Source organism: Butyricicoccus pullicaecorum (assembly GCF_002160355.1).
GTDB lineage: Bacteria > Bacillota > Clostridia > Oscillospirales > Butyricicoccaceae > Butyricicoccus > Butyricicoccus pullicaecorum.
The window spans coordinates 173,015-288,357 of sequence record NZ_NFKK01000002.1 but is presented as its reverse complement, the minus strand read 5'-3'; the positions used below and the strand labels follow the sequence as shown (position 1 = coordinate 288,357).

104 protein-coding genes and 1 pseudogene (2 of these 105 running past the window's edge) are annotated in these 115,343 nt (G+C 54.7%); 35 read left to right on the top strand and 70 right to left on the bottom strand.

What is annotated here, in order from left to right; genetic code table 11:
- From B5F17_RS03050 to B5F17_RS03035, 4 genes are all read right to left on the bottom strand, one after another.
- Positions 1 to 1,195: the 5' portion of a gluzincin family metallopeptidase gene (locus tag B5F17_RS03050; protein WP_087370663.1), read on the bottom strand. 308 nt of this gene lie to the left of the window's left edge; the window shows 1,195 of its 1,503 coding nt (coding positions 1-1,195); it begins with the start codon at positions 1,193 to 1,195; its stop codon lies off the left edge, out of view.
- Between the two features lie 13 nt (positions 1,196 to 1,208).
- Positions 1,209 to 2,474 (bottom strand): amidohydrolase family protein, encoded by a 1,266-nt coding sequence (locus tag B5F17_RS03045; protein ID WP_087370660.1) that lies wholly within the window; start codon positions 2,472 to 2,474, stop codon positions 1,209 to 1,211.
- A 62-nt stretch (positions 2,475 to 2,536) separates the two neighbouring features.
- The gene (locus B5F17_RS03040; RefSeq protein WP_087370657.1) at positions 2,537 to 4,045 is read right to left on the bottom strand and encodes an AbgT family transporter; all 1,509 of its coding nucleotides are present in this window, start codon (positions 4,043 to 4,045) and stop codon (positions 2,537 to 2,539) included.
- A gap of 263 nt (positions 4,046 to 4,308) precedes the next feature.
- Positions 4,309 to 4,908, bottom strand: a complete 600-nt coding sequence (locus B5F17_RS03035) for a TetR/AcrR family transcriptional regulator (RefSeq protein WP_087370653.1) — start codon at positions 4,906 to 4,908, stop codon at positions 4,309 to 4,311.
- Between the two features lie 347 nt (positions 4,909 to 5,255).
- Between B5F17_RS03035 and B5F17_RS03030 the strand changes: the two genes are divergently transcribed.
- From B5F17_RS03030 to B5F17_RS02995, 8 genes are all read left to right on the top strand, one after another.
- Complete coding sequence (locus tag B5F17_RS03030; RefSeq protein ID WP_143287659.1) at positions 5,256 to 6,302, top strand: ABC transporter permease; 1,047 nt, start codon at positions 5,256 to 5,258, stop codon at positions 6,300 to 6,302.
- Positions 6,299 to 7,276 (top strand): iron chelate uptake ABC transporter family permease subunit, encoded by a 978-nt coding sequence (locus B5F17_RS03025; RefSeq protein ID WP_087370650.1) that lies wholly within the window; start codon positions 6,299 to 6,301, stop codon positions 7,274 to 7,276. Before B5F17_RS03030 ends, B5F17_RS03025 begins: the two co-directional genes overlap by 4 nt.
- Positions 7,277 to 7,279: 3 nt before the next feature.
- Positions 7,280 to 8,032 (top strand): iron ABC transporter ATP-binding protein, encoded by a 753-nt coding sequence (locus B5F17_RS03020; protein ID WP_087370647.1) that lies wholly within the window; start codon positions 7,280 to 7,282, stop codon positions 8,030 to 8,032.
- Between the two features lie 45 nt (positions 8,033 to 8,077).
- On the top strand, positions 8,078 to 9,058 hold the full coding sequence (locus B5F17_RS03015) for a siderophore ABC transporter substrate-binding protein (protein WP_087370643.1): 981 nt from the start codon (positions 8,078 to 8,080) through the stop codon (positions 9,056 to 9,058).
- Between the two features lie 152 nt (positions 9,059 to 9,210).
- Entirely contained in the window at positions 9,211 to 11,847 is a 2,637-nt protein-coding gene (gene mgtA / locus B5F17_RS03010; RefSeq protein WP_087370640.1) for a magnesium-translocating P-type ATPase, read from the top strand.
- An 18-nt stretch (positions 11,848 to 11,865) separates the two neighbouring features.
- Complete coding sequence (locus B5F17_RS03005) at positions 11,866 to 12,363, top strand: winged helix-turn-helix domain-containing protein (protein ID WP_087370637.1); 498 nt, start codon at positions 11,866 to 11,868, stop codon at positions 12,361 to 12,363.
- A 267-nt stretch (positions 12,364 to 12,630) separates the two neighbouring features.
- Positions 12,631 to 15,399, top strand: a complete 2,769-nt coding sequence (gene mgtA / locus B5F17_RS03000) for a magnesium-translocating P-type ATPase (RefSeq protein ID WP_087370635.1) — start codon at positions 12,631 to 12,633, stop codon at positions 15,397 to 15,399.
- Between the two features lie 18 nt (positions 15,400 to 15,417).
- Positions 15,418 to 15,564 carry a conjugal transfer protein gene (locus B5F17_RS02995; RefSeq protein ID WP_087370632.1) on the top strand — a complete coding sequence of 49 codons (147 nt, stop codon included), beginning with the start codon at positions 15,418 to 15,420 and terminating at the stop codon, positions 15,562 to 15,564.
- Positions 15,565 to 15,609: 45 nt separating this feature from the next.
- On the opposite strand, the gene B5F17_RS02990 is transcribed toward B5F17_RS02995, so the two are convergent.
- The 17 genes from B5F17_RS02990 to B5F17_RS02910 form a co-directional block, all read right to left on the bottom strand.
- Positions 15,610 to 16,554 carry an ROK family glucokinase gene (locus B5F17_RS02990; RefSeq protein ID WP_087370629.1) on the bottom strand — a complete coding sequence of 315 codons (945 nt, stop codon included), beginning with the start codon at positions 16,552 to 16,554 and terminating at the stop codon, positions 15,610 to 15,612.
- Between the two features lie 107 nt (positions 16,555 to 16,661).
- The gene (locus B5F17_RS02985; protein ID WP_087370625.1) at positions 16,662 to 17,732 is read right to left on the bottom strand and encodes a Gfo/Idh/MocA family protein; all 1,071 of its coding nucleotides are present in this window, start codon (positions 17,730 to 17,732) and stop codon (positions 16,662 to 16,664) included.
- Positions 17,733 to 17,750: 18 nt separating this feature from the next.
- Entirely contained in the window at positions 17,751 to 18,671 is a 921-nt protein-coding gene (locus B5F17_RS02980) for a sugar phosphate isomerase/epimerase family protein (protein WP_087370622.1), read from the bottom strand.
- 19 nt (positions 18,672 to 18,690) lie between these two features.
- Complete coding sequence (locus B5F17_RS02975) at positions 18,691 to 19,653, bottom strand: flavodoxin family protein (RefSeq protein WP_016147336.1); 963 nt, start codon at positions 19,651 to 19,653, stop codon at positions 18,691 to 18,693.
- 18 nt (positions 19,654 to 19,671) lie between these two features.
- Positions 19,672 to 20,064: a C-glycoside deglycosidase beta subunit domain-containing protein gene (locus B5F17_RS02970; RefSeq protein ID WP_016147337.1), complete on the bottom strand. Its 393-nt coding sequence runs from the start codon at positions 20,062 to 20,064 to the stop codon at positions 19,672 to 19,674.
- Positions 20,065 to 20,078: 14 nt separating this feature from the next.
- Entirely contained in the window at positions 20,079 to 21,086 is a 1,008-nt protein-coding gene (locus tag B5F17_RS02965; RefSeq protein ID WP_016147338.1) for a sugar phosphate isomerase/epimerase family protein, read from the bottom strand.
- A 71-nt stretch (positions 21,087 to 21,157) separates the two neighbouring features.
- Entirely contained in the window at positions 21,158 to 22,273 is a 1,116-nt protein-coding gene (locus tag B5F17_RS02960) for a Gfo/Idh/MocA family protein (RefSeq protein ID WP_087370619.1), read from the bottom strand.
- Between the two features lie 14 nt (positions 22,274 to 22,287).
- On the bottom strand, positions 22,288 to 23,661 hold the full coding sequence (locus B5F17_RS02955; RefSeq protein ID WP_164470494.1) for an MFS transporter: 1,374 nt from the start codon (positions 23,659 to 23,661) through the stop codon (positions 22,288 to 22,290).
- A 245-nt stretch (positions 23,662 to 23,906) separates the two neighbouring features.
- Positions 23,907 to 26,300 carry a GH39 family glycosyl hydrolase gene (locus B5F17_RS02950; RefSeq protein ID WP_162608059.1) on the bottom strand — a complete coding sequence of 798 codons (2,394 nt, stop codon included), beginning with the start codon at positions 26,298 to 26,300 and terminating at the stop codon, positions 23,907 to 23,909.
- A gap of 156 nt (positions 26,301 to 26,456) precedes the next feature.
- Entirely contained in the window at positions 26,457 to 26,858 is a 402-nt protein-coding gene (gene atpC / locus B5F17_RS02945; protein ID WP_087370613.1) for an ATP synthase F1 subunit epsilon, read from the bottom strand.
- Complete coding sequence (atpD, locus tag B5F17_RS02940; RefSeq protein WP_016147343.1) at positions 26,858 to 28,255, bottom strand: F0F1 ATP synthase subunit beta; 1,398 nt, start codon at positions 28,253 to 28,255, stop codon at positions 26,858 to 26,860. Before atpD ends, atpC begins: the two co-directional genes overlap by 1 nt.
- 32 nt (positions 28,256 to 28,287) lie before the next feature.
- Positions 28,288 to 29,250, bottom strand: coding sequence for an ATP synthase F1 subunit gamma (gene atpG, locus B5F17_RS02935; RefSeq protein ID WP_087370610.1), 963 nt, complete (start codon positions 29,248 to 29,250; stop codon positions 28,288 to 28,290).
- Positions 29,238 to 30,755: a F0F1 ATP synthase subunit alpha gene (gene atpA, locus B5F17_RS02930; RefSeq protein WP_016147345.1), complete on the bottom strand. Its 1,518-nt coding sequence runs from the start codon at positions 30,753 to 30,755 to the stop codon at positions 29,238 to 29,240. The genes atpG and atpA overlap by 13 nt, the downstream gene beginning before the upstream one ends.
- Positions 30,752 to 31,276, bottom strand: a complete 525-nt coding sequence (gene atpH / locus B5F17_RS02925) for an ATP synthase F1 subunit delta (protein WP_087370607.1) — start codon at positions 31,274 to 31,276, stop codon at positions 30,752 to 30,754. The genes atpA and atpH overlap by 4 nt, the downstream gene beginning before the upstream one ends.
- Complete coding sequence (atpF, locus tag B5F17_RS02920; RefSeq protein WP_016147347.1) at positions 31,273 to 31,761, bottom strand: F0F1 ATP synthase subunit B; 489 nt, start codon at positions 31,759 to 31,761, stop codon at positions 31,273 to 31,275. The genes atpH and atpF overlap by 4 nt, the downstream gene beginning before the upstream one ends.
- Positions 31,762 to 31,777: 16 nt before the next feature.
- On the bottom strand, positions 31,778 to 31,993 hold the full coding sequence (gene atpE, locus B5F17_RS02915) for an ATP synthase F0 subunit C (protein WP_016147348.1): 216 nt from the start codon (positions 31,991 to 31,993) through the stop codon (positions 31,778 to 31,780).
- 51 nt (positions 31,994 to 32,044) lie between these two features.
- A complete protein-coding gene (locus tag B5F17_RS02910; protein ID WP_087370604.1) occupies positions 32,045 to 32,731 on the bottom strand; it encodes a F0F1 ATP synthase subunit A in 687 nt (228 codons plus the stop codon).
- 202 nt (positions 32,732 to 32,933) lie between these two features.
- On the opposite strand from B5F17_RS02910, the gene B5F17_RS02905 reads away from it, so the two are divergent.
- Together B5F17_RS02905 and B5F17_RS02900 are read left to right on the top strand one after the other, a co-directional pair.
- Positions 32,934 to 34,562: an ATP-binding protein gene (locus B5F17_RS02905; RefSeq protein WP_087370600.1), complete on the top strand. Its 1,629-nt coding sequence runs from the start codon at positions 32,934 to 32,936 to the stop codon at positions 34,560 to 34,562.
- Positions 34,547 to 35,221, top strand: coding sequence for a response regulator (locus tag B5F17_RS02900; protein ID WP_087370597.1), 675 nt, complete (start codon positions 34,547 to 34,549; stop codon positions 35,219 to 35,221). Before B5F17_RS02905 ends, B5F17_RS02900 begins: the two co-directional genes overlap by 16 nt.
- Before the next feature lie 129 nt (positions 35,222 to 35,350).
- On the opposite strand, the gene B5F17_RS02895 is transcribed toward B5F17_RS02900, so the two are convergent.
- The gene (locus B5F17_RS02895; protein ID WP_016147352.1) at positions 35,351 to 36,283 is read right to left on the bottom strand and encodes a LysR family transcriptional regulator; all 933 of its coding nucleotides are present in this window, start codon (positions 36,281 to 36,283) and stop codon (positions 35,351 to 35,353) included.
- 85 nt (positions 36,284 to 36,368) lie between these two features.
- On the opposite strand from B5F17_RS02895, the gene B5F17_RS02890 reads away from it, so the two are divergent.
- Together B5F17_RS02890 and B5F17_RS02885 are read left to right on the top strand one after the other, a co-directional pair.
- Positions 36,369 to 36,914: a chromate transporter gene (locus tag B5F17_RS02890; RefSeq protein WP_087370592.1), complete on the top strand. Its 546-nt coding sequence runs from the start codon at positions 36,369 to 36,371 to the stop codon at positions 36,912 to 36,914.
- Entirely contained in the window at positions 36,911 to 37,465 is a 555-nt protein-coding gene (locus B5F17_RS02885) for a chromate transporter (RefSeq protein WP_087370589.1), read from the top strand. Before B5F17_RS02890 ends, B5F17_RS02885 begins: the two co-directional genes overlap by 4 nt.
- Positions 37,466 to 37,610: 145 nt before the next feature.
- Here the strand turns inward: B5F17_RS02885 and B5F17_RS02880 are convergent, their stop codons facing one another.
- The 3 genes from B5F17_RS02880 to B5F17_RS02870 form a co-directional block, all read right to left on the bottom strand.
- Complete coding sequence (locus B5F17_RS02880; protein WP_087370586.1) at positions 37,611 to 40,874, bottom strand: AAA family ATPase; 3,264 nt, start codon at positions 40,872 to 40,874, stop codon at positions 37,611 to 37,613.
- A complete protein-coding gene (locus tag B5F17_RS02875; RefSeq protein WP_087370582.1) occupies positions 40,871 to 41,992 on the bottom strand; it encodes an exonuclease SbcCD subunit D in 1,122 nt (373 codons plus the stop codon). The genes B5F17_RS02880 and B5F17_RS02875 overlap by 4 nt, the downstream gene beginning before the upstream one ends.
- A gap of 152 nt (positions 41,993 to 42,144) precedes the next feature.
- Positions 42,145 to 43,137 carry a LacI family DNA-binding transcriptional regulator gene (locus B5F17_RS02870; protein ID WP_087370579.1) on the bottom strand — a complete coding sequence of 331 codons (993 nt, stop codon included), beginning with the start codon at positions 43,135 to 43,137 and terminating at the stop codon, positions 42,145 to 42,147.
- 394 nt (positions 43,138 to 43,531) lie between these two features.
- On the opposite strand from B5F17_RS02870, the gene rbsD reads away from it, so the two are divergent.
- The 5 genes from rbsD to B5F17_RS02845 are packed head-to-tail and all read left to right on the top strand — an operon-like array spanning position 43,532 to position 48,259.
- Positions 43,532 to 43,939, top strand: coding sequence for a D-ribose pyranase (gene rbsD, locus B5F17_RS02865; protein WP_087370575.1), 408 nt, complete (start codon positions 43,532 to 43,534; stop codon positions 43,937 to 43,939).
- A gap of 14 nt (positions 43,940 to 43,953) precedes the next feature.
- On the top strand, positions 43,954 to 45,441 hold the full coding sequence (locus tag B5F17_RS02860) for a sugar ABC transporter ATP-binding protein (protein ID WP_087370572.1): 1,488 nt from the start codon (positions 43,954 to 43,956) through the stop codon (positions 45,439 to 45,441).
- Positions 45,438 to 46,421 (top strand): ABC transporter permease, encoded by a 984-nt coding sequence (locus B5F17_RS02855; RefSeq protein WP_087370569.1) that lies wholly within the window; start codon positions 45,438 to 45,440, stop codon positions 46,419 to 46,421. The genes B5F17_RS02860 and B5F17_RS02855 overlap by 4 nt, the downstream gene beginning before the upstream one ends.
- A 16-nt stretch (positions 46,422 to 46,437) precedes the next feature.
- Positions 46,438 to 47,361 carry a substrate-binding domain-containing protein gene (locus tag B5F17_RS02850; protein ID WP_087370566.1) on the top strand — a complete coding sequence of 308 codons (924 nt, stop codon included), beginning with the start codon at positions 46,438 to 46,440 and terminating at the stop codon, positions 47,359 to 47,361.
- 10 nt (positions 47,362 to 47,371) lie between these two features.
- Entirely contained in the window at positions 47,372 to 48,259 is an 888-nt protein-coding gene (locus B5F17_RS02845; RefSeq protein ID WP_087370563.1) for a ribokinase, read from the top strand.
- 86 nt (positions 48,260 to 48,345) lie between these two features.
- On the opposite strand, the gene B5F17_RS02840 is transcribed toward B5F17_RS02845, so the two are convergent.
- From B5F17_RS02840 to B5F17_RS02830, 3 genes are all read right to left on the bottom strand, one after another.
- Entirely contained in the window at positions 48,346 to 51,336 is a 2,991-nt protein-coding gene (locus B5F17_RS02840; protein WP_087370560.1) for a hemoblobin-interacting domain-containing protein, read from the bottom strand.
- Between the two features lie 15 nt (positions 51,337 to 51,351).
- Positions 51,352 to 53,052, bottom strand: a complete 1,701-nt coding sequence (locus B5F17_RS02835) for an S-layer homology domain-containing protein (protein ID WP_087370557.1) — start codon at positions 53,050 to 53,052, stop codon at positions 51,352 to 51,354.
- 476 nt (positions 53,053 to 53,528) lie between these two features.
- Entirely contained in the window at positions 53,529 to 54,587 is a 1,059-nt protein-coding gene (locus B5F17_RS02830) for a LacI family DNA-binding transcriptional regulator (RefSeq protein WP_016147365.1), read from the bottom strand.
- Positions 54,588 to 54,968: 381 nt separating this feature from the next.
- Between B5F17_RS02830 and B5F17_RS02825 the strand changes: the two genes are divergently transcribed.
- The 3 genes from B5F17_RS02825 (at position 54,969) to B5F17_RS02815 (ending at position 58,716) form a co-directional block, all read left to right on the top strand.
- Entirely contained in the window at positions 54,969 to 55,994 is a 1,026-nt protein-coding gene (locus B5F17_RS02825) for a galactose ABC transporter substrate-binding protein (protein WP_016147366.1), read from the top strand.
- Positions 55,995 to 56,178: 184 nt separating this feature from the next.
- A complete protein-coding gene (locus B5F17_RS02820; RefSeq protein WP_087370554.1) occupies positions 56,179 to 57,687 on the top strand; it encodes a sugar ABC transporter ATP-binding protein in 1,509 nt (502 codons plus the stop codon).
- 18 nt (positions 57,688 to 57,705) lie between these two features.
- The gene (locus tag B5F17_RS02815) at positions 57,706 to 58,716 is read left to right on the top strand and encodes an ABC transporter permease subunit (RefSeq protein WP_016147368.1); all 1,011 of its coding nucleotides are present in this window, start codon (positions 57,706 to 57,708) and stop codon (positions 58,714 to 58,716) included.
- Positions 58,717 to 59,223: 507 nt separating this feature from the next.
- On the opposite strand, the gene B5F17_RS02810 is transcribed toward B5F17_RS02815, so the two are convergent.
- The 26 genes and pseudogenes from B5F17_RS02810 to B5F17_RS02685 form a co-directional block, all read right to left on the bottom strand.
- Positions 59,224 to 60,267: an aldose epimerase family protein gene (locus tag B5F17_RS02810; protein ID WP_087370552.1), complete on the bottom strand. Its 1,044-nt coding sequence runs from the start codon at positions 60,265 to 60,267 to the stop codon at positions 59,224 to 59,226.
- The gene (gene galT / locus B5F17_RS02805; protein WP_087370549.1) at positions 60,264 to 61,760 is read right to left on the bottom strand and encodes a UDP-glucose--hexose-1-phosphate uridylyltransferase; all 1,497 of its coding nucleotides are present in this window, start codon (positions 61,758 to 61,760) and stop codon (positions 60,264 to 60,266) included. Before galT ends, B5F17_RS02810 begins: the two co-directional genes overlap by 4 nt.
- Before the next feature lie 17 nt (positions 61,761 to 61,777).
- On the bottom strand, positions 61,778 to 62,767 hold the full coding sequence (galE, locus tag B5F17_RS02800) for a UDP-glucose 4-epimerase GalE (RefSeq protein WP_016147371.1): 990 nt from the start codon (positions 62,765 to 62,767) through the stop codon (positions 61,778 to 61,780).
- Between the two features lie 53 nt (positions 62,768 to 62,820).
- Positions 62,821 to 64,107 (bottom strand): galactokinase, encoded by a 1,287-nt coding sequence (locus tag B5F17_RS02795; protein WP_087370546.1) that lies wholly within the window; start codon positions 64,105 to 64,107, stop codon positions 62,821 to 62,823.
- Positions 64,108 to 64,367: 260 nt separating this feature from the next.
- Positions 64,368 to 64,805 carry a EutQ-related cupin domain-containing protein gene (locus B5F17_RS02790; RefSeq protein WP_016147373.1) on the bottom strand — a complete coding sequence of 146 codons (438 nt, stop codon included), beginning with the start codon at positions 64,803 to 64,805 and terminating at the stop codon, positions 64,368 to 64,370.
- Between the two features lie 19 nt (positions 64,806 to 64,824).
- Positions 64,825 to 66,015 carry an ethanolamine utilization protein EutH gene (locus B5F17_RS02785; RefSeq protein WP_087370543.1) on the bottom strand — a complete coding sequence of 397 codons (1,191 nt, stop codon included), beginning with the start codon at positions 66,013 to 66,015 and terminating at the stop codon, positions 64,825 to 64,827.
- Positions 66,016 to 66,053: 38 nt separating this feature from the next.
- Complete coding sequence (locus B5F17_RS02780; RefSeq protein WP_016147375.1) at positions 66,054 to 66,593, bottom strand: BMC domain-containing protein; 540 nt, start codon at positions 66,591 to 66,593, stop codon at positions 66,054 to 66,056.
- Between the two features lie 3 nt (positions 66,594 to 66,596).
- A complete protein-coding gene (locus B5F17_RS02775) occupies positions 66,597 to 67,955 on the bottom strand; it encodes a 4Fe-4S dicluster domain-containing protein (RefSeq protein WP_087370540.1) in 1,359 nt (452 codons plus the stop codon).
- 15 nt (positions 67,956 to 67,970) lie between these two features.
- Entirely contained in the window at positions 67,971 to 68,255 is a 285-nt protein-coding gene (locus tag B5F17_RS02770) for a EutN/CcmL family microcompartment protein (protein WP_016147377.1), read from the bottom strand.
- 18 nt (positions 68,256 to 68,273) lie between these two features.
- Complete coding sequence (locus B5F17_RS02765; RefSeq protein ID WP_087370537.1) at positions 68,274 to 69,020, bottom strand: hypothetical protein; 747 nt, start codon at positions 69,018 to 69,020, stop codon at positions 68,274 to 68,276.
- 33 nt (positions 69,021 to 69,053) lie between these two features.
- Positions 69,054 to 69,875, bottom strand: coding sequence for an ethanolamine utilization protein EutJ (gene eutJ / locus B5F17_RS02760; protein ID WP_016147379.1), 822 nt, complete (start codon positions 69,873 to 69,875; stop codon positions 69,054 to 69,056).
- A gap of 30 nt (positions 69,876 to 69,905) precedes the next feature.
- A complete protein-coding gene (locus B5F17_RS02755; RefSeq protein WP_016147380.1) occupies positions 69,906 to 70,517 on the bottom strand; it encodes a phosphate propanoyltransferase in 612 nt (203 codons plus the stop codon).
- A 12-nt stretch (positions 70,518 to 70,529) separates the two neighbouring features.
- On the bottom strand, positions 70,530 to 71,315 hold the full coding sequence (locus B5F17_RS02750) for a cobalamin adenosyltransferase family protein (protein ID WP_016147381.1): 786 nt from the start codon (positions 71,313 to 71,315) through the stop codon (positions 70,530 to 70,532).
- A gap of 39 nt (positions 71,316 to 71,354) precedes the next feature.
- Positions 71,355 to 71,642, bottom strand: a complete 288-nt coding sequence (locus tag B5F17_RS02745) for a BMC domain-containing protein (RefSeq protein ID WP_016147382.1) — start codon at positions 71,640 to 71,642, stop codon at positions 71,355 to 71,357.
- A gap of 22 nt (positions 71,643 to 71,664) precedes the next feature.
- Positions 71,665 to 71,946 (bottom strand): BMC domain-containing protein, encoded by a 282-nt coding sequence (locus B5F17_RS02740; RefSeq protein ID WP_016147383.1) that lies wholly within the window; start codon positions 71,944 to 71,946, stop codon positions 71,665 to 71,667.
- Positions 71,947 to 71,978: 32 nt separating this feature from the next.
- Complete coding sequence (locus tag B5F17_RS02735; protein ID WP_087370534.1) at positions 71,979 to 73,469, bottom strand: acetaldehyde dehydrogenase (acetylating); 1,491 nt, start codon at positions 73,467 to 73,469, stop codon at positions 71,979 to 71,981.
- A gap of 321 nt (positions 73,470 to 73,790) precedes the next feature.
- Positions 73,791 to 74,069 (bottom strand): annotated as a pseudogene (locus B5F17_RS15290) (BMC domain-containing protein); the annotation flags it as partial.
- A 34-nt stretch (positions 74,070 to 74,103) separates the two neighbouring features.
- On the bottom strand, positions 74,104 to 74,757 hold the full coding sequence (gene eutL, locus B5F17_RS02725; RefSeq protein ID WP_016147386.1) for an ethanolamine utilization microcompartment protein EutL: 654 nt from the start codon (positions 74,755 to 74,757) through the stop codon (positions 74,104 to 74,106).
- 16 nt (positions 74,758 to 74,773) lie between these two features.
- Entirely contained in the window at positions 74,774 to 75,673 is a 900-nt protein-coding gene (eutC, locus tag B5F17_RS02720) for an ethanolamine ammonia-lyase subunit EutC (protein WP_016147387.1), read from the bottom strand.
- A gap of 18 nt (positions 75,674 to 75,691) precedes the next feature.
- Complete coding sequence (locus tag B5F17_RS02715; RefSeq protein ID WP_087370528.1) at positions 75,692 to 77,062, bottom strand: ethanolamine ammonia-lyase subunit EutB; 1,371 nt, start codon at positions 77,060 to 77,062, stop codon at positions 75,692 to 75,694.
- 24 nt (positions 77,063 to 77,086) lie between these two features.
- On the bottom strand, positions 77,087 to 78,517 hold the full coding sequence (gene eutA, locus B5F17_RS02710) for an ethanolamine ammonia-lyase reactivating factor EutA (protein WP_087370524.1): 1,431 nt from the start codon (positions 78,515 to 78,517) through the stop codon (positions 77,087 to 77,089).
- Between the two features lie 97 nt (positions 78,518 to 78,614).
- Entirely contained in the window at positions 78,615 to 80,036 is a 1,422-nt protein-coding gene (locus tag B5F17_RS02705; RefSeq protein WP_087370521.1) for a sensor histidine kinase, read from the bottom strand.
- A 2-nt stretch (positions 80,037 to 80,038) separates the two neighbouring features.
- Positions 80,039 to 80,620, bottom strand: coding sequence for an ANTAR domain-containing response regulator (locus tag B5F17_RS02700; protein WP_016147391.1), 582 nt, complete (start codon positions 80,618 to 80,620; stop codon positions 80,039 to 80,041).
- Between the two features lie 10 nt (positions 80,621 to 80,630).
- The gene (locus tag B5F17_RS02695; protein WP_087370518.1) at positions 80,631 to 81,101 is read right to left on the bottom strand and encodes a EutP/PduV family microcompartment system protein; all 471 of its coding nucleotides are present in this window, start codon (positions 81,099 to 81,101) and stop codon (positions 80,631 to 80,633) included.
- Between the two features lie 7 nt (positions 81,102 to 81,108).
- Complete coding sequence (gene eutS / locus B5F17_RS02690) at positions 81,109 to 81,459, bottom strand: ethanolamine utilization microcompartment protein EutS (RefSeq protein WP_016147393.1); 351 nt, start codon at positions 81,457 to 81,459, stop codon at positions 81,109 to 81,111.
- Positions 81,460 to 81,487: 28 nt separating this feature from the next.
- Entirely contained in the window at positions 81,488 to 82,639 is a 1,152-nt protein-coding gene (locus B5F17_RS02685) for a 1-propanol dehydrogenase PduQ (protein ID WP_087370515.1), read from the bottom strand.
- Between B5F17_RS02685 and B5F17_RS14585 the strand changes: the two genes are divergently transcribed.
- From B5F17_RS14585 to B5F17_RS02655, 7 genes are all read left to right on the top strand, one after another.
- Positions 82,616 to 82,963, top strand: a complete 348-nt coding sequence (locus B5F17_RS14585; protein WP_143287658.1) for a hypothetical protein — start codon at positions 82,616 to 82,618, stop codon at positions 82,961 to 82,963. The genes B5F17_RS02685 and B5F17_RS14585 overlap by 24 nt on opposite strands.
- Positions 82,964 to 82,967: 4 nt before the next feature.
- On the top strand, positions 82,968 to 84,209 hold the full coding sequence (locus tag B5F17_RS02680) for a GNAT family N-acetyltransferase (RefSeq protein ID WP_087370512.1): 1,242 nt from the start codon (positions 82,968 to 82,970) through the stop codon (positions 84,207 to 84,209).
- 547 nt (positions 84,210 to 84,756) lie between these two features.
- Positions 84,757 to 86,328, top strand: a complete 1,572-nt coding sequence (locus tag B5F17_RS02675; RefSeq protein WP_087370510.1) for an alpha-glucoside-specific PTS transporter subunit IIBC — start codon at positions 84,757 to 84,759, stop codon at positions 86,326 to 86,328.
- Between the two features lie 23 nt (positions 86,329 to 86,351).
- Positions 86,352 to 86,858 carry a hypothetical protein gene (locus B5F17_RS02670; protein ID WP_087370506.1) on the top strand — a complete coding sequence of 169 codons (507 nt, stop codon included), beginning with the start codon at positions 86,352 to 86,354 and terminating at the stop codon, positions 86,856 to 86,858.
- A gap of 54 nt (positions 86,859 to 86,912) precedes the next feature.
- The gene (locus B5F17_RS02665; RefSeq protein ID WP_087370503.1) at positions 86,913 to 88,247 is read left to right on the top strand and encodes a 6-phospho-alpha-glucosidase; all 1,335 of its coding nucleotides are present in this window, start codon (positions 86,913 to 86,915) and stop codon (positions 88,245 to 88,247) included.
- 192 nt (positions 88,248 to 88,439) lie between these two features.
- A complete protein-coding gene (locus B5F17_RS02660; RefSeq protein WP_087370500.1) occupies positions 88,440 to 89,249 on the top strand; it encodes a MurR/RpiR family transcriptional regulator in 810 nt (269 codons plus the stop codon).
- On the top strand, positions 89,200 to 89,967 hold the full coding sequence (locus B5F17_RS02655; RefSeq protein WP_087370497.1) for a MurR/RpiR family transcriptional regulator: 768 nt from the start codon (positions 89,200 to 89,202) through the stop codon (positions 89,965 to 89,967). Before B5F17_RS02660 ends, B5F17_RS02655 begins: the two co-directional genes overlap by 50 nt.
- 48 nt (positions 89,968 to 90,015) lie before the next feature.
- Here B5F17_RS02655 and B5F17_RS02650 read toward each other — a convergent pair whose 3' ends face one another.
- The 5 genes from B5F17_RS02650 to B5F17_RS14580 form a co-directional block, all read right to left on the bottom strand.
- Positions 90,016 to 90,852, bottom strand: coding sequence for an aldo/keto reductase (locus B5F17_RS02650; protein WP_087370494.1), 837 nt, complete (start codon positions 90,850 to 90,852; stop codon positions 90,016 to 90,018).
- Positions 90,853 to 90,865: 13 nt separating this feature from the next.
- Positions 90,866 to 91,246 (bottom strand): VOC family protein, encoded by a 381-nt coding sequence (locus tag B5F17_RS02645; RefSeq protein ID WP_087370490.1) that lies wholly within the window; start codon positions 91,244 to 91,246, stop codon positions 90,866 to 90,868.
- A 19-nt stretch (positions 91,247 to 91,265) separates the two neighbouring features.
- Positions 91,266 to 92,249, bottom strand: a complete 984-nt coding sequence (locus B5F17_RS02640) for an aldo/keto reductase (protein ID WP_087370487.1) — start codon at positions 92,247 to 92,249, stop codon at positions 91,266 to 91,268.
- Between the two features lie 81 nt (positions 92,250 to 92,330).
- A complete protein-coding gene (locus tag B5F17_RS02635; RefSeq protein ID WP_087370484.1) occupies positions 92,331 to 93,347 on the bottom strand; it encodes a LacI family DNA-binding transcriptional regulator in 1,017 nt (338 codons plus the stop codon).
- Between the two features lie 112 nt (positions 93,348 to 93,459).
- On the bottom strand, positions 93,460 to 93,687 hold the full coding sequence (locus tag B5F17_RS14580) for a hypothetical protein (protein WP_143287657.1): 228 nt from the start codon (positions 93,685 to 93,687) through the stop codon (positions 93,460 to 93,462).
- Between the two features lie 141 nt (positions 93,688 to 93,828).
- Between B5F17_RS14580 and chbG the strand changes: the two genes are divergently transcribed.
- From chbG to B5F17_RS02620, 3 genes are read left to right on the top strand one after another with little or no spacing between them, the layout of a single operon-like run.
- Entirely contained in the window at positions 93,829 to 94,638 is an 810-nt protein-coding gene (gene chbG, locus B5F17_RS02630) for a chitin disaccharide deacetylase (RefSeq protein WP_087370481.1), read from the top strand.
- Positions 94,635 to 96,053 (top strand): PTS transporter subunit EIIC, encoded by a 1,419-nt coding sequence (locus B5F17_RS02625; RefSeq protein WP_087370478.1) that lies wholly within the window; start codon positions 94,635 to 94,637, stop codon positions 96,051 to 96,053. The genes chbG and B5F17_RS02625 overlap by 4 nt, the downstream gene beginning before the upstream one ends.
- Before the next feature lie 31 nt (positions 96,054 to 96,084).
- Complete coding sequence (locus B5F17_RS02620) at positions 96,085 to 97,410, top strand: family 4 glycosyl hydrolase (RefSeq protein ID WP_087370474.1); 1,326 nt, start codon at positions 96,085 to 96,087, stop codon at positions 97,408 to 97,410.
- A 60-nt stretch (positions 97,411 to 97,470) separates the two neighbouring features.
- Here the strand turns inward: B5F17_RS02620 and B5F17_RS02615 are convergent, their stop codons facing one another.
- Positions 97,471 to 98,202 carry a MurR/RpiR family transcriptional regulator gene (locus tag B5F17_RS02615; RefSeq protein ID WP_087370471.1) on the bottom strand — a complete coding sequence of 244 codons (732 nt, stop codon included), beginning with the start codon at positions 98,200 to 98,202 and terminating at the stop codon, positions 97,471 to 97,473.
- Between the two features lie 416 nt (positions 98,203 to 98,618).
- Here B5F17_RS02615 and B5F17_RS02610 point away from each other — a divergent pair, with 416 nt between their 5' ends.
- Together B5F17_RS02610 and B5F17_RS02605 are read left to right on the top strand one after the other, a co-directional pair.
- Positions 98,619 to 99,788 (top strand): PucR family transcriptional regulator, encoded by a 1,170-nt coding sequence (locus B5F17_RS02610; protein WP_087370467.1) that lies wholly within the window; start codon positions 98,619 to 98,621, stop codon positions 99,786 to 99,788.
- A 140-nt stretch (positions 99,789 to 99,928) separates the two neighbouring features.
- A complete protein-coding gene (locus B5F17_RS02605; RefSeq protein ID WP_143287656.1) occupies positions 99,929 to 101,140 on the top strand; it encodes a cytosine permease in 1,212 nt (403 codons plus the stop codon).
- Between the two features lie 36 nt (positions 101,141 to 101,176).
- Here B5F17_RS02605 and B5F17_RS02600 read toward each other — a convergent pair whose 3' ends face one another.
- Positions 101,177 to 102,214: a 2,5-dihydroxypyridine 5,6-dioxygenase NicX family protein gene (locus tag B5F17_RS02600; protein ID WP_087370461.1), complete on the bottom strand. Its 1,038-nt coding sequence runs from the start codon at positions 102,212 to 102,214 to the stop codon at positions 101,177 to 101,179.
- Between the two features lie 122 nt (positions 102,215 to 102,336).
- Between B5F17_RS02600 and B5F17_RS02595 the strand changes: the two genes are divergently transcribed.
- Positions 102,337 to 103,710, top strand: a complete 1,374-nt coding sequence (locus tag B5F17_RS02595; RefSeq protein ID WP_087370458.1) for a Sapep family Mn(2+)-dependent dipeptidase — start codon at positions 102,337 to 102,339, stop codon at positions 103,708 to 103,710.
- A gap of 319 nt (positions 103,711 to 104,029) precedes the next feature.
- On the opposite strand, the gene B5F17_RS02590 is transcribed toward B5F17_RS02595, so the two are convergent.
- The 9 genes from B5F17_RS02590 to B5F17_RS02555 are packed head-to-tail and all read right to left on the bottom strand — an operon-like array spanning position 104,030 to position 113,103.
- Positions 104,030 to 104,701 (bottom strand): PHP domain-containing protein, encoded by a 672-nt coding sequence (locus B5F17_RS02590; RefSeq protein ID WP_016147417.1) that lies wholly within the window; start codon positions 104,699 to 104,701, stop codon positions 104,030 to 104,032.
- A gap of 24 nt (positions 104,702 to 104,725) precedes the next feature.
- A complete protein-coding gene (locus B5F17_RS02585; protein WP_016147418.1) occupies positions 104,726 to 105,481 on the bottom strand; it encodes an HAD family hydrolase in 756 nt (251 codons plus the stop codon).
- Positions 105,482 to 105,498: 17 nt separating this feature from the next.
- Positions 105,499 to 106,527, bottom strand: a complete 1,029-nt coding sequence (locus tag B5F17_RS14775; protein ID WP_162608057.1) for an endonuclease/exonuclease/phosphatase family protein — start codon at positions 106,525 to 106,527, stop codon at positions 105,499 to 105,501.
- Between the two features lie 16 nt (positions 106,528 to 106,543).
- On the bottom strand, positions 106,544 to 107,545 hold the full coding sequence (locus B5F17_RS02580) for a LacI family DNA-binding transcriptional regulator (RefSeq protein ID WP_087370452.1): 1,002 nt from the start codon (positions 107,543 to 107,545) through the stop codon (positions 106,544 to 106,546).
- Between the two features lie 13 nt (positions 107,546 to 107,558).
- Positions 107,559 to 107,996 (bottom strand): hypothetical protein, encoded by a 438-nt coding sequence (locus B5F17_RS02575; RefSeq protein ID WP_087370449.1) that lies wholly within the window; start codon positions 107,994 to 107,996, stop codon positions 107,559 to 107,561.
- Between the two features lie 51 nt (positions 107,997 to 108,047).
- A complete protein-coding gene (locus B5F17_RS02570) occupies positions 108,048 to 109,241 on the bottom strand; it encodes an ABC transporter substrate-binding protein (RefSeq protein WP_087370446.1) in 1,194 nt (397 codons plus the stop codon).
- 54 nt (positions 109,242 to 109,295) lie between these two features.
- Positions 109,296 to 110,417: an ABC transporter ATP-binding protein gene (locus B5F17_RS02565; RefSeq protein ID WP_087370443.1), complete on the bottom strand. Its 1,122-nt coding sequence runs from the start codon at positions 110,415 to 110,417 to the stop codon at positions 109,296 to 109,298.
- 56 nt (positions 110,418 to 110,473) lie between these two features.
- On the bottom strand, positions 110,474 to 112,312 hold the full coding sequence (locus B5F17_RS02560) for an ABC transporter permease (protein ID WP_087370440.1): 1,839 nt from the start codon (positions 112,310 to 112,312) through the stop codon (positions 110,474 to 110,476).
- A 38-nt stretch (positions 112,313 to 112,350) separates the two neighbouring features.
- On the bottom strand, positions 112,351 to 113,103 hold the full coding sequence (locus B5F17_RS02555; protein ID WP_087370437.1) for an HAD family hydrolase: 753 nt from the start codon (positions 113,101 to 113,103) through the stop codon (positions 112,351 to 112,353).
- A gap of 238 nt (positions 113,104 to 113,341) precedes the next feature.
- Between B5F17_RS02555 and B5F17_RS02550 the strand changes: the two genes are divergently transcribed.
- Together B5F17_RS02550 and B5F17_RS02545 are read left to right on the top strand one after the other, a co-directional pair.
- Positions 113,342 to 114,220, top strand: coding sequence for a PfkB family carbohydrate kinase (locus B5F17_RS02550; RefSeq protein WP_162608056.1), 879 nt, complete (start codon positions 113,342 to 113,344; stop codon positions 114,218 to 114,220).
- 96 nt (positions 114,221 to 114,316) lie between these two features.
- Positions 114,317 to 115,343: the 5' portion of a LacI family DNA-binding transcriptional regulator gene (locus B5F17_RS02545; RefSeq protein ID WP_016147427.1), read on the top strand. The gene runs 11 nt beyond the window's last position; only the first 1,027 of its 1,038 coding nucleotides appear in the window; the start codon lies at positions 114,317 to 114,319; the stop codon falls past the right edge of the window.

The following is a 115,343-nucleotide window of genomic DNA, read 5'->3' as shown; positions in this document are numbered from 1 at the left end:
CGGTATCGTTTTGCGGACGGATGCCCAGATAGCCCTCATACTTGTCATTCCACGCCTGTGCCATGTCATCTGCCGACAGTTCCCCGGCAAAATAATCGCGCTCAAGCTCAAACCGCAGAATGGCGTGCAGGCTGTACGTGACCTCGTCAGACGAGATACGGCGCGGTGTGGGTCTCACCTGATGGGTTACTGCATAGAACGCATCGAGCGAAATGTCGCGGAAGGGTGCAAGTTCCGCTTGCAGCTGCGGATAATAATGTGACCAGTACGCACGGCTGTGACCGACCATATTCTCGAAAAATCGTGCATTTGCCTCGTGGAAACCGCCCTCAACACCGCCCCACAGACCGGCATCGATGATTTCCTGACTGCTGCCGCTGGCGTACATCGCGTGACCGGCCTCGTGCAGATAGGTGAAAATCAGATTGTAGCTGCCGTTTCGATAGGTGGAAACACGCGCATCCCGCGGCCCCATAAAGGAGGTAAATGCGTGCACGACACGGTTGTTGAAGCTGCCGCGTTCGGATGAATAGCCCAGTTCACGCGCCAGGCGCTGGGCAAAGCGTTCCATCTGTTCGGGATCACAGTCCGGGATGGGTACGGTCTCGGGTGCGTGACCGGTTTGCAGCCGATTGAGCAGGCTGCGCAGACCGGTTTTCAGGCGGTCGAACTGCTCGGACACCTCCTGCACCTGCAAACCCTCGTCGGTCATGCCCACCAGTGTCTCAAATGCAGGTGCGTCCGGGTTGATGGACAGTGCAATCTGCTTTTTGAGATCGAATGCACGTGCAAGATATGGACGGAAAATCCCATAATCCTGCGCCTGACGCGCCTGCTTCCAAGCGTTCATGCACTCGGCTTTCATCAAATTGTATTCACGCAGCAGATCGACCGGCGTGTGCACAGCGTTGCGATAGCGTGCACGGAAGATGCGCACCAGCGCGCGGTCGATGTCGTTGTCCAGCTCTTCGAGCTTGACACCCGACAGAAAATCAGCTACTCGACGAGCTTGGTCTCCGCAGTACAGCGCATTTTTCTGTTCCCCGATGAACGCCGCGGTCTGCTGGCGATAGGCCGCACCCTCGGCGGGCAGCATCGACCACTGGTCAAGCTCAAACAGCGACTCAATGCTCTTATAATGGCGAAATTGTTCATTTAACTGCCGAATACTGTGCAGACAGTCCTGATATCTCATGGTTCAGCCTCCCTCAGCGGTAATTGTCCAAAATGCAGGTGTGTGCATACACCTGACCTTCCTTCATGACAAACGCACAGTCTAAAAGTGCCTTGTCATCGGTCAGCAGATCGCGTCCCCAAGCCGAAATATCGGCCAGCTTACCCGGTTCAATGGTGCCGATCTTGTCAGAAAGTCCCAGAATTCGAGCATTTTCCGCCGTTGCGGCGCGCAGTGCGCGGTACGGCGATACGCCATTGCGCAGCCATGCCGAGTATTCGCGTCCGCACTCGTAATTCTGATAGCCGACCACAAGGTCGGTGCCGTAGCCAAGACGCAGGTTGCTGTCAATGAGCGCCTTGCGGCCTTCGACCAGCGCTTCGCGATAATAGCGCAGTTTACGCTGGAATTCGGGTGATTTCTGCGCCAGTTTTTCTTCATCCAGCAGAATAATCTCGTCATACGGGCAGAAGGTCGGCACGACATAAATGTCTCGTTTTTCCAGCAAGCGGATGGTGTTGCGGTCGACCATGGACGCGTGCTCGATGCCGTCAATGCCCATCTGTGCCAGGGTGGTGACCAGCTCGGCCGTGTAGGCGTGGGCGGTCACCGTGGTGTGCAGCGAGTGTGCGGTATCGATGATGGCACGCAGCTCGTCATCGGCTAACTGCTTGTCCTCGGGCGAGTCGTTGGGCGTAAAAAATCCGCCGGTTGCCATAATTTTAATGAAATCCGCACCGATTTTGACCTCGTGACGCACGGCATCGCGGAAAAACTCGGCGCCGCTGCCCATCGTCGGGTATTGCTGTTCCATAAAGCGGGACAGTGCAGGATTGGTCGCGATGCTCTGGGTGCTGTCGCCGTGGCTGCCGGGCGCGCACAGGAAGTGCGGTGCGACGACCATGCGTGCACCGTCAATGAATCCGGCATCAATGGCGCGGCGCACGTCGAGCGAGTAGTCCTCACGGAACCAGCCGACGTGGCGAATGGTGGTAAAGCCACCGGCCAGCGCACGGCGAGCGCATTCGGCAGTCGCCAGCGCGCGCATGCCGTCCGAGTAGTACACCGCGTCCTTAGGAATCTCGCGCCAATCAAAGAAGGCAGCGTGCACGTGCGCGTCGATCATACCGGGTGTGACCGTCAGTGCGGTCAGGTCGATGACTTCACAGCCCTGCGGGGTCGCGGTATGCGCACCGACCTCCAGAATGGTCTTGTCCTCGATCAGAATTTCTCGATTTTCTTGTATTTCGTCTCGGATGCCGTCGTACAGCCGTCCGCAGAGCAATTTTTTATAACCCATATTTCTCTCCTCTTTCGATGGGAAAAGGGCCGCGCATCACGATACGCAGCCCTTGTATGTTTTTATGCCAGGAATACCGATGCGCCCGGGCCCAGCGGCAGATTGAAGGCCATCCACACGATGACCTGCACAATCCAGACGATGAGGAAGGCGATGGAGTACGGCAGCGTCATGGAAATGATGGTGCCGATACCGGTATTTTTTTCGTACTTCTGCGCCATACCGATGACGATGGGCAGATAGGGATAGATCGGCGTGAGCGGGTTTGCAATCGAGTCACCGATACGGTAGATGGCCTGTGCAAACTCGGGCGAATAGCCGAGCAGCATGAACATCGGCACGAAAATCGGTGCAAAGATGTACCACTTTGCCGTGCCGCTGGTCATAAAGAAGTTCACCAAGATGGTCAGCAGGATGACACCGATGACCAGCGGAATGCCGGTAAAGCCGACCTTCTGCAGGGCATCGGACGCATTGACCGCAATGATCGTACCGAGGTTGGTGTAGCTGAACATGTTGATGAACTGCGCGATGACAAAGACCAGAACGATATAGCCGGTCAGCGACTGGAGCGAATTGGCCATCATCTTCGGGATGTCACCGCTGTCTTTGATCGTGCCCACGGTCTTGCCGTACACGACACCAGCCAGTACAAAATAGACAATCAGGATAGGAACCAGACCGGTGATGAACGGAGATTCCAGAATGCTGCCGTTTTCACCGCGCAGCAGGCCGTTCTGCGGAACCAGGCAGATCAGCAGCAGGATTGCATAAATGAGGGTGAAAATACCCGCATTGCGCAGACCCTTCTTTTCCAGATCGGTTGCCGTGCGCTCGTCCGCCTTCTCGCTGCCCTTGTACTCACCCAGACGGGGTACAATGATGCGGTCATTGACGAAAACGCCCACGACGGTCAGCACCAGACAGGACACAATCATAAAATACCAGTTGATCGCCGGGGTCAGCGTGACCGACGGGTCGATCATCTGTGCTGCGTCCTCGGTGACACCGTAGAGCAGTGCATCGGTGCCGGTGATGAGGATATTTGCGGTGAAACCGGCGTTGGTGGCAGCGTAGCCTGCAATCAGACCGGCAATCGGATGCTTGCCCACCGCCTGAAATGCGGTTGCAGCCAGTGCCGGAATGACGATGATGGATGCCTCAGACGCGATACTGCCGTTGATGCCCAGAAACAGGACGGTCGCACTCAGTGCCCACAGCGGAACGCCCAGAATGGCGCGGCGCATGAAGGTATCGAGCAGGCCGCTGCCCTCTGCAAGACCGATCGCCATCTGCATGGCGAGCACCAGTCCAAGCGGTGCAAAGCCCGAGAAGTTGAGCAGCATGTTCTCCACAATCCACACCAGACCGTCTCGGCTGATGATATTCTGTACCGTAACGGTTTCGCCGGTTGTCGGATTGACCGCAGATACCCCCATCAGCGACAGGACAGCCGACAATACAGCCAAACCGGCTGTGATATACAAGAATAATATGAACGGATGCGGCAAGGTATTGCCCGCACGTTCGATGGCGCCCAGGACACCACCCGACTTGCGCTCTTTTCCCATACTGATTTTCAAACCCTTTCTTTTGTGATCGATAAAATATGACCATAGTCATATTTTTCCTTTCTTATACTATAATGCCTATTTATGAGCTTCGTCAAGTAATTTTTCGTTTTTTTACCAATTTAGCATAAGATTCTATCCCCTTTTGTCCGTGTCTGACGTACAACAGAACCGGTCTGATCGCTAAACTTTACAAAGCATATGGCACGCAATCGCGAAACAGACACAAAAAATCCGAACGGACGCACCGTTCGGATTTTTATTCATTTCGCCGTATGATAAATTCCGCGGCAGAAGGTATGCAGAAAATACAGACATTCCTGGGTCAGATCGAACTGCCCCCGACTGGAACACCACTCGAAAAAGCTGGCGCGGATGCCGTGCAGAATGAGGCGGGTGGTGTCGGGCACATCCAGAGCCGGGTCATAGATTCCGGCGCCCTGTCCCGCGGTGAGCAGCTCGGACAGGATGCGAAACAAGGCTCGATCCTCGTTGAGCAGTCCCGGATGTTCCTGCCCTTCGGTTAGCTGCTTGACATACAGCACGCGGATGAGGTCCAGACCGATGACCTCCTCAGTAAACCGGCACGCACCCTTTACAATCTCTTCCATCTGCTCATCGATAGACAGATCATCCGGCAAACCGGCCATGATCTGATCGTAATAGGTATCATACTGCCGCAGCATCTCCAAAATAATGTCCGATTTGGTATTGAAATAGATATAGAACGTCCCTTTGGCCATGCCGGCCTCACGGACAATCTCGTCCACCGAAACCCGGTCAAATCCGCGCTCGCGGAACAACTTCATCGCACACTGGTATAACTGTCGCTTGGTGCGTACGCCCTTTGTCTCTTTTTCCATAGTTTTCTCCTCGTCTTCCGACATTTCCCCTGCGGCTCTCTGTCAGGTGCATCCATTATATCAAAAAATGAACGAAAATGGAACGCATGGCGCAAAACCCAGATATCCGCCCGCAAATTTTCCATATTTTCCTTCTTGCTTTGCCAATCGCCTCGTGAAATCCGTCAAAAGCGCAAGGATTCTGTCTCAAAATTCCTGTGATTTTCACAAGTTGCATATAACTAACTTTTCGTGCTATAATACACACCGGCATGCAGTGTGTAACAAGCAAGAAACGCACTGTGTCTTTTTTTGTGTTATGGTTAGTTTAAACTAACCTTCGTTCCTGTTTGAGAAAGGGAGTCGATATGCTCAAATCCAATCGTTCCACCATCCTTCTGTCGCTCGCCCTTATCGTGCTTGCGATCTGTTCGCTCTTTGTCGGCGTCATCGACCTGACACCCCGTGATTTATTATCCGGTGATCTGCACCAGCTGGAGGTCTTTGTGGTCTCCCGCCTGCCCCGACTGCTCGCCATCCTGTGCACCGGCGTGGGCATGAGTGTCGCCGGACTCATTATGCAGCAGCTTTGCAGCAATAAATTCGTCTCACCCACCACCGGCGCGACCATCTCCTCGGCACAGTTCGGCATTCTGCTTGCCCTGCTGTTCTTCCCGGCCTCCACGCTCTGGAGCCGTGCACTCTTTGCCTTTGGCGCGGCCATTCTTGGCACCTGGGTCTTTGTCTGGTTCATCCAGCGCATCCAGTTCAAGGACGCGGTCATGGTCCCGCTCGTGGGCATCATGTTCGGCAACGTCATCGGCGGTCTGACCAGCTATCTCGCCTATCAGCACGACATGACACAGGCACTGTCCACCTGGCTGGTCGGTCACTTCTCGCTTGTCCTCAAGGGACGTTATGAGATCGTCTGGCTGACCGTTCCGCTGGTCATTCTGGCCTTTGTCTTTGCAAACCACTTCAACATCGTTGGTCTGGGTCGGGATTTCTCCAAAAACCTTGGCGTTCCCTATAACCTTGTCCTGTTCGCCGGTCTGACCATCTCGGCCATGATTACCGCGTCCATCGTGGTGGTCGTCGGCTCGATCTCCTACATCGGTCTGATCGTTCCCAACGTCGTCGCCATGTTCAAGGGCGATAAGATTCGCGGCGCACTGGTCGACACCGCGCTGTTCGGTGCGCTCTTCGTGCTGGTCTGTGATATGATCGGCCGCGTGGTTATCTTCCCCTACGAGCTGCCCATCGAACTCATCGTCGGCATCCTCGGCAGCCTGATCTTCATTGGTCTGCTGTTCTATCGCCTGAAAAACGGACGCAAAGCCGTCCGACTCGGCAAAAACCCCGGGACAAGCTGCTGTTCGCCGCTCCCCGATCTGAAAGGAGGCGAAATGTCGTGAATCTGTCCGCAGTCCGCGCAAATCGCACCAAATTGCTTATCATGCTGGCTCTAGTCGTGCTCTGTGCCGCCGGCTACATGCTCATTGAAGTAAACTTTGCAAATCCCAAGCTGTTCCAGTACGCCATGAAGCTGCGTACCCCCAAGCTCATCGTCATGCTCATCACGGCCTTCGCCATCGGCGGCGCGTCCATCGTCTTTCAGTCGGTCATCAACAACACCATCGTGACCCCCTGTCTGCTGGGCATGAACTCGCTGTACACCCTCATCCACACGGCAGTCGTCTTTTTCCTGGGCTCGGGCAGTCTGATCGCCACCAATGCCAATCTGTCGTTTGCCGTGGACGTGGTGCTCATGGGCATCTCGGCCACCCTCATTTACAGCTGGATTTTTAAAAAGACCCGGCACAATGTACTCTACGTCTTGCTGGCGGGCACCGTGCTGACCTCCTTTTTCGGCAGCATCCAGTCCACTCTCACCCGCGTCATGGACCCCAATGAGTACGACACCCTGCTGACCACGCTGGTTGCAAGCTTCAACAACATCAACTCGGAGATCATCGTCTTTTCGCTCATCCTGCTGGCCGTGATCGTCTTTGCCCTGCGCCGTGAGCTTGCACTGCTCGACGTGCTCACCCTCGGCAAAGCACAAGCCATCAATCTGGGCGTCGACTATGACCGCTGCATCCGCCGTCTGCTTCTGGGCGTGACCCTGTGCATCGCGGTTGCAACCGCCATGGTCGGCCCGATCTCCTTCCTCGGCCTCATCATCGCAAACCTGTCCCGCCAGCTGCTCAAAACCTACCGTCACAGCCAGCTCATTCTAGGCTCTGCCCTGTTCGGTATGATCGTTCTGGTTGGCGGTCAGCTCATCGTCGAGCACGTCTACACCTATTCGGTACCGGTCAGCGTCTTCATCACGGTTGGCGGCGGTCTGTACTTCCTCTATCTCCTCCTGTCACGAAAGAAGGTCTGATTTATGCACATTCAGTCGTTAACCAAGCAGTACGGCGACAAAACGGTCGTCGACGGCGTCAGCTTTTCCATCCCCAAAGGCAAGGTCATCTCGCTCATCGGCCCAAACGGTGCGGGCAAGTCTACTGTGATGGGCATGATCTCGCGCCTGATCGCCCACGACAGCGGTCTGGTCGAGTTCGAGGGCAAGGAGATGCGCAAGTGGAAGAGCCGCGAGTTGTCCAAGCGTCTGGCCATCCTGACTCAGCAGAACAACATTCAGATGAAGCTGACCGTGCGTGAGCTGGTCTGCTTCGGACGTTTTCCCTACTCGGGCAACCGTCTGACCCCGGAAGACCATGAAATTGTCGACCGTGCACTGGATTATATGGAGCTGCACGACTTTGCCGACCGTTTCATCGATGAACTGTCGGGCGGTCAGCGTCAGCGCGCACTGATTGCAATGGTCATCGCACAGGACACCGATTATGTCCTGCTCGACGAGCCGACCAATAACCTCGACATCTATCACGCGACCAACATGATGAAAATTGTGCGTCGTCTGTGTGATGAGCTGGGTAAAACGGTCATTTTAGTTCTTCACGAGATCAATTACGCCGCCTTTTACTCGGATTATATCTGTGCGTTCAAGGATGGCAAGATCGCAAAATTCGGCACCGCAGAGGAGGTGATGACCAAGGAAAATCTGTCCGAGATCTACCAGGTAGACTTCGAAATTCTGAACATCAAGGGAAAACCGCTGTCTATCTACTATTAAGCACACACATTTTTCGGTACTTTTTGAAAAAAGGAGCATGTACTGATGAAAAAGATTGTTTCTCTGGCACTGGCTGCCGCTGCTGTTCTGAGTCTGACCGCCTGCGGCGCAGACAAGACCGCATCCACCTCCGACGCTTCCGCGAATGCTGCTGCGGAAACCATGACCATCACCTCACTCAACGGCAGCAAGGAAGAGATTTCGCTCGAGGTGCCGTCCGACCCGCAGCGCATCGCCATTTTGGACATGGCTTCGCTGGACATTCTGGACGCACTGGGCGTCGGTGACCGCGTGGTCGGCACGGCAGATACCAGTCTGGAGTACTTACAGAGTTATATTGGCGGCGATGTCGCAAATCTCGGCACCATCAAGGAAGCCGACCTCGAGGCTGTCATGGCTTCCGAGCCGGACGTGATCTTCATCGGCGGCCGTCTGGCATCGAGCTATGACGCGCTCAGTGAGATCGCACCGGTCGTCTATCTGTCGGTCGACACCGAGGTCGGCGTGGTCGAGAGCGTGCGCAAGAACGCCACCACCATCGCTTCCCTGTTTGGCATGGAAAGCAAGGTCGACGAGCTGATGGCAGGCTTTGACGGCCGCATCGAGGCACTGTCTGCCTTTGCCAAGGACAAGACCGCCATCATCGGCATGACCACCAGCGGCAGCTATAATGTACTGGGCAACGATGGCCGCTGCTCGATCATTGGCCGCGAGATCGGCTTCCAAAACATCGGCATTGATGCAAACCTCGACACCTCCACCCACGGCAACGAAGCATCCTTCGAGTTCATTGTAGACAAGAACCCGGACTACATCTTTGTCATGGATCGTGACGCGGCAGTCGGTACCGACGGTGCAAAGCTCGCACAGGAAATCATGGAAAACCAGCTGGTTATGGGCACCAACGCGTACAAGAACGGTCATATCGTGTACCTGTCGCACCCGGCAGTCTGGTACACGGCTGAGGGCGGCATCACCGCACTCGACCTGATGCTCTCCGATCTGGAAAGCACCCTGCTGACCTAAATTTTTGTTCCCTCTGGAATCGGAATCCCCCGGTTTCAGAGGGATTTTTTGTCTCAATCAGGATAAGCAAGGAAAAAACAAGATTTTAGGGGCAGGCAGCGCGCAGATTGTATGGTATGATAAGAGAAACGTGTTTTTTCGGAGGTGAATCTATGGACAGTTCGGTTCATCCGCGCATCCGTCAGTGCGCCGTGCTGGAAGCCGACGCGGTCTGTGACCATCTACATGTCCCAGCGAACGGTCTGAGCACCGAACAGGCAGAAAAAAGCCGTGCACAGTTTGGCAGCAATGCGGTTTCGAGCGGAACGGCAGACACGGTCGGCTTCCGTCTGCGCCGCGCGTTCATCAATCCCTTTACGGTTATTCTGTTTCTTCTGGCTGTCATCTCTCTGGTGACCGATGTCGTTCTGGCTTCCAATTTCAGCCGCAACGCCACGACGGTCATCATTATATGCTGTATGCTGCTGCTCAGCGGCACGGTGCGCTTTGTGCAGGAGCTGCGTGCAAAGCGCATCTCCGACCATCTCTCTGACCTGACGCACACCGAGGTCACAGTCTGTCGGGATGGCCGGTGGATTGGTCTGCCCGCGTCCGCTCTGGTTGTGGGCGATCTTGTGCGCCTGTCTGCCGGCGACCGTGTCCCGGCCGATCTGCGTCTAATACAGGCAAATGACCTGTTCGTCTCTCAGTCCATCATCACCGGCGAGAGTGCCGTGCTGGAAAAAACCGCACAAGCACTCTCCCATCTGCCCCGTGACTATGCATCCTACCAGAACACGGTCTTTCAGGGCTGTTCGGTCATCGGCGGCAGCGGTCAGGGCATCGTTCTGGCCGTCGGTTCGGACACTGTTTCGGGCGGTACCATGCAGGCACCGCTGTGGCGCAAGAACGGCTTCGACCGCGGTGCAAACTCGATCGCCTGGGTGCTCATCCGCTTTATGGCCGTGCTCGTCCCCATCGTCTTTGTCGCGGTCGGTCTGACCAAGGGCGACTGGTTTGCCGCCTTTCTGTTTGCTCTTTCGGTTGCGGTCGGTCTGACCCCCGAAATGCTGCCCATGGTCATCAATGCCTGTCTTGCCAAGGGCAGCGCCGCGATGGAAGGCAAACAGACCGTGGTCAAAAACATCAACGCCATGCAGGGCTTTGGCAGCATGGATGTCTTATGTGTGGACAAGACCGGCACGCTGACCGGAGACACCGTACTGCTCGAATACTATCTGGACGTTCTGGGTAACGAGAGCGAGCGGGTGCTGGAACTCGCCTATCTGAGCAGCCGGTACGCCACCGGCGTGGAAAATCATCTGGACAGGGCAATTTTGCGCTATGGCACCTTCCCTGGCTGGGATGCACGGTTGGATGGGTTTCAGGTGCAGCATCCCAAGCTGGACGAGCTGCCGTTTGACTACAATCGCCGCTGCTCGAGTGTACTGGTCAAAGATGAGGCGTGCAATCTGCTCATTGTCAAGGGCAGCATTGACGCGGTCTGCCGCCGGTGCAGTCAGGTGGTGCACCGCGGTGCGCTCCAGCCCTTCGGCGCGGATGGTCTGAGCAGTGTGCATGCGGTCGTGGACGAAATGCTGGAAGACGGCATGAAGGTGCTGGCTGTCGCCTATCGTCCGGTCACGCTGCAAGCCCTGACCCCGGACGACGAGCACGACCTGATTCTGCTCGGCTATCTGGTCTTTTTTGATGCGCCCAAGGCCAGCGCTGCCAGCGCGATTGACAAACTAAACGCACTGCACGTGCACAGCAAAGTGCTGACCGGTGACCAGAAGAGCGTCGCGGTGTCCATCTGCCGCCGTCTGGGGATTGACACCACGGCGGTGCTGACCGGCGAAGCTCTCGACCAACTGACCGACAACGAGCTTCCGGTCTGCGTCGAGCGCTGCACAGTCTTTGCCGAGCTGTCGTCCAAACAGAAAATGCGCATTGTGCAGGTCTTGCAGGATAACGGCCATACGGTCGGTTTTCTGGGCGACGGCATGAACGATCTGCCCGCCATCACAGCCGCCGACGTGGGCATCTCGGTCGATACCGCTGCCGAATCGGTGCGTGAGTGCGCCGACGTGCTGCTGCTCAAAAAAGACCTGAACGTGCTGGAAGCAGGCATTCTGGAAGGCCGAAAAGCCTTCGCCAACATGACAAAGTACATCAAGATCACCGCGTCGTCCAACTTTGGCAATATCTTTTCCATCGTCATCGCGAGCGTCTTCCTGCCCTTCTTCCCCATGACCTCGGTGCAGCTCTTGCTGCTCAATCTGCTCTACGACATCCTGTGTCTGGTACTACCGTGGGACAAGGTCGACGGCGAAGCCTGCGCCCGTCCGCTCGAGTGGTCGGGTCGAACGCTCGGACGATTTATGCGCTTTTTCGGACCCATCAGCTCGTTTTTCGATATCCTGACCTTTGGATTTCTGTTTTTCTGGCTGTGTCCCCAGATTTGCGGCGGAAATTTCTCGGCTCTCTCGCCCGAAGCGCAGCGGCAATTTGTCTCTCTGTTCCAGACCGGTTGGTTTTTGGAGTCCATGTGGACACAGATTCTGATTTTGCACCTGCTGCGCACCCAAAAAGTGCCGCTGGGCCGTCCTTCCCGTCCGGTCATGCTGGTCACGCTGTCCGGCATCGTGCTGTTCACCGCGCTGGTCTTTACCCCGCTCGGTGCGCTCATCGGACTGACTGCGCTTCCCCTGCGCTATTTCGCATTTTTAACCGCCGTTGTCGTGCTCTATCTGCTGCTCGTCACGGTCGCAAAGACCTGGTATCTGCGCCGATACCACACCCTGCTGTGAGAAAGGAGGCATCCATCTATGAAAAAGAACATCGGTTTTGTCAATTTGGATTCCTCGCTGGCACAGTGGCTGTGTGATGCACTGCGCACCGCAGCGCCCGCAACGGTCAGCGCACAGGACTTGCTGGACGGCGTGCGCAGTCTCATAGCGGGTGAAGCCTCCTCGCTGCTGCTCGAGCTGACCGCCGATGCACCCGTGCCCGCACCGGCCGACACCATCGTCTGCGGCGCGCTCACCATCTCCCCCAAGGCGCGCAGCGTCACCCGGGACGGTGTGGACATTCCGCTCACGCCCAAGGAGTTCGACATTCTGTGCTTTCTCGCCCGCAACCGCGGCGAGGTCTTTACTAAAGAACAGATTTATCAGGCGGTCTGGTCGGGCGATTATCTGCTCGACGACAGCAATATCATGGCCTTTATCCGCAAACTGCGCAAAAAGATTGAACCCAATCCCGACGCGCCCGAGTACATTCTGACCATCTGGGGCATTGGATACAAGTTTAACGACACTTTCTGACACCGGCTGCTGCCTTCGGGCGGCAGCTTTTTTTATTTCTTGCCCAATCGCAAGAATTTCGCAAGGTTTTGGTCATGGGAACTGCGCCTGCCCTCCGGTATACTAAACTTACACTGCACAATATGCGAAAAAACAGGAGGTGAAACAGATGGATTCTGACGGGAATCCCAATCGGCAAGCAACCAAAGCCGCAGACAGTCCGCAGAATTGGTCTGTCTCATCCCGCTCGTTCCTTGCCTCATTCACAAAAAACAGGAGGTAAGTCCCATGTTTAACCTGCACACCCGCCGGAAGGATTCCGGCACCCCTGCATGTACGCTCCAGCGCGACGCGTATAACCGCTGCATCCGGGATGCAGCTGCCAAGCCGGTCAAGGATGTCTTAGACCAGACCGGCACCATGCTGTGCGGTCTGGACGAACAGACCGTCACCGCGCACCGCGCACAGTTCGGCACAAACAAGGTCACCCACCAGAAAAAGCAGTCGCTTGCACAGCGCGTGGCCGGTGCTTTCATCAATCCCTTTACCGCAATCCTCTTCTTCCTCGCGCTGGTCTCGGCGGTCACCGACATGCTGTTTCCTGCACTCTCGCTGTTCGGCAGCACGCCCGAGGACTTCGACTGTCTGACCGTCGTGATCATCCTCACCATGGTCTTTATTTCCGGCGTCCTGCGCTTTGTTCAGGAATCGCGCAGCGGCAACGCGGCTGCAAAGCTGCTGTCCATGATCACCACCACCTGCACGGTTGACCGCAAGGGTCATCCCATGCAGGAAATTGGTCTGGACGAGGTCGTGGTCGGCGATATCGTCCATCTATCGGCCGGCGACATGATTCCGGCTGATCTGCGCATCATCGAGGCAAAAGACCTCTTTATCAGTCAGTCCGGTTTGACCGGCGAGAGCGAACCGGTGGAAAAGACACCGGCTTGCAGCCCGGACACCGACTGCGCCATCACCGAATATTCCAACATCGCTTTTATGGGCAGCAACGTCATTTCGGGCAGCGCATGCGGTGTCGTGCTAGCCGTCGGTGACAACACCCTATTTGGCTCGATGGCCTCAGCCGTCGCCGAGGAAGCGGTCGAGACCAGCTTCACCAAGGGCGTCAACGCGGTTTCCTGGGTGCTCATCCGCTTTATGATGGTCATGGTTCCTCTGGTCTTTCTCATCAACGGTCTGACCAAGGGTGACTGGCTGGGTGCCTTCCTGTTCGGCATCTCCATCGCGGTCGGTCTGACCCCGGAAATGCTGCCCATGATCGTAACCACCTGTCTGGCCAAGGGTGCGGTGTCCATGAGCCGACAGAAAACCATCGTCAAAAATCTCAATTCCATCCAGAATTTCGGTGCGATCGACATTCTGTGCACCGATAAGACCGGTACGCTGACCCAAGATCAGGTCGTTCTGGAGTATCACATGGACGTAAACGGTCGGGACGATCTGCGCGTCCTGCGTCACGCCTACCTCAACAGCTACTTCCAGACCGGATACAAAAACCTCATGGATGTTGCCATCATTCGCAAGACCGAGGAGTCCGAAGCCGAAGATCCCCGTCTGGTCGATCTGTCCGAGCACTATGTCAAGGTCGACGAGATTCCCTTCGACTTTGCCCGCCGCCGTCTAACCACGGTCGTGGCCGACAAGAGCGGCAAGACCCAGATGGTCACCAAGGGTGCAGTCGAGGAAATGCTGTCCATCTGCTCGTTTGTCGAGTACGACGGTCAGGTGCAGCCGCTCGGCCATACGCTGCGACAGAAAATTCTTCGTACAGTTGATGAGCTCAACGCTAAGGGTTTCCGCGTGCTGGCCATCGCACAAAAGAGCAATCCGTCCCCGGTCGGCGCGTTCGGCGTCAAGGACGAGTGCGACATGGTGCTGCTTGGCTATCTGGCCTTCCTCGACCCGCCCAAGGAGACCGCTGCCGGTGCCATTCAGGCACTGCGTGAGTACGGCGTGACCACCAAGATTCTGACCGGTGACAACGACAAAGTCACCCGCACCATCTGTGCGCAGGTCGGTCTGAAAGTGCGCAATATGCTGCTCGGACCCGAGATCGAGTCCATGTCCGACGAGGCGCTGGCACGCGCTGCCGAAACCACCGACGTATTCGCCAAGCTGACCCCCGAGCAGAAAGCCCGCGTCGTGCGCGTGCTGCGTGAAAGCGGCCACACAGTCGGCTTTATGGGCGACGGTATCAACGACGCGGCTGCCATGAAGGCGGCAGATATCGGTATCTCGGTCGATACTGCGGTGGACATCGCCAAGGAGAGCGCAGACATCATCCTGCTGGAAAAAGACCTCATGGTACTGGAAAAGGGCATCATTGAAGGCCGAAAGACCTACGCGAACATGATTAAGTATATCAAAATGACCGCATCTTCCAACTTCGGCAACATGTTTTCGGTTCTGGCTGCCTCGGCACTGCTGCCCTTTCTGCCCATGATGAGCATTCATCTGATTCTGCTCAACCTGATCTACGACCTGTCGTGCACGGCGATTCCGTGGGACCACGTGGACGAGGAATATCTCAAGGTACCGCGCAAGTGGGATGCCTCCTCGGTCGGCAGCTTCATGCTGTGGATTGGGCCGACCAGCTCCATTTTTGACTTTACCACCTACATTTTCATGTACTTTGTGTTCTGTCCGCTGTTTGTGTCGCACGGTGTGCTGTACAACGATCTTGCAAACCACTTCTCGGGCACTGAGTTGACCCAAATGCAGATCGCTTACGCCGCACTGTTCCAAGCCGGCTGGTTTGTCGAGTCCATGTGGAGCCAGACGCTTGTTATTCACATGATCCGCACCCCAAAAATCCCGTTCATCCAGAGCCGCGCGTCGGCACCGCTGACGCTGCTGACCTGCACCGGCATTCTGGTACTGACCGCCATCCCGTTTACGCCGCTCGGCACCATGCTGGGCTTCGCCGCCCTGCCTCTGAGCTATTTTGCCTACCTCATCCCCTGCATTCTGCTCTATATGGTGCTGGCAACCAGCTTGAAAAAGGCCTATGTCCGCCGTTTCGGCGAACTTCTGTAAGAAATGGAGGGTTTTTCTATGAATTTAAATGCACTCTGGCTGCATCTGTTCGGCAGCACGGACTTTCTGGGCATCAATTTTGGATTCTGGGCTGCAATGTCCATCGTCCTGTTCATCACCATCCTGATGAATGTAGTGTTCTGGACGATTGCACTCAAAAAATAAGCACAAAAAAGCACCGAACGTCGCTTGTTCGGTGCTTTTTCCATCTTACTCCAGCAGCATGCGCACGCCGCCATAGATTCCGGCGTTATTGCCCAGTTTTGCTTCTTTAAACTCGGTCTCACGGGAAGCATGGAAGGCCTTCTGCTTGAAGTTGCGACGAACGGACTCCATGAGAATCTCACCCGCACGCGCCATACCACCACCGATGACAAAGGCTTCCGGGTTGACCACGCATGCGATCATAGCAAGTCCCTTGCCGAGGTATGCGCACGCACGCTCGGTCAGCTCCAGTGCGACCTTGTCGCCCTGCTTTGCCGCGTCGAACACGTCCTTTGCCTCAATGTTCTGCACAGAACGCAGGCTACTCTCGACTTCGGGGTGCTCGTCTAAGTAGCGCTGGGCGCTGCGTGCAACCGCAGTCGCCGAGCTGTACTGTTCGAGGCAGCCCTGATTGCCGCAGGTGCAGGTCTCGGGCTGGTTATCCTCGACCGGCAGGTGACCGATCTCACCAGCTGCGCCATTGATACCGGGCAGGATGTGTCCGTCGATGATGATACCGCCGCCGACACCGGTACCCAGCGTGACCATAACGATGTTCTGGTATCCGGCACCGCCACCCTGCCACATCTCGCCCAGCGCGGCGACATTGGCATCATTTCCGGCTTTGACGCGCAGTCCGGTGAGCACGCTCAGGCGGTGCTCAACATTGAACACGTCCCAGCCCAGATTGACGCACTTAAACACCGTACCGTCCGAGCCAACCGGACCGGGTACGCCCAGTCCGATGCCCTCCACGTCCAGGGTAGAAATCTTCTTTTCTTTCAGTTTATCGTCCACAGCCTGTGCGATATCGTTTAAGATAAATTTTCCGTCGGCCTCGGTGCGGGTCGGAATCTCCCACATCTCGAGCAGCTTGCCGTTGGTCTCAAACAGACCCATTTTAATCGTCGTTCCACCGATATCCACGCCGAATGCGTATGTTTTACTCATCTTTTTCTCTCTTTCCCTCGAAACAGGGAAAAGGGCGCAAGCGCCCTTTTTCTGCCGAGCATATTGTTTCACTTCCCGGAAAAAACGCCCGCTCGGTGTCCCTTTTCTTATTCGAATGCGACCGACTGGCCGGTGCGTGCGGACTCTCTGACCGCTTCCATCAGTGCGAGCACGCGGCGGGTCTCCTCGACCTTGACCAGAAATTCCTCCTCACCGCGATAGGCCTTCTTGTAGTTTTCGAAGTAGTCCTCGTGGCAGGTGGGCACCGTGGGCAGGGGCTCGGTCACGATGGTGCCCTCAGCCGGAGGGCCGAACGAACGGGTGGGGCCTGCTGCGGTCATGGTGCGCTGACCGGATACGTTTTGCAGCAGATGGGTGGTGCGCACGATCTTGCCCTCTGGCTCAAAGCCGTCGACATAGGCGCTGCCCTGATTGCCGCCGATCATCCAATGACGCTCGAACCACTTGTCGTGCATCTTATCGGTCAGATAATAGGTACCCAGCTCGACTTCGGCCATGATATCATTGTCAAACCGCATGAGAATCTTGAAATAATCGTCGACCTCAAAGTTAATGACGTTGCGCAGGTCGGCGTAAACGCTCTTGATCTTAGCCCCCGGCATCATCCACAGAATCTGGTCGAGCAGATGCACGCCCCAGTCGTACAGCATGCCGCCGCCCTCTTTTTTGTAGACGTGCCAGTCGTGCATGTTGCCATTGAAACCGTACAGACCGCTCTTGATCGAGTAGACCTTGCCCAGACTGCCCTGATCGAATACCGCCTTCATGGTGCGGAAATCGGGGTCAAGGCGGCGCTGGTGGTGAACGGTGAACTTCACGCCGCATTCTTTGGTGACTGCAAGCATGCCGTCCAGCTCCTCGGTGGTCATGGCAACCGGCTTTTCACAGATGATATCCTTGCCGGCCTTGGCGGCCTGTACCACCAGATCATAATGCTGGTTGTTGTTGGCTGCAATCAGCACAACGTCAACTTCCGGGTCATGCATCAGCTCATCGTTGGACGCATAGCGCTTGATGCCCTCCTGCACGTCTTCCAGCTGCTTTTGGTCAATGTCCGAGATACCAACCACGCGGATTCCGTCCATCTTGGTCAGCATTTTTTCATGCTCGTGGCCCATAAAGCCGTGGCCTACGATACCGATTCTGATATCATCCATAAAAAGCACCTATTCCCTTCAAATTACGTAATTTCTCAAATATTTTGTGCTCAGCAGCACCGACTTCTTGACATCCTCCACCGAGCCTTCGAACGCCTTGTCCTCGATCTCGATACAGGTGTAACCCTGATAGCCGATATCGGTCAGGGCAGATACATACTTGCCCCAGTTGACGTCACCCAGACCGGGCAGCTTGGGCGACATGAAGTCGAGCGGATAGCCCATGATACCAACCTGCTGGAGGCGGTCGGGATAAACCTTGATGTCCTTATAGTGGACGTGGAAAATCTTGTCCTTAAACTCGTAGAGCGGCTGGATGTAGTCGATCATCTGCCAGACAAAGTGCGAGGGGTCGTAGTTGAGTCCCAAGTTTGCGCTGGGCAGAATCTCGAAGACCTTGCACCAGATGGCAGGCGTGGTCATGAGGTTCTGACCGCCCGGCCACTGGTCTGCACCGAACAGCATCGGGCAGTTTTCAATCGCGATCTTTACGCCCTTGGCCTCAGCCAGTGCGATGATCGGCGGCCAAACTTCACGGACGAGTTCCAGATTTTCCTCGACTGTCTTGGTTTGATCTCGGCCAATGAAGGTCGTGACCATGTTGACACCCAACTTGGCCGATGCACAGATCAGCTTTTTGAGGTGTTCGACGGCTGCGGTGCGCTTGTCCAGATCAGCGTCCATGGTGTTCGGATAGTATGCCAGAGAGGAGATCTCGATGCCCTTCTGTGCTGCGTAATCGAGCAGATGCTGTGCGTAGGCATCGTCTTCCAGCACGCGGTCGGCATCAATGTGGCTCACGCCTGCATAGCGGCGCTCTGCCTTGCCCGCCGGCCAGCAAGCGACCTCGACACATTCCAGACCGGCCTGTGCGACCAGATCAATCATCTCTTCATAGCCCATCGTGTCCGCGATGGCGCTTACAAGTCCCAGTTTCATCTGTCCTGTGCTCCTTTCTTTACCAATCCTGCTCGGCATAGCCCTGGTATGCCTTCTTGCGCTCTGCCAGATCAGGAATCTGACCGGGGCCGACTGCCTGGGTCTTGATCTCGGTGGAGTGCTCGAGCTTGCCGTCCCAGTGCAGACGCGAACGCTTCTGCTGTGCCTCGCTGAAGTTTACCTTGAGCTTGCCGTCCTGCATGGAAGCCTCACCCGAAATACCGCAGACCGGGCATTCGATGTGTGCGCCGTCCTCGGAGACGGTCAGCATGTTGCAGTGGCAGACCGGGCACACGCCCTGCTCTTCACCGCGCCAGCGGGTGCGCTCTTCCTCGGTCTCGGCCGCAAGCGCCTCGGCGATGTTCTTGCCCATGGTGCGCATGCGCTCCATCTGGGTGTCGTTGCCCAGTACGTGTTCGCATGCCATCGCGCCGTGATATTCATGCATGTCCACAACGTCGATGCCCATGGACATGGTGAACTCATACATGGTTGGCAGCATGAATGCCAGCCAGTTTTTGGTCATCGCACCGCCAACCGAGATCAGCGCACCAACGCGCTTTTTGAAGCTGCGCGGGTCGGGCAGCTGGTCGGGAGACTTGCCTGCCGCCAGACCTTCCTCGTAAGTTGCCTTGCGGAAAGTGATGTCGTGCGAGGGACCGATTCGGTCACAGACCACCTTGAACTTGCCGGTGGGGCTCAGGACGTAGGTCGGAGAGCCGACGATGACGGCATCGCACTCCATCAGTGCTTCGTCCAGAATGTGGAAGTCGTCCTTAACCGGACAGCCGCCCTTACCGCGGCCGGTGGTCATGCCGACCACGCACGAAATGCAGCCGGTGCACGGCTTGATGTCCAAATCGTCACCGCGCAGGAACTTGACCTGACAGCCTGCCTTCTCGCACTCCATCAGTGCGGTCTTTACCATGACATCGGTGTTACCCATCTTACGGCCAAACGAAATGCCGAGTACTTTTTTCATATCCTTCCAGTTCTCCTCTTATGCAATCACAACGTCGCGTTCTTTGATACCCTCGAGCGGTACCGGGATGTATGCCGTACGGGTGGCAACTGTCAGCTTGACCTTATGCGTGCCCTTGGACAGTCCGCCCTCCTGCAAAACACGGATGTAAAGCGGCTCGCCGTACTCCCACTTGTAGGTCGTGACGGTCTCGGCCTCTTTGAGCGTAAACCAGTCATGCTGATCGACCGAAATGCGGATATCCTCGGCCGGAGCCTCTACGCCGTCGACTGCGACCTTGATGTACTCGATCATGGACATCGGGATACCGCGGTAGTAGGTGATGTTGGTCTGCAGCTCATAGCCCACGACTGCGCCCTGTTCGGTTACGTTGACGCAGGTATTTGCCTTAAATACGTTATTATCAAACATCTTTGTCTTCCTCCTTAGCCCTGAATCTCATCCAGACATTTGTGGATGTACGACAGCTGTGCTGCAACCTGCTCCTTCTCTGCCATCGGATGGCCGGGAAGCGTAAATCGGTTGCCTTCGTACTCGGTTGCGACGTAGCCGTCGTAATCGTGGTCGTGCAGGTACTGGAGCAGACCCTTGTAGTCCATGGAGTACTCGCCGTTCTCGGTCATCTCGAACAGCTTGAAGTGGAAGTGCTTGATGTACGGCATGTACTCGTCGAGTACCGAGAAATCCAGGTTTTCGTAGCCATCACACAGCGGGACAAACATGCGGTCGTGCTCGGACTGGATGGCTTTTTCGAGCTCTGCCGGGTATTGGAAGTTGTTCTCACGCAGCACGCGGTGCAGGTCGGTGCCCTTCTCAAACAGGGTGTCGATGTAGTCAAATACCTGCTCGCTCGTACCGTTCAGGGTCTCATACGCACGGACAACACGCGGGAACTTGCGGCAGAAAATACCGGTATCGATGACCAGACCGACATAGGGAGAATTGACGCGCTTCATCTCCTCGATGAATGCACGGGTTTCCGGGATATCAAACGCCATCGCTGCATGGACTTCCAGGGCGATGGTGACATCGTACTCCTTACAGTACGGCAGCAGGGGTTCGATGACCCAGTAAGGTACCATGGAAACCAGACGAATCAGATGAATGCCCAGACGGTGCGCCTGCTTGATCTCCTTGACCAGCAGATCAACGCATTCCTTGTGGGTCAGCAGGCGGTTCTTGTACAGGTTCATGTTGAGGAACACGTCTGCGATCACCGGCTTGAGGCCGGTCTCGGCCAGCATAGCGTTCCATTCCTGCACGGTCTCCTCGGAAACGTCCGGTGCACCCTTGAGCATCTGATCGGGCAGAATCTCAACGCCTTCCGCACCCTTTTCCTTGACATACTGCATGATCTCACGCAGATTCATGCGGTGGTTCAAATATTCATCCTGCAAGCTGTACAGGCTGACGCAGGTCTTGATCTTAGACATGTATATTCCTCCTCATAAATCCGGCCGGGGACCGACTGCCATTGCAGCCGTCCCCTGCCTCGTTGTAATCCTTAACCGAGCTTGATCTCCTTGCCAGCTGCTGCCGACTTGTAAATCGTATCCAGAATCTGGGTGACGACGAATGCCTGCTCGGGCTTTACCAGCGGCTCCTTGTCCGAAAGAATGGCTTCCAGCCACTGCTTGCACTCCTTAACCTCAGGAGAGCCGCCGCTGTTGCCCTCGAAGAATGCGATGGCACCGGTATCCGAGATGTGCTCTTCGGTCAGTACGCCGCCGGTGGTCTCGTTGAACACCAGATCGTAGCCCTGCTGGCTCATGCCGCCGATCATCTCAGCGCCTGCCTTGGTACCGCACAGGGTGGTTGCAGCCTCGCGGGAGTCCTTGACGTTCAGCGCCCAGGAAGACTCGAGGAAAATGGTTGCGCCGTTCTCCATCTTGATGTAGCCGAATGCGGAATCCTCAACCTCATAGGTTTCCGGGTCCCAGGGGCCAAACATGTTGCCCTCGGTTGCCTCGGGCAGGTGACCCAGCTTCTCAAAGACCGAACCGGTGACGGTAGCCGGCTTGTAGTTGTCCATGCACCACAGGGTGATGTCCAATGCGTGGGTACCGATGTCGATCAGCGGACCGCCGCCCTGCTTGGACTTGTCCGGGAATACGCCCCAGGTCGGAACAGCACGGCGACGTACTGCATGTGCCTTGGCGAAGTAGATGTCACCCAGCTTGCCCTCCTCGCAGGCACGCTTGAGCATCTGTGCATCGGTGCGGAAACGGTTCTGGTAGCCGATGGTGAACTTCTTGCCCGACTTCTTCCATGCTGCCATCATCTTCTCGGCATCCTCGGTGGTTGCTGCCATGGGCTTTTCGCACATGACATGCTTGCCGGCCTCAAACGCTGCAACCGTGATCGGGCAGTGCGCAACGTTCGGAGTGCAGACATGAACAACATCGATGCTCTCGTCCTTGAGCAGTTCGTTATAATCACTGTATACCTTGGCATCCGGGGTGCCGTACTCCTTGGCTGCCTTTTCCGCGCGCTCGAGCTGGATGTCGCAGAACGCGACCATCTCACACTTATCTGCCTGCGACTTGAGTGCCGGGAAATGTTTCTGATTTGCAATACCGCCGCAGCCGATGACTGCTACCTGCAATTTACCGTTCTTCATAATAAAAGTCCTCCTTAAACCGTTTCCTGAGTTTGATTGTTTTTTGCCTTTAACTTTTCACGAATTTCATCCGCATCCTTGTCGCTCATGTCCCACAGCAGGCAGGCTGCCGCGCCCAGAATGAACAGGATTGCCGGAATCAGATTGACTACAATGTTGATGCCGTTCATGGCTTCCACGGTCTGTTCGGCGTTTGCGACATAACCGAAGGCTGCCAGCAGCAGGACACCGATCGAACCGCCGATTGCATTGCCGACCTTGGTTGCCAGACCATAGGTTGCATACGCGGTACCGTCAGTACGGATACCGGTCTTGAGCTCCATGTAGTCGACCGAGTCAGCGACCATGGACAGAGTCATGGGGAAGCCAACGTTGAACAGACCGAAGATCCAGCAGCCGACCAGAACCATAGTGATGTTATCGAAGGGTGCGAAATAGATGACCAGCAGACCGACCGCCTGAATGAGCATGGAACCCATGAGTACGGCACGCTTACCGAAACGCTTTGCAAAGAACGGAACAAAGAACGAACCGATGATACCGCCGAGGGACGGGATGGTCATAATGAGCGCGATCATGGTGAACGAGCCCAGGCAGTAGATGACGTAGTAGCTGGTGACCGCGATTCTGCCCATGAAAGCGGTCATCTGAAGCAGCATGATGAGGGTAATGATCATCAGGTACTTGTTGCGTACCAGATTGTTGACCGTGTCCTTGAACGAGAAGGCCTGTGTGCCGTGCATGGGCTGCACCTTCTCCTTGGCCGTTGCGAATACGATCAGGAACAGCGGGATGGAAATGATTGCGTAAATCAGCGCGGTCATCATGTAGCCATGGCCGTTTGCAACCTCCGCGCCCTCACCGGAAAATCTCAGCGCCAGACCGGCGGACAGTGCGTTGACGATGACCATGCCGAGGTTCATACCGATGTTGCGCGAAGTGTTGATCTTGTTGCGCTGGTTGGCATCCTCGGTCATAACACCGGACAGTGCTGCATAGGGGATGTTTACCAGAGTGTACAGCATACCGGCGATGATGTAAGTAACTGCCGCCCAGATTGCGCCCGCGGCGCTACCGCCGCCGAACGGATTGGTAAAGGTCAGTACGGCGAAGATCGCCAGGAACGGACAGCCAAATGCGATATAAGGACGGAAACGTCCGAACTTGCTGCGGGTACGCTCTGCGATGGCACCCATCATCGGGTCATTGATCGCGTCCCAAATGCGTGCGCCCATCATGATAACCGATACAATCGCGGGTGCCAGACCGACGATATCCGTGTAGTAGATCGTCAGATAGCTGCCCACGAATGTCCACACGAACTGAGACGCCAGATCACCGAAGCCGTAGCAGATCACCGCCAGCTTAGAGGCCATTTTTTTCTCCATCTCTGAACTTCCTTTCAAATGCTTTCTTTCTCTTCGAGCATCCAGTATCGAGATCTCCTTTGGATGTATTCAGTATATCGTCTTTGTGCACAACCCACTTCCTTCTCATTTCCATTTCTTTGCCTTATTTTTACAAATCCAGCAAAGCAAAAAGAAGCGTGCAACAAATGACGTTCATTTGTTGCACGCTACCTGAGAAGTTAAATATTCTGTTTTGTCCCTGCTGCCGCTCCAATCGGGCAAAATCAGTCAAAATCGCGGTAAATATGAATCAGCATGACCTCATGCGGCTGCAAAACCATCTCGAATGATAACGTATGCCCCTGTGTCTGCATGCGCTCCATCGACATGCGCGGGAAACAAGCCTGCCGGATATATTGCACATCTGGCGCGTCCAGCGTCAGTGCATACTGGAATTTACTCCACTCGGTCAAAATCATGCCCTCTTTGGGACTGACCAGACGCTTTTTGATCACGCAGCGATCAAACGGCAGGTCTTGCAGCTGGAATTTGAAGGTCAGCGGGTCGCTGTCCTGGAATAGAGTGGGAATCACCGCCGGGTCGTCAATGTCCTCCCGGCTGACAAAGTAGCTGCAATCGTACCACTTGAAATTATAGCAAAGAATATAGTAATCCTGTTGCTCGCGGCGGGTCATCAGATAGCCCTTGCCCTTGTCAATCAGGCTGTCACCCATGCTGCTCAAAAATTTGAGCGCGTAGTACACCGGCTTGTGAATGAGGTCTTTGGTCAAAAGTCCGCTGCCGCCGTTTGCAATGCGGCTGCCCGTGTCGTAGTAATTGCTGACCCAGTCGGATGCCATCCACAGACCCAGCATGTCCACCTCACCCCACAGCTGTTCGATCTTTTCCGTGAGATAGGCCGCACGGAAACAGCTGTCATTGAGATAATCACGGTTGGACAGCGAGTTATTCCACTCGGAAATATAAATCTTGCAATCAAGGCCGCTCTGCGCGACCATTTCGCGGAAATATGCAATCTGCTCGCGCTCATTGTCGACGTTGGTGACGCGTCGACGCACAACTTTGCCATCTTCGATTGCAGTCTCATAGGGAAAGAGAAAAGCAGAGGCGAAATCTGGAATGCAGCCATTTTCCTGCACACGCTGCAAAAAATCCCGGGTATCCGCATCGCGCCAACCGATAATCGCACCTGGTCCGCCGACTTGGATGTTCTGCGATACCGCCTTGAGCTGTCGGTACAGGTAACAGAACGCGGCCACATTATCATACGCATCGTCCTGATAACAGTTACTCTCGGGAATGTGGACGGTGTCATAGGCCAGCTCAAAAATCCATTCACTCACAACATCCACACCGTAGCGCTTGACGACATGCTGAATGAAATTAGCGACCATCGCCTCCCATGCGGCACGGGACATAAACTGCACGCTCTCGCTCTCAAAAAAGACCGCCTTGCCCTCGGCCTTGGCTGCCGCGTTGGGACGTACACCCATGTCCAAAAACGGAATCAAATGATGCTCGACCAGAAAATCCAGAACAATGTCCAGTCGATCATATTGATACCCGCCCATGTGCTTGCCATCGGTAATCATCATGGGCACCGAGAAGACATTCCACATGCGCACGTATCGAAAGCCCAGATGTTCGGCCAGATACAGTACATGCTGCTGCATGTTGGACAGCAAAAGCGTATTGCACGACCCGGCGTTCATGGTCAGGTTCCACACCTTGCTGTACGGTTCTCCCCTGCTGACATCTGCCTGCACCTGCACGATCGCTGCCGCGGGACGTTGGGTATTTTCCAAAATTTCAAATTCCAGTTGGTCTTTGAGCTGCTCTTTGAGTGCGGTCTCCTCGGTGTTCTGCTCTTTGAGGCTCTCTTTGCTCTGCTTGCGGTAGTCGGACGGCGTCATCCCGTACATCTCGCGAAAGACACGGTTAAACGCCGACAGGTTAGAAAAACCGCTGTCTACTGCAATTTGCGTCACATTCTTGTCGGTCAATCCAAGCTCCTGCGCGGCATAGTCCAGCCGCACCTGATTGACATAATCGGCAAAATAGATTCCGGTCTTCTTGCGAAAGAAGCGCGACAGCGTGGATGTCGAGACAAACATCTCGTCGGCCAGCGCCGACAGGCTGATATTACTCTGAAAATTTGCACCGACATAGCGCAGAATTTTGTGCAGCCGCAAATCTTCCTGCGAATCATGCAGTCTGGTGCCCTGTAAATAGTATTCGACCAGCTCGTCGAGCAGGCGATACAGCAAGCTCTGCTCGATGCAGTTTGTCTTGTGCTTGCGGCTGACCGCGTGATAGACCAGCTGCTGAAAAATGGCCTGCAATTTGAGGTAAGAGCGCTTATGTTCGGCGGCACTGTTGCAGGCAAACACGCTCTCTTCCCCGCCCAGCATGGTCGAAAGCAGCTGCCAAGAGTAATTGACCACGCACACAATCGCCTTTTCCTGCACGTGGATGGCATGCTGTGTGTCCGCATTGATGAGCACCACGTCATGCTTTTTCAACAGGTCGTTTCTGCCCTGCATTTCCAGCCGAATCTGTCCCTCAATGACAAAGATGAACTCCAATTCCGGGTGAAAATGCCAATCCTCCTCGGCTGCCGTCTTGATTTTGTACTGCATTCCCTCTAAGTAATTCATAGCTTCTCTCTCTTTGCCGCAATCTGTACTTATCGTTATCTTATCACACATGCCGCGCTCAGCTCAACCGCATTTTTTCGCGTGTCCAGTGCAAAATCGGTCTGTACAGCAAAAAACGGAGCACAAATTCTGTGCTCCGTCCGGAAAAATAAGTCTTTACTTGACGCGGGTTTTGAGTCGTGCCATTGCGCGTGCCAGTGCGGCTTTGGAGCGGTAATACTCCTGCAAGCTCTGCTTCTGGCGCAGACGCTCCTCGGCGCGTTCCTTGGCGCGGCGTGCGCGTGCCTCGTCGATCTCCTCGGGATGCTCAGCCGTCGCAGCCAGCAAAATGACGTACTCGGGCATGATCTCAGCAAAGCCCTGTCCGACCGCTGCACGGTGCCAGGTTCCGTCGATCTGGTACTGCAATTCGCCCGGTTCGACCGCGATGACGACCGGTTCGTGTCCGGCCTGCACGCCGTACGAGCCGTCAATGCTGGGCAGGACGATGGCCTCGGCCAGTCCGACAAAGAACTGACGCTCCGGGGTCAGGATTTCCAGTTCAAACTGTGCTGCCATCAGACCGCCCCCTGTGCGCGTGCCTTTTCGATGATCTCGTCAATGGTACCGACCATGGAGAACGCGGTCTCGGGATACTTATCCAGTTCACCGCCCAGAATGGCCTCAAAACTGCGGATGGTCTCGGACAGCGGCACATAACGGCCTTCCAGACCGGTGAACGGCTCTGCGACAAAGAAGGGCTGGGAGAAGAACTGCTGGATGCGGCGCGCACGCTCGACCGTTTTCTTGTCGTCCTCGGACAGCTCTTCCATGCCCAGAATGGCGATGATGTCCTGCAATTCCTTGTAGCGCTGGAGCAGCTCCTGCGTGCCGCGTGCTACCTGATAGTGCCGCTTGCCGACTACGTCAGGTTCCAGAATACGCGAGGTCGATTCCAGCGGATCGACAGCCGGATAAATGCCCTGCTCGACGATCTTACGGGACAGAACGGTGGTTGCGTCCAGATGGGTGAACGTGGTTGCCGGTGCCGGGTCGGTCAGGTCATCCGCCGGGACGTAAACCGCCTGCACTGAGGTGATTGCACCCGACTGGGTGGAGGTGATGCGCTCCTGCAAGGCACCGACCTCGTTTGCCAGGGTGGGCTGATAGCCAACCGCCGACGGCATGCGTCCCATCAGTGCCGAAACCTCGGAACCTGCCTGTACATAGCGGAAAATATTGTCGACAAACAGCAGTACATCCTGCTTCTGGCGGTCGCGGAAGTACTCAGCCATGGTCAGACCGGTCAGTGCGACGCGCATACGTGCTCCGGGCGGCTCGTTCATCTGACCGAAGACCAATGCGGTCTTGTTCAGAACGCCCGACTCCTTCATCTCGCGCCACAGGTCGTTGCCCTCACGGGTACGCTCACCAACGCCGGTGAAAATGGAGTAACCGCCGTGCTCGGTAGCGATGTTGCGGATGAGCTCCTGAATCAGCACGGTCTTGCCGACACCTGCACCGCCGAACAGGCCAATCTTACCGCCGCGGGCGTAGGGTGCCAGCAGGTCGATGACCTTAATACCGGTCTCCAAAATCTGTACAACCGGGCTTTGCTCGGTAAACGGCGGCGGATCGCGATGAATCGACCAGGTTTCCGCACTCTTGACCGCTTCTCCGTTGTCAATCGCGTCGCCCAGCACGTTGAACATACGGCCGAGCACTTCCTCACCGACCGGAACCTCGATCGGCTTGCCGGTCGCGATGACTTCCACACCGCGACCCAGACCCTCACTGGGCGAGAGCATGATGCAGCGCACGGTGTCGCCGCCGACATGCTGTGCGACCTCCATGACCTGACGGCTGCCGTCCAGCGTCACGGTCAGCGCTTCATTGATTTCCGGGAGCTTGCCGTCATCGAACATGACGTCAACGATTGGGCCAAGCACCTGGACGATGATGCCTTTATGTTGCATAAGGGGATTCCCTCACTTTCTGAAATGAACGATCACGGCAGGACATTGCCTGCGGCGTCAAAATGAATCACGCGCACACAGTTTTCGTGCTTTTTCGGCACCGGTGTCTGCTTTTTCTGCTGCGAGCCGCCTACGATCTCGGTAATTTCTTGGGTAATGGCCGACTGACGCACCCGGTTATAGACCAGCGAAAGTGCGCGCAGCATTTCGCGGGCATTCTTGGTCGAGGAGTCCATCGCGGTCATGCGGGCGTTCTGCTCGCTGCAAAAGGACTCGACCAGCGCACCGAACAGGATGCCCTTTGCATAGCCGGGCACCAGCTGGCTCAATACACTCTTTGCCGACGGGACGTATTCGACCGTCTGATGATACAGCTCGGGTGTGCGCGGCTTCCACGGAAACGCATCCACGTCGAGCGGCAGCAGTTTGCGCACGGTGGGTTCCAGTCGCACCGAGGATACCATCTCGGTGTAAATGATATATACTTCGTCCAGCTCCCCGCGGGTAAACTGTCCGAGCAAAAATTCACTCATCTCCATGGCACGGTGAGTCGTGGGGTCCTGTACGGTGTACAGAAAGCTCTCGTCATCCTGTTCGATCACGCCGTGCGTGATAAAATAATTGCGTCCAAACTGTCCGACCGGGAACACAATCGCGCCCGGGGTCTTGGCGACCAGCTGCTCGGTGAGTTTGATAATGTTATGGTTATAGGCACCGGCCAGACCCTTATCACCCGTGATGACGACATAGCCGACCTTGCGCTCGGCACCCTTCTTGTGCGGACGCTTGTCGAAGAAGCAGTGCTCGATCTCGGGCGAGTGGTGCAGGATATCCGAAATGGTCTCGGTGATCTTCTGGAAATAAGGCTGCACGTCAGACAGCATCTGTCTGGCCTTGCGCAGCTTGGAAGACGAGATCAAATACATCGCGTTTGTGATCTTGAGCGTCTGTTCCACGCTCTTCATGCGCGTGCGGATCTCTTTTATTGTTGCCATTGCGCGCTCACCTGTTCCTTATATGCCGCAAGCTCGGTGCGGATGACCTCGGCTGCCGCGCCCGACAGCGCACCGGTCTGGGCAATCTCGTCCATCACCTCGGGCTTTGCCGCCGCAAACGCATCGGTGAACTCTTCGGTGAAGGTGCGTACGCGGTCAAGCGGAACGTCAGACAGCAGGCCGCCGGTTGCAATATAGAGGATGACAACCATGCGGTTAACCGGCTTGGGCTGGTACAGCGGCTGCTTCAAAATCTCCATCAGGCGTTTGCCGTGATCGAGTGCCTGCTGGGTCGCAGCATCCAGGTCCGAGCTGAACTGAGTGAAGACTTCCAGTTCGCGGAAGCGTGCCAGATCGATACGCAGCGTACCTGCGGTCTTTTTGATGGCCTTGGTCTGTGCGGCACCGCCGACACGGGAAACCGACAGACCGACATTGACTGCCGGACGCATGCCCGAGAAGAACAGGTCACTTTCCAGATAGATCTGGCCGTCGGTGATGGAAATGACGTTGGTCGGAATGTAGGCCGAAACGTCGCCTGCCTGCGTCTCGATGATGGGCAGCGCGGTCATGGAACCGCCGCCGTACTCCTTGGTCAGACGGCAGGAACGCTCGAGCAGACGAGAGTGCAGATAGAAAACGTCGCCCGGATATGCCTCACGACCGGGAGAGCGATGGAGCAGCAGCGACAGGGTACGGTAAGCAACCGCATGCTTGGACAGGTCATCGTACACGATCAGCACGTCCTTGCCCTGACTCATAAAGTACTCGCCCATCGCGGTGCCCGCGTACGGTGCAATGTACTGAAGCGGTGCCGGATCGCTCGCCGGAGAGGATACGATGATGGTATAATCCATCGCACCGTGCTGTGCCAGCGTGCCGCGCAGCTTGGCGATGGTGGATGCCTTCTGACCGATGGCAACGTAGATGCAGATAACATCCTGTCCCTTCTGGTTCAAGATGGTATCCACGGCAATCGCGGTCTTACCGGTCTGGCGGTCACCGATGATCAGCTCACGCTGACCGCGGCCAATTGGTACCATGGCGTCGATTGCCAGAATACCGGTCTGGAGCGGTACATTGACCGGCTCACGCGAGATGACACCCGAAGCCTCGTGCTCGATCGGGCGGGTCTCGGTGGTCTCGATGGGACCCAGACCGTCGATCGGTGTGCCCAGTGCATCGACTGTGCGGCCAATCAGGGCATCACCGACGCCGACATCTGCTGCACGTCCGGTACGGCGAACGACCGAACCTTCGTGCAGGCCGGTCTCGGCGCCGAGCAGGACGATACCCACGCAGTCGCGCTCCAGATTGAGCACGATGCCGCGTGCACCGGTGTCAAACTCGACCAGCTCGCCATATACCGCCTTGTCCAGGCCGTAAACCGTGGCGATACCGTCACCGATCTCCAGCACAACACCGGTCTCGCTGCGCTGGGTTCTTGTATCATAAGACTCGATTTCTTCTTGCAGAATCGAGATAATTTCTTCGGAAGAATTCAATTTCTTTCACCTCTTTGAATGCGTTGCGCCATGCCTGCAATCTGGCCGCGCACGCTCTTATCATAGGTCACGCCGTCGATCTCGATGACAAAACCGCCGATGAGGTCGGGGTCAAGCACGACGTGCATCTCCACACCGCGCAAATTGTGCTGACGGCACAGCGTGCGGGCGATGGCAGACAAGCGCTGGTCATCGGGCACACGCACACAGCGCAGCGTGCACACGCTCTCACCCCGCTCGTGCAGCAGAATGTCGTGATAGGCATCGGCAATCTCGGGCAGCATGGAAAAACGCTTCTTATCGACCAGCAATTTATAGAAATTTCGCAGCATGGGCTGCTCTTTGAGTTCGGGTAAGCGGTCTAAAACCGCATGTTTTTCGCGCAGTCCGATCGACGGGTCGATCATCACCTGCCACAGCTCGCTCTGGGCAGGTATGGCGCGAGCGGATGTGAGAAACACATCCGCTCGGCAGTCGGTGCGGCGAAGCGCGGCGGCGTAGCGATACGCGGTCTCACTCATGACGCATCCTCCATTTCCGACAGGAAGTCATCGACCAGCGCGAACTCGTTGTCCGCGTCCATGCGCTGCTGCGCGACCTTGGAAGCCGCCAAAAGCGACAGACGGGCGATTTCGCGGCGAGTCTGTGCCAGCATGGCACGGCGGTCTGCTTCGATCTGACGCGCGGCCTGCTGCTGCATGCGCTGGATCTCTTCCTGCGCCTGCGCAAGTTTCTGCTCATAAGCTGCCTCGGCGCGACGCTTGGCATCGGCCACAATGCGGCCTGCCTCGGCTCTCGCCTCGCCGATTTGACGCTCATGGTCGGCAAGCAGTACGTCTGCCGCCTGCTTCTGCGCCTTGGCATCGTCCAGATCGGCGTTGATGGCTGCGGCACGCTGGTCGAGCATGGCGGTCACCGGGCCGAACAGGAATTTTTTCATCAGCAAAAACAGAATCAGCAGGTCAACGACCGTCCAGATCACATTTGCATTGATATTCAGAAGCACGGTCAGCCGCCTCCAATCAGCTCATGAAGATGAGCAGAATGGCGATCAGGAAGCCGTAAATTGCGGTTGCCTCGGCCAGTGCACAGCCAAGAATCAGGTTCTTGCTGATCTGACCTGCTGCCTCAGGCTGGCGTGCAATCGCCTCCGAAGACTTTGCGGTTGCCAGACCGATACCGACACCGGCACCCAGACCGGTCAGAACGGCGATGCCTGCTCCAATTGCGATACCCATGATAAAGTTCCTCCTTAGAAATGATGTGTTTGCTTACGTTTTTGGATGTGCTCACTCGATGGACTCGGCCAGGAAAAGCGTCGTCAGGAACACGAATACAACTGCCTGGATCATGCCGTCGAATACGTCAAAGTACAGGCTGAACGGGATGGGCAATACCACAGGAATGACCATCTTGATCAGCTCCATAATGACGAAACCGGCGAAGATGTTGCCAAACAGTCGCATACACAGCGACAGCGGTCGAATTCCGATCTCTAAGATATTGAGCGGTGCGACAATCGCGACCGGCTCGGCAAACTTTTTCAGTCCGCCGCCCAAGCCGTGCACGCGGAAGCTCGCACCGTAGATCAGAACCACGCTCATCAGCGCAAGACCGGCTGTCACGTTGAGATCTTTGGTCGGTGGGGTGACTCCAAACAGACCGGACAGATTGGCACAGGCCAGATACAGACCGACCGAACCGAGGTACGGTGCGAACGTGCGCCAGTGATGCCCCAGCGAGTCCTTGCAGAAATCATTGATAAATCCGACCAGCCATTCGGCAATCATCTGCCGCTTGCCGGTTGGCCTGAGCTGCATACCGCGTGTCAGAAAGATGGCCAGCGCGGTCAGCAGAAGGATGATGCCCCAGCTCACTGCCACCGACTGCGGAATCGCGATCCCGCCAAAAATCGGGATCTCAAACGCCGTCTTGTTTTGCAGCTGCGCGATGAGCTCTGCCTTGATATCCTCCAAAAATCCTCACTCCTTCCCTGCTTGTTTTTGAACGTCGCCTATTGTAGACCCCATATTCTGGAAACACAACCTTAAAAAAGTAAAAAAAATAAAAGGGGTCGTTTTGTCGAAAAAGTAAAAATCCAGAGAAGGGAATTGATAACATTGCACAAAGAGTCTATAATGGATGCATCATTGCACGGAGTAAAGGGGGAATATTCCGATGAAGCCAAATCGCCCGCCGACGCTGCGCCGTCGGGCTATGGTATACAGCATTTTAGGCATCGCGCTGACGCTGGTCATCGCACTGGGCAGCACGCTGGTTTTAACCTTACAGCGCGAACAGCGCACGCTCGATCAGCGCCTTTTGACCAACGCGCAGATCGTCGCAAACATGGACCACACCCGCCGGTGTCTGCTTGGACAGGATACCCCTGAGGTGCTTTCGGCCTTTCTGCAGCGCACGGCCAACGATCTGGCGCGGCTGGATGTCATTGCGGTCATCGATCCAAATGGTATCGTGTGCGCGTCCGGCACGGCAGAAAACAGTCTGCCCGAGGACACCCTCATCCATCTGGAGGACGGCGACCGCGTGATCTTAGCCGACGGTAAGGCGCCCGCCGGCATGGAGCGCTGTGCCTACGCTGCCGTCTATGACGTGACCGGTGAACACGTCATCGGCATGGTCGCTGCCGGTGTCTACCTGAGCGAGATTCACAGCCAGGTGTTCATCACGCTCGGTCAGTACCTCATTGTCGCCATCATCGCGCTCGCGGTCGGCATTTACCTCTCGCTGCGCTTCACTCAACACCTCAAAGGCGAACTGCTCGGCTTTGAGCCCAGCGACCTGACCGATCTGTTCTGCCAGCGCATGGATATTCTGGAAGCGCTTGAAGAGGGCGTGCTGGCAGTCGACACCAATGGACATATCATCTATATCAATGCCGCGGCGCAGGAAATGCTCCACCTGCAAGGACAAACCTGGCAGGATCGTCCGCTCGACGAGCTGTACAACGACACCGGACTGCTCGACGTCATCCGCACCGGCGAAGGCGCGTACAGCGTCAGCGTCGATGTTGGCCGACAGGTACATATTTTGTCCGACCGCATCCCGTTACGCCGCGGAAACGTCATCGAGGGCGCGGTCGCTATCTTCCGCAACCGCACCGAGGTCACCCGTCTGGCCGAAGATCTGACCGGTGTACGACACATTGTCGAGGCCATGCGCGCCCACATGCACGACTTTATGAACAAACTACATGTCATCTTGGGTCTGCTCGAACTGGGCGAAGCCGATAAGGCCGAGGAATATGTGTTGCACATCACCCAGTCCCGTTCCCAGTCCATCGGCTTTATCGCCGAGCGCATTGCCGACCCGTCGGTCGCTGCCCTGCTCATCGGCAAGATGAGCCACGCGTCCGAGCTTGGCATCGAGCTCAAACTCGACCCGGCCACCAAGGTGCACGCGCTCTGCTCCTACCTGAGCACCGACCTATACATCACCATCCTGGGCAATCTGATCGACAACGCATTCGACGCCTTCCGCGACGCGCCGACTTCGCTGTCCCGTGAGGTCACGGTCAGCATCCGTGAGGAAGAGCTCGGACTGATTTTGAGCGTAGACGACACCGGCCCGGGCATGAATCCCGAGGTACTGTCCCACATTTTCGAGCGCGGATACTCGACCAAGGGTAAAGAGCGCGGCACCGGCCTGTATCTGGTGCGCGAGGCCATCGAGTCGTGCGGCGGCACCATCCGCGTCGAGTCGGTGCCCATGGTCGGCACGACGTTCGTCGTCACCATCCCCAACCACACCCCGACACTGGAGGAACACACATGTACCAAGTTGTGATCGTTGAAGATGACCCCATGATTTCCATGCTCAACGCACGCTTCACCGAAAAGGACGGCCGATTCCATGTCATCCGTACCTTTGAAGCGGGCAATGCAGCCTGGGAGTACCTGCGCATTCATGCGGTCGATCTGGTCATTTTAGATGTCTACATGCCCCAGATGAGCGGTCTGGAGCTGCTGCACCGCATGCGTGCTGCCGGTGTCAGCGCAGAGGTCATTATGATTACCGCCGCAAACGACTCCGAGACCGTCGAATCGCTGCTGCGGCTGGGTGTTGCCGATTTTCTGGTTAAACCCTTCTCCTATGAGCGCTTCCGGCAGGCGCTTGACAACTTCTGCCGCCGGAAAGAGGCGCTGCGCGGCGGCTCAGTCAATCAGCAAAATCTCGATCGTCTGTTTGTCGATGCCGCTGATCCCATCGCAGCACCCAATCTGCCCGCGCCCAAGGGCATGCAGGCCAAAACACTCGAGCACATTCTGGAATTTCTGTCTCAAACTGACGAGCAGTACACCTGCGAGCAGATTTCCGAGCACGTCGGCCTGTCCACCGTCACCGTGCGCCGGTACGTCAATTACCTCGTCGAAATCGGCCGGGTACAGTCGGAAATCAATTACGGCACAGGCGGCCGTCCCAGCATTGTCTATCGCCGGATGTAACGCAAAGCATCCCGGTCGCCAAATCCCTCTGAGCATGCTCAGGGGGATTTTTGATACCCAAAAATCCCCCTGCGGTGTCACGCCATGATACAAATACATGGACATGGTATTGAATTTTTTTATGACAGACTAAGTATTAAGTATTGGACTTTCCGCTTCGATCTCTCTACAATAGAAATCGGCCATTGGCTGTGGATAGACCGTTTTTGTCGCACGAATGAGCTGTTTGAGCGCTGTACTGAGCGGATTATACTGATTCCAGATCAGATAAATGTACACGTCATCAAACTCCTGCACCGGAATGGCGCGATATGCGGCGCACTCCGGCAGCGTGCCGTGAAACACCAGCGTCCCTGCTGTCCCGTTTTGCACCAACTGACTGACGATGGCAATTTGGTTGGTGTGTAGCATGATATTGGGTGTTAATTTATTCTGCGCACAGGTTTTGAGTGTGTTTGTGGTCAAAAAAGATTCCTCTGTGGGCATGACCAGCGGTATAGAACACACCTCGCGCAGCGAAATCTGTTCCCGCTCGGCAAACGGGTGATCGGCTGCCACGTACAGGCAAATTCTGGTTCGCGCGAGCAGATAACCGCCAAATGCTGCCGAAACCGGCGTGTTGGTCGAGATCAGCGCCGCGTCCAGCTCTCCATCCAGTATCTTCTGCTGATTGGTCAGGCTGCCGATCTCTACAACGTCAATTTTAATCTGCGGTGACTGTCTGTGCAGCATGTGCATGATAGACGGGAAAAACAGCGTCGCACTGGCCGGCGGCAGACCGATACGGATAATCTGGTTGGATTGTCCCAGAAATTTCATGCGGCTGACAAAATAATCGCTCTGCTGTAACAGAAGATTGGCTTCTTCCAGGAATTTTCTGCCTTCCTCGGTCAGAACCAGTCCCTTATTCTGCCGCAGAAACAGGGTCAAACCGAATTCCTGTTCCAGCTCATGAATAACATGCGTCAAACCCGGCTGCGAAATATGCAGTTCTTCGGCAGCGCGAGTCAGGTTGTTATGCTTGCACACGACCTGAAAATACTTGAGTTGGGATAGTTTCACAGAGGTCAGCCTTCTTTCTGCATCGATTACTTTCTATTATAGCAGACCACAGGCTGTATGCACATAAAAATAAGGAGGACACAAGATGAAAGATTTATGGAAGCTGTACCGGGTGTTTTTCAGCATCGGGATTTGTACCTTTGGCGGCGGCTACGCCATGCTGTCGCTGCTCCAGCGCGTGATCGTGGAGAAATACCACTGGGCGAGCGAAGAGGAACTAATGGATTATTACGCCATCGGTCAGTGCACCCCCGGTATTATCGCGCTCAACACCTCGACCTTTATCGGCTACAAATACAAAAAATTGCCCGGTTCGATCGTGGCGACACTCGGATTTCTCAGTCCGTCGCTCATCATTATCGTGCTCATCGCAGCATTTCTGCAAAATTACGCCTCGTTTCCCTTGGTCAAGCATGCATTTGCCGGGGTTCGGATTTGCGTCTGCGCACTCATTCTTGATGCTGTGCTCAAGCTGGGCAAAAAATCCATCACCGACAAAATCGGCATCGCTATCTTCCTCATCATCTGCGCACTCGCCGTCTTTACCAACGTGTCCACCATCGCGCTGGTCGTTGTGTCCGGCATCGCAGGTTATGTGATCTACTATGTAAGGGGGCGTAAACAGGCATGATTTTATTGCAGCTCATGTTCGAATTCTGTAAAACCGGACTGTTTGCCGTGGGTGGCGGTCTGGCGACTCTGCCCTTTCTGTACGAAATGGCCGAAAAAACCGGTTGGTTCACCAATCAGGATATTTTGAACCTGATCGCGATTTCGGAGTCCACTCCGGGCGCAATTGGCATCAATATGTCCACTTATGTCGGTTTTCTGACCTCGGGTGTCCCCGGTGCAATCTGTGCGACCCTCGCGCTGGCCGCGCCCTCGGTCGTCATTATCGTGTTCATCGCCAAGTGCATGGAGCAGTTTAAAAACTCCCCCGTCGTCTCAGCTATTTTCCACGGATTGCGCCCCGCTTCCACCGGTCTGATCGTTGCTGCCGGTCTGAGTGTTGCACAGATGGCATTTTTAAAGAGCGACGCAAGCGGAAACATCCTGTCCGCCCTCAATCTCCCCGCCATTGGGCTGGCCGTCGTGCTCTTCGTTCTGCTCCGCAAATTCAAACTTCATCCCATCGCCTACATTAGAGCCGCTGCCGTGATTGGCTGCATTTTCCAGCTGTAAGCACAAAACCACACACAAACAAAAACCACCCGATTGGGTGGTTTTTGTTGTCCAGAATTGCTCACTGTGTCCGCTTCCGAAGAAAAGGGTGAGCAAATAAGTAACGAACTGCAACACTTATTCCCGATTCTCTATTACTTCTTCCTTATTCTTCCGTGCGGATGGATACCCGACTGCCGCCGCCCATTTTGTCCTTGGTCACGACCACCTGACGGGTGATTCTGGCCTTCAGCTCGGGTACATGGGAGATGATACCGACCAGGCGCTGCCCGTCCTCGCTCAGATCTTGCAGCGCGGCAAGCGCCTGCTGCAACGCGTCCTCGCTGAGCGTGCCAAAGCCCTCGTCGACAAACATGGTATCCAGCTTGATGCCGCCCGCCGATTCCTGAATCTCGTCCGAAAGTCCGAGCGCCAGCGACAGCGAAGCCATGAACGCTTCACCGCCCGACAGCGAGGCAACGTCTCGGCTGGTGCCATTATAGTGATCGATGACATTCATGTCCAAACCGCTCTGACTGCGCAGATTACCGGCTTCCTGTCTGCGTACAAGCTCGTACTGTCCGTCGGACATCACTCGGAATCGGATATTCGCGCGCTCGACCACCCGGTCAAAATAAGTTGCCTGTGCGTAAGTTTCCAGCATGATCTTTTCCTTGCCGGTCACCTCGCCGTTGGCTGTGTTGGCCAGACTGCGCACCATTTTGAGCTTTTCCTCAAGTGCAGACTGATCCTGTCCGATCTGTCGCAGCTGGGCGAGATTGTCCTGATTGACTGCCAATGCTGCGGCAAGTTCCTCATTTTCCGTCTGCAACCGCACCTTTCCCTGCTCGATTTTCTCGTATTCCGCTGTGATTTTTTCGCGGACAATTTCCGGCGAGGACGCTATCTGACCGGACAGCGTCTGAATCTGTCCATCGGTTTTGCTGATTTCCTGCTGCTTTTGTGTCAGTCGATCCTGTGCCTCAGCCAGCGCGCGCTCGATGGTCTGTTTCTCTCCTTCCATCTGCGCAATCGCCCGCTCTGCCGTTTGCGAATCGGGATAGCGCAATCCCTGTCGCAGTGTGGCAAGCTGGGCCTGTCGCTCGGCAAGCGCTGTCGTTCTGGATGCCTGCTCAACCTTGCATGCGCCGATCTCCTGCTCCAACGTGCGGCATGCCTGCTCACGCTGCGGAATCTCGGTCTCGAGATGCTGTTTTCGTTCGCACTCTGCGTGCTTTCGCTGCATGGCCTGCCGGCACTGTTCCGCATGCTGATTGACCAGCGCGGTCTGTTCGGTCAATCGCTCGGACAGTGCTTCCATCGGGCAGCCGTCCAGCAGTTTTTCTGCCAGCTCGCGCACGCTCTCCCGTGCAGTGTGCAAGCGCTCATTGCCCGACGTGACCGCGTCCCGCCTATCTTGCAGCTGCTTTTGCAGCGCTTGCTGCCGGGTCTCCTGCGCTTTAATCTGCTCAGTCAATGTGTCTCGGTGCTCTGCTGCCTCTTTGGCCTGCTGTACTGCCTGTTTGGCCTGCAAAAGCTCAGTTTCGAGTACATTTTGTGCCGCAGTCAGGCAATCTTCCAACGCATCGAACGGTTTTCCATCTAATAATTCCTGTGACAGGGCTTGCAGTTCCTCTTTGGCACGGTCGACCGTCGCCCGCACGGCGGACGCTGCCGCACTGGCCTCCCGCTCGGCCGTGAGCGCACGTTCCGCCTGCTGTTTGGCCTGCTCGAGCGCCTGCTCACTCGGCACTTCATCCGCTAAACTTGCAAGATGCGGATGTGTGGTCGCACCACACACCGGACACGGCATTCCCTCCGCCAAGTCTTTGGCGAGCAATCCCGCCTGTCCGCTCAAAAATGCACGATTGAGTGCGTTAAACGCATGCTGTTTTTGCTCATAGGCATCCCGTTTACATACAAAATTCTGCTGTGCGATGTGCAGTTTGTCCAGCAAAGCGATATAATCCTGGTGTTTGCGGCCAATCTGCTCGAGTTCAGCTTGTCTGCGCTGCAAGTGCTCCAGTGCACTCTGCCCTCTGACCAGCCGTTCCCCGGCATCCTGCACTTCAGCCAGTGCGGCACGGTCACGTGTCAGACGCTCGGTCAGTTCATCCCACGCCTGCTGCGCCTGTGCAAGCTGCTGCTCTGCCTGCTTTGTCTGTTCCTCAAGCGCTTGGCATCCGTTCCACTTTTCCTGCAAGGTGCGCAGGCTGTCCAGCCGCTGGGCAATCTGCTCACGCTCGTGCTCGAGCTGTTGCCACTCGGTCTGCACATTTTTGAGTGCATCAAGCTGCTTTTTGAGTTCTTCCAAGGTCTGGCTGTCAGTTTCCAGTGTTTTCTGCTTGCCTTCCAGCGTCTTTTGATCGGCTTGCAGCGCCTCCTGCTCACGCACAAGCTGTCCAGCCCGTGCGTCGATCTCCGCATAGCGCGGCAGCTGTTCCTGCTCCAGCGCGATCTGCTTGCCGAGCGCCTCGGCCCTGGGCATTTCATCCTGTGCCTGTCGAACGCGTTCATCCAAAGCTTCCAGCTGTTGCGCACTCTGCATTTTCTGCTCTTTCAGGTGCGCAAGCTCTCGGTTCCACTGTGCAATCTGCTCGGCTTTTTCGATGAGCGCTTCCAGCTCGCGCAAACGCTTGTCCAAAATGTCCTTCTGTTCTTTGCGTCCCTGCTGCTTGTCTGAATCGGTCTGGATGATCTGGGTAAGCAGCTCTATGGTCTGGCTCAAACTGCGCTGCTCTGCCCGGACGGCCTCCCACTCGAGCGCCATCGGGTGATCTTCCGCACAGCGCACGCTGCGCACGCACTGTTTGACCGCATTTTCTACGTTCCGATACCGGTCTGCCAGCTCTTTTGCGCGCTTGAACAGCAAACCTTGCAGTTGCTGGTAGCGCTCGGTCTGGAAGATATAGCGGAAAATCTCCCGGCGCTTATCGGTCTTGGCTTGCAGCAGTTCACGAAAGTCACCCTGCGCAATCATGGCAATCTGTGTGAATTGCTCATAATCCAGTCCCAAAATCGCCTGAATCTCATCGTTTACTTGCTTAATGCGTGTCAGTACCCGACCGTCCGGCATGGTCAGCTCGACACCAGCATTCTCCTGCGTCATTTTATCCCCACGCAGTGCGCGGCGCTCGTAAGTCGGGTTGCGGCGAATGGTGTACTGCTGGTCGCGATAGCAAAATACCAATTCCACATAGGTCGGGGTTTTGGGATCGGCGTACTTGGAGCGCAGCATGGTTGCATTGCGGTTGCGCCCGCTGGTCTCGCCGTACAGCGCAAAGGTGATTGCATCAAACAGCGTGGTCTTGCCCGCGCCGGTGTCGCCGGTAATCAGGTACAGACCGTTTTGCCCCAGCTTGTCCAGCTCCAATTCCGATTTTCCCGCGTACGGCCCAAAGGCCGACATGGTCAGCTTGATCGGTCTCATTGCTCTCCCTCCCAAATTTCCGCGATGAGCTCACGCATATATGCACGCTGCTCGTCGTTCATGGACTGTCCGTTCTGCGCCTCATACAATTCCTCAAACAATTCGATCGGCTGCGCTAGCGGCGCGCGTGCGCCCAATACCGAAGTCTGACTGCGCGTGCGCGTGTTGTCGTAGGCCATGTGCATGAGGTTGGGATACAGGGCACGCAGGCGGTTCATTGCATTCGGGACATCCTGTTCATCAGTCAAGATGATCTCGCAGTAGTCCTCGCATACCTCCTGCCGTGCCATCAGATCTTCAAACGTTCCACAGAACTGGCAGACATCCCGTTTGGGCTGCAAGGGAATGAGCTGTACGTTCACCGTACCCTTTTCGCCCAAGTCAACCAGCGTGACGCTCTTGTTCTGGTTGCGCTCGGAAATGGAATATTTGAGCGGTGAACCGGCATAGCGGATGCCATCGCCGCCCGCACGCTGTGCACCGTGCAGATGGCCGAGGGCGACATAGTCAAAGGGAGAAAATACGCTGGCATCCACCGCGTCCAGTCCACCGATTGCCAGCTCTTCCGAGCCGCTCAGCGCCGCGCCGGTGACAAACTGGTGAACGACCGCCACGTTTCTGCGGTTTGTGTCCAGTTTCAAACTGTCTACCACCGTGCGCATGGCATCGGTGTAGTCCTCAATCTTGGCATCCGGGAAAAAGGGACGCACATGCACCGGTTTGAGAAACGGAATCAGGTAAAACGCGACCTCTCCCGCCGCGTCTGTGAGTACGATGGGCTGTACCTCACCCTGATAGACTGGCGAGACGTGAATGCCGCTTGCCTCCATCAGCTGATTTCCAAAGGCGACGCGCTCGGCAGAATCATGATTGCCGCTGATGAGAAAAACGTCCAGTTTGCGTTTGGACAGCTGCACCAGAAAATGATCGAACAGGCTGACTGCTTCCTCAGGCGGAATGGTACGGTCGTACACATCCCCGGCGATCACAACCGCCTGCGGCGTATAGGTATCGATGATGGTCAAAATCTGTGACAGGATATATTTCTGATCGTCCAGCATGGAAAATCCATTCACCCGCTTGCCCAGATGCAGGTCAGCCAGATGCAAAAGACGCATAAAAATCCCTTCTTTCCAGGAAAATTTCCAGCAGAGTGCAGAAAAATTGCGCTCCGCGATTTGTTTCTATCCCTATCATAGCAAATCGCCCTGTGCCCTGTAAAGTCACAGGCGGGTATAAAAACAGGACAGCATGCTGTCCTGTTTTCATGTCACAAAAGTTTTTTCATACAGGTGGTCTCGCGCTCGATGAGGTGAACCGGGAACACAAACTGCTTGCCCCGCTTTTCCAGTCCTTTCGGGTCGCAGATGATCGAGATGGCCTTGCGCCCCATCTCCTCGATCGGCTGATGAATGGTGGTCAGCTCGGGTGAGATCAGCGAGGACAGATGCACGTCATCAAAACCGATGAGCTGAATCTGCTCGGGCACCGAAATATTGCGCTTGTGCAAAATCTTGTAAATCGAGATTGCAACGATGTCGTTGCAGGCAATGATGCCGTCTACATCGGGATAGGAGCTCAGCAGCTCCTCGGTGACCGCCATTCCGGCGTGAAAATCGTAGTCACACTCAATGGAATGCTGCTCGATGCCGTTGTCTTCGCAAAAATCGACATATCCCTGATAACGCGCCTGCGCAGTGAACAGCTGCTGTGGTCCCTTGATGCACACGATCTTGCGGCAGCCGCATTTGTGCAGGTGCTCGGCAGCCATCATGCCGCCCTGATAATAATTGCAGTAGATATAGGCGTTGACATCCTTCGTCCGAAACAGGGAGTCCAGGATAACGACCGGAATCTCACACTGTGACAGCTCGTGCTGCAATTCGCTGTTGTTGGACGCGATGATGATGCCGTCCGCGTTGGCCGAAATCAGCATCTGAATCGCCGAGCGCTCCCGGTCGAGGTCGTGCTCGACATTGCACAGCAGGATGCGAAATCCCAGCTCTTTCGCCGCTCGGTCGATCACGTCGGCCATCTGGGTAAAATACGGGTTCTGAATACTCGGGATGATGAATCCGATGGTCTTACTGGACTTTTTAAACAGCGTGCGCGCCACCTCATTGGGCACAAAATCGGTCTCACTGATCGCCCGCAGTACCTTTTCTCTTTTTTCCTCTGTCACGTTTGCCGTTCCGTTCATCACACGGGATACGGTTGCAGGCGATACGCCCGCAAGCTTAGCCACGTCACGAATGCTGGCCATATCACACCTCGCCATGGAATAACTCTTACACTAGCATTATAGCATCGGAATACAGGCACAACAAGGACAACTTTCTATACATTTTCACGCAAAAGACCGTTCTCTGCGAAGGCTCCGACCGTCCTCTTCCCTCTGCTCTCCTCTTCTGTGCAAAACACCTAGTTTATCGTATATGCTGCTCGGTTTTTGTTAATTTTTTAACTTATTTTTGTCTAAAATATCCTTGTCTAAAATTGCCAATAACCGCCTTTCCAATCTGGCGGAAACGTAGAAATGTAAATCAACCTGTTGACTTTTTATCGGGTCAAGCGTATGATGAACTCACTTGAAACGGGTTTCAAAGAAACTTTTACGGCGTATTGAAATCTCACAGGGAAAAGGAGAGATCACAAACATGAAAAGAAACGGCATTCTCAACAGCGATGTTTCCCGTGTTCTGTCGTACATGGGACACACCGACCAAATCGCGATCGGCGACTGCGGCCTGCCCATTCCCGACAGCACCGAACGCATCGACCTCGCACTCGCATTCGGAGAACCACCCTTCATCCGCGTGCTCGAGCTTGTCTTACAGGACATGAAAGTGGAAAAGATCATCCTCGCCGAGGAAATCACCGACCAGAACCCCGACATGCTCGCAAAAATCCAGGCTCTTTTCAAGGGACAGAAGGTTGACGTTGAGTTTGTGCCCCACACCGCGTTCAAGGCAAAGACCGCGGACTGCAAGGCTGTCATCCGCACCGGCGAGACCACACCCTACGCCAACATCATTTTACAGTCGGGCTGCATTTTTGCCGATTGAAAGAGAGGGATACCATGCATATCGAAATGAAGGGGATCAACAAGGCATTCACCTCCAATCAGGTGCTGAAAAACGCCGGTTTCTTCCTCAAAGATGGCGAAGTTCACGCCCTGATGGGCGAAAACGGTGCAGGTAAATCCACCCTGATGAAGATCCTGACCGGTGTTTACCAGTATGACAGCGGCACCATTTTGGTCGACGGCAAGGAGGTTCGCTACAAGAACCCGCAGGAAGCCGAAAAGGCCGGTATCGTGTTCATCTATCAGGAACTCAACGTTCTCTTTGATCTGACGGTTGAGGAAAACCTGTTCATGGGCAAGGAGATTGCCAACAAGTTCGGTGTCTGCGACCGCAAGGCTATGCGCAAGAAGGCGCAGGAAATCATGGACAAGATGGGCGTACATATCCCGGTCGGCGCGGTCATGTCCGAGCTGAGTGTCGGCCAGCAGCAGATGGTCGAAATCTGTAAAGCACTGATGGTCGATGCCAAGGTACTCATCATGGACGAACCGACCGCAGCACTCACCCAGAGCGAGACCGAAGTGCTCTTCGAGGTCATGAAGTCGCTCAAGGCCAAGGGTGTATCCATCGTGTACATCTCGCACCGCATGGAGGAAATCTTTGCACTGTGCGACCGCATCACCATCCTGCGCGACGGTGAGTACATCGATACCCGCTACATCAAAGACATCACGATGGACGATGTCGTTCAGATGATGATCGGCCGTACCATCGGCGAGCGCTTCCCGCAGCGTCACCTGACCATCGGTGGTGAAGTGCTCCGCGTAGAAAATCTGTCTCACAAATCGCTCTTCCACGGCGTCAATTTCTCGGTACATGCCGGTGAGGTACTGGGCGTCAGCGGTCTGATGGGTGCCGGACGCACCGAGATCATGCAGGCCATCTTCGGCAATCTGCCGGTTGTGGAAGGTAAAATCTTCATCGACGGTGCCGAGGTCAAGATTCACAACACCCGCGACGCCATTCACGCGGGCATCGGTTTCATCACCGAAGACCGCAAGACCGAAGGTCTGCTGCTCGACAAGAGCATCGCGCAGAACATCGAACTTGCAAACCTCGACCGTGTGTCCAATCGCGGTGTGATCTCGAACGCCAAGCGCAATACACTGGTCAAGCAGGGCATCGAAGAGTTCCGTATCCGCTGCTTTAACGCCGATCAGGAATGTGGCAGCCTCAGCGGCGGCAACCAGCAAAAGGTCGTTATCGCAAAGTGGGTGTACAAGCAGCCCAAAATCCTCATTCTCGACGAGCCCACCCGCGGTGTGGATATCGGTGCAAAGAAAGAGATTTACAACATCATAAACCAGCTCGCGGCGCAGGGTGTGGCCATCATTCTGGTCTCCTCCGAGCTGCCCGAGGTGCTGGGTATGAGCGACCGCATCATGGTCGTATGCGAGGGACGCGTCACGGGCATCGTGAACGCGGCCGAAGCCGATCAGGCAAAGATTATGACATTAGCGACTGGGGGTAACATCGCATGAATCAGAAAAGTAAAAAATTAAACGCCATCGTTAGCGAATATGGCGCGTTTATTGCACTGGCGGCACTTGTGATCATTTTAAGCCTCATCAGCGCCGAGTTCCGTCAGCCCAGCAACCTCTTGAACCTGCTCCGTCAGGCATCGTTTAACGGACTGATCGCGGTCGGTATGACCTGCGTCATCCTGTCGGACGGCATCGATCTGTCGGTCGGCTCGACCTTCGCACTCAGCGCCGTCGTCTGTGCCGAGCTGCTCATGGCCGGCTTCCCCGCTTTTGCCTCCATCATCATCGCACTCATCGTCGGCACGCTGCTCGGTGCAATCAGCGGTCTGCTGGTCACCAAGGGCAGATTGCAGCCGTTCATCGCAACCCTCATCACCATGACCGCTTACCGTGGTCTTGCCATGATTATCACCGACGGCAAGCCGATTTCCCGTCTGGCTGCCAACATCAGCAGCGAAAGCGGTGCATTTCTGTTCAAGCTCATCGGTAAGGGCAACATCGCTTCCAGCTTCAACCCCGACCTCAAGATCCCGATTCCGGCGATCATTCTGGTTCTGGTCTTCGCGATCTTCTATTTCATCCTCAATCGCACCTGCTTCGGCCGCCGTATCTACGCAACCGGCAGCAATGAAAAATGTGCAACGCTGGTCGGTGTCAATACCACTCGCGTGCGAATTATGGTATACTCTATTTCGGGATTCCTCGCCGCATTGGCAGGCCTCATCATGATCTCTCGTGTCGACTCCGCACAGCCGACGCTGGGCGACGGCTATGAACTGGATGCAATCGCAGCGGTTGCTCTGGGCGGCACCAGCATGAGCGGCGGCCGCGGTAAGATCATCGGCACGGTTGCCGGTGTCCTGATTATCGCAGTGCTCAACAACGGTCTGAATATTCTGGAAGTCACGTCGTACTATCAGGATGTCATCAAGGCAATCGTCATTCTGGTAGCCGTACTGTCCGACAGCAAGAGATGAGAAGAGGGATTTACCAATGAAAAAATTTATTGCGTTCGTATTAAGTGCACTGACCGTGTTCACCTTGAGCGGCTGTATGGTCACCATTGACGGTGAAGGCTCGGGTTCTTCGGCCAGTGAAAAGAGCGGTGCGATCGGTCTTTCGATCTCCACCCAGAACAACCCGTTCTTTGTCACCCTAGCCGAGGGCGCGGAAAAGGCTGCACAGGATCTGGGCGTTTCGCTGACCGTCGTAGACGCAGGCGATGACGTCACCAAGCAGGTCAGCGACATTGAAGACCTGGTTTCCAAGAACATCAGCGTGCTGATCGTCAACCCGGTTGACTCGGATGCGGTCACCGGTGCCGTGCAGGCTGCCATGGATCAGGGCGTCAAGGTCATCTCGGTTGACCGCGCGGTCAACGGCGTTGACATTGACTGCCAGATCGCGTCCGACAACGTCGCCGGCGCTGAACTCGCAACCCAGTACATCGTCGATACCCTGGGCGAGGGCGTCGAGGTCGCGGAGCTCCAGGGCACCCCGGGTGCATCGGCTGCCATCGACCGCGGTGAAGGCTTCCACAACATCGCAGATGAAAAGCTGAACGTCGTCGCCAGCCAGACCGCAAACTTCGACCGCACCGAGGGTATGACGGTCATGGAGAACATGCTCCAGTCCAATGGCAACATCAAGGCGGTCTTTGCAGCGAATGATGAGATGGCGCTCGGTGCTGTCGAGGCTGTCGCAGGCGCTGGCAAGGACATTCTGGTGGTCGGCTTCGACGCAACCGATGACGCGATCGCTGCCATCAAGGCCGGACGCATGGGCGCTACCATCGCACAGCAGCCCGATCTGATCGGTCAGACCGCTGTTGAGAACGCAGTCAAGCTCATTAACGGCGAGACCATCGAAAAATCCATTCCCGTCGAGGTAACTCTGATTACCAAGGACAACGCATAAGGAGTGTCTTATGAAAGTACTCAACATCGGTTCCATGAACCTCGATCATGTGTACACGGTCGATCATATCGTCGAACCCGGTGAAACCCAGTCCTCCACCCAATTACAGCTGTTTTTGGGTGGAAAGGGTATGAACCAGTCGGTCGCACTGGCAAAAGCCGGTGTGGAAGTCTACCAGGGCGGTATGATCGGTGCGGACGGCGGCGTATTTCTGGACGCTTGCCGGGAGTACGGCATTCATGCCGACTATATCCGCACGGTCGATGCACGCACCGGTCATGCAATCATCCAGATCGACAAAAACGCACAAAACTGCATTCTGCTCTACGGCGGTGCCAATCAGGCACTGACCGAGGCCTATGTTGATGAAGTCATCAGCCAGTTTGACTCGGGTGATATCCTGCTGCTGCAAAACGAGGTCAATCTGCTGCCCTACATCGTCGACCGCGGCTATGCACAAGGTATGAAGATCGTACTCAACCCTTCCCCCTTCGACGACAAGCTCAAAGCGGTTGATATGACCAAGATTTCCCTGTTCCTGCTTAATGAAATCGAGGGCTACCAGCTGACCGGCTGCCGCGAGCCCGACGCGATCATTGACAGCATCCGTGAGCGTTTCCCGCACGCAGCCGTCGTGCTGACACTGGGTTCGGACGGCGCGGTCTATGCCGACCAGTCCTGCAAGCATTTCCAGCCCATCTTCCCGGTCAAGGCTGTGGACACCACCGCTGCTGGCGACACGTTTACCGGCTATTTCATCGCCGGTCTTGCACAGGGCATGGAAATCCCCGACATTTTGCGCATGAGCGCAAAGGCTTCTTCCATCGCGGTATCCCGTGCCGGTGCGGTCCCCTCCATTCCCTATCGGAATGAAGTGATCGCATCGCTTGAAGCATAAAATTTCCCCTACTACTCCAAAAAAGACGACTGACCTCGCGGTCAGCCGTCTTTTTTATATTGGGAAGTAATCCTATGATATGTGCGTTAGTTTACGACCTCGATTTTAAGATCAGAGGTCATGCGCAGCGTCAGCGTATCCTTACCGCTGGTCAGAACAATGGTGTTGTCCTTTCCGTCCTGGAACGCTTTGGCACCCAGATAAATCGTTCGTTTTTCCGAGTATACATTATATTCGGTGTCATGGTAAACGCTGCTTGCATACTCTGTCGAAGTATACGAGGTCTCGTTGACCTGTACGCCGGTCACCGTGCGCATCCAGTCTGCAACCGCCTGCTTCGGGAATGACTTATAGCTCAGCTTATAATATCCGTACATCTTTTCCACTGTCGGCATCTGCGCACGCGCGTCAAAGTCGTCGCTCGGTGCTTCCTCGGATACCGTGACCGTAAAGGTCAGAGGCTTGAATCCACCGACCTGCGCGATGGTCACCGTGTTCTCTCCGGTCTGGAAGCCGTCCGCAGTCAGCTCCAGCAGTCCATCCTGTACCGCAAAGCTGTGCTTGCCCGACAGGATCTTCTGATGCTGGTAGGTCTTGGTGTCGTCGCCATGCTGCACGGTTACCTTGGTATACGCACCGATCGCATTCAGATAATCCTGTGCGTCTCCGTTTAGGTGAATGCGATAGTGGTCGGGCTTTGCCGTATCGGTCACACGCTGTGCACTATCAAATGCCGGCGCTTCCTTGCCCTCAGGCATGGTCTCCTCCCGCGTCATCACGGCATAGCCGCTGGATGCATCTACCAGCATGCGCACCGGTGCATAGCCTTCCAGCGTAATCAGAATCTCGTTCTGCTCCTTGCTGAATGCGCTCGAGCTGAGATAGAGTACAGGCTGATTTTCCGTTCTGACATTCCAGCAAAACATATTGTCACGCAGGGTGTCCGACTCCGTCTGTTCCAGATATCGGGTTCCGTTGACCGCAATCTGATACTTTTTCAGTCTCCATTTGCCGTTTTCCTCGTTCAGCGTCAGCTGATAGGTTCCTTCCGGTGCAGTGCGCGTACCGCTGACCTTAGAAATACCCAGCGCGGGCAATTCACCGCTCAGTTCCACCTTGGTCGAACGCATGCCGTAATACTTGGCAGTCACCTGAACGGTGTAAGTTCCGTTTTGTGTAAACGCACCCGGCAGAATGCCAATCGTCGTGTTGTCGTTGACCGTGTACCAGTCGTTGCTGGAATCGCCGCCCTGATCCTTGGTCAGCAGCTGGGTCGTCACACCCTTGGGATCGATGATCTCAACCTTTTGCAGGTGCTTCATAAAGTCACCCTGGGTGTTTGTGAGTCGGACAAAGACCGCCTCATCATGTCCAAACGTCGGCTTCTTGGCTTCCAGCTGGACATTCTGTTCCAGATTCTTGCCATAAACGATATTAAGGTAGGTTCTGCGGTAGCCATCGGCATCCAGCGTAATGCGCTTGGGACCAAAATCGAAGTCCGCCAGCGAGCGACCATAAACGGTCAGGCGATCGTCTTCGATCTTGTAGTCTCTGCCCTCTTCCAAACGCGGGAACTGATGACCATCGACCATAATCCCCGTGATTGCCTTGAGATAGGTCGAATCGTCGCACGACAGAATCATATCTTCGCCTTCGGGGACGAGCTGGTCAGGTCGTTTCTGTCCCTTTGCGTCGATCAGTTCCATGGTCGGCGCCAGTTTGCCCAGATAAACGCCGCCCATCTGGGTTTCACCAAGCAGACCGTCTTCCAGCACTTCCTTGATGGCATACGGATTGCCGCCGCTGAGTTTTCCGTGCTTTGCATACTCCTCAAAAGTCAGATACTCGCCGTTTTTCTTGGCACGCTGCACGGCATCCATATAATCCATCCAGTCGTATCCATGCCGTCTGTCTGCATCATACACTGCATCCCACTTATTCTTCATCAGAAAACTCCAGCGTCTGTTGATGCTGTTGCTCTCCGGCGTGCGCAGTCCCAGCTTGCCGAGAATCTGCGCATTGCTCAGCAGGTCTTCATTAAAAATAATGTTTGCCGGCATGACCATGCTGCCTTCGCCGCCGCTGCCGCTGCCGCCGCCCGTCGCGTGGCTGACTGCGTCAACACGCACCGGCTTGGGCTTGGGCTTTGCTGTAGGTGTTCGGTCTACAGTGTATCCCGGAATGGGCTGTCCCTTTTCCATCTCGAACGTGCACGACATATCCTTAAAACCGGTCGAATGCACGGTCAGGGTATAGGTGCCGAGCTGTGTAAACAGCGCTTCCTTCTCATTATCATTATATAATACAAACAGATTGCCGATCAGATACCAGTCCTTAATGATGGTCAGCGACTTGGTCGTGCCGTCCGGGTAGGTCAGCTCAGCAGCGTAGGCCGGCATAAGCACGCCATAGGTCATATCGGACACATCAAAAAACGCCTTGGGCTCGGTCGTCCAAACCGGGTCAAGCTGCGGGGTGATGGTCGGCGCCTTGTCGTTTACGACATGAATGGGAATCAGTGCGGTCTCCTTGCCCTCGGCACGAACGCGCACGTAATACCGTCCATTGGAATAAAAATTGGTCTGTCCGAGCGGGATGGTCAGTTTGGCAACCGTATGCTGTCCGTCGTCCGATTTGACACCGATCTCAAACGAGCAGCCCAGCGCAGCATTGACCGTGCGCTTGTTTTCATCGAACGATACCAGCTGCACGCTGCTGCTGTCATCGGTGCGGATGGCATCGACCCATGCCCGGTCGCGCTCGCTCTCGTAGCTGAGCTGGATCTCGACCTGTCCGCTGACCCCGTATCCACCGCCGCCGGTCTCGGAAATCACGGCATCAGGCGCGAAATACGCCGGAACACCGCTGTCCTGCTGGTCACCCGGCAGGGCAAACGTGGTCTTCTCCGGTGTGACACGAATGCTTCCGTTTTTATCGTAATTGGTCAGATGGTAGTCCCAGACGTACAGCGAATCATGACCCATAAGATCAGCCGGCGCGGCCATGGCCGATGTACTGACGACCGACAGGACCAGCGCCATCGATGCCGCTGCACGACCGAATTTCTTGCAATTCATGGTCTTTTCCCCTCCTTACTTCTTCTTTCCGAGCGGCTCAACCGGTACGGTCTGACGACTGCCGTCCGCCTTGCGGGTGACGGTCACCGTGTGTGCATCGTTGAGCTTCCAGCCGTTCATCGGCTCCCATTTCACAATCCGTCCGCTGTGGTCAACGTATCGCAGATCGCGCTCGTTGATCGCCTGACCGTCGATTTCCACCGTGTACTCGGTCACCTTGGTGTTCTCAGCAAAGGTAATCACCACGTACTGTGCATACTTGAGGTCGATCAGATTTGCCGCGAGTTTGAGGTCGGCTTCCGGTTTACCAGACGGATTTTCGGACGGTTTGGTCTGGTCGGGCGTACCGCTGGGTGTGTCAGACGAACTGCCGGACGCAGAGGAATCCCGTTTCATCGAACGATGTACCGTGCCCGAGCCCGGCTTATCGCTCTTAGGCATCTCGCCCTCTTCCAGCTTGATATCGCTCACTGCCGCATCCGTGCCGTCGGCACTGATCTTGGCCTTCTGTCCGGCCTTGACCATCTGACCGCCTGCCTTGACGCCGCTGGTACCGCTTGCCGCGGTGACCTCGGTATTGGGCGTTGTCACCGTCACGTCATTTGCATCTGCCTGCACGGTCTTGACCGTACCCTTGCCGCTGATCTCGACCTGTGCACCGTTGACTGCAATCGATTCCACTTGTGCACCGCTTTCGACTGTGATCTGGCTGCCCTTGGCCTGTTCATCGACCGTAATCGTACCGATCTTGCCGCTTCGGATGTCTACCTTTGCCGAGCTGGTCAAATGGACCTCGGCAATGTCACCGTCAACAATCAGATCGCTGGATGCATCTACCTTGTCGAGTGCGCTGTCTTTGGTCTCCAAGCGGGTCGCCGTGTTGGGATTTTTCAGCACAACGCTGCCCTTGATCTTGGTTTCAATCAGATGAATCGAGTCCGCACCACCACCGCGCACGATCAGACGACCGTCCACGGTCATTTTTTCCAATGTTGCGTCTCCGGTGCCAATGCCGTCAGCCAGCACCAAATCACCGCTCACCGTCATGCCCTGCAGGGTCGCACCCGATGCACGCACGACAAGATTGCCCTGTGCAGCCTGCGTGACCGTCTGCGGTGCATCAATATACATACCGACCAGGTTGCACATGACCTGTGCAAATTCTGCGCGGGTGATACCACTCTGGGGATTCAATTTGCCCTGTGCACCGCCCACATATCCGCCTTCCACCAGCGCTGCGACCGCGCCCTTTGCCCAGTCCGAAACCTGATCGCCGTCGGTAAAGCCGTTCAATGCCGTACTTTTACCGTCTTGCAGCGCAAAGGCGCGGGCAAGCACCGTAAATGCCTGCTCGCGTGTAATTTCACGGTCGGGAAGCAATTTGCCGTCCCCTCCCCGGAAGGTTCCCATCTGCACCGCTTTGGCCAGTTCGGTATGATACCACGCCTGCGGGCTGACATCCTGATACCCGTCTAACTTTGCCTGCTCGGTCGCACCAAAGGCACGATTCATGATGGCAGCCATCTCTGCACGGGTCAATTTTCCGCTCGGATTGATCTTACCATTCGCGCCCGACAGCAAGCCGTCGTTTACCGCGCGTGTCAGTGCTGCTGCCGACCAATCGGTCGGAAAATCCGAGAATTCTGCCGCTGCTGCCTGTGTTTGCAGTACCAGCGCTGCGGCAAAGACTGCCGCAATCAAATTCTTCTGCTTCAAAAATCTTCCTCCTTCAAATCTCGAGTTAGTTTCAACTAACCGCCATAGAGAGGTTCCCTCTTTTATCGGTCGACCGTGCGTTCTCTCGGTTAGTTTAAGCTAACTCTTTTCTTAATCAGGAGTATATCACCGCTTCCAGATCTTGTCAATTGCATTTTTGTCACATTCTCACCTTTATATGGCTGATATGCGTAAAAATTCGCTGTTTTTGTCACGAAATACTGATCTTTCATAGACACGATATCTGCTCGTAATTGCCCCAAAGTCCCTTGTGAAATCGAAATCATAATTTCAGTAAAATTTCATGTAAAATTTTGCCTACCGTACTTGTTTCCGACAGGATTTTCTTTCCGTTTCATGTATGATTATGACATGTGACAAAAAATCCCCATGCTGCTTTTCTCACAGCACGGGGATTGTAAAAACGCATTATCAGGATTTTAATATATACTTTTTGAAATAACAGGCTTTTATCATCAGTCATCCTGCATCTCGATCATATCGTCGGAAGCCGAGCCAACCGGAGGTGCAGCCGTGCTCGCACGGACAACCAGCGTCGGCGGAACGATTAATTTCACCGGAATATCTCTCAAATATCCCGTGCTGCTCGACCGCTCGGTCAGCAGATGTACCGCAATGCTGCTCATCTCCTGTACACGGGTGGAAATGGAGGTCAGCGGCGGTTCCATGAGCTCGGACAGCGGGGTGTCGTTAAAGGAAATGATCGACACATCCTGCGGAATGGACAGGCCTGCTGCCTTGAGCGCACGTACGGTACCGATTGCATTTTCTTCGTTTGCCGTCAGGAAAGCGGTTGGCAGCGGTTTACCCTGACGCAGGTGCTCAGTTACCGCACGCTCTGTGAGTGCTGCATTGGTAGGTACATCGATGAGGAAACTGCTGTCATAGTCATTGCGCGCACTCATAAAGTGAATGAACAGCTGACGGCGCACCTCGGGTGCGGGCTGTTTCCAGTCATCCAGTTTATCTGCCGGGCCGACAAAGCCAATCTGGCGATGTCCCAGCGAAAACAGGTGATCGAGTGCGTGCTCGATGCCCAAACGGTAGTTGATGACCACCGAATCGCTGCGCGCTTCATCGGGCGAGGAATCCACAAAAACCAGCGTATCACTCAGCTGATGCAGCGCTTCAATCTGCGTTCTGGTAAAAATTCCGATGGCAATGATGCCGTTGAGCGGCAGCGGATAGGGACAGGTAAAACTCTCTCCGTCCCGCAGAAGCGGAATCAAGTCGATCTTCTGCTCCATGCACTCCTGTGCCACGAAATTTTTCAAATACAGATAAAACGGGTCTTCCAGCTGTTCTGCCGGCGTGAGCATCTCAGCCACGCCAAAACGCAGCACCGCGCTCACTTTGCCCTTATTGTGCTTCTTATATCCCAACGCGCCGGCGGCTTCCAAGACACGGCGGCGCGTATCTTCGCTGGCTACCATGGTGGGGTCATTATTGAGGATACGCGATATGGTCGCAATAGAAAGATTTGTATAGGCTGCAAGCTCTTTGAGAGTCGCCATCGTCAGCACCGCCTTTTTAATCAATTACACTGTTATCGAATTTTACCAAGTAAATTCTATTACCCATTTTAATCTGAACTACACCCGAAAATCAAGTAAAAATTTGCTCGAAAACACAGGAATTTATCCATCTTTTTGCTGTAACGTCAAATTCATTAGTTATAAATTGTAGGATTCAGCAAATGCCTTGTGCAATTTTCCCAAAGGCACAGATAGGAAATTGTGAGAGGAACTAAAAATTTAGTAAAAACACATTCTACGCTTGCCATCCCGTCTTTCCTAGTGCTACAATGGAAACACAAAGAACAGACCGCCTGAGTAAAGAGACGGACTGCTCGGAGAAAAGAAAGAAGAGTAAAAGTGAAAAGGAGCGAATTTATCATGAAACGATTTTTTGCGCTGATGCTGTCCGCAGCAATGTGTCTTTCCCTCGCAGCTTGCGGTGGAAACCAGGCCGCTGACACCTCCACCTCGGGTGACACCCAGACCGCTGAGTCCACGGGCGAGAAGCTCAAGGTTGGCGTTTGCATCTACAAGTTCGACGACGCATTCATGACCACCTACCGTAACGCCCTGCAGGCTCAGCTGGAGGAAAAGGGTTATGAGGTTACCGTAGTAGACGGCAACAACGACCAGGCTAAGCAGACCGAGCAGATCAACACCTTCATCACCCAGGGCGTTGACGCGCTGATCATCAACCCGGTTATGACCTCCGCTGCTGACAGCATCATCGCATCTGTTAAGCAGGCTGATATCCCGACCGTCATCATCAACCGTGAGCCCACCGCTGACCAGATGGCAGCTTACGAGAAGCTCGTTTACGTCGGCTGTGACGCTGCTCAGTCCGGTACCTTCCAGGGCGAGCTGATTCTCGAGACCGAGAACAAGGGCGACATCAACGGCGACGGCAAGATCTCCTACATCATGATTCAGGGCGACCCCGAGAACATCGATGCCAAGCTGCGTACCGAGTACTCCGTTAAGGCTCTGACCGACGCTGGCATGACCGTTGAGCAGCTCGACCTGCAGCGCGGCGACTGGGACCGCAACAAGGGCCAGGAAATTGCTCAGAACGACCTTGCTAAGTTCGGCGATCAGATCGAAGTCGTATTCTGCAACAATGACGACATGGCAATCGGTGCTCTGCAGGCAATCCAGGCAGCAGGCCGCACTGTAAACGAAGACATCTACCTGGTAGGCGTTGACGCACTGGACGCTGCTCTGAACGAAGTTGTTGCTGGCAACATGACCGGTACCGTTCTGAACGATGCAAACGGCCAGGCTACTCAGGCTGTTGCTTCCATGGAAGACCTCCTCGGTGGCAAGACCTTTGCAGCTGGCGAGCAGTCCATCTACGTTGACTACGTCAAGGTAACCCCCGAGAACGCTCAGGAATACATCAAGTAATGTTCTGAACTTTCTTCTCTTCATAGCAATCCGAACGAGGTGCGTGTGCTTAGCGCACGTACCTCGTTTTCTTTATCCCTTGCTGTTCTAACAAATGCAGCCTTACCGAATAAATAAGCCAGTAAAGCTGTATTTTTTAAAACAGGAATGTTTTGAGGATCTTCCATAGAAAGGGGTCGGCCAAGTGTCGGAATATCGTTTGGAAATGCGGGGCGTGGTAAAAATGTTCCCCGGCGTCAAAGCACTCAATCACGCTCAACTGAAGCTGCGTCCCGGTACGGTTCATGCGCTGATGGGCGAAAACGGTGCCGGAAAATCCACACTGATGAAATGCATGTTCGGCATTTATCACATGGACGAGGGCGAAGTTTATTATGAGGGGGAAAAGGTGCAGATCAAGGGCCCGCTCGATGCACTGCATCGCGGCATCGCCATGGTGCACCAGGAGCTTCAGCCCATTCCCGAGCGCAGCGTCGGTGAGAACATCTACACCGGTCGCTTCCCGCTCAAGAAGTTCGGTCCGTTTTCGTTCATCGATCATCAGAAGATGTACGAGGACGCAGCCGCTGTACTGAAGGAAGTCCATCTTCCCTACGATCCCAAGACCAAGCTGGGTACGCTGAGTGTTTCTCAGATGCAGCTGGTTGAGATCGCAAAGGCAGTCTCGGCAGACTGCAAGGTGCTCATCCTGGACGAGCCGACTTCCTCGCTGACGGCTGCCGAAGTCGAAGCGCTGTTCACCATCGTAGACGAGCTGCGTGACCGCGGTGTCTCCATCGTCTACATCAGCCATAAGATGGACGAGATTCTGCGCATCTCGGACGAAGTCACCATCATGCGTGACGGTCAGTACATCGGTACCTGGGCAGCAAAGGAGCTGACCACCGATATGATTATCACCAAGATGGTTGGTCGAGAGCTCAGCAATCTGTATCCCCATCGCGACAATCACCCCGGTGAAGTCGTATTTGAAGTCAATGACTTCACTTCCATCAATCCCAAGAGCTTCCGCAACGTCTCCTTCAACGTCCGCAAGGGCGAGATTCTGGGCGTTGCCGGTCTGGTCGGTGCACAGCGTACCGAGCTGATGGAAGGCCTGTTCGGTCTGCGCTGCCACAGCAAGGGCACGGTCAAGTATAAAGGGAAAGAGCTCAAGATCAATCGGCCTGCCGATGCGATCAAGAGCGGTATCGCACTGCTGACCGAGGATCGACGCGCGACCGGTATCATGGGCGTGCTGTCCATCGCAGATAACGTATCCATCGCTTCGCTCAATAAGTACTTGATCGGCGGCTGCCTGCTGGACGACCAAAAGATCGAAAAGCTGGTACAGGATAACGTTGCAAAGCTGTCCATCAAAACTCCTTCTTCCAAGACACTGATTCAGACGCTGTCCGGCGGTAACCAGCAGAAGGTTCTGATCAGCCGCTGGCTGGCAAATGATCCGGATATCTTCATTCTGGACGAACCCACCCGCGGTATCGACGTCGGTGCAAAATACGAAATCTACTGCATTATCGCCGATCTGGCGAAACAGGGCAAGAGCATCATCCTGATCTCGTCCGAGATGAGTGAGCTGATGGGCATGTCCGACCGCATTATGGTTATGTGTGACGGTCGCTGCACCGGTGTTCTCGATGGCAAGGAAGCCAATCAGGAGAACATCATGGAACTGGCAACCCGTTTTGAGTAAGTAGGAGGAAAAAGAAATATGGCTAATCTCTCTGCACAGAAAGGCAAAATCAACGCCAAAAGCGTCAAGCAATTTGCCTCAAACAACGCGATTATTATTCTGATCGCTCTGCTCGCACTCTTCGTTGGTCTGACCACACAGAACTTCTTCACGGGCAGCAACGGCAAAAACCTGCTCATCAACGTCGCGCCCCGATTCATCATCGCCTGCGGCGTATCTGGATGCCTCATCACCAAGGGTACCGACCTGTCGGCCGGCCGTATGGTTGGTCTGTCCGCCTGCCTGTCCGCTATGCTGCTGCAGGACGTTACCTACACCGCACGCATGCTGCCCTGGCTGCCTGACATGCCGGTCGCTGTTGCACTGATCATCGTTCTGCTGATCGTTGCTTTCTTCGGCGCGATCAACGGCTGCGTTATCGCATTCCTGAAGGTTCCCCCGTTCATCGCTACCTTGGGTATGCAGACCATCGTTTACGGTCTGTGCTCGGTTATCACCAACAACCAGCCTCTCGGCGGCTTCAAGCAGAGCTACTCTCAGATCGCTTTCGGCAGCCTGGGTCCCATCCCCTACCTGCCCATCATCGCCCTGCTCGTCGGCATTTACATGTGGGTTCTGTTCAACAAGACCCGTCATGGTAAGTACATGTACGCAATCGGCGGCAACGAGAATGCAGCCGAAGTCGCAGGCGTTAACGTTTCTGCCGCTCTGATCCGCATTTACATCCTCGCAGCTGTTCTGTACGGCCTCGGCGGTTTCCTGCTGGGCGCAAAGGCAGGCGGCGCTTCAACCGCAACCGGCTTCGGCTATGAGCTGGAAGCAATCGCAGCTTGTACGATCGGCGGCGTTTCCACCAACGGTGGTGTCGGCCGTGTTTCCGGTGTTCTGATCGGTGTTCTGGTATTTGAGACCCTGAAGATCTGCTTGCAGTTCATGGGTGTCGATCCGGCAATCACCTACATCGTACAGGGCTTCGTTATCATCCTTGCAGTCGCTCTCGACCTGCGCAAGTACCTCGGCAAAAAGTGATTTTGCACTCCCCAATAGATTACCGGCAGCTGGAAAACAGCTGCCGGTACTTTTTTATGTCCTCTTGTGTCTGCTGCATGCACGCGGCAGATTTTTTCATTTTCCTGACCTTCCGAGCATCTTCAATGCCCTGTTTACAGGCAGTCTTTCCCCTGTGATCTGCCCTGTCACAGCCGGTCTGTGAGCCGTTCTGTGCTGCATTTGGTACGCCTGATGTTTAACTTACCCCTACTGGGCAAAGCCCTCTCCTGCCCGTTCTCAGACCGTTTTATCATGCAGTAACGCAGCCATTTCCTTACTCTGTCTGCCGCTCAGAGATACCCTCAGAGCCATTCCAGCGTGTCAGACATATGGGAAATCCCCTTCCATATTCCAAGCACTCACAGCGCAGCTGTGCAGTCCGTACGACTGCCCAATTTTTGCATAAAAAAGGTACAGCACAGAGCTTTTACACTCTGTGCTGTACCTCATGTGAAGGAAAAAGAAGAGCAGTGATTCTGATTTACCTCAGCGGTCGACAGAATACTGATAAGTTGTGGTATGATGATAAGTCTGACCGATTCGCAAGACAGGCTGCGGGAAGATCGGGCAGGCAAACGCATTGGGCCAGAACTGGGTTTCCAGGCAGAATGCATGTCGGCGGTCGTAAGCCGCTCCGTCCTTGCCGGTCGGCAGACGGTCATTCAGGAAGTTTCCGGTATACAGCTGCACACCCGGCATGTCGGATGCGACGGTCAGCGTAATACCAGTCTTAGGAGAATGCGCCTGCGCGAAGGTACGCATGCCCGCGCCGTCCGGAATATAGTTGTGGTCATAGCCGCCAGCCAGTACGATCTGTTCAAAATTGCTGTCCCAGCCTGCATCCAGACGCTTGGCCGTGCGCAGGTCAAACGGTGTATTCTCCACAAGTGCTACCTCACCGATCGGTGCATTGGTCTTGCCCAGCGGTGTATAGCGTTCGGCGCAGACCTGAACGGTCTGATCTCCAACCGAGCCGGACGCATGTCCGCTCAGGTTGAAGTAGCTGTGACTGGACAGGTTGCAGACGGTGTCCTGATCGCTCTCTGCGAAGAACTCTAACGTCAGCTTACCCGCTTCCAAGCGATAGATCGCGGTCACCCGCATGGTTCCCGGATAGCCTTCTTCCCCGTCCGGACTCAGGTAGCGCAGCTGCAAGCCGTCCGGCAATACAGCAGCCTGCCAGACGCGACGGTCAAAGCCGACCATGCCGCCATGCAGATGGTTGACGCCATTATCGTTGCAGGCCAGCGTGTACGACTTGTCATTGATCTTAATGCGGCCATCCGCAAGGCGATTGGCACAGCGTCCGAGCAGCGCGCCGATGTAGCAATCCTGCGCTTCGTATGCTGCGACCGAATCAAAGCCCAGCACAATATCGGTCGGCTTTCCGTCGCGATCGGGAACGATCAGCGACTGCAAGATACCGCCCAGCGTCAGAATGGATGCCGAACACGCGCCATCGGTCAGCGTGTAGCGGTCAATCATCTGACCGGCTGCGGTGACACCAAACGGTGTACATGTAATTTTCATGCGTTCACGCTTTCCGCAAACCGCAGGAATGCCTTTTTGCCCTCCTCGGTTCGCTTATATACGCCCGCGTGCTCCAGCACCTGTGCAAAGACCAGGCCAACCTCTCTTTGCAGAATGTCGGTGACATTGTCCGCGGTGACCTCATTTTCCTGCATGATGCGCTCTGCCCACTCTGCATGAGATGCAGTCAGCGGGTCGGCGCGCAGGTCTTCACCCTTGACCATCTTCTCGCCCAGTACAGCCAGCTCATTTTTCAGGCGTGCGGGCAGAACAGCAAGGCCCATGACCTCAATCAGGCCGATATTTTCTTTCTTAATGTGGTGCAGCTCGGCGTGCGGATGATACAGACCGAGCGGATGCTCTTCGGTGGTCAGGTTGTTGCGCAGTACCAGATCGATCTCGTAATCGCTGCCGCGGCGGCGTGCAATCGGGGTGATCGTGTTGTGCGGTACGCCGTCGGTCTCGGCAAAAATGGTCGCCTCTGCGTCGGTATAGCCACGCCAAGCGTTCAGAATGCGATCTGCCAGCTCGACCAGACGGTCGGGGTCGGCAGCGGTCAGGCGGATGACCGACATCGGCCAGCGCACGATGCCTGCACGGATGTCGTCAAAGCCGGTAAAGTGCAGCTCGGTCTCGACCGGTGCCTTGGCCATCGCGAACTCATACCGTCCGCCCTGGAAGTGGTCGTGTGCCAGAATGGAACCGCCGACGATGGGCAGGTCGGCATTGGAACCGACAAAGTAGTGCGGGAACTGTCCGATGAAGTCGAGCAGCTTGCGGAAGCAGGCGCGGTCGATCTTCATGGGCGTATGAACCGAGTTAAACACGATGCAGTGCTCGTTATAGTAGACGTACGGAGAATACTGCATGTACCACGGGGTCTGATCAATGGTGATCGGGATAATGCGGTGGTTCTGGCGTGCCGGATGGTTGACACGGCCTGCGTAGCCGGCATTCTCCGGGCACAGCTGGCACTTGGGATAGCTTGCCGCCGGCAGGTCGCGTGCCGCTGCAATCGCCTTGGGGTCCTTCTCGGGCTTGGACAGGTTAATGGTGATGTCCAGCTCACCGTATGCGGTATCAGCCTTCCACTGCATATCACGCGCGATGCGGTCGCGGCGGATGTAGTTGGTATCCTGGCTGAACTTATAGTACCAGTTGGTTGCCTCGACCGGGTTCTGTGCGTACAGTGCACGGAACTTTGCGATGACCTCGCGCGGCGGCGGGGTCAGGCGGCCCATCAGGCTGGTATCAAACAGATCACGGTAGACGATGGAATCATTCTCCATCACGCCGCGTGCATGTGCGTCGTCCATCAGCTCATCCAGAACTGCGGGCAGGTCGATCGGTGCATCGTCCAGCACCGGTTCCTCGTAGCTGTCCAGCTTCAGTGCTTCGAGCAGCGTATTGACTGCCCAAATATGGTCTTCGGGTGCGATCAGGCCGGTATTCTCGGCATATCGCACCAGCTTGGCCACTGCGGTATCAATCATGTCCGTGTGCCTCCCTCTCAGTCCGCATATCCGTGCGGATGCTTGCTGTGCCAATCCCAAGCGGTCTTGATGATGGTGTTCAAATCATCATATTCCGGCTTCCAGCCCAGTACGGTCTTGGCCTTTTCGCTCGATGCGATCAGCTGTGCCGGGTCGCCTGCACGGCGTGCCTCTTCCTTGGCCGGAATCGGATGACCGGTCACGCGGCGTGCCTCGTCGATGACTTCCTTAACCGAGAAGCCAACGCCGTTGCCGAGGTTGAATACATTATTTTCGCCGCCGTTCATCAGGTATTCCAGTGCCAGGATGTGCGCCTGTGCCAGGTCGCAGACATGGATATAGTCACGGATGCAAGTGCCGTCGGGCGTCGGATAGTCATTGCCGAAGATCGAGATTGCCTCACGCTGACCGTTCGGAACCTGCAGGATGAGCGGAATCAGATGGGTTTCCGGGTTGTGTGCCTCACCGATCGTGCCGTCCGGATGTGCGCCGCAGGCGTTAAAGTAGCGCAGTGCAACAAAGCGCAGGCCGTGTGCGACAGATACCCACTTCATCATCTTTTCCATCGACAGCTTGGTTTCACCGTAGCAGTTGGTCGGCTCGGTGCGGTCGGTCTCCAGGATCGGCACGCGCTCGGGCTCACCGTAGGTCGCTGCGGTGGACGAGAATACGATCTTGAGTACATTGTGTGCAACCATGCTCTCGAGCAGGGTTTTGGTGCCGCTCAGGTTGTTGTCATAGTACTTGAGCGGATCGCGCATGCTCTCGCCAACCTGCGAGTTTGCTGCGAAGTGGATAACGCCGTCGATCTTCTCGCTGTCAAATACATGATCGACAAAAGCGCGGTCACGGATATCACCCTCATAGAAACGTGCCTTTGCAGGAACTGCTGCACGGAAACCAGTTTCCAGATTGTCGGCAACGACAACGTCATGACCTGCATCAACCAATGCGCGTGCGGTATGCGAACCGATGTAACCAGCACCGCCTAAAACCAAAATAGACATGATAGAAAACCTCCCCTAAAAAACGATCAAACCAACAAAACCCTATATGTTACTTACGCGATCACGACGCCGCCCTCCAGGCGAATGCCCAGGAAGTGGCAGCAGCCCTCGCCCAGAACAGCTTCCATGCCAGCACGGAATGCATCCTTCATGGAAACCGGTACGTAAGCCTGAATGGTACCTGCAAAACCGCCGCCGTGTACGCGGACAGCGCCCTCGCCGCCCAGCAGATGCTGTGCCAGTGCGATGGTGAGCGGTACGGCCTGCTCCTGCGGACGTGCGGTGCAGAACAGGTTCTGCAGCAGCATTGCAGACGAACGACCGGACTGATCGACCAGCGACAGGAAGTACTGGAAGTCATCCTGCTCGAGCGCACGCGCTTCCTTGAGTGCCAGCTGGTTATCCGAGAAGAAGTGCATCGCACGCAGCACTGCACGGTCGCCAGCCTGCTTGCGCACCTCTGCCAGATTGCTCCAGAACTCCTTTTCGTCGACCTCGCGCAGTACCTGCTTGCCGAAATATGCCGCAACGGCCTTCATTTCGGACGAAACGGCTGCGTATTCATCGGTCAGGTCGGCATGGTCTGCACCCGAATCGATGATGCACAGGACATGACCGGACGAGCGCAGGTCATAGTTGATCTTATTGACGATCGGAACGGCGGGATCGTTGAAGTCGATCGAGATGATACCGCCGACTGCACAAGCCAGCTGATCCATCAGGCCGCAGGGCTTGCCAAAGAACTTATTTTCCGCGTACTGGCCGATCTGTGCGATGGCAACCGCGTCGATGGCATCCTCGCAGAACAGATGGTTCATGATAATGCCAATCAGCACCTCGTAAGCCGCGGACGAGGACAGACCGGAACCACCCAGAACGGTGGAGTCTACACAGGCATTGAAGCCGCCGATCTGGTAACCCATATCGTGCAGACGGCTTGCGATGCCGCGTACCAGTGCAGCAGACGAGCCGAGCTCATCCTCCTGCGGGGTCAGAACCGACAGGTCAACCTCGATTGCCGGATAGCCTGCCGAGTGGATGACGGCTATCATCGTGCCGTTTGCGCCGGCGCATGCCATCATATCTAGATTAACCGGGCCTGCCAGTACGCAGCCGTGCTGATGGTCGGTGTGATTGCCGCCCATCTCGGTGCGTCCGGGGCTGGAAAACAGGGATACTTCCCCGTCTGTTCCGAATTTTTCACTGTATGCTTGGATTAAATGCAGCAGTCGCTGACGCTTTTCCTCCAGTTCGGTGCCGTCCAGACCGCACAGAGACTGAAGCCGTGCATTGATTGCTCCGTTTTGCAGATCCTGCTGCAGGGCGATTGGGCTTTTCATAATTCTCGTCTCCTCTTCAACACATGTTCTTCCAATGAATACAACCACTGTTATTTTTATTATATAAACCCTTTACTAAAAAATCAATATATTTTAGTAAAATACATCCGGTTATTCTGCCCAACTTTTACTGTGGATTTTTTACTCTCTCGTTTATTTGTATCTTTTCCTGTCTTTTTTGACCACTTTTGCGGCAAAAAAAGACCTCCTTGTACAAAAAGTACAAGGAGGTCTCGGCTTACTTACAAGTCCCCCGGAACTCAGGTCAGCTCCTGCCAGTTTGCAGGATAGACAAAGTACGCATAGCGGGTAAAGGTCGGGGTCTGGAAGTGGATGTGGCTTCCCTTGGGGATATAAATGATATCGCCCGGGCCGCCGCGGACAATGCGTCCGTCAATCTCGATCTCCAGTTCGCCTTCGATGACCATATCGTACTCGTCATAAGTCAGAGTCCACTCAAAGCTCGTGTGGTCAAGCTCCATCACGCCTGCGCCCATACGCGGTGCCTCTTCGAGCGTCACCAGATCCTTCAGTGCAACGCCGTCCTGCTCGAACGGTTCGCACTTGACCGTAGACGTCTTGATGCCGATGATGCCGCTCGGGTCGACATGCTTTTCAAACGGAGCCTTTTCCGATTCGACTGCCTCGCGCAGCACGCGCTCGACAATGTCGCGGATTAAGGATTCACTGATATTCATAGTACGTCCAAATCCTTTCTTACTTGTCCGCGCTCTCGATCTTGCTCAGCAGCTTGGGTGCCAGAACGTTCGCCAGAATCAGAGCGGTGATACCAGCAACCAGCTTGCCCAGGATGACCGGGAATACCATCTGCTGCTCAACACCTGCGGTGAAGCCCAGGTGGTCGCCGAATACGAATGCAGCGGAAACTGCAAATGCAACGTTCAGGATCTTGCCCTTCGGGTTCATCTCGCCCATGATGTTAAACATTGCGATGTTGTTTGCCAGCGTTGCAACCAGACCAGCAGAACCAGTCTCGTTCATGCCCAGTGCTGCGCCAACCTTATTCAGGACGCCGCCAAAGGTTCTGGTGATCCACTTGACCATCGGGAACGCACCGATCAGTACGATACCGATCTGTCCGCAAACCAGAAGGCCGGAGTCCAGCGGAGAGATACCGGTGACTTCGTCCTTGATGGACATAACGTCGAACAGCGGGAAGTAAATACCGGTGATCTGCTGGAAGACTGCGATTGCAGTCAGCGCGGTGATAACGATGGTAACGCCTGCGCCGAATACGTTAAAGCCAGCGATCATCTTAGCCGGTGCAAACCACAGACCAAGAACGATCAGCGCTGCGATCACGATAACGGGCACGAGGTTGATCAGAATACGACCAATGTCCATCTTGTACTCGGTCATGTTCATGGCCAGACCGCCGACGATACAGCCGATCGGAATGGTGATCATACCAGCCAGAACGCCTGCGCCCAGGTAGGAGCGGTCTTCCTTCTTGATGATACCCAGTGCAACGGGGATGGTGAATACGATGGTCGGGCCCATCATGGTGCCCAGAATCAGACCTGCAAAGTTACCGATTGCAGGATCTGCTGCCAGCTCCATAGCCAGCGGATAGCCGCCCATATCACATGCGAGCAGCGTGGTTGCGAACATGGAAGCATCCGCGCCGATTGCGGTGTAGAGAGGCTTGAGGATGGGGCCGAGCACGGTCGACAGGACAGGAGCTGCAGCAACAACGCCTGCCATGGACAGTGCCAGCGCACCGATTGCATTAAAACCGTTTTCAAATTCTTCTCCGTAACCGAACTTGTTACCGAGAATCTTATCGATTGCGCCGACCAGCATAAAGATCATCATGATCATCATGATGACAGAGTTGATCGAAAGACCGGAAATCCAGGCTTGCAAACTATCGGTGAATACGCTCATGTGTGTTCCTCCTTCTTTTTTCTGAGACTGCACATCTGTTACAGCAGCGCGTCGAACAGCTTCTTGTCCGGCCGCGGGATGACCGTGGTCTCAACAAGCAATTCTGCATCCTTTCGCGCCGCTTCCACTGCTGCACGTACCGCTCCGACATCGCCGGTCAGGGTTACAAAACCCTTTCCCCCTATTGCGTATCCGGTACGCACCTCAATGAGCGTGATGTTGGCTGCCTTGGCTGCTACATCCGCCGCGATGATTGCCGAAGCAATCGAGTAAAATTCCAGTACGCCGACCGCGCCGCGCACATCGACCTGATTGGTCATGCTGATCGCCGGGATCAGCTGTTCGTGCACGTTGGGAAGCATCAGCGTGTCTACTACGAGCTCACCGCCGCGCTTGATTCCCTCCGCCATCGCCGCACGTACGTCGCCGGTCTCGCCGCCGACAATAATCATGTACTTGCCCGGGCAAACAGTGCTCGAACGCAGCAGATCTACCTGCGCCGCCTTGACCATATAGTCACAGGTCTCAATACCGCGGGCAATGCTGGTCAGCTCGACCATACCAATCGCAGTTGCCACCGTTTACCCCTCCTTCCTGCCGGAAATCCGTGCTCCGGCAGCGCTTACTTCAGTGATTACGCCTGTAATACCGGCGTGTATGTTGGCAGAAAGTGCTCCTTCCGCCGCCTGTGCGATCAAATCGCCCTTGTTTACCGTATCGCCTGCCTTGCAGACCGGCTGCGCCGGCTTGCCGATGTGCTGTGCAAACGGCACGAATACTTCGTCCGGAGACAGTTCGATACAGGTATGCGCGTGCAGACCGCTGTATGCACTCAGTCCCAGCCGTGCGATCAATCGCTCGGTCGGGATGCGGCGCATATCCAGCTCTGGACGCGCCTCGGGCTTCATGTTTCGCTCGGGCTGCAAACCGCGCTCGCGCAGCGCGCCCTTCATGTACTCGTTGACCTTACGCGGCGACAATCCCATCGGGCAGGCGAACATCTCGCACACGCCGCAGCTGCAGCAGTTTGCCGCATCGCCAAAGGCGCGGAGAAATTCTTCGTTCGACGAAATCGTCTGTTCGCGATACAGGTTGCGCATGACCATGTGCGGACGAATCTGGTGTCCGATTTGATAACGCGGGCACAGATCGGTACACATCCGGCACTGAATGCACGCCGTCCGCGCCTGTGCGCGAATGCGCTCCATGGGACGGCCTGCACGGGTGATCAGATAATGATCGCGCGGCAGTACGATCAGATTGCCCGTCGTCTTGGTCACGACTGCATTGCGGATAGCCTCCCGGTCGGACAATACCCGACCCATCATCGGTCCACCGACAATGACTGCGTAATCGGTCAAATGCGGCTTTGCCGCCTCGATACACTGGGTGATTGGGGTACCGATCGGGGTATGGATCATGATCGGCTCCCGTACCTCACCGACAACCGACAGGTACTTGGACGAAACGCTCTTGCCCTCTGTCATGGCATCGTAGATGCCCAGCAGGGTGCCAACATTATCCACCACCGCACCCACATCGAGCGGCAATCCGCGTTCGGGTACGGTCTTGCCGGTGACGAACTGCACCATGGTCTGTTCGTCGCCTGCCGGGTAAAATACACCCATCTCGCAAATTTCAATCGCCGCACCGGCCTTGTCGATGGCTGCACGCAGCGCATCGATCTCGGCACGGTACTTCTTCTTGAGCGCAATCACCGTATGTTCGGCCTGCAAATGTCCGGCTACGATCACAGCCGCCGCGACAATGCGGTCGGCGTATGTACGGCAGAGATATTTGTCGGTCTCGATCAGCGGCTCACATTCGGCCGCGTTTACGATAAACCATTCGGCTTTCGCCTTCAGTTTGACATGCGTGGGAAATCCCGCGCCGCCGGCACCGACAATACCTGCCTCCCGGATCGCATCCAGCAGATTCATTGATCCTTCACCACCTTACTCCAATACTTCCGGGTGGAGCTCCTGGTCGTCGACGATGCCGACCACAGTTGCATCGACCGGCACGCTCATATCACCCGCTGCACTGCGCGCCGAGCTGCCGCCAACATAAATGACGGTCTCGCCCACGCCGGCGCCGATGGTATCGGCTGCGATAATCGGCGCTGCTTCCTTTGCACCTGTCAGCAAATTGATGGGTTGGACGACCAGCAGCTTATAGCTTCTGAGTTTTTCATCTTTACGGGTCGACCAGATATTGCCGATCACCTTTGCAACTTTCATGTCAATTCCACCTATTCGTCAGTCTCGTACGATCTCAACACCACGCGCCTGTGCATATTCACGCGCCAGATCGGTGATGATCGCCTTTTGGCATACATATACGGTCGTCATGCCGCGCTTGTACACCGCGTTGACATCGCGCTCGGTTACGATGCGCTTATCAATCCGTGCACAGTCACCCGATGCCGCCGGGGCTGCCGGTGCCGCAGTCGGAACCTGAATCACCTCGACCGGTGCAGGCGGCTTGACTGCCGGTGCACATTCGCCCGACAGGATCGCCTCTTCCAGGTTACCAAGCGGACAAATGGTCATACCGGCCTGCTGCAGGAGCGTCAGCTGACCATACAGATGCTGGTAGTAGGCTGCCGGTGCGCTGTCCGCATACTTTAAAAGCTCTACGGTCTCCTGCGGCACGAATACCTTCTTGCCCAGGAGCAGCGCCTTCTGTGCCAATCGGGAAGCCGGTGTCTCACACAGGCCGCCGCTCAGTCGACCCATCAGTTCCAGGTCTAGTCCGAACAGGATGACCGCCTCATACGACTCGAGCGCACACTGGTAATCCTGAAGCAGGGCACATTCGGTCTGATAATATTCGGCAAGCCGCGGGCTTTCCAACATCTGATGACACAGCGTACCGTGTTCCTGGGTCAGGATGAGCAGCTTGGGCTTTCCGGAATCCACTGGAGCCGCGACCGGAGCCGATTCCGCTTCGATCTTGGCTGCGACCCGTGCCACAATCTCCTCTACCAACTGGTTAAAATCCACCTCTCTTCCCTCCTTTCTGTATTTTTGATGGGATCAAATCTTACAGTTCATCGCGATGCCTGCCGGCGTTACCAGGAACGGGTCGGCGGGTTTGATCGTGCGGATACCGGTCTGCTTTTCAAAAATCTGCTCGATTCCGGTCAGGCAGCAGGTACCGCCGCACAGATAAATGGTGTCGATCTCATCCCGGTTGATGTACCGTCCCACGATGCTGGCCATCTTTTCCACCACCGGTCGAACAACCGGCAGAATCTCACGATGACGCTTGTAGTCCTGCTTGATCTGTTCAGCCTCAGCAAAAGGAATGTGATAATTTCCGGCCAGAACCAGCGTCACATGGGTGCCGCCGGTCGGCTCGTCCTCAATCTGGACAACTTTGCCGTCCTTGAGGATGGCAAGGCCGGTCGTGCCGCCGCCGATGTCCACAACCACACCGTCATCAATCTGATAGATGGAGTTGGCTGCGCTCGGCTCGTCGAGCACGTTTGTGACCTCGAATCCGGCTCCCTCTGCGACATACTGATGGGTACGTGCACTGGATTCGGTTCCGGCCGGCATGGCGATCGCACAGTTCAAAAGCTCCAGTCCGGAAAGCCGGGCTTCCAGCTTTTCCTTGAGCTCACGCACGATGCGCAGCGCACCCGAATAGTCCACGACCACGCCGTCCTTGAGCACCGATGCTGCCTGTTTTTCACAGGCAACCGGGTTGTTCTCTTCGTCCAGCACGACCAGTACAATATATGCCGTACCCAGATCGAGTCCTACCTTGAGCTTATCGCTCACCGGCTTGAACGTCTGGGTTTCAGAAGCTTTTACGCGCTCCATATACGCGTTTACACGTTCGAGATCCATCATAAGTCTTGCATCCTTTACTGAATTTGGGCGTTATTTAATGATTTTTCCAAGCGTAAATCCGCTCACCAATGCTGCGTTTGCCTCGTCAAAGTCAATGTGCATCCGGCAGCTGAACTTTTCGCTGACGCGGATGATGACATCACGGAAGGTAACCGGTCGTTCGGTGAACACCTCTACGCTTACGCGCTGCTTGTCGGTAACGCCCATAATGCGCGCAACCTCTGGGGTCAAGTGTACATGATTGTGGGCAATGATTGCGCCTTCTGCAATCTTGATCGAGCCGCAGGGGCCTTCAATCGAAATCGAACCCGAACCTGCGACGTCACCCGACTCACGTACCGGTGCTTTGACACCCAGCTCGACACAGTCGCTCTTGGACAGCTCGACCTGTGTGGCTGGACGAATCGGCCCCAGAATCGCGGTGCGCTCCTTGCGGCCCTTGGGACCGATCAGCGTCACGCGCTCCTCGGACAAAAACTGTCCGGGCTGCGAAAGCGGACGCTTGGGCGTCAGCTCCGCACCCTTTCCAAACAAAATCTCAAGGTGTTCGCGCGTCAGATGAACGTGACGCGCGGATACCTCAACTTCAACCAGTCCGGCACGAGGGATGGCATCCAGTACGGCCTGAATAATCTGTTCCATACGCAATCCCCCTTACTTTCTGTCCTTATCGTACATACCAGCCAGATACATACACATCATGATGTGCACAGCGCTCGACATGCGGTTGAGTTCTTCAATGATGTCGGCACGCGTACACTTCTTGCCCTCCCGAAATGCCTGATTGGCGGCAACTTCGGTCTCACGCACCTGGGTGCGCAGGCGGTTTAACATGGCGTACGCTCTGCCCATGGTGTAATCGGGCAGGATCATCTGCTGGATGTGGAAAAATCGCATGGGATCGTGGGATCGCTCGCGCAGCTCAGCGTGGGTCAATCCAATGATGATCTCATTTTTGAACGGTTCCTCCAAAACGTCACAGCGCATCATTTCGCGCAGGACAGTGAGAATATCGCCCAAGTCGCCAATCAGCTTGGGGCTCTCCCCCTGTGCGTGCAGCTCGGCCTGAATCAGAACGATTTCGGCCTGCAGGCTGTCCAGCTTGCCGCGGAACAGGATACGCGGATGATTCTTGGGCACGAGCGTATTGCCAAACAAATGGGTCATATGCTCGGGCTTCTCCATGTAGAACGCCCCGGTTTCATAATCGACAAACTTGGGACGCGGCTCCTGCGGCGCAGCCTGCACGTCCACGGTAGGCATTGGGGGAACCTCGGTTGCCTGCACAACAGGCGGCTGATCCTTGGAAATTTTGATCTTGCGCTGCTGCAAATATTCCCTGGCCGCAGGAGACAGGATCTTTCCATCCGGAATATAATACACCTCAGGCTCGGACGCACGCAGCTCGTCGCGCAGGATCGCTTCTGTGATGACCTTCAAGCGATTCACCCCCTGTCAAGGTCATTGATACCGACTTTCTTACTGATTGTTGAGGGTCGGCAGGATGAATTCGACTTCATTGTGCGGACGCGGAATGACGTGTACCGAGATCAGATCGCCGACCCGCTCTGCTGCCGCTGCGCCTGCGTCGGTTGCTGCCTTGACTGCACCGACATCGCCGCGTACCATAACGGTGACCAGACCGCCGCCTACATGAACCTTACCGATCAAAGTAACGTTTGCTGCCTTGACCATTGCGTCGGCTGCCTCGATCGATCCAACCAAGCCCTTGGTCTCGATCATACCCAATGCTTGTACGACTGCCATAACGTGTTTCTCCTTTCAATTCTTATCCCAGCGTGGGCAGGATGAACTCTACCTCTTCGTGGGGACGCGGAATGACATGTACGGAAATCAGCTCGCCAACGCGCTCAGCTGCTGCTGCGCCAGCGTCGGTTGCTGCCTTAACTGCGCCGACATCGCCGCGTACCATAACGGTAACCAGGCCGCCGCCTACATGAACCTTACCGATCAGGGTAACATTGGCTGCCTTTACCATTGCGTCGGCTGCTTCTACCGAAGCGACGAGACCCTTGGTCTCGATCATACCCAATGCCTGCATCGTTGCCATTGTATATTCCTCCTTAGAATCCTAACGTGTGTTTAGTTTACGGTCTGCAGCCGTGCGATGATGCGAGCGACGATCTCATCGACCATCTTCGGGTCCATCATCTCAGGCGCCGGATTGACCTTGCAGATGCCGTCCGAGCAATCGGGCACGTTCTTGCGGATGTCTTCCAGCTCGCACTGACCGTACGCAACATAGCGACGGTTGAGCAGATTGAGCGGGCCGACGTTTTCGCTCGTCGCGCTGCCGCCGATTGCACCACAGCCCAGCGTCAGCGAGGGCATCAGACCGGTGCTTGCACCGATACCGCCCAGTGCGCTCGGGGTGTTGACCATCATACGAGAACACGGAATACGCTTCGAGAAGTAATCCACAATCTTCTCGTCCTTGGTATGCATCGAGAACGAATGTCCCTTGCCTTCATAGTGCAGGATGGTGCTGCAAATATCGCATACATCCTTATAATCAGTACCGGTGTAGAACGCCAGGATGGGACCCAGCTTCTCGTTGGAGTACGGATGACCGCGTCCAACGCCGTCTTCATCGGCAACCAGTACACGTGCACTTGCCGGAACATCCAGACCAGCAAGCTCTGCGATGGTCTGTACGCTGCGGCCAACGATCTCGGGGTTCATGGTGCCGTTTGCACGCAGAATGAACTTGCCGAGCTTTGCGCGCTCCTCAGGATTGAGGAAGTACGCACCCTGCTTCTCCATCTCAGCCTGAATGGCCGGACGCATATCGGCATCACAGATGACCGACTGTTCGGAAGCACAGATCGTGCCGTTATCAAAGGTCTTAGAGTCGATGATGCGCTTGACCGCCAGCGGGATATCGGCAGTGCGCTCGATGTATGCGGGGCCGTTGCCCGGGCCGACGCCGATTGCCGGCGTACCGGACGAGTAAGCGGCACGTACCATCGCCGAACCACCGGTCGCAAGGATCATTGCAACATCGGGGTGTTTCATCAGGTTATCGGTTGCCTGCATGGTCGGAATGGAGATGCAGGATACCAGATTCTCATTTGCACCCGCCTCCGCGATCGCCTGACGGATGACCTTTACGGTCTCCGAGATGCAGCGCAGTGCGCTGGGATGGGGCGAGAATACGATCGCGTTGCCCGACTTAATGGCAATTTCCGCCTTGAACAGTGCGGTCGAGGTGGGGTTGGTCGAGGGGATCAGACCGGCGATGACGCCGACCGGAACTGCGATGACACGGAGCTTCTTCTCCTCGTCGCGCTCGAGCTCGCCGATGGTCTTGAGGTCCTTGATGTACTCGTAAACACCGCGGCTTGCGAATACGTTCTTGATGACCTTATCGTCGACGATACCGAATCCGGTGTCTTCATGCGCCATCTGCGCCAGACGCCGTGCATTGCGCACGCCTGCGTCTGCGATCGACCGCACGATGCGGTCTACCTCGGCCTGCGTCTTTTCCGCAAGCTCCTGCTGTGCCTTCTTGGCCGCACCAACCAGCTCGCGAACTTCCTGCATGGAAAGCAGGTCCTTGTCATAAAGCTGCATATATTATCCCTCCTGTCCGAGCGCCTTGGTGATGCGCTCGATCAGATCTTCCTTCTTTGCGAAGCGAATGTCCCGTCTGGACATGCCGGTCGTTCCCAGTTCGCGTGCCACGATACGAAGCTTGGCAACCGTCATTTTACCGAGCGCTTCCGGTGTCAGCTCCGACAGATCCATTTTCTCTGCGTGAGCTTCTTCCGGCTGTTCTTCCTTCATTTCCTCGGTGTGGGCTGCCTCTTCGGGTTCCGGTACTTCAGGTTCGGGCTCCGGCTCAGGTGCCGGGGGCTCGGGTTCCGGTTCCGGCTTGGGCTCCGGTCTTCTGTCCAGGATGTGCGCAACATCGGCTGCCGGACGCGGAATGACGTGTACGGAGATGAGTTCTCCGACGCGCTCGGCTGCTGCCGCACCCGCATCGGTCGCGGCCTTGACCGCGCCTACATCACCTTCCACCATCACGGTTACCAGTCCGCCGCCGACATGCGTCTTGCTGATGAGCGTCACACTCGCTGCTTTGACCATCGCGTCGGCCGCCTCGATTGAGGCGACCAGGCCGCGGGTCTCAATCATACCGAGAGCATTCATAATTTTTCCCTCCGTTTCCATGCGGAAATGCTCGTTTCCGCATCACTTTGGGAGATTATTCGACTCTCGGGGTATCTGCAACGAACTCAACCGCTGCTGCAAAGGCCTCACAGGCCGACTTGCAGGCCGACTGACTGCCCGTCAGCAGTGCTCCGCCGAAGTTGGTCTCGGACGGGGGTGCGTACAGAACGCACATCTTAACGTCTGCTGCCTTGAGCGCAGCATCCACGCCGTACATTGCCTCAAGCGGCGGTGCGATCAGGTAAGCCAGTGCTTCGCCTTCCTGGATGCCAGCGCCCTCGGACAGGTAAGAACCAGTACGGGAAATGCACTGTGCGTAGTATACGATGCTGTCGTCCTCGTTTGCCGAGATAAAGTGTGCAACGTTCTCTACCATATCAACTGCTGCCTGCAGGCCAGCCTTAACCTCTGCCGGATTGGGGCCTGCCAGGATACCGATGAACTCACCGGCCAGCTTGGTGTTTGCGTTTGCTGCGCCGCCGTAGAAGCTCTTTGCATATACGACCTTAACGTCCGCCTTCTTGGTTGCTTCATCCACTGCGGTGTAGCCAACATCATCACAGTCGGTGGTCAGAAGTGCCAGAGACTTCTGATCGGGTTCCAGATTCAGCTGCTTGGCAAGATCGGGAGAGACGTTCGGAATAATTTTAGATGCCAGAACGGTTGCTCTTACAGGATCTCTTTTCATTTTTATTGCCTCCCTGTTACAGTTTCAAGTCGGTTCCGCTGGCCTTCTTTTCCAGCATGATCTTGATGATCTCCGCAATGTGCGCGCCTGCCTCAGCAGGGATCGTACCGTTTTTATGGATGTTGGAGACGACCGTTCTGCGCGCCTCGGGCATGCCGACCGTTGCCTTGTAAGCAATATATGCCGACATGGACTCGGCGGTAATCAGGCCCGGACGTTCACCGATCAGGGTACAGGTAACTTCTGCGCCCAGCAGCTCGGAGATCTCATCCATAACACCGACACGACCGAACTTTACGAAGAACGGGGTGCCTACGTCGATGCGGTAGCTCTGCAGGCCCTGCATGATTGCGGGCAGCAGGTCAGCGACATTCGCTGCAACTGCCGCAGAGGACAGACCGTCAGCAACATAGATCTGTACGGTGGGGGACTTTTTGCACTTTTCCTTGAGCGTTGCAACTGCCTCGGGGGACAGCTTACGGCCCAGGTCAGGACGGGTCAGATAAACGTCCTTGTTTTCACACTGCGTCTGTACGATGAACAGACCCATCTGCTTTTCTACGAAATCATGATCGACGTCATTGAATACGGCATCCTGTGCGGCCGAGTGTGCGGCACGGAACTGCAGCATGGGATCGGTCTTATAACGAGCACCAGCCTTGCCGATGCCCAGACGGCAGGGAGCGTTTGCCTTGAGCTCTGCGTACTCCTCACCGTGCTCGGGATTCTTTACCAGATACTGGGTACGGATGTTAACCTCGGTTACATCCGGGATGCAGCCGTCTTCTACAACCGGTGCGCTGCCTGCGCAGCATGCTGCCTGAGCAGCAGACGCAGCCGTTTCAGCCGCAGCACCCGAAATATTCATTTCTGCAAGCACCTGTTCGATGATCGCTTTTAAATCCTTCTGATCCATTCAGTCTGCGCCTCCTTCTTACTTTGTCATAAAGACCGAAGCGTCGCCCGCCTTGGGTGTCAGCTTGCCGTTCTCCGAGAAGCCCATCTTCTCCAGCCACTGATCAAATTCCTTGATCGGGCGCAGTCCAAAGACTTCGCGCAGTGCAGCTGCTTCGTGATAGCCGGTGCACTGGTACATCAGCATGCAGTCATCACCCTGCGGTACACCCATGATATAGTTGCAGCCCGCAGCAACCAGCAGCGTTGCCAGGTTCTCGATATCGTTCTGGTCAGCCTTCATGTGGTTGGTGTAGCATGCGTCACAGCCCATCGGGATACCGGTCAGCTTGCCCATGAAGTGGTCTTCCAGGCCTGCACGGATGACCTGCTTGGAATCGTACAGGTACTCGGGGCCGATGAAGCCGACGACCGTGTTGACGAGGAACGGATGGTAGCGCTTAGCAAAACCGTAGCAGCGTGCTTCCATGGTAACCTGGTCCCAGCCGTTATGTGCTTCAGACGACAGCTCGGAGCCTTGGCCGGTCTCGAAGTACATGACGTTCGGGCCGGTGGAGGTGCCCTTGTGGAGCATCATGTCGCGGCCTTCGTCCAGCATCTGAGCGGTCAGGCCGAAGGCCTCGTTGCCCTTCTGGGAACCTGCGATGGACTGGAACATCAGGTCGATCGGAGCACCGAACTTATCAGCCGCCTCGGTCTGGGTGGTAACGTGAGCCAGCACGCAGATCTGAGTCGGAACTTCCCACTTATTCTTGAATTCATCGAACATCTTGAGGATACGCGCAACGCTCTCGACCGAGTCGTCAACGGGGTTCAGGCCGATAACTGCGTCGCCGCAGCCAAGGGACAGACCTTCCATAACCGATGCGATGATGCCCTTGGGATCGTCGGTGGTGTGGTTGGGCTGCAGACGGGACGAGAACGTACCCGGCAGACCGATGGTCGTATTACAATGAGCGGATACGCGCATTTTCTTGGCCGCATAGATGAGGTCAAGGTTGCTCATGAGCTTACAAACAGCTGCAACGATCTCACTGGTCAGACCACGCGATGCACGGCGGATCATCTCACCGTCGGTGCGCTCGTCGAGCAGCCATTCACGGAACTCTGCAACAGTCATGTTCTTGAACTGTGCGAAGATGGTCTCGTTTACCGAATCCTGAATGATACGGGTAACTTCGTCTTCTTCGTAGGGAACCGCCGGATTGTTGCGGATCTCATTGAGCGTGATATGAGACAGGACGACCTTGGCTGCAACGCGCTCCTGCGCATCCTCTGCAGCAATGCCTGCCAGCTTGTCGCCCGATTTTTCTTCGTTGGCCTTTGCCATGACCTCTCTGAGCGACTTAAACTCGTAAGTATGGCCAAAAAGCTTGGTTTTCAGTATCACATTCACTCACCTCTCGTTAGTTTTTCAAGAATTGAAGATCAATGTCTTGATTACAACAGGCACCACGTGCCCGTTCGCAAGTGGTTCTCCGATATCGATATAGTCGCCGCTCAGCGTGCGGATGCCGTCGATACAGATGACATCCTTTTTGTGTTCGAGTTTGACCCGAATCGCGTTGCCCAGCACTTTACCGATATCATTTTCGATCACCAGGACTAAGGGAAATGGGGATTCGATCGCCTCCTTCGCGCCTTTGATTACCGCTTCCGCCAGCATCTGAATGTCCGCAAAGCTGGTGCGCCCGCGTCCTGTGAATGCAATGGCGATCTGCTCGGTCCTGCCCTCGGGCCGGTAGAGCGGCATCTGATTGATGATGGAAGCCGACAGCGTTTCCAGCACCGCTTCGTCTTCCTCCGATACTTTCAAAATGGGCACATTCTTGATTGGCAGCCGGTCGGCTGCGTAGGTGATTGTACTGCCGCTCACCTCGGTCGTATGCGTGCCCGCACCTACGACCGTCGCACGGATGGTTTCGGCAGCCTGATACAGCTCAATCTGCCCAAACGCCGGGTGGCTGCGTATGGCTCGTCCAAGCAATACGCCGATGTCCCCATAACGGAATACATCCTCCGTTGTGGGATTGTAAATATAATCAGCCACGCCTCCGGAGAAGGTCACGCCCTGCACAGGCGGCTCCGAAGGGATGGACGTGCCATCATTGGTATACAGTCCGCGATGTTCCGCGTCCTGCGGTTTGAGGAACAGCGCCTGTGCCAGCTGATCGGCCATGATCTCGCACAAGCGGGTCAGTGCCGGGATGTCCGCCTGCTGTCCTACCTGAATGTCGATGCCATGGTTTTTGGCCAGCGCCTGTGTTTTTGAGAAAATATACGAAATCTTACCGTTTTTAACTTGAATCAGTCGTCCGCCGATATCCAGGCAGCTTACGCCTTTCAAAATACCCTTTTGATAGAGGGCGATATTGGAAGTACCGCCGCCAACGTCGATATTGGCGACCGTCTTGCGCTCTTCTTCGGAAATCCGATCGGCGCCCGCGCCGCGTGCCGACAGCACACTCTCAAGATCGGGACCTGCGGTGGCAACGACGAAGTCACCTGCCAAGTCGGACAGCGCTTCGAGCACCTGATTGGCGTTCTGCTTGCGGGCGGTCTCACCGGTGATGATGACCGCGCCGGTCTTGAGATCATGCGGTGTCATGCCCGCCGCCTTGTACTCTTCCCAGACAATCTTTTTGACCGCTTCCGCGTCAATCTCGGTCGCGGACAACAGCGGAGTAAAGTAGATATTGCTTCGATAGACGACCTCTTTCTGCACAATCGAGACGCGCGGCACCGCATAGCTTCCGGCCAGATTCTCGACCACCAGCCGGCTGAACACCAGCTGCGTCGTGGATGTGCCGATATCGATGCCCACGCTCTTAACAATCTCCTGCATGACGTCACCTGCCTTTTGGAAAAATAAAAACAGTCCGAAGCGCAGGAAAATCCTGCGGCATCCGGACTGCGTCGTTCGGTTCTGTTTCCGGCCGGTATTACGTCACACCGGTCAGGTCGATCAGTTGTGTTTGGAAGTCAAAGGTCACGGTCGTACCGCTCTCATCCGACTGGATGGACAGGCGGCCATGTAGTTTATCTTTGACCAAGGTCTGCACAATGCTCAGACCCAGACGGTCATTGCGTGCAGCGCCTACATCAAATCCACATCCGTCGTCTACGACGGTGATAGTGGAATACAGGTCACCATGCGTTACCTGAATGCGGATCGAGCCGTTTTCCCGGTTCAAAAACGCGTACTTCAGAGAATTCTGAAGCAATTCATTGGTAATCAGGGCAACCGATGTTGCAACTTCGGAGTCGACCAAAAAGTCGTCTCCCTCGACTGCAATATGCAGCTTGAGATATTGCGGTGCAAAATAGCGTACCGCGTTATTTTTAATATTGACCAGCACCTCGCCCAGCATGACCTGATCGACGCCGCTGCGTGCAAGCAGCTCATGGGTGGCGGCGATGGACAAAATGCGGTTCATGCTCTCGCTGAGCACCTCGCGCGTAGACTCATTTTCCGTCCGGCGCGTCTGTAAGCGGAGCAAACTGGCGATGGTCTGTAAGTTATTTTTAACTCGATGATGGATTTCCTTAATGGCAACCGATTTTAAAATCAGCTGCTTTTCCTGCTCACGCTGGGAAGTGATATCCCGGATAATAATACCGAAATCGACCTCTTCCGAGCAGATTTGAATGCGTTTGATGGACAGAGCGTGCGAACCGACCAGGGTTTCTACCGAAGTATAACCGTCCGAGTCCTCACCCTCAGCCGGGTCGTCGATGAGTCGTACATTCTCGTAGCGCTGTCCGAGGATATCGCCCACATAGCCCAGCCGTTCATACAGCTCGCGAGCCAGTGAGTTGCGGAATGTGACCATTCCTTCCTTATCCACGATCAAAAGCGCCTCGTCAATGCACTCCGGCAGCCAACTGTTCTCACCCGAGACGTGCAGCAGCATGTCGGCCATGCGCTGAAAGCTCTGTTCGGACAGATGCAGACGGTCACGCACCGCGCCGGTCTCATCTCGTTTTTCCTGAATCAGCACACCGATCACGCGGTCACCGTTTTTAATCGGCTCGACCGACTGAATAACCCGTGTGCGCTCCTGGGTGATCGCCTTGACCTGCTTGGTCGCCACACCCAGCATAAACGTCCGGGCGACAGCCGGTTCGTTCTCCGGTTTGGCCAGCAGACCGACGACCGTGAGTTTGTACGAAGACGGTGCGTCCTCGGGTTTGGCCTCGGCCACCACGATCGCGTCACCGTCCCGTGTCGGACAGTCAATGAAAATATCCGCATCCTCCAGATTGGCCAACGGCTGGAGCATACCCGACATGCCCGCGATCATGGCGATTTCCTGATCGGTCAAATCGGTATATTGCTTACACAGCGAAGTAATCTGATCCATGCTTATCCTCCGGCCTGCAAAATGATCTCGGCAACCCGGCGCATGGACAGGTTTTTGGTTAAGCTGAGTTTTCGGATGAAATCGTAAGCTTCCTGCTCGCACAAGCCGTTGCGCTCCATGATCTTGCCCTTGGCTTTCTCAATGATGCTGCGGCTTTCCAGACGTTCTTCTACTTTTGCAATGTCCTTTTGCAGTTTCTGCATCTCGCGACTGCGTGCAACCGCCAGTTCAATGCACGGAATGATCGACTTTTCATCAATGGGCTTGACCAGATATCCGCTCACGCCGATCTCTTTTGCACTGTCGATAAATTCCCGTTCACTGTACGCGGTCAGAAGCACGATGGTCGCGCCGATCTGCTCCTGCTGCAAAATACGAGCGGCGGAAAGGCCGTCGAGCAATGGCATCTTGATGTCCATCAGCACCAGATCGGGCTTGATCTTCTTGCACATCTCGATGGCATCAAAGCCGTCGGTCGCCTCTCCGAGTACGCTGTATCCTCTTTCTTCCAAAAATTCTTTCAAATCCATCCGTGTGATTGGCTCGTCATCGGCAATCACAATCCGGAGCGCGGGGTTTGCCATGTCTTCCTCCCTAGGGTTGCTGTGTTTGGTCTCTGGGACGCTCAGGATAGCCCAGCAGTTCGACCAGTTCGTCAAATCCTTCCCCGGTCACGCTGCTTGTCACAAAAACCTTTCTGGCACCTGCCATTTTCAGATATTTTTTTGCTTTTTCAATCTGCTCTGGTGTTGCAATATCGCTCTTGGTCACGATTCCGACCGTGGGCTTTGCAAACATGCTGTTGTACGCCGGCGGGAACATCGTACCGTTTTCGGTTGCGTCCTGCACCAGCACGATGAGTTCGGCATCGACCGAAGTCACCATCAGTGCGCCGCGCATAGAGCGCCGTTCGAGGTACTCGCCCGGTGTGTCGATCATACACTGATTAACAATCTGCACGGTCTGCGTTTTGTGATAATGTAAGTCCTGATGGCTCAAATACTGGCACAAGGTGGTTTTTCCTGCTGCCGAACGGCCGATCAGAATGATTCTTTTTTCTTCCATAATTGCCTCAGGTCTTGGTAATCGGTGCCGAAGCAAAGCCCATCTTATCGCACAGGACGGACATAACGTCGTGCAGCGATGCCTCGACCGCTGCGACATCGCCGGTAATGACCAGCGAGCCGTTAAAGCGATCGACAAAGCCGATGGAAACGTCGGCCGCCTTGCTTGCAACGTCGGCTGCGATCATGGCAGCCTCACTCGGGGTGATGGTAAAAATACCAATCGCGCCCTCGCCGTCGATCAGTCCCAGCTTTTCATACAGCTGTGTGACCGGGCTTGCGATCACATGCGCCAGGGTGACCTGTTTACCGGGCACAAATTCCTGTATGATGCGGGTTTTTTCGTCTAACTCTACCATTTTGATTCCTCTCTCACCGCATCAATTGTTATGACAGGCCCTTCCGATTGCTCTTGGAATATGCCTGACGGTACAGTTCTATGATATCTTCCTTGGTGCACGGCTTGGGATTGGTCGCGGTGCAGCGATCAGCGAGCGCTGCGTCTGCCATTGCATCCAGAGCCGCCTCAAAGTCCTCTGCCGAGACACCGGCATCCTTGATGCACTGCGGAACACCCATGCGCTGCTGCAAGCGGCGTACCATGTGGATGAGGTTGAGTGCACTCTGACGCATGCTGGTCGCGCCCATGCCGATGAGCGATGCAAGCTCAGCGTAGCGCGTTGCAACCGGGGTCAGCGTGGTCTCACAGCCTGCGTTAAAGCTCATAACGACGGGCAGCAGGATGGCGTTTGCGCGTCCGTGCGGAATATGGAACTGTGCACCCATCGCGTGCGCCATACTGTGGCACAGGCCAAGTCCGGCATTGGAAAAGGCTGCACCTGCAAGGCAGGATGCGTTGTGCATGCCCTGTCTTGCCTCCCGGTTTTCGGGTTCCTTGTAAGCGAGCAACAGATAATGGTCAACCAGCTTGACCGACTTTTCGGCCAGTGCATCGGTGAATGCGTTGGCTTCGGTGCAGACAAATGCTTCAATCGCATGGGTCAGCACGTCCAGACCGGTATCGGCTGTGACCTTGGGCGGTACGCTGCACGTCAGCTCGGCGTCGAGTACCGCATAGTCGGGTAATAACGTATCGTCAATCAGTGGATATTTGATGCCGCGGGCACGGTCGGTGATGACCGCAAATTTACTGACCTCGCTGCCCGTTCCACTCGTGGTCGGCACGGCGACAAAGGGACAGTCACGCAGATCGATCTGCTTGGCCGCAAAATAGACGATGGCCTTGGCCGCATCGATGGGCGATCCGCCGCCCAGTGCGATGACGGTATCGGGCTGAAAGTCCAAGATTTTGGCGACACCCGCCGTGACCGTTTCGATGTCCGGATCGGGAGTGACGTCGGAGAAGATCTCCCACTTGGCGCCCTCGGCTTTGATCTTGTCGGTCAGATAACTGACGCGACCGCTTTCGTGCATGAACTTGTCCGTGACAATGAACACGCGCCGCCTCTGCTCTAACATTTTATCGAAAGATGCGCTTCCGATGAAGATTTTGGTATGCAAATCGAATTTATCCAACACACACCGCCTCCTACAAAATGCGGGCTTTGGTTCAAAAGCGCAAAAAGGCGCCTTGAACCCCTAAAATTTTTCCAGAAGTCAAGACGCTACATCGCACCTATTCTGATGTTGGAATGCCGCATGCTGCCTCGCCGTGGCTCCACCATTTGCCTATATCATACCCTTTTTATTCGCCGCCGTCAATGGCAAAAACAAATCTTTTTCAGCATTTTGACAGTTAACACCAAAATGCTACTTGACTTTTTATGCGAAACATCCATAATAAAAGCAGCTGGTGCGCGTATCAGCCGTTCCAGCCGGCTGATATACTCAGCAAAGGAGTGAAAAAATGGATATCAGATTCGTACTTCCGCAGGAAGTCGAGCAGCTGAAACGGAATGTTTTGACCGCATTTCCGTCCAAAACGCCGCCCGCTCTTCTGGAAGCGATGGAACTCGAGCTGTATCATCCAAACGAGGGACGCTACCTCGGCTGTTTCGACGACAACGGAACACTTATTGGCTCCATTCTGATGATGGATTTCACCCTCAACGTCAGAGGCGTGATGATGCCCATGGGTGCGGCGGCCTATGTCTCCACCAATTTTCTGCACAAGAAGGAACATATCGCCCGCGACCTGCTCTGTGTCCTCATGCACTATTATTGCAAGCTGGGCACAGCAGTCGGCTGTCTTCACCCGTTCAACCCCGCCTTTTATCGAAAAATGGGCTACGGACACTGTATGGAGGCGTATTTTTATTCTCCCCGTGTCTCAGCCATCCGCTCATTCGGGCACAAACAGGATCTGTGCTATGCAGAACCCGCCGACAAACAGGCTGTGCTCGACTACTACCGCGCGTACGCGGCTCGTACCAACGGCGCGACCGTCCATGACTTCATGGACCCGCACCGTATTTTTGATATGCCCTATGTTGTCCTGTGCCGTAAGGAGGGACGCATTACCGGCTATCTGACCTTTGAATTCGTCCCGGTCGACCACTACACCGACATGTATCACGACCTGTGCGTGCGCGAAATGATCTATGATGATCTGGACACGCTCGAACAGTTCATGACCTTCCTGGCAAGTCAGGTCGATCAGATCGAACGGGTGCGCATCTACTCGCCCGACCCCGCGCTGCACCTGATGTTTACCAATCCGGACAGCGGCGAGAACCGGGCGCATGACGGCTGCATCCACGAAATCGGCCGGCGAACCATGGGCAACATGATTCGTCTGTTCGATGTTGCACAGTATTTCGCCGTTCAGACCCACACCTGTGCGCCGGTCTCCCGACCTTTCGTGCTGGGTGTCTCGATCAGCGACAGTTTTCTCCCGCACAACGCACGCACCTACCTGCTGCACATCCAGGATCAAACGGTCACCCTGCTCCCCGAATCGTCCGACGTTCAGCCGGATACCCTGCTGATCGCCGACATTTCGGACTTCTCGTCGTTCGTCATCGGCGCGGTCTCGCTGCCCGAGCTCCTGCGTCTGGGACGGGTGCAGCTCAGTGACCCAAGCTTTGCACGGGATGTGCAGAACGCGATTGGATGGGATGAAAAGCCGTGCAACTACACCTATTTTTAATCGCATAATCTCATATTGGTAAAACGCATTACAAGGTAACGTCAGTTCATTTGACGTTACCTTTTTTGTTGTCACCGCACTTGTGAATGTGTGAATTTTTACAAATTCACTAAGGCGTGACCGCGCACACACAGCGCTTATTTGGCCGCAAATTTGATTTAATTCCCGCCGAAAACCCGTTATTTCTTTAACATTTTCCGTTCTTTCGTGAGATTACCCTGTTTTTACAGTCAGGTGATCTCTTTTTTTGTTTCATATTGCCGTGCTTTGCTCTCATTTTTCTTCTCACCGAGCTTTTACCGCACAATCAAAACCATTTTCCGCAAAATACTTCTGAATCTCCCGCTTTTACAGGCTCTGCGGAATCTCTTTTGCGGCACAATTCGACTCGTGAAAATTCACACAAAATGTGAAAATATATCAATTAGGCGACGCTCTCCCATCCTCTTCCAAATGCATTGCAAAGGCAGAAGAAAGCTGATATTCTATGTTCAACAGCTCAGGTGGCCACCTGGATTGGATAAGAGAAAGGGCGTGAACTCCTGGTATGATGCAAAAAATTCAAAAGTTTGGCGGTGCAATGTTTACTCCTGTATTGCTGTTTGCATTCGCGGGTATTGTAATCGGTGTGGGTACCTTATTCACAACCGAAGCAATCATGGGTGACCTTGCTTCCCCGGACAGCCTGTTCTATCAGTGCTGGAACGTAGTCCTTCAGGGTGGTTGGACTGTGTTCAATCAGCTGCCGCTGCTGTTCGCTGTTGCGCTACCGATTGGTATGGCAAAGAAACAGAATGCACGCTGCTGCATGGAAGCGCTGGTTTTGTACCTGACCTTCCATTACTTCCTCAGCACCATGCTTTCCCAGTGGGGATCGGTATTCGGTGTTGACTTCAGTGCCGAGGTTGGCGGCACGAGCGGTTTGGCGATGATCGCAAACATCAAGACCCTAGACATGGGCATGTTGGGTGCACTTGCGATCTCGGGCATCGTCATTTACCTGCACAACCGTTTCTTCGATACCGAGCTGCCTGACTGGCTGGGTTCGTTCAACGGTTCCACCTTCGTATTTATGATCGGTTTCTTCGTTATGATTCCGGTCGCACTGCTCGCAGCATTCATCTGGCCCAAGATTCAGCTTGGCATGTTCGCTTTCCAGGGCTTCGTCAAGTCGACCGGTGCACTGGGCATCTGGGTCTTCGTATTCCTCGAGCGTGCACTCATTCCCTTCGGTCTGCACCACATTCTGTACTCTCCGTTCTACTACGACAACGCAGTTGTCCCGGGCGGTCTGTACTCTTACTGGGCAAACAAGCTGCCCGAAATCGCAGCTTCCACCGAGTCGCTGCGCTCGCTGGTTCCGCAGGCAGGCTTTACTGCAACCGGCTTCTCCAAGGTATTCGGCTGCCCCGGTATCGCGCTGGCCTTCTATAAGACCGCACGTCCGGAGAAGAAAAAGCAGGTTCTGGCTCTGCTGCTTCCCATGACGCTGACCGCAATCCTGTGCGGCGTCACCGAGCCGATCGAATTTACCTTCCTGTTTATCGCACCTCCGCTCTTCGTTGTACACGCACTGCTGGCAGCAACCCTGTCCACTGTTATGTACCTCGCAGGCATCGTCGGTATCCACTCGGGCGGCGCAATCGAAATGGCGTCCCTCAACTGGATTCCTCTGATGGCAAACCACTGGAAGCAGTACCTGCTGATGCTGGTCATCGGCCTGTGCGGCACGCTGGTATGGTTCCTGGTATTCCGCTTCCTCATCGTCAAGTTCAACTTCAAGACTCCAGGTCGTGAAGATGACGAGGGCGTTAAGTTCTACTCCAAGCAGGAGTACCGCGACAAGCAAGCTGCTGACAAGGGCGGCGCCGCTGCTAACAGCAAGCAGGAACTGGCTGCTAAGATCCTCGAAGGTCTGGGCGGCAAGGATAACATCGTAGACGTGACCAACTGCGCGACCCGTCTGCGTGTCAATGTCAAGGACATCAGCATCGTACAGCCCGATACATATTTCAAGTCCATCGGCGCACACGGTGCAATGGTCAAGGGCAAATCGGTCCAGGTCATCGTCGGCCTGTCGGTTCCCAAGGTCCGCGCTCAGGTAGAAGAATTGCTGTAACAATCTGAGAAAAGGAGATCAAAATGGAGAATTTACTGCGTGTACCGTCCGCAGTGCAGGACGATAAACTCAATCGCTGGTTTACGATCTTGAAAATAGTCTTGTTCTGCATGCCGTTCCTGTATCTCGGCTATGTCGGAATCGGTACGGGCGGTGCAAGCCTGGATTCGCAGGGCATTTTGGCCGGCAATCCGACCATGGCGATCTCCTTCCTCTCGGCGATGATCCAGCCCTATGCCGGTTGGATTCTGATTCTCAGCCAGCGCCGTCTGGGTGATGGCCGCGCTCCCTACGCGATGGTCAACCTCGCATTCCTGTTCCTTGCGGAACTGCTGATGATGAGCACGGTCGGCGTGATCGGCTTCGCCCTCATCCTGTGGCGCTGCAAAAAGCACACCGGTTTCGGCCCCATGGCCGCGTTCCGAAAGATCCAGACCAGACGCCTGTTCGCCGAGGTCGGCGGCAGTGTCGTCGTCCTGCTTCTCGCAGGCATCTGCTTCTTCGCTTCGATGCAGGTCGGCGTAATTTAAGCTAACAAATCAACCCATATTTTACTAATGTACATAGTACAGGAGGAACGACTTATGTCTAACAAGAAGTATGCAGTAACAGTCGCTGGCGGCGGCTCCACCTTTACCCCTGGCATCGCTCTGATGCTGCTCGAGGAGCGCGACCGCTTCCCGATCCGCAAGATCATGTTCTACGATAACGATGCAGAGCGTCAGGAGACCGTTGCAAAGGCTTGCGAGATTTACCTCAAGGAAAATGCTCCCGACATCGAGTTCGGCTACACCACCGATCCCGAGACCGCTTTCACCGATATCGACTTCGTTCTGGCTCACATCCGCGTTGGTAAGTACGCAATGCGTGAGAAGGACGAGAAGATTCCGCTCAAGTACGGCGTTGTTGGTCAGGAGACCTGCGGCCCCGGCGGTATCGCTTACGGTATGCGCTCCATCGGCGGCGTTCTGGAAATTCTGGACTACATGGAGAAGTACAGCCCCAACGCATGGATGCTCAACTACTCCAACCCGGCAGCCATCGTTGCTGAGGCAACCCGCCGCCTGCGTCCGAACTCCAAGATTCTGAACATCTGCGACATGCCCATCGATCTGGAAGAGAAGATGGCAAACATGGTCGGTCTGAAGAGCCGCAAGGAGATGAAGGTCGGCTACTACGGCCTCAACCACTTCGGCTGGTGGCACAAGATCTACGACAAGGACGGCAACGATCTGATGCCCGCCATCAAGGAGCACATGGCTGCAAACGGTTTTGCTGACGCACTGAGCAACACCAACCAGCACGTTGACCAGAGCTGGATCGAGACCTTCCAGAAGGCACGCGACGTATATGCAGTCGATCCGTCCACCATCCCGAACACCTACCTGAAGTACTACCTGTTCCCTGACTACGTTGTTGAGCACTCCAACCCGGAGTACACCCGTGCAAACGAGGTTATGGACGGCCGTGAAAAGCATGTCTTCGGCATGTGCCGCGATATCATCGCAAAGGGCACTGCAAAGGGCTGCGGCTTCGAAGCTGACGCACACGCAACCTACATCGTTGACCTGGCATGTGCAATCGCTGAGAACACCGGCGAGCGCTTCCTGCTGATCGTTCCCAACGAGGGCGCAGTTGAGAACTTTGACCGCACCGCAATGGTTGAGATTCCCTGCATCGTTGGCTCGAACGGCTACGAGCGCATCTGCCAGGGTGCTATCCCGCAGTTCCAGAAGGGTCTGATGGAGCAGCAGGTCAGCGTTGAGAAGCTGGCAGTTGAAGCTTGGATTGAAGGCAGCTACCAGAAGCTGTGGCAGGCACTGACCCTGTCCAAGACCGTTCCGAGCGCACGCATTGCAAAGCTCATCCTGGACGATCTGATCGAGGCAAACAAGGGTTACTGGCCCGAACTGAAGTAAAAGTCCCCTCCAATGCAGGCTTAGCCTGAATTGTTCGATGCACCGTAAAGCTGGCTTTATGGTGCATCTTTTTTTACCGCATGCACGCTATGGACAGCTCCCGCAAAATCCTTTATACTGAAAGTATCCAAATCTCACGTAAGCTGCCGTAATCCGCACGGTATCCATCCCACAAAGGAGATTTTTCCGCGTATGAAACTGGATGAACGATTCAACACCTATCGTCATCAACTGGGTGAAACCGATATGCTCATCTGGAACTACATCCAGAAGCACCGCGCGACCTGCTCCAGCCTGTCCATCGAACAGCTGGGCGCAAAGTGCAACGTCTCACGCACAACCATCCTGCGTTTTGCCAAAAAACTGGGCTATCACGGCTATCGTGACCTGCGCGTCTGTCTGGAAATGGAAAGCGGTCAGGAACAGCTGCCTCCCGACCCAATTTCACAGACCTGCACCATCTACAAGCAGGCGATTGATGAAATCAGCACCGCCGACTACACCCAGCTGCTTCGACTGATCGACGAATCGGAAAACCTCTATATTTGCAGCTCGGGCATGGTGCAGGATGCCGTCGCAAACGAAATGCGCCGCATGTTCCTGTCGGCCGACAAGTGGTTCTATCCCATCAACGGCCCGAGTGAGGGCTCGGTCATGCTGGAAAACCTGACCCGCCGAGATCTGGTCGTCATGCTGTCACTGTCCGGCGAGTCCCGCACCATCGTAGAACTGGCACACGCGGTCAAGGTACGCAACGTCCCGCTCGTATCCATCACCCAGCTGCGCGACAACACCCTTGCCCAGATTTCCGATATCCAGCTCTACATCACGACTATATCCATCCAACAGCAGAAGCTGCAGCGTCCCTACCTACCGACGACCTCCTTCTTTATCCTGATCGAGCTGCTGTATCTGAAATATCTGGAGTATCTGAGGAAAAAGGAGAAAGAGCATGACCCTGCACGAGCTGATCGAACAGAATTACCACAAGCTGAGCGATAACGACTTACATATCTGGCAGTACATCAGCGCAAACGAGGCCGCATGTCAGGATATGAGTATCGACGATCTGGCCGAAGCCTGCCATATCTCGCACACGACCATCATCCGCTTTGCGCGCAAGCTCGGTCTGAAAGGCTTTGGCGAGCTCAAATTTATTCTGCGCTGGCAAAACCAGCAGGCACCCGCCGGCTTCCAGCCTGCCGAGATTGAGCAGGTCGCGCAGGACTATCAACAGACGCTCGAGTACATCCGCACGGTCGACCTAAACGACCTGTTTCACGTGCTTGAGCATGCGCGCACGATCTACGTCTTTGGTTCGGGCAGTATCCAGCAGCTCGCAGCCTACGATCTGCGCCGTGTATTCTTTATCACCAAATGGCTCATGCGCACCATCGACGGCTCGGACGAAATGCTGCAAGTGCTTCCGCGTATCGAGGAAGGCGACGTCATCATCTTTATCTCCCTATCGGGTAATAACGAATTCATCAATCAGGTTGCCGAGCAACTCAAGCGCATGGGGCGCACGGTCATTTCGATCTGCCGCATCCAGAGTAACCGCTTGATCTATTTCAGTGACTTCAACATCCCCTTCTTTACTCATCAGGTCAATACCGGTCTGAAATCGGCCTATTGGTCGATGCGTCAGATCTTCCTCATCAACGAATTTCTCCTGCTGCGCTATCTGCAATACCTCAACGAGCAGGGACGGCATCTGTAAACATAAAAAGACCGATTCAGAGAATCGGTCTTTTTTCATGCTTCTGTTTTAGAATGTAATCTCGTCGCTGTCCTTGTACGAACCGCCGCAGGTCGTGATCGCATCCATACGCTGCATCATCTGCGCATCCAGCGTGAAATCCAGTTTCAGATTATCCCGAATGCGCTCGGCATTGACGCTCTTAACCAGCGGTGTGACACCGTGCTGCATCGCATACCGCGTGCACAGCTGGGCAACGCTCACGCCGAGTTCCCGGCTGATCTGCTCGATCTCCGGGCACTGGAACACCTTGCCGTTGGCCAACGTGCTGTAGCCCTGTACGGCAATGTCATGCTGTGCGCAGAAGGTACGAATCTCGGTTTGCAAACAGCTCGGGTGGAATTCCACCTGATTGACCACCGGTATGATCTCTGCCCGTTCCATCAACTCTTCCAGATGATGCACTTTAAAGTTGCTGACCGCCAAACTGCGCACCTTACCGGCTTTGAATAAGTCCTCCATCGCCTTCCACGACGCTGCATTCATCTCGATGTAGTTGTCATGGTACTTGTGCGGACGCGGCCAGTGCAGCATATACATATCCAGGTAGTCCACCTGCAAGTCGGCACAAGTCTGCGCAAACGCTTCCATGGTCTCGTCGTAACCGCGCACGTCGTTCCACAGCTTACCTACAATAAACAGTTCTTCACGCGCAGCGCCTGCCGCGTGAATACCCTGTCCGACCTCTTTTTCATTACCGTAAACCGCTGCGCAGTCAATCAGACGATAACCACTCTCGATGGCATCGCGGACGGCTGCAATCGTAATCTCACTCGTCGGTGCCTTCCAAGTGCCGTAGCCAACACTCGGCATCATTACACCGTTATTCAGCTTGATCTGTTCCATATCGTTCTCCTACTCACAAAATCTGACAAAATTCAATTTTCTCGGCATTCGGGCCTGCAATGATGAAGTAGCGAATGCCATTGTCCCAGAACGCATGGGACTCAATCCCGTTCGAGATGATGTCCATCCCGTTTTCCTGTGCCCAGGTATAGCACGCCTCAATATCGGTCACGTCAATCGCAATGTGATCGATTGCGCCCGCCGTCCGTGCCGGCTGCTGCTGGTAGATTTCCAGCTGCAAATTGCCCAGCTCGGTGAAAATCACCGGGCCGCTGGCGGTCGATGTGCGGTATACCGTTACAAATCCCAACTTCTCGTAAAACGCCTCTGTGCCTGCCGGGTCATCGGTCGGAATGCCAATGTGCTGCAAGCCCGTGCAATACTTCGCAATCATGTTCTTCCTCCTATCCTGCTTATCGATGTGCAAACGGATGAATGATCTCTTCAATGCGCTGCATCTGCTCGTCTGTGATCTCCCAGGTCGTGCAGTGTACATTCTTTTCGAGCTGTGCATAGCTGGAAGCGCCGCCGATGATCGAAGTCACTTCGGGTTTCTGGCGCAGCCAGTTGAGCGCCAGCTCATTGAGCGGTCTGCCCATCTCTTCGGCCAGCGTCCGCAGCTGCCGTGCGCATACGGCATACGCCTCAAACTGTTCGCCCGACAGCTTCGGATTTTCATTGCGAATATCACGCGCCGAGAATTTCTGTCCATCCAGAAAACGACCGGCAAGCAGTCCCTGGAACAACGGACTGTACGGCAAAAATGCCTGACCGTTCTTTTTGACATTGGGCAGCACCTCGTCCTCGGTGCGATAAGGCAACGGAATGCCGTGATAGGATGTCGTGTTGCGCTCGAGCATGTTGTACAGACTCTGCTGGCAGTCGACCGACACCATGGTCATCATCTTGTCAACGTCTTCCTGTGCAAAGTTGCTCAGTCCCACATATCGAATCTTGCCCTGCTCCTTTAATCGGATGAGTGCCTCAGCGGTCTCTTCAAGCGGTACGTTCGGATCGGGCCAGTGCATCTGGTAGATATCGATATAGTCGGTCTGCAACCGGCGTAAGCTGTCTTCGCACTCACGAATCAGGCTGTCACGCGACAGGTTATTGGTGGTCTGATGCGCTTCATTCCACAGCAGGCCGCCCTTGGACGCAATCAGTACCTTCTCACGTCTGCCGTCCTGCTTGAGGGCCTTGCCCAGAATCTGCTCGGACACACCCCAGCCGTATACTGGTGCCACATCAAAGAAGTTGATGCCGAAATCCATGGCCGCGTGAACAATCGCAATCGAATTTTCTTCCGCGCTGCTGTCCCAGTCTCCGCCAAAGTTCCAGCAGCCAATACCAATGCACGAAATCTTCTCCTGAATTTTTTCGACCGACTTGTAAATCATGTCTCTCTTCCTTTCTATTTTTGTAAATGTATGAACAAACGCTCGTGTGTAACCGGTTACATATCCGGGTAAAAAAATGGATCATGCATCCATTTTTTCGCTGCCCTTAAGAATGAGCCGGTGCGGAATCATGCAGATTTGCCGCTGTTTGTCCGGGTTTTGCATGCGCTCGAGAAGCACCTGCATGGCCAACCGTCCCATCTGTACGGTGTCGCGCGCCACACAGCTGAACCCATAGTTTAAGATATCCAATTCCGGGATGTGGTCAATGCCGATGACCGCGATATCCCGTCCAATCTGCATCCCCTTCTCGGTGACTGCCTTCAAAAATCCCAGCGAGGTCAAGTTATTGCTGGTCAGGACAGCCTGCGGACGGTCATCCGACTCCAGCATGCGCTTTGCGGCTGCATACGCCCCTTCGATAGTGAAATCGCCCTGGTAAATATGCTGTTCGGACACCGGACAGCCGCCGTCCTGTGCGGCCTGCAAAAAGCCTTCGTAACGCTCCCGCGCAATTTTGAGGCGCAAATCTCCGGTAATCATGCCCAGCGTTCGGTTTCCCGCCGCAATCAACGCCTCCGCTGCGCAGTATCCACTCTGGTAGTTCTCAAAGAAAACCCCGTCCCATTTGGAACCGGGAAAATCACGATCAACAACTACAGTCGGCACATTCAGTCGTTCCAGATAGCTATACAGCCGTCGATTGACCGCAGCGTCCGAATCCTGCGCCGGTGTGATGAGCAAACCGCGCACGCGCTGCTGCTCCAAAGCCAAAATGGCACGCTCTTCTTTGTCGCTGTTGTTGTCGCTGTCAAAATAAAACGAGGTGAAATCGGTCTGATCAATCACTTCACCGATGCCGTGCAGCAATTCTCCAAAAAATGTATTGGCGATCTCGGGTACGATGACGCCGATCGTATTGGTCTCGCGCCGGGACAGATTGACCGCCGAGGCCGACGGGCTGTAATGGTACTGATCGATCACCGCCTGCACGCGCTCACGCGTCTTTTCATTGACATAGCCGGTGCGATTGATAACGCGGGATACAGTCGCCTTGGAAACGCCTGCAATCTCGGCAATATCCTGTATTGTAACCATATAACACTCCCCTTTTCCGGGTTGTTCGATGTGTAACCGCTTCCCTATCATTGTCTGCATCATATCATTTTCCGCTTTTATTGTCAATCTCATTTTTCTATTTTTTACGTTTTTACCATGAAACTTGTCGTTTCTTATGCAATTTACACCATTTTATAAACATGTAACCGGTATCCTCTTTTACTTTAACATCTTGCAGAATGATTCCATATCCATAGGGAATATGATGGAAAACCGCATCTTTCCTATCACAATCCCCCTTTGTTTCCAGAAATCTCCATTTTTCATGCTCTATCATTCTGTTTTTCGCCGCATTCTGTCTCAAAATGTCGTTTTTCACAAATCAGCAGAATGAGATTTATCCAATTTTCATAGACACAAAAAACATCTTTTTGTAAATTGTTACCAAAGCCTCTCGGCCTATTTACACTGCAAATGGCAATGTCTATACTAAGGTCAGTCCAAACAAAGGGGAGAGAATATGAAACATCTGATCTTGAATGCGGATGACTTTGGTTACTCCTACGGAGTCAACTACGGCATTATTGAAAGTCATCTGCGCGGCGTGCTCACCTCGACCACGCTCATGGCCGGAATGCCCGGATTCGATCACGCGGTCTCTCTGGCCAAGGCGCATCCTTCCTTGGGTGTAGGCGTGCACCTGACCTTGACCTGTGGCCGTCCGGTACTGACCGACCACAAAACCCTCACCGAACCCAACGGTGATTTCCATTCCCAGGCTTACTATCACAATGAAGAACAGCCGTTAGACAAAGATGAAGTCTACCGTGAATGGAAGGCACAGATTGAAAAGGTGCTTGCAGCCGGCATCGAGCCGACCCATCTGGATTCTCACCACCATGTACATACGTTCCGCGGTCTGGAGGACGTTTTTGTCCGTCTGGCACGCGAGTATGACCTGCCGGTACGAAATTCCAGACGCGACTGCACCGACAATCACGTGCAGGGTGTTCCGTGTCCGAACTATCTCGTCGATTTCATCGAGGGTTCAGGTGCACATTTCCACACGCCGCTGACCGAGTATGCACCGGCGATCGAGTCCAACATGCACCGCATTCTGCTCGAGGCGTTCAAGACGCTGGACTGCGTTGAGATCATGTGCCATCCGGCTTATCTGGATACCGCCGTCATGCTGCACTCTTCGTTCAACCTGCACCGCATGTGTGAGGTCGATCTGCTCATCAGCCCGGCCACCAAGGCATTTATCGAACAGTTAGAAGACGTTTCCCTGGCAAATTATAAAACATTTTATCAGGAGGTACGCAAATGAAAGCGGCACTGAACAGTTTTAAGAAAAAGTTAGCACAACTCGGCCGATCTATGCTCGTTCCGGTTACTGCCATGCCGGTTGCCGGTATCCTGTCCCGTATCGCTTCCCCGGATATGCTCGATATCCCGCTGCTCAAGTCGGCCGGTGATATCGTATTCGGCAACATGGACATTCTCTTTGCACTCGGTGCCGTTGTTGCCTTCGCCAAGGCAAAGGACAAGGTATCGCCCATGGTTGCGAGCTTGCTGTCCATCCTGGTACTCAAGTCCACGCTGGCTGCACTCGACGAGACCATCAGCATGGGCATCTTCGCCGGTATCATCGTCGGCTGCTTCACCGCATGGATCTTCAACCACAGTAAGGATTGGAAGACCCCCAAAATCTTCGACTTCTTTACCGGTGAAAAGTTCGTTATCACCCTCGCTCCCATCGCAACCGTTGGCCTCGGCTATGTGCTGAGCTTTATCTGGCCGCCCATTCAGATGGTACTCGACGGCTTCGCAATCGGTATTGCCAAGCTCGGCGCTGTCGGTGTCTTCATCTTCGGTTTCCTCAACCGTCTGCTCATCCCGGTCGGTCTGCATCATGTCTTCAACTCTTACATCTACTTTAACCTCGGCTCTTACACCCAGGCAGACGGCACGGTCGTTACCGGTGAGATGACCCGCTTCCTCGCAGGCGATCCCACTGCCGGCCTGTTCCTGTCCATGTTCTTCGTCGTTATGATGTTCGGTCTGCCCGGTGCTGCACTGGCCATGTACAAGTGCGCAAAGAAGCGCAAGAGCGAAGTCAAGGGTCTGATGACCTCCTCGGCCATCACCTCTTTCGTCACCGGTATCACCGAGCCCCTCGAGTTCTCCTTCATGTTCGTTGCACCCCAGCTGTACTTTGTTCACGCACTGTACACCGGTCTGGCAGGCGCTGTCTGCTACCTGCTCGGCATCCGCATCGGCTTCTCCTCGGGCGGTAACATCATCGACCTCGTACTCAACTGGGGTCTTGGCAGCAATGTCATCCTGATTATCCCGGTTGGCATCGCATTCTTCGCACTCTACTACTTCACCTTCCGCTTCCTGATCGTCAAGTACAACCTCAAGACCCTGGGCCGTGAGGATGACTTCATCGATTCCGAAGAAATCACCGAGGAAGAAAAGAACGCAACCCTGTCCAACAAGAATTACGCTTACATTGCTAAGAAGATCGTCGAAAATCTGGGCGGTGCTGCCAACATCGAAAATATTGGCCACTGCATGACCCGTCTGCGTGTCGAGACCAAGGACGCTTCGCTGATGAATCTGGAAAAGATCAAGCAGATGGGCGTCAAGGGCGTCATCACCCTGTCCGATACCAGCGTACAGATCATCATTGGCTCGGAAGTTCAGCAGGTTATGGCTGAAATCGAGCAGATCATCTAAACCGTTTTCCACGACTCAGGAGGCCTTTCCCATGAAGAAAAATAAATTTGTCGTCGTCGGCGCCGGTTCTTCCTACACCCCCGCCATCGTCGCCGTCCTGCTCTCGCGCAAGGACGACCTCAAGCTCAGCGAAATCGTTCTGTACGATATCGACGCAGCCCGCGTTGCACGCACCGGTCAGTTCTGCGAGTTATACGCCCGTGAACATGCGCAGGGCGTACCGGTCTCGTACACCACAGACATCGAAACCGCATTCCGCGGCGCTGATTTCCTGTTCGTTCAGATTCGTCCGGGCTGCAACCAGCAGCGCGAGAAGGACGAAAAAATCCCGCTGAGCCACGGCATCCTCGGTCAGGAAACCTGCGGTCTGGGCGGCTTCTCCTTCGCACTGCGCTGCATTCCGGCAATCCTGGACATCGTAGGCAAGGCACAGGAGATTTGCCCCAACGCATGGATTCTCAACTACTCTAACCCCGAGGCCATGATCTCCGAAGCAATCTACCGCACCTACCCCAACGCCAAGGCACTGTGCATCTGCGATATGCCCATCTCGCAGGAGGAGACCATCGCAGACTTCCTGGGTATCCCGCACAAGGACCTGACCTTCAAGTACTTTGGCCTCAACCACTTCGGCTGGTTCACCAACATCTACGACAAGGACGGCAACGACCTGCTCCCCGCCCTGCGCGAGCGCGTACTGTCCGAGACGGTCAGCCTGGTCAACGCAGAGGCCGAGGAAAAGCACGACAACTACTGGGGCGAGATGTACAAGCATGTGATCGAGGGCTTCCAGGCATACCCTGAGTTCCTCCCGCTCGTCTACATCTCTTACTACTACTTCCACAACGAGATCGTCTCGCACATGGACCCCAACTACACCCGTGCAAATTATGTACTCGATGTGCGTGAAAAGGTCGTCTTTGACGACTGCGAGCGCTGCATCGCAGCCGGTACCACCAAGGACAGCTCACTGCACACCGGTGTACATGGCAACTACATCGTTGATATTGCAAACGCAATCATCAACAACACCCATGAACGTTTTATCATCAACACCATGAACCACGGCGCAATCGGAAACTTTAACCACGACGCTGTGGTCGAGGTTCCCTGCTACGTCAGCGCTGGCGGCATCGAGCCGGTTTCGGTCGGCTACATCCCCCAGTTCCACAAGTCCCTCATGGAAGCACAGAAGGGCTACGAGAAACTGGCCGTCGAAGCTGCGCTGACCGGTTCCTATCAGAAGGCACTTCAGGCCGTCCTGCTCAACCGTACTGTCCCCTCCTACGCTGTGGGCAAGGCCGTCCTCGATGAGCTGATGGAGGCAAACAAGGATTACTGGCCTGAACTAAAGTAATTTCGCACTCCGTCAAAAGAAAACAGCCGCAGAAATGCGGCTGTTTTTTCATGTTTCGATTTAAATTTGATGATTGTAGATTGCAAAGATTTCCTCAAAGGCTAAAATGCAGTAGCCGAAAAAGTAATTGGCCTGCAGGTTTTCCGGATCAAAGGGATGACTGTCCTTGATGATGAACACCGTGTCACAGATGCGGCTGAGCTCGCTGCGCGCATTGCCCGTAAAGACAACCGTCGGAATCTGCGCCTTTTTGCACTTGTTCGCCACCTCGACACCGGCAATCGAATTGCCCGACTTGGAGATAATGACCATCGCGTCCAGTTGGTCACGGAAGTTGCGCACAATGGTGTCTGCGCCCAAGTATTCTTTGCGGATTACAATACACGCGTTGCCCAGCAGCTTTTTCTCCAGATATTCGGCAAGCAGCGCTGAGTGTCCCTCGGCTTGAATGCAGATAAATCCCTTACGTGCCAAAATGCGGAAAAAGATGTCCAGCTTCTGCATGTCATAGATAAAATGAATCTGCTCGCGCAATTCCTCCGGCAGAGTATTGGAGGCCTGGTTCATTTCATTGCGAAATGAGTATACCATCTCACGAAAACCTTCAAATCCCAGCTTTTTTGCCAGACGCATGACGGTTGCCGTCGAGGTATATCCCTTCTGTGCGACACCACGAATTCCAATCTTAATCGCTTCATCTGTATTCTCTACAAGATACTGCATCACGCTTTTTTCTGTCTGTGAGAGTTTTACATCTTTTTGCAGTCTTGCAACAATAGTTTGGTCGATCATAATAACCTCTTTTCCCCGATCATGCGCTGAACATTAGGCAGCATCCAATCGGTCTGAAATGGTGTTATCATATTATATCATAGTTATTCTCAAAATTTAAGTGCCGTATTGGAACATTGCGTGCGCCCTGCCTCCGCCCTCAAATTCGTCACCAACCGCCCAAAATCAAATTTCAAGATGTACCGACCGTCTATCCGGCAAGGCTGAGCACTGGAAAGAGATCAGAAAAAGACTACTACGAAGAGCATGACCGCAGGATCATCTGTTTCTGGAGGGCTTTTTGATATGCTTTTGTTGCGGAAAAGAGATTTTTCTCTGCAAATCTCGCGCAATCGCTTGACAGCTTTGCCACATGTCTTACAATAGAAAGAAAAAAGCAACAGGAGGCCAGCGCTGGGCTGGGTGATGGAATATTTATGAACGTATCGCTGCACTATATCTTGGAAAATCCCCTTTTTGAACACGCGCAGCTGCTGGCTGGTGCAGATGGCTGCTTCCGTACCGTCGAGCGCGTATCGGTTTTTGACAGTCCGTTCGGTATGGATGTCATTGAACAGGGTATCATCGCTCCGGGTGACTTCTTCGTCACCGGTCTGCTGCAATTCAGCGCGGATTCCGACGCACTTTTTGAGGTATTCCGCGTTCTGATTGCCGGTCAGTGCAGCGGCGTCTGCCTCATTGCACAGCAGCCTGTACTCATTAACGACCGTATCCGTGCACTGTGCGATCAAAACCACTTTCCAATCGTTTATCTGTCCGATGACATCGCTTATGCACAGATCATGGACACCATCAACCGCTATATCGCGATTGAAAATCTGAATCTCATCAATCAGCTTCGTCTGGACAAGATTTGCAACGACCAGACCACCGCTTCCGAGCGCATTCATCTGCTCGAAAGTATGAACCGGCAAATCGGCAGTCAGATCATGGCGGTCTGCTTTCTCGGCCGCCTGAAATCGCAGCTTGCCGGCTTTGAGTGGAACACTCTCTGGCTCAACCGTGCGGGTGACATCTACATCGACGAGCACCAGAGCCGCATTATTTTGCTCAGTGCTGATGATGCGCACGCGCTCCGCGTGCATCTGGAGGTCACCCGAAACACGATTGCGCAGTATTTTGAACAGACCGTGCTGGGCATCAGCCGCAGTTATCCTCGTCACTGGGTGGCAAAAGCCGTACAGGAGGCGCGCATTGCGCTGGACATGGCCTGCGCGGAGGGCGTAAGCGAGCAGTCCTATGACCCGCTTTCCATCACACAGCTGCTCTTTCCGCTGCGCAACTCACGCGAAGCACAGGATTTCTGCGCCGCTTTTACCCATGCGCTACGCGCGGGTACTTCCCCCGAAGGATGCCGTGAGCTATGGAACACCCTGCAAGTCTTCGTGCACTGTACGAGTGATTTCAAAAAATCGGCTCAAATGCTGCGTCAGCACGAGAACACCGTGCGTTACCGCATCAACCGCGTGAAAACGCTGCTGAACATGGAGCACGACCCCATTCGTTTCTACGAAGCCGTCGGCGCAGCCGTTCACCTGCATCAGATTTTAGGCCGCGACCCAGAGTTTGAAGATCTCCTAAAATAAAACATCATTTTTTGTAATTTTTATAAAGCACCGCGTGAGATTTTCTTGTAGTATTGTTTTAATGAAAAAAATCAAAGGGGTGCTTTTCTCTCGTGAAGACAACAGACAAGACCGAAAGCGTTGTACTCCAACCGGTACCGATGGAAGAACGCAAATCCTGGCTCGATGTCGCACTCATCCAGGCCGGTATTCTGATCTGCGTACCCAGCCTGATGCTGGGCGGTATGCTGGCACAGGCCATGCCGATCGGACAGGCCATTCTCTCCGGCGTGATCGGCTATCTGATCACCGCACTGCTGATGGTTGCAGTCGGTATTATCGGCAGCGATCTGGGAGTTCCGACCTGCGTCGTCGCCTCGGGCAGCTTTGGCCAGCAGGGTTCCTCCAAGCTCATCAGTGCCCTGTTCATGATCTCCATGATCGGCTGGTTTGCCGTACAGAACGGTGTATGCGGCTCGGCATTCTCCAACCTGCTCAGTCAGGCCTTTGGCTTTGAGCTCCCGGTTGCCGTCTCCACCATTCTCTGGGGCGTCATCATGCTCATCACGGCGGTCTACGGCATCAACGCGCTGGACAAACTCAACAAGTTCGCCATTCCTGCCCTGGTCGTCGTCACCTGCATCGGCTGTGTGATGGCAATTTCCCGTTTTGGCACGGCAGCGCTGTCCGAGCCCATTGCGCAGACCATGTCCTTTGCCGACGGCGTCGTTTTGACCGTCAGCTTTATGGCGACCGGTGCGCTCAACGCGCCCGATTTCACCCGCTATCAGCGCACGCGCCGTGACACCTTCCTGTCCTCGGTCATCGGCGTTATGCCCGCAGGTATCGCCATGCTGGTTCTGGGTGCGGTCATGACCCGGATTGCAAATCAGTATGATATCTCGCTGGTGTTCTGCGACATCGGTCTGCCCGTTCTGGGTATGGTCGTGCTCATTCTGGCAACCTGGACGACCAACACCACCAACGCTTACAGTGCCGGTCTGAACGCCGTCATGGTCTTTGGTCTGGCGGAAAACAAGCGCTCGGCTGCGACAGTTGTACTCGGTGTCATCGGTACGGCGCTGGCTGCCATCGGCATTGCCGGATATTTTGAGGCCTTCCTGTATCTGCTGGGCGACATGTTCATGCCCATCGTCGGCATCTTCCTGATCGAGTACTGGGTGCTGGCGCACGGCTCGGTCAAGTTCTATCAGCCGCGCGATGGCTGGCATCTCAACGGCTTTATCGCCCTGATTCTCGGCTTTGCTTCCACGCGCCTGCCGTTCGGCGTCTCCTTCGTCAATGGCATGGTGATCGCTGCCATCGTCTATCTGGTGCTGGAATCCATCCTGCGCCGCAAGCAGGTAAACTAAACAAAAAAGGATCGCAAACGCGATCCTTTTTCCAACTCAGCGATTGGGCAGCGGCGGAACCAGCGCGGCAAGCGCCTTCTCCACGATTTTGCCCTCGTCCATGATCTGTACGCCATCCAGCCAGACCGACGAATTGAGGCAGATACCGTCGCAATGCGACTTGGCGTCCTGTCCGTGCGGCGGTGCATCAAACGGGCTGACATAGCCGATTCCCCATTCGGTAGAACCCCAAATGCGCTCGTCCTCGACAATGTTTCCGGTCAGAATTGCACCCGGATTGAAGCCGTACGCAATATGTGCCAGCTTAAACATGCCCGTGTCCTCAAAGCTTTCCAGATGCTTGCGGAACACAGCAGCGTCCTCGCCGCCGGTCACCTCGGTGATGACACTGTTTTCAATGGTCAGACAGATGGGTGCGTCGGGAATACGGCCAAACGGCGGCGTCACCGAACCGTCAAACACGATCTTGCCCTGAATGGTGCCAAAGCGCGGTACGACGTTGATCTGACCGGTCAGCATGTGGATACCCGGCTTGGAGGCGTCGCCGCAATCGCAAGCGGTATAATGCTTGGGCTCGATCTCGAACGATACGTCACAGCCTGCCGGTGTGGTGACACGCATGTGCTTTGCATTCTTGGTACGCTCGGTCACAGCCAGCATAAAGTCGCGCAGCTGTGCGGTCTCGACCTGTCCGATCGTGCGAATCATCAGTGCCTCATTAAAATCTACCAGGCACATATAGCGCAGCTTCTTGTTCTGTGCCTCGGCGCGCTCGAACGGGGTCGAATACAGCAGCCACTGGTGATTGAACTCGATCCACACGTCGGCGTGCAGCAGCATACCGCTGAGTGCGTCGAGTGCCAAATCAGGATCGGCCGCCTTGCCCACGCCGCGCGGGGTCGGCATCTGTACCTTGAGCGGATGCGCACCAACCGCATGGGCACTCTCATATACTGCCTGCACGACAGCTGCATCCGAGTCGTCGTCGGCTGTGATGACCACGGTCTCACCGGGCTGAACGGCAAAAATCTCGCGGATCAGCTTGTCCGCAGCATTCTGTAACAAAGGATTCATGGAAAATCACCGCTTTCTATCTTATTCTTGTTCATTATACTGGATTCCCGCGCGGTGTTCTTTGGAGTGAATCCAAAAATCAACAAAGGAAATTGAAAAGATTTCAAAAAAGGAGTCAACCTATGGAACGTTTTGTAGACCAGCATCTGTCGGAAATGATCGCACAGTTATCAAACCTTGTGTCGCTTGAAAGTGTATACGATCCCCAAGACAGCCAGCATCCGCCGTTTGGCAAAGGGGTTTCGGATGCACTCCAGGCAGTTCTGGACTTGAGTCGTTCGTTCGATATGCAGGTACGCAATGTGGACGGCTACGCCGGTGAGATCACGGTCGGCACTGGTTCGCGCATGATCGGCATTCTGTGTCACATCGACGTCGTTCCCGCTGGTGCAGGCTGGAACACCGAACCTTTTGCGCTGACCGAACGCGATGGACGGTTGTATGGCCGCGGTTCGTCCGACGACAAGGGACCGCTGATCAGTGCACTCTATGCCATGCGCTATTTGCAGGAAAGCGGTCAGATTCCGGACGACTGCTGTCTGCGTCTGATTGTGGGTGCCAACGAGGAGGAGTCCTGGCAGTGCATCCGGCACTATCTGGCACACACCACCGACCTGCCGTCAGTCTCCATCGTCCCGGACGGTAATTTCCCGCTGATCTTCTGTGAAAAAGGCTTGCTGGATTTCGACCTGCACAGCGAATTTGTTCCCAACCATCGCGCGCCCATTCAGCTGGCCGCACTGTCCGGCGGTACTTCGCGCAATATGATCCCGGATGCCGCGCAGTGCGTACTCCTGTGCTCTGATGAGGCGACCGCGACAGACTGCCAGACCAAACTTGACGGCGTTGAGGTTGTGCGTGACGGCTTACAGCTGACTGTCTGCGCACAGGGAAAAAGCGCGCACTGCATGACACCGGAAAAGGGTATCTCTGCAATTACGCGCTTGATGGAAGCACTGTGCGCCCTCAAAACAGACTTTTCTCACGCTGAGCTCGCGCAGGCCATGGTGCAGGCTGGCGACTATACCGGCTCCAAGCTGGGATTGGACATGCAGGATGAAGTATCCGGTGCTTTGACGCTCAATCTGGGTGTTATTTCCATGGATACGTCCGGTGCCGTCCACATTCAGGCGGACATCCGTTATCCGGCATCGGCAAGTCAGGAAACCGTGCAGAAGCAGGTGCGCAGCGCACTGACCGGCTTTGGATATACCGAAGTCGATCACCTGCCGCCCGTCTATTTCGAGCCCAACGACCCGCTCGTGCGCACGCTGCTAGATGCCTACCAGCAGGTCACCGGGGATCGGGACAGCCAGCCGCTGGCCATCGGCGGTGCAACCTACGCCCGTGCACTGCCCTGCGCAGTCGCGTTCGGCCCGCTCTTCCCTTGGGAGGAAGAACTCGCACACGAACCCAATGAGTTCTTATCCATCGACAGCCTGCGCAGCATGACGCAAATTTACATCTGTGCCCTGCGCAAGCTCATGGAGATGTGACAATTTCATAGATATAAGAAACAGCCGCTTGACGCGGCTGTTTTCTTTTATCTATTATCTCGCACGCTCTGTTTATGTTCGCATACTTTTCTAAATCTAATGATACGACTAAATAGGATTTTCATTCCGATTCTATCACAAGAAAGGAACATCAAAAAAGCGTTCAAGCCATAGGCTCGAACGCTTTTTTGCATATTCCCGGATGGATGGTATGCCCGCGGACACCGTTTTTCCGCAAAACCAAATATCCCAAATTATGGTGTGCCTTTTGCTCGGCAGGGCATACCAATCCGGTGTGAAGAGAAGAGAGAAAAGTTTGTCAGGGTTTTATGAGTGAATATTTTCCCGATCTGAGCAGCTGGGCAAAGGCAAAACTGTCCTCTGGCAAAGTATCTGACAAGATGCCGCCTTTCGCCTCGTCACCTGGTCTATGACAGTCCGACCCCGATGTCATAATCAATCGGTTGGCCTGCGCATATTCCAATGCCAAATCATTTCTGCTATCATGTCGCGGGTTCAGGTTCAACACTTCTATTCCGTCCAGCCACGCGGCCGGTGCCGGACTACATTTTTTCCGGAACGGATGCGCCTGCACAAGCAATGCACCGTCTGCACGATAGGCCGGTACAAAACGTTCCAATCCACCCCGCATGACGGCATCAGGATCGGCGAGCAGCGCATGGTGGAAACCATACAGCAGATAATCATTGTCCGATTCATCAAAACGAAGCTCCGCACCCTCATATACCCGGATGCCATAGCGTTCAGCTTCACGTTTCAGCCGTCGATATCCAAGCAGAAAATCTTCGGTCTTGCTGCCCGGTGTGGTCAGGTCGATTTCTGCATAGTCAAAACATTCGCGGTTGTAATGGTCGGTCACGCAGATCGCCGCATAGCCCGCTGCGGCATAAGCTTTTATAATCGCCTGTGCACCCAGCCATCCGCAATGACTGATATAAGTCGTGTGCAGGTGCGTCTCTATCTTGTACAATGTCGATCACCTCCGGAATTTTGCTTACAGGGCATCATCACGTGCGGCAAGCACATCAAGCAGCTCAGGGATGGATGTGATCCGTGCATCCGGCTGCCAATATGGGTCGGTTGATATGTCCTTCTGCGCGGTCAGTGCCGAGCCGATCTGCACGGCAAGCCCAAAGCCAGCCCGCTTTGCGCCCATGATATCACGTGAGCGGGTATCGCCCACATAAACGCAGTTTTCCGGCTTGCTCTGCATCTGCCGCAAGGAAATCTGAAAAATTCCCGGATGCGGTTTGCGATAGCCAGTCACACTCGACAACGTAACATCCTGAAAATAATCGCGAATACCATAATGCTCAAGCACATTAAAAACCGAATACAATGATGCCGTGTTGGAAATCACGCCTAATTTATATCCCCGTGTCTTGAGCGCTTCCAGGGTTTCCCGAACGCCTGGACGCAGCTCACGGTGATAATAGGTCACTTCCCAGAAATCTGCCAGTTCCTCGGCAATTTCTCCCACTTTTTCATCCGACAGTCCCAGACTGGCCAGATAATACATCGGCCAAATTTCCTCCGGTTTTTTTTCCAGCGCTGCGCCTTCGCTCCACGCTTTATATCGACTGACCCCCTGCTGAACCTGTTCCCAGAACACCGACTGTCCGCATGATACGGTCAGTCCATGTTGTTCCAACAGATCGAGCAAGCCACGTGCGGCCCGCTCGGCCGTTTCCTCGTTGTACCAGATATCTTCCAGCGTGCCGCCCATGTCAAATTGTACCGTGTCCAGCATGTGATCCCTCCTTTTTTCTAAATATACAGCTTGGCCCAAACGACGTTGTGGTCGCTCAATTGCTGTCCAGAAAATCGTTTGAGTGCTTCCCCTTCCCGCGTGAACGTCCAATCGTCTGCACAGGTAGATGCAACCCGACTGTCTGCGAGCTGCACCCCGCGGTACAAAATCCAATCCAGCTGTAATTCCAATATCCGACCATCGGGCAGCGGTTTGCGCCGCGTCATTGCACTGGCCGGCTGCCATGCGTAACCGGCAATACGTGCCGCTTCAAACACTGGCTCCCGCTCGGTCATTTCTTCCAGGTGACTGCGGTAAATCTCCGGATTGTCCGCAAGCAGCCGAATCACATCCGTGTCCCGTCCGTCAAAGGTATTTGTATTGAGATCACCGCCGATGATGACGGGCAATCCATCAAATACCCGTGCAGCATGTTTGAGTACTGCCTGCATTTGTTCCCGCCGTCCGATACCATCCGTCCGGTTTTCCAAATGCACTGACACCGCACCAATTTCACGATCACCTAAGTCCAGTCGTGCAAAAACCGCACACCGGCCACCGATCCGGGTCTGCCGGTCGAAATACCAATTATATGCCTCGGGTAAGCGCAGCACCTCCGACCACACAATCGGCCAGCGGGACAGCAACGCATTGCCATGGAATCCTTTCTCCTCAGCTCCGGCGCTGAGCTCGACGAATTCCAATCCAAATACCGCGTGCATGCCCAGCCGCTCAGCCAGCACTCTGGTGGTATTTCCACCGCCCGACCGGATACATCCGTCATCGAGTTCATTGGCAAAAATCAGATCGACCGGTCGGCAATCCGGACAGTCCAGCAAAAAATCCGCGCATGCATCTGCGTATGTGCCGCGTTCCAGATTAAACACCGCCGCATACAGCATCCGATCAGGCGTTGGATGGTAGGCTGGCCCGTCAATATGTTCTGTGTGTGTGAACTGGGATATCTCGGACATAATCTGCGCCTGCGATTGCTGCGCAAGCCTTTTTCCCAGTGCAATTCTCTTTTGAAATTCCAATTTTTCCATGTACATTTTCCGCCTTTCAGCGCACCGAACGCGCCCGGCAAGTGCCACGAATCATCAGCTCTGGTTTGAGCACATCCACCGTCTGTTCGGTACTGCCCCCAATCTGTGCCAGCAGCCGCAAAACTGCCGTATGGCCAATACGACCTTTATGCTGCGAGACCGTGGTCAGGTTGATGCGCGGCAGATCGGCATACGAAATGTTATCAAACCCCATCAATGACAGCTGATCGGGAATTGCAATTCCGCACTCATCCGCCGCCTGCAAAACCCTCAGGGCAATCCGGTCAGAGTGAGCAAAAATCGCATCGGGCAGATCTTTTTCGCGCAGAAGATGTTCGATCATACGATCGGTCTGCTGAGCACTATTACACTCGACCAATTCCTGTGCTTTCGTATCGGCTGTCTCCTCCATCGCTTTGCGAAATCCCCGCACGCGATATTGCCGCGTCAATGAATCGGTATGTCCACCCAAAAACAGGATATTGCGATGCCCTAAACACAGCAGATACCGTGTCGCCTCATACGCGCCGCGCTTATTGTCGACTACGACATAGCTGCATGTGTCACTATGGTTGTTGCCCAGATAAATATGCGGGACACTTTGCAGCATCTGCTCTAGCTGCCGTGCTGAAGTGACCGAAACCGGAGCCAAGATCACACCATCTACCTGTTGAGACAGCAAGCCGTCCAAGGCTTCAGATTCTCGCACCGGATCACGCAGCGAACTGCATACCAGTACACGATAGCCGTTTTCCCTAGCGGTCTTCTCGACCGCCAGGGCTACGCCGGCAAAATAATCATTTGAAATATCCGGTACCAAAAGTCCAATCGTTCGCGTTTCCCGTCTGACCAGTCCGCGTGCCGCAATATTGGGTATATATCCCAGTTCCTTGCACGCCGCGTTGACCTGTGCCTTGGTCTGCGCACTGATCTCCGGACGATCATTGAGTGCACGGGATACTGTAGAAAAGCTGACACCCGCGCGGGCGGCAACGTCTTTGAGTGTCACCCGTTTCATGCCATCGACCTCCTTATCCCCACATGTTCGTCTGCTTGCAGCAGCTGAGTCTGTGATAAATACTCCAGCTGATCAGATTGCCGATCACTGCAGGCCCCAATCCATAGAGCGACACCAGATAAATCATATTCACACGCGCGGCGGAATCAAGTGCCAGTGCGGCAACGTAAAACATCATAACCAGAACGGCAAGTCCGGCAAAGCTGTATGGCACGATGCGCTTGTCCCGCAGGAAAAACAGCAGACAGCAACACAGGGTACCCACAAGAGCGATCAGGACGATTTGTACCGCAGTCAGAATGGTTTGGTTTTGAATGGGCAAAGATTGCAGCGGAACGGTCAGCAGCGCATACACCAGGCCAAAGATCACCGCAAACAGCAGCGCACCGAAGAAATAGGACAGGATGCGCGGACTCTTGCGCTTACCTTCCTTTGTGAAAAACAGACTCATTTTGTGTCTCCTCCCTTACAGTGATCTTATCCGTCCCTCTGCATGCTTTCTTTATCCAAGCAGCGTCCAGAAATCACGGACAACGTTGATATTGTCGTAAATCGCAACCGGATCAAATGCCGAGACATACAGCTCGTCATACGGCGTCGAACCTTCCGCAGGCTCGATATCGTCGCGAACCGGCCAGCCACCCAGCGTATTAAAGGGCTCATAGCCGCTCAGGTCACCATCAGTGCCGCCAAGCATGAAGCGAATGAGCAGCTTGGCAGCGTTCGGATGCTCGCAGCCTTCAACGACATACAGCGTATTGATGGCCGGGATACCGGTCGTCGGATACAGGTTGATGGGTGCCAGGCACCAGTCGTTATCTACGTTTTTGCGCAGCTTGGACGATGCACAGAAGCCGATCGGCGGATTGGTCTGGCCGCGGGTACCGACTGCTTCAGCGATCTCATCCGAGGACGAAGTGAAAATCGGTTCGTTGTCGTGCAGGCGCTTAAGGAACTCATATCCAGCATTCTCACATCCCTCACTCAGGGTCAGCTCTTCGCCCGTTAGTTCCTTATATGCTGCTGCCAGTTGGTCTGGGGCTTCTCCCGTGCAGAAGCCGGTGATCCAGGAACCCCAGGATACGTTGTCGAGCGGGTTCTGCATCATAATGCGTCCCTTCCATTCGGGCTGTGTGATCTCCCAGATATTACTGATGGGGGCACCGTCCGGGTAAGCTTCTGCGTTGTAGAACAGCTGGGTCAGTTCAATGTACAGCGGGACCTGCGTCTCGGTATACACCGGATCAATATGCTCTGAAATATCGGTCGGCAAGTAATTGTAGAAAATCTTGTTCTGTACGTACTCGTTCCACAAAGAACCATCCTGATCCTTGATATGTACGACATCTGCTGTGTGCTGTCCAGCCTCGTGTTCACGGGTCACCTTCTCAAGCAGCTCATTGGTAGAAATATCAAAGGATTCGCACTCGATTCCCGGATACTTAGCCTCGAATGCCTCGGCAATCTTAGTGCAGCGCGAGGAAATCGAGTAGAAGGTGACCTTGCCCTCCTGCTTGGCCAGCTCATAGAGCTCTTCTCCGGTCTGATCCATGTTGAAGATGTCGGCATTGGCCTCCCATTCGGTCTCACCGTTCTCATTGACCTCTGCCGTCTCGGTCTTGCCGCCGCACGCGGTCAGAGACAAGGTCATAACGGCTGCTAACGCTGCGGAAATCCATCGTTTATGCTGCAACATTGATTTTTCCTCCTTTTTTCTGCGTATCAGGTTATATGGTTTCTAAATTATGACTCAACGGGAATACTTGACCAGTCTTTCACTCTGTTTGTCAAAGACGTTGATCTTCTTGGTATCCAGTGCGACATAGACGGTCTGGTCAGGGTTGTAATGAGTAATACCCAGGGCCTTGATGACCATTGTTGTATCGTCCTTCTTGACCGTAATCAGGGTCTCAGAACCCGCCGGCATGGAGGTGTAAATATGCGCCTCTATATCCGCGGGCGACAGGCGTGCTGTGTTGATGCACAGCTGTTCAGGACGAATACCCAGGACCACCGCACCGCTTCCGCTCGTCGGTGCATCCTCTGTCATGTCCTCACGCGAGAAGGTCATGTCACCCAGCGGGCCATGCACGCGCATGCCCTTTGTGTCGTATTCCGCCTGCGCCTGTACAAAGTTAATACGCGGATTGCCGATGAAATCCGCAACATACAGATTGCACGGGTTGTTATACAGCTCGAGTGGCGGCGCGATCTGGACAATGACGCCCTCGCGGAAAATCGCGATCTTGGTCGACATGGTCAGTGCCTCGGTCTGGTCATGCGTAACGTAGATCATAGTCGTACCGGTCTCGGTGTGCAGACGTTTGAGCTCGCTGCGCATGTCTACACGAAGCTTGGCATCCAGGTTGGACAGCGGCTCGTCGAGCAGCAGCAGATGGGGTTCGGAGGCGATCGCACGGGCAATGGCGACGCGCTGCTGCTGGCCGCCAGACAGTTCAGAGGGATAGCGGTCGATGTACTGCGCAATCTGCATACGCTTCAGTGCCGACTGCACACGCTTTTCCTGCTCTTCCTTCGACAGCTTCTGAATTTTCAGGCCAAACGAGATGTTCTCACGCACGGTCATGTGCGGCCAGAGTGCGTAGGACTGGAATACCAGATTCAGTCCGCGTTCGCTCGGCGGCGCGAAATGTGCCTCGGCAGCGTTGACGATCTCCTTGCCGTCAATGTGAATGGTACCGCCCTGCGGCTTTTCCAAGCCGGAAACAACACGCAGCGTGGTTGTTTTGCCGCAGCCGGACGGGCCGAGCAATGTCATGAAATCGCCGTCTTCGATCGTCAGGTTAACGTCCTTCAAAATATGGTTTTTGCCGTAATATTTATCAATATGCCGCAGTTCAATCTTGCTCATAATCGTTACACTCCCTCATTTCTATTTCTGCCTGTCATTGTACTTGTGTCCGGTCATCAGCCGCCCATGCTCTTTGCCAGGTCAGCATCACCGAAGATGTTCGCAATCGCGTAAACCAAAAATACGATGGAGAACATAACAATCGCGACGCAATCCGATGCCTGAGGCGAGTTGCCGTTGGCGTACTGGAATGCCAGATACGGTAGCGTTGTGGTCTTGGGGGTCATAATCAGGATAATCAGGTCGAGTTCCTTCATGATCGATACGAAGATCAGCATGAAGCCCGAAATGAAACCGCCCTTGGACAGCGGGAATACGATGCGTGCAAAGCGTTTGAAGAAGCCTGCGCCCACGATGGAAGCTGCCTCTTCCAGCTCGCCGCTGATCTGGAGCATGTTGCTCGTACCGGCACGCGATGCAAACGGCAGGTGCTTGACAACCGAAGTCAACGAAATCAGAGCGAATGTACCATACAGCGACGGAATAATGGTCACACCAAAGATGGTCTGAGGTGTGGAGAACATCGAGAGGAAGATACCGCCGAATGCAACCGACGGAATCAGGTACGGAATGAATACCAGCTGTTCCACGATTTTGCCGTGCAGCTTTCCGCGACCCTTTGCACAGATATAGCCAAGAATCTGGCCGAAGATCGTACCGAGAATACCGGTAACGAAGGTAAGCTTGATCGAGTTAAGCAGTGCGTTGATAAAGTCATCATTCTTAAAGATACCAGGCAGACCTTCCATAATGGTCGGATCCGGGTCACCAATCCAATAGTGCAGGGTGAAGTTGGACAGTGCATAGATACCTTCACGGAGCATAAAGGATTCCAGAATGAGCAGCAGAATAGGCATCATAATACCGACGATAAAGAACAGAATGAGTACGATCGTAATAATGGGCTTATGTATACCCAAACGGATTTCGGTCGAGCGTCCGCCTTTGCCGCCGATGGTTGCGTAGGATTTACGCGAACCGATCAACTTCTGGTTCATAAAGACCGAAATCGATGCGATACAAATGAGGATAAGTGCCATTGCAAACGCGGTTTCGGTGTTCTGTGACTTGTTATTCATATAGAGCTGGCTGGACAGGGTCACAAAGTTGACCGGATTGCCCAAGTAGTTGATAACACCAAAGGTACCAATCGCCTTAGAGAAGGTCAGGATGACTGCCGACAACATGGCAGGCAGTACGAGCGGGAAAGTGATCTTACGCAGGATCATCATTTTGCCTGCGCCCTGAATCTCGCCCATCTCCTCAAGTTCGGAGTTGATCGAATTGAGCGCTGCCGAAACTAGCAGATATGCATATGCGTAATAGTGCAGCGAAAGCACCAAAATGATAGCAACCGGGCCGTATGCCAACCATTCCGGAACGTTAACACCCAAGCTGGTCAAAAATCCAGGTGCGCCACCGATACGCTCGGTCTTAAACATAGTCAGCCACGCCTGCGACTTACACCAGGAAGGAATCATGTACGGGATAATAACCGCAAGCGAGAAAAACTTTTTAAACGGCAGGTCGGTGCGAACCATGAGCCACGCGAGCACCGAACCAAGCGTAATCGCCAGAACCGAGACGCAAACACCAATCAGCAGCGAATTGAGCAGCGGCTGGAGCAGCAGCTTACCCGTCAGTTCACTGGCCAGCAAGCGGTGCCAATAGTAAAGAGTGAATTCGCCGGTCGTACCGCCTGCCGAGCGTGCATCACGCTGCGCCAGTACAAAGGTGGTCGAGATCATGTCCAGCAGCGGCAGCACAATCAGATAGGTCAAAAGGACAATCGCGATCAGTACAATAACGTTGTACGGATTGGTCACAACCTCCAGAATCTGATTTTTGATCCGTTTTGATTTGGAATAGCTTTGAATCTCCGCATTTGTTCTCATCAATATCCTCCCCTTTCCTGACCGATTCACATGTTAGGTCAAGTGATATCTTTTTTGTGATCGTCCTGCAAAACAGGAATAATTTCCATCAAATTCTGAATCCGTACATCGGGTTCAAATCCAGCGTCCCGAAATGCCTGATCCTTATGGTAAGTACGCGGATTATCAATCTGGATCATCAGCGGCCACTCAGCCCATCGGGCACCGCGCACATCGCGTGAGATCGTGTCCCCTACATAGCATGCAGCCTGTCTGTCAACTCCAGCTTCTTTTAGTGCCAGATCAAAGATCTCCCGGCGCGGCTTGCGGATACCGCATTCGCTACTGAGTGTAAGAGTCTGAAAGTATTCTGCAATCCCGTATTCTTCCAGAATACGCGGCACAAACGTCCGACTCATAATGTTAGAAATCACTCCGAGCTGATAGCCCTGTGCTCGAAGCGTCCCCAGCATTTCATGCAAACCTTTACGCGGCGTAATCTGTTTGCGATAGCGGTCAAACAGAAAACTCAGCTGCTCACTGATGGGTTCTAATCCCGGTACACCTGGCAGCATATACTCTGTCCAAATCTGCTCTCCCGGCAGTTCTATCAGATGTTCTTCTACATATTTTTTGTATTTTTTAGCACCGCAGTCTATCTTTTGCAGTAAATCATGCGGTGTTCCCGCCTCTATGCCATGTTCTTCCAGAAGCTCATGCACCAGACTAGCATATCGGACATCTTGTTCCGGTGTGGCATCCTGGACGTGAATTGTTCCGCCGATATCAAAAAATACCGCCTGAATCTTCACAACTACCCTCCTTTTTGCTTTCCGTAAACGTTTCCAACATCTTTAATCAAATCTTATCACCAGCTTGTTTTCCTGTCAACGAGTTTTTACATTTCCTACGTTTTGTTCGATTTAGTTCTTTCTTTTTTGTGCGAATCATACAATAGATTTTCTTTCCTCACCCTGCTATACTTGGTTTTATCGTAATATGATTTACGCAAACGATTTCGTAATGCATTTTCGAAAGGATGGAAGCACTATGAAGTATGATCTTATGTTTATTGGTCCCGCAACACGCGACATCAACATCGATTACACCGGCCAAGTTGTCGAGGAAATCGGTGGCGCAGTCTATTTTTGCACTTACGCCGCGCGTTCTGCCGGTGCAAACGTGTACGCTTCTGTCAAGATCAGTCCCAACGATCCCGATATCCTAGATGCTTTTGATTTGGACACTGACCACATCGCGCTGCTCCCCTCACAAAAGACCACGCTTATGCGTAATACCTATTTTACAGCCGATCGGGAACGCAGAAAAGCCGAATGTCTGGCACAATCCGATTCCATTCCGCTGTCTGATATTCCCGCAATCGACTGCAAACTTTACCACCTGGCAGGATTGCTCTACGGCGATTTTCCGTTGGAACTGCTGGACGGACTGAAAAAACGCGGTATGCTTTCAGCTGATATTCAGGGATTTTTACGCCATAACGAGGATGGCCAGATGAATTTTCACGACTGGAAGGTTAAAAAAGAGCATTTGTCCGACTTTGATTTTCTCAAAACCGACGCAGCTGAAGCTGAGATCCTGACCGGCACCGATGACCGACGCAAAGCCGCCCAGATCCTACACGACTGGGGTGCAAAGGAAATCCTGATCTCTCACAACCAGGAAATGCTGGTCTATGACGGTACCCAGTTCTACACCTGTCCAGTCAAAGCGCGCAATCTTTCCGGCCGTACCGGTCGCGGCGACACCGTATTCGGTGCATATCTAGCACAGCGTGTTCAAAACATCCCTATCCCCGATGCCCTGCTCTTCGCCACTGCTGCAGTTTCCCTCAAAATGGAATCTCCCGGCCCACTCCGTGCTTCCACCGCAGAAGTCTGCGCATATCGCGATACATTTTTCAAATAATCGTTCTTTCCCGATTTCTTCTCCCAAAAAACTTGTATTTTTCCGCGTTTTTCAGTATCATAATGTTAAGAAAAATTTGATAGGAGGATTCGGGAGATGAAACGTGTCACCATCAAAGACATCGCACGCATCGCAGGAGTATCCTACGCAACCATTTCCCGCGCACTCAGCGGTTCCAGCGAGGTCAGCGAACAGACCCGCAAACGAATTCTGGAAATCTGCAAACAGGAGGGCTACCGTACCAACGCACTTGCACGCAGCCTGACCTGCAGCAAAACCAACGTCATCGGTTTGGTTGTTCCGGACATCACCAACCCATTTTATGCAGAACTTGCGCTCGAAATCGAAACATTTGCACGGCAAATGCATTATAACGTTATGCTGTGTAATAGCATCCACTACGAAAATAACATCGGGGAACTTATGGACTTCCTGATCAGTCATCAGGTCGACGGTATCATTCTAGGCAGCTCACGCAACGAGGCGCGTGCCTGCCTGCACGAATACCACAAGACCATCCCTTCGGTGCTTCTGGGTGCATCCATCTCTGATGAAGATGAATATTGTGTCAACGCCGTCAGTGTGGACAATCGCGCCGGCGGGCGCATGGCTGCTGAATATCTGCTCGAGCTAGGTCATCGGGATATCACCTATCTTGGTTTCCGCCCGTCCAGTATTACCCACCAGCTGCGCTATCACGGTTTCCTGCGTGCAATGGAGCAGCGCGGTTTGACCCTCAACGTGATCGAAAACCCAGAAAACAGTTCTTCACTTCAGGCCGGTTATCAACTGGGCAAGCAGCTTTTTGCTCAAGGGCTGACCTGTACTGCGATTTTTGCTGCAACCGATTCGCTCGCACTCGGCGTCATTCAGGCGGCAGATGAATTTAATATCCGCATCCCGGAAGACGTTTCACTGCTTGGCTTTGACAATATCAGCTACGCAGCGCTACCCAAAATCACATTGTCCACCATCGATCAGCGCAAATCTGCTCTGGCCGAATCCGCAGTGCGTCTGCTCGTCTCACTGATTGAGCAACCATCTAACGACGGATACGCACATCACATGATTCGTCCCGCGCTGATCGAGCGTCATTCCTGTGCTGCACTACAGCTTACTAAAC

What these genes read in the sequence shown, in the direction of transcription:
- atpG (WP_087370610.1), bottom strand. Translation starts at nt 29,250, where the DNA reads ATGGCAACAATAAAAGAGATCCGCACGCGCATGAAGAGCGTGGAACAG.
- B5F17_RS02645 (WP_087370490.1), bottom strand. Translation starts at nt 91,246, where the DNA reads ATGATTGCGAAGTATTGCACGGGCTTGCAGCACATTGGCATTCCGACC.
- B5F17_RS03015 (WP_087370643.1), top strand. Translation starts at nt 8,078, where the DNA reads ATGAAAAAGATTGTTTCTCTGGCACTGGCTGCCGCTGCTGTTCTGAGT.
- B5F17_RS02775 (WP_087370540.1), bottom strand. Translation starts at nt 67,955, where the DNA reads ATGAATCTGCTGGATGCGATCCGGGAGGCAGGTATTGTCGGTGCCGGC.
- B5F17_RS02635 (WP_087370484.1), bottom strand. Translation starts at nt 93,347, where the DNA reads ATGGTTACAATACAGGATATTGCCGAGATTGCAGGCGTTTCCAAGGCG.
- B5F17_RS02575 (WP_087370449.1), bottom strand. Translation starts at nt 107,996, where the DNA reads ATGAGTCTGTTTTTCACAAAGGAAGGTAAGCGCAAGAGTCCGCGCATC.
- B5F17_RS02705 (WP_087370521.1), bottom strand. Translation starts at nt 80,036, where the DNA reads ATGGATCAGATTACTTCGCTGTGTAAGCAATATACCGATTTGACCGAT.
- atpD (WP_016147343.1), bottom strand. Translation starts at nt 28,255, where the DNA reads ATGCAACATAAAGGCATCATCGTCCAGGTGCTTGGCCCAATCGTTGAC.
- eutS (WP_016147393.1), bottom strand. Translation starts at nt 81,459, where the DNA reads ATGGTAGAGTTAGACGAAAAAACCCGCATCATACAGGAATTTGTGCCC.
- B5F17_RS02595 (WP_087370458.1), top strand. Translation starts at nt 102,337, where the DNA reads ATGGAACGTTTTGTAGACCAGCATCTGTCGGAAATGATCGCACAGTTA.
- B5F17_RS02560 (WP_087370440.1), bottom strand. Translation starts at nt 112,312, where the DNA reads ATGAGAACAAATGCGGAGATTCAAAGCTATTCCAAATCAAAACGGATC.
- B5F17_RS02845 (WP_087370563.1), top strand. Translation starts at nt 47,372, where the DNA reads ATGAAAGTACTCAACATCGGTTCCATGAACCTCGATCATGTGTACACG.
- B5F17_RS03040 (WP_087370657.1), bottom strand. Translation starts at nt 4,045, where the DNA reads ATGGGAAAAGAGCGCAAGTCGGGTGGTGTCCTGGGCGCCATCGAACGT.
- B5F17_RS02905 (WP_087370600.1), top strand. Translation starts at nt 32,934, where the DNA reads ATGAAGCCAAATCGCCCGCCGACGCTGCGCCGTCGGGCTATGGTATAC.
- B5F17_RS02880 (WP_087370586.1), bottom strand. Translation starts at nt 40,874, where the DNA reads ATGAGACCGATCAAGCTGACCATGTCGGCCTTTGGGCCGTACGCGGGA.
- B5F17_RS02585 (WP_016147418.1), bottom strand. Translation starts at nt 105,481, where the DNA reads ATGCTGGACACGGTACAATTTGACATGGGCGGCACGCTGGAAGATATC.
- rbsD (WP_087370575.1), top strand. Translation starts at nt 43,532, where the DNA reads ATGAAAAGAAACGGCATTCTCAACAGCGATGTTTCCCGTGTTCTGTCG.
- B5F17_RS14775 (WP_162608057.1), bottom strand. Translation starts at nt 106,527, where the DNA reads ATGGAAAAATTGGAATTTCAAAAGAGAATTGCACTGGGAAAAAGGCTT.
- B5F17_RS02605 (WP_143287656.1), top strand. Translation starts at nt 99,929, where the DNA reads ATGGAAGAACGCAAATCCTGGCTCGATGTCGCACTCATCCAGGCCGGT.
- B5F17_RS02825 (WP_016147366.1), top strand. Translation starts at nt 54,969, where the DNA reads ATGAAACGATTTTTTGCGCTGATGCTGTCCGCAGCAATGTGTCTTTCC.
- B5F17_RS02875 (WP_087370582.1), bottom strand. Translation starts at nt 41,992, where the DNA reads ATGCGTCTTTTGCATCTGGCTGACCTGCATCTGGGCAAGCGGGTGAAT.
- B5F17_RS02745 (WP_016147382.1), bottom strand. Translation starts at nt 71,642, where the DNA reads ATGGCAGTCGTACAAGCATTGGGTATGATCGAGACCAAGGGCTTGGTT.
- B5F17_RS02860 (WP_087370572.1), top strand. Translation starts at nt 43,954, where the DNA reads ATGCATATCGAAATGAAGGGGATCAACAAGGCATTCACCTCCAATCAG.
- atpC (WP_087370613.1), bottom strand. Translation starts at nt 26,858, where the DNA reads ATGGCAGCACAGTTTGAACTGGAAATCCTGACCCCGGAGCGTCAGTTC.
- B5F17_RS03035 (WP_087370653.1), bottom strand. Translation starts at nt 4,908, where the DNA reads ATGGAAAAAGAGACAAAGGGCGTACGCACCAAGCGACAGTTATACCAG.
- B5F17_RS03030 (WP_143287659.1), top strand. Translation starts at nt 5,256, where the DNA reads ATGCTCAAATCCAATCGTTCCACCATCCTTCTGTCGCTCGCCCTTATC.
- B5F17_RS02850 (WP_087370566.1), top strand. Translation starts at nt 46,438, where the DNA reads ATGAAAAAATTTATTGCGTTCGTATTAAGTGCACTGACCGTGTTCACC.
- B5F17_RS02675 (WP_087370510.1), top strand. Translation starts at nt 84,757, where the DNA reads ATGATGCAAAAAATTCAAAAGTTTGGCGGTGCAATGTTTACTCCTGTA.
- B5F17_RS02670 (WP_087370506.1), top strand. Translation starts at nt 86,352, where the DNA reads ATGGAGAATTTACTGCGTGTACCGTCCGCAGTGCAGGACGATAAACTC.
- B5F17_RS02700 (WP_016147391.1), bottom strand. Translation starts at nt 80,620, where the DNA reads ATGGCAAACCCCGCGCTCCGGATTGTGATTGCCGATGACGAGCCAATC.
- eutA (WP_087370524.1), bottom strand. Translation starts at nt 78,517, where the DNA reads ATGCAGGAGATTGTTAAGAGCGTGGGCATCGATATCGGCACATCCACG.
- B5F17_RS02660 (WP_087370500.1), top strand. Translation starts at nt 88,440, where the DNA reads ATGAAACTGGATGAACGATTCAACACCTATCGTCATCAACTGGGTGAA.
- B5F17_RS02900 (WP_087370597.1), top strand. Translation starts at nt 34,547, where the DNA reads ATGTACCAAGTTGTGATCGTTGAAGATGACCCCATGATTTCCATGCTC.
- B5F17_RS02695 (WP_087370518.1), bottom strand. Translation starts at nt 81,101, where the DNA reads ATGGAAGAAAAAAGAATCATTCTGATCGGCCGTTCGGCAGCAGGAAAA.
- B5F17_RS02785 (WP_087370543.1), bottom strand. Translation starts at nt 66,015, where the DNA reads ATGAGCGTATTCACCGATAGTTTGCAAGCCTGGATTTCCGGTCTTTCG.
- B5F17_RS02885 (WP_087370589.1), top strand. Translation starts at nt 36,911, where the DNA reads ATGATTTTATTGCAGCTCATGTTCGAATTCTGTAAAACCGGACTGTTT.
- eutL (WP_016147386.1), bottom strand. Translation starts at nt 74,757, where the DNA reads ATGAAAAGAGATCCTGTAAGAGCAACCGTTCTGGCATCTAAAATTATT.
- B5F17_RS02735 (WP_087370534.1), bottom strand. Translation starts at nt 73,469, where the DNA reads ATGCAGCTTTATGACAAGGACCTGCTTTCCATGCAGGAAGTTCGCGAG.
- B5F17_RS03005 (WP_087370637.1), top strand. Translation starts at nt 11,866, where the DNA reads ATGAAAAAGAACATCGGTTTTGTCAATTTGGATTCCTCGCTGGCACAG.
- B5F17_RS02600 (WP_087370461.1), bottom strand. Translation starts at nt 102,214, where the DNA reads ATGAATCCTTTGTTACAGAATGCTGCGGACAAGCTGATCCGCGAGATT.
- B5F17_RS02650 (WP_087370494.1), bottom strand. Translation starts at nt 90,852, where the DNA reads ATGGAACAGATCAAGCTGAATAACGGTGTAATGATGCCGAGTGTTGGC.
- mgtA (WP_087370640.1), top strand. Translation starts at nt 9,211, where the DNA reads ATGGACAGTTCGGTTCATCCGCGCATCCGTCAGTGCGCCGTGCTGGAA.
- B5F17_RS02565 (WP_087370443.1), bottom strand. Translation starts at nt 110,417, where the DNA reads ATGAGCAAGATTGAACTGCGGCATATTGATAAATATTACGGCAAAAAC.
- B5F17_RS02840 (WP_087370560.1), bottom strand. Translation starts at nt 51,336, where the DNA reads ATGAATTGCAAGAAATTCGGTCGTGCAGCGGCATCGATGGCGCTGGTC.
- B5F17_RS02795 (WP_087370546.1), bottom strand. Translation starts at nt 64,107, where the DNA reads ATGAAAAGCCCAATCGCCCTGCAGCAGGATCTGCAAAACGGAGCAATC.
- B5F17_RS03045 (WP_087370660.1), bottom strand. Translation starts at nt 2,474, where the DNA reads ATGGGTTATAAAAAATTGCTCTGCGGACGGCTGTACGACGGCATCCGA.
- eutC (WP_016147387.1), bottom strand. Translation starts at nt 75,673, where the DNA reads ATGGATCAGAAGGATTTAAAAGCGATCATCGAACAGGTGCTTGCAGAA.
- B5F17_RS02950 (WP_162608059.1), bottom strand. Translation starts at nt 26,300, where the DNA reads ATGAATTACTTAGAGGGAATGCAGTACAAAATCAAGACGGCAGCCGAG.
- B5F17_RS02655 (WP_087370497.1), top strand. Translation starts at nt 89,200, where the DNA reads ATGACCCTGCACGAGCTGATCGAACAGAATTACCACAAGCTGAGCGAT.
- B5F17_RS02610 (WP_087370467.1), top strand. Translation starts at nt 98,619, where the DNA reads ATGAACGTATCGCTGCACTATATCTTGGAAAATCCCCTTTTTGAACAC.
- atpH (WP_087370607.1), bottom strand. Translation starts at nt 31,276, where the DNA reads ATGAGTGAGACCGCGTATCGCTACGCCGCCGCGCTTCGCCGCACCGAC.
- B5F17_RS02740 (WP_016147383.1), bottom strand. Translation starts at nt 71,946, where the DNA reads ATGGCAACGATGCAGGCATTGGGTATGATCGAGACCAAGGGTCTCGTC.
- B5F17_RS14585 (WP_143287658.1), top strand. Translation starts at nt 82,616, where the DNA reads ATGCAAATCGAATTTATCCAACACACACCGCCTCCTACAAAATGCGGG.
- B5F17_RS02990 (WP_087370629.1), bottom strand. Translation starts at nt 16,554, where the DNA reads ATGAGTAAAACATACGCATTCGGCGTGGATATCGGTGGAACGACGATT.
- B5F17_RS02995 (WP_087370632.1), top strand. Translation starts at nt 15,418, where the DNA reads ATGAATTTAAATGCACTCTGGCTGCATCTGTTCGGCAGCACGGACTTT.
- B5F17_RS02680 (WP_087370512.1), top strand. Translation starts at nt 82,968, where the DNA reads ATGGATATCAGATTCGTACTTCCGCAGGAAGTCGAGCAGCTGAAACGG.
- B5F17_RS02770 (WP_016147377.1), bottom strand. Translation starts at nt 68,255, where the DNA reads ATGAAAGTTGCAAAGGTGATCGGCAATATCTGGTCGACCCGTAAAGAT.
- eutJ (WP_016147379.1), bottom strand. Translation starts at nt 69,875, where the DNA reads ATGATGGATCTCGAACGTGTAAACGCGTATATGGAGCGCGTAAAAGCT.
- B5F17_RS02970 (WP_016147337.1), bottom strand. Translation starts at nt 20,064, where the DNA reads ATGTTTGATAATAACGTATTTAAGGCAAATACCTGCGTCAACGTAACC.
- chbG (WP_087370481.1), top strand. Translation starts at nt 93,829, where the DNA reads ATGAAACATCTGATCTTGAATGCGGATGACTTTGGTTACTCCTACGGA.
- B5F17_RS02570 (WP_087370446.1), bottom strand. Translation starts at nt 109,241, where the DNA reads ATGTTGCAGCATAAACGATGGATTTCCGCAGCGTTAGCAGCCGTTATG.
- atpE (WP_016147348.1), bottom strand. Translation starts at nt 31,993, where the DNA reads ATGGGTATCGCAATTGGAGCAGGCATCGCCGTTCTGACCGGTCTGGGT.
- mgtA (WP_087370635.1), top strand. Translation starts at nt 12,631, where the DNA reads ATGTTTAACCTGCACACCCGCCGGAAGGATTCCGGCACCCCTGCATGT.
- B5F17_RS02620 (WP_087370474.1), top strand. Translation starts at nt 96,085, where the DNA reads ATGAAGAAAAATAAATTTGTCGTCGTCGGCGCCGGTTCTTCCTACACC.
- B5F17_RS02755 (WP_016147380.1), bottom strand. Translation starts at nt 70,517, where the DNA reads ATGGAACAGATTATTCAGGCCGTACTGGATGCCATCCCTCGTGCCGGA.
- B5F17_RS02815 (WP_016147368.1), top strand. Translation starts at nt 57,706, where the DNA reads ATGGCTAATCTCTCTGCACAGAAAGGCAAAATCAACGCCAAAAGCGTC.
- B5F17_RS02615 (WP_087370471.1), bottom strand. Translation starts at nt 98,202, where the DNA reads ATGATCGACCAAACTATTGTTGCAAGACTGCAAAAAGATGTAAAACTC.
- B5F17_RS02890 (WP_087370592.1), top strand. Translation starts at nt 36,369, where the DNA reads ATGAAAGATTTATGGAAGCTGTACCGGGTGTTTTTCAGCATCGGGATT.
- B5F17_RS02625 (WP_087370478.1), top strand. Translation starts at nt 94,635, where the DNA reads ATGAAAGCGGCACTGAACAGTTTTAAGAAAAAGTTAGCACAACTCGGC.
- galE (WP_016147371.1), bottom strand. Translation starts at nt 62,767, where the DNA reads ATGTCTATTTTGGTTTTAGGCGGTGCTGGTTACATCGGTTCGCATACC.
- B5F17_RS02985 (WP_087370625.1), bottom strand. Translation starts at nt 17,732, where the DNA reads ATGGATGATATCAGAATCGGTATCGTAGGCCACGGCTTTATGGGCCAC.
- B5F17_RS02960 (WP_087370619.1), bottom strand. Translation starts at nt 22,273, where the DNA reads ATGAAGAACGGTAAATTGCAGGTAGCAGTCATCGGCTGCGGCGGTATT.
- B5F17_RS02975 (WP_016147336.1), bottom strand. Translation starts at nt 19,653, where the DNA reads ATGAAAAAAGTACTCGGCATTTCGTTTGGCCGTAAGATGGGTAACACC.
- B5F17_RS02855 (WP_087370569.1), top strand. Translation starts at nt 45,438, where the DNA reads ATGAATCAGAAAAGTAAAAAATTAAACGCCATCGTTAGCGAATATGGC.
- B5F17_RS02810 (WP_087370552.1), bottom strand. Translation starts at nt 60,267, where the DNA reads ATGAAAATTACATGTACACCGTTTGGTGTCACCGCAGCCGGTCAGATG.
- B5F17_RS02665 (WP_087370503.1), top strand. Translation starts at nt 86,913, where the DNA reads ATGTCTAACAAGAAGTATGCAGTAACAGTCGCTGGCGGCGGCTCCACC.
- B5F17_RS02980 (WP_087370622.1), bottom strand. Translation starts at nt 18,671, where the DNA reads ATGAAACTGGGACTTGTAAGCGCCATCGCGGACACGATGGGCTATGAA.
- B5F17_RS02640 (WP_087370487.1), bottom strand. Translation starts at nt 92,249, where the DNA reads ATGATTTACAAGTCGGTCGAAAAAATTCAGGAGAAGATTTCGTGCATT.
- B5F17_RS02955 (WP_164470494.1), bottom strand. Translation starts at nt 23,661, where the DNA reads ATGGAGAAAAAAATGGCCTCTAAGCTGGCGGTGATCTGCTACGGCTTC.
- galT (WP_087370549.1), bottom strand. Translation starts at nt 61,760, where the DNA reads ATGATTGATACCGCAGTGGCCAAGCTGGTGCGATATGCCGAGAATACC.
- B5F17_RS02830 (WP_016147365.1), bottom strand. Translation starts at nt 54,587, where the DNA reads ATGGCGACTCTCAAAGAGCTTGCAGCCTATACAAATCTTTCTATTGCG.
- B5F17_RS02790 (WP_016147373.1), bottom strand. Translation starts at nt 64,805, where the DNA reads ATGAATATCAGTGAATCCTTAATCCGCGACATTGTCGAGCGCGTGCTG.
- B5F17_RS02550 (WP_162608056.1), top strand. Translation starts at nt 113,342, where the DNA reads ATGAAGTATGATCTTATGTTTATTGGTCCCGCAACACGCGACATCAAC.
- B5F17_RS02870 (WP_087370579.1), bottom strand. Translation starts at nt 43,137, where the DNA reads ATGGCCAGCATTCGTGACGTGGCTAAGCTTGCGGGCGTATCGCCTGCA.
- B5F17_RS02580 (WP_087370452.1), bottom strand. Translation starts at nt 107,545, where the DNA reads ATGAAACGGGTGACACTCAAAGACGTTGCCGCCCGCGCGGGTGTCAGC.
- B5F17_RS03020 (WP_087370647.1), top strand. Translation starts at nt 7,280, where the DNA reads ATGCACATTCAGTCGTTAACCAAGCAGTACGGCGACAAAACGGTCGTC.
- B5F17_RS02965 (WP_016147338.1), bottom strand. Translation starts at nt 21,086, where the DNA reads ATGTCTAAGATCAAGACCTGCGTCAGCCTGTACAGCTTGCAGGATGAA.